100 protein-coding genes, 1 tRNA gene and 1 pseudogene (1 of these 102 running past the window's edge) are annotated in these 114,329 nt (G+C 63.7%); 50 read left to right on the top strand and 52 right to left on the bottom strand.

Going from position 1 to position 114,329, the window contains the following annotated elements; all coding sequences use genetic code 11:
* Positions 1–886, top strand: partial view of a glycosyltransferase family 9 protein gene (locus tag PG892_RS03300; protein WP_109112307.1) — the 3' portion only. Its footprint begins 158 nt before the window's first position; the window shows 886 of its 1,044 coding nt (coding positions 159–1,044); its start codon lies beyond the left edge, outside the window; the stop codon is at positions 884–886.
* A 341-nt stretch (positions 887–1,227) separates the two neighbouring features.
* On the opposite strand, the gene PG892_RS03295 is transcribed toward PG892_RS03300, so the two are convergent.
* Positions 1,228–2,004: a glycosyltransferase family 2 protein gene (locus PG892_RS03295; RefSeq protein ID WP_113977698.1), complete on the bottom strand. Its 777-nt coding sequence runs from the start codon at positions 2,002–2,004 to the stop codon at positions 1,228–1,230.
* Between the two features lie 339 nt (positions 2,005–2,343).
* On the opposite strand from PG892_RS03295, the gene waaF reads away from it, so the two are divergent.
* The 3 genes from waaF (at position 2,344) to PG892_RS03280 (ending at position 5,701) form a co-directional block, all read left to right on the top strand.
* The gene (gene waaF / locus PG892_RS03290) at positions 2,344–3,441 is read left to right on the top strand and encodes a lipopolysaccharide heptosyltransferase II (RefSeq protein ID WP_113977646.1); all 1,098 of its coding nucleotides are present in this window, start codon (positions 2,344–2,346) and stop codon (positions 3,439–3,441) included.
* A gap of 1 nt (position 3,442) precedes the next feature.
* Positions 3,443–4,711, top strand: coding sequence for a lipid IV(A) 3-deoxy-D-manno-octulosonic acid transferase (gene waaA / locus PG892_RS03285; protein WP_113977647.1), 1,269 nt, complete (start codon positions 3,443–3,445; stop codon positions 4,709–4,711).
* Positions 4,712–4,822: 111 nt separating this feature from the next.
* A complete protein-coding gene (locus tag PG892_RS03280) occupies positions 4,823–5,701 on the top strand; it encodes a DMT family transporter (RefSeq protein WP_104452100.1) in 879 nt (292 codons plus the stop codon).
* Between the two features lie 183 nt (positions 5,702–5,884).
* On the opposite strand, the gene PG892_RS03275 is transcribed toward PG892_RS03280, so the two are convergent.
* Complete coding sequence (locus tag PG892_RS03275; protein ID WP_010676104.1) at positions 5,885–6,748, bottom strand: YicC/YloC family endoribonuclease; 864 nt, start codon at positions 6,746–6,748, stop codon at positions 5,885–5,887.
* Between the two features lie 146 nt (positions 6,749–6,894).
* Here PG892_RS03275 and rph point away from each other — a divergent pair, with 146 nt between their 5' ends.
* From rph to PG892_RS03230, 9 genes are all read left to right on the top strand, one after another.
* The gene (gene rph, locus PG892_RS03270) at positions 6,895–7,611 is read left to right on the top strand and encodes a ribonuclease PH (protein ID WP_010676103.1); all 717 of its coding nucleotides are present in this window, start codon (positions 6,895–6,897) and stop codon (positions 7,609–7,611) included.
* 75 nt (positions 7,612–7,686) lie between these two features.
* The gene (pyrE, locus tag PG892_RS03265) at positions 7,687–8,340 is read left to right on the top strand and encodes an orotate phosphoribosyltransferase (protein ID WP_010676102.1); all 654 of its coding nucleotides are present in this window, start codon (positions 7,687–7,689) and stop codon (positions 8,338–8,340) included.
* A gap of 179 nt (positions 8,341–8,519) precedes the next feature.
* A complete protein-coding gene (locus PG892_RS03260; RefSeq protein WP_113977649.1) occupies positions 8,520–10,949 on the top strand; it encodes a heavy metal translocating P-type ATPase in 2,430 nt (809 codons plus the stop codon).
* The gene (cueR, locus tag PG892_RS03255; RefSeq protein WP_010676100.1) at positions 10,946–11,335 is read left to right on the top strand and encodes a Cu(I)-responsive transcriptional regulator; all 390 of its coding nucleotides are present in this window, start codon (positions 10,946–10,948) and stop codon (positions 11,333–11,335) included. The genes PG892_RS03260 and cueR overlap by 4 nt, the downstream gene beginning before the upstream one ends.
* A gap of 153 nt (positions 11,336–11,488) precedes the next feature.
* Complete coding sequence (locus PG892_RS03250; protein WP_041211999.1) at positions 11,489–12,643, top strand: GGDEF domain-containing protein; 1,155 nt, start codon at positions 11,489–11,491, stop codon at positions 12,641–12,643.
* A 30-nt stretch (positions 12,644–12,673) separates the two neighbouring features.
* Positions 12,674–12,937, top strand: a complete 264-nt coding sequence (locus tag PG892_RS03245) for a YihD family protein (protein ID WP_010676098.1) — start codon at positions 12,674–12,676, stop codon at positions 12,935–12,937.
* A 197-nt stretch (positions 12,938–13,134) separates the two neighbouring features.
* Positions 13,135–14,583 (top strand): cytochrome c oxidase accessory protein CcoG, encoded by a 1,449-nt coding sequence (gene ccoG, locus PG892_RS03240; protein WP_010676097.1) that lies wholly within the window; start codon positions 13,135–13,137, stop codon positions 14,581–14,583.
* 74 nt (positions 14,584–14,657) lie between these two features.
* A complete protein-coding gene (locus PG892_RS03235) occupies positions 14,658–15,647 on the top strand; it encodes a serine/threonine protein kinase (protein ID WP_042016426.1) in 990 nt (329 codons plus the stop codon).
* A gap of 209 nt (positions 15,648–15,856) precedes the next feature.
* Positions 15,857–16,465 carry a thiol:disulfide interchange protein DsbA/DsbL gene (locus tag PG892_RS03230; protein ID WP_113977650.1) on the top strand — a complete coding sequence of 203 codons (609 nt, stop codon included), beginning with the start codon at positions 15,857–15,859 and terminating at the stop codon, positions 16,463–16,465.
* Positions 16,466–16,544: 79 nt separating this feature from the next.
* On the opposite strand, the gene phnE is transcribed toward PG892_RS03230, so the two are convergent.
* The 5 genes from phnE to PG892_RS03205 all read right to left on the bottom strand — a co-directional run bounded on the left by phnE (position 16,545) and on the right by PG892_RS03205 (position 21,724).
* The gene (gene phnE, locus PG892_RS03225) at positions 16,545–18,092 is read right to left on the bottom strand and encodes a phosphonate ABC transporter, permease protein PhnE (RefSeq protein ID WP_052365706.1); all 1,548 of its coding nucleotides are present in this window, start codon (positions 18,090–18,092) and stop codon (positions 16,545–16,547) included.
* A complete protein-coding gene (locus PG892_RS03220; RefSeq protein ID WP_043153387.1) occupies positions 18,080–18,841 on the bottom strand; it encodes a phosphonate ABC transporter ATP-binding protein in 762 nt (253 codons plus the stop codon). The genes phnE and PG892_RS03220 overlap by 13 nt, the downstream gene beginning before the upstream one ends.
* Positions 18,838–19,683 (bottom strand): putative selenate ABC transporter substrate-binding protein, encoded by an 846-nt coding sequence (locus PG892_RS03215; protein WP_113977652.1) that lies wholly within the window; start codon positions 19,681–19,683, stop codon positions 18,838–18,840. The genes PG892_RS03220 and PG892_RS03215 overlap by 4 nt, the downstream gene beginning before the upstream one ends.
* Positions 19,684–19,808: 125 nt before the next feature.
* A complete protein-coding gene (gene pncB / locus PG892_RS03210; protein WP_182956198.1) occupies positions 19,809–20,987 on the bottom strand; it encodes a nicotinate phosphoribosyltransferase in 1,179 nt (392 codons plus the stop codon).
* Between the two features lie 101 nt (positions 20,988–21,088).
* The gene (locus PG892_RS03205; protein WP_113977654.1) at positions 21,089–21,724 is read right to left on the bottom strand and encodes a nicotinamidase; all 636 of its coding nucleotides are present in this window, start codon (positions 21,722–21,724) and stop codon (positions 21,089–21,091) included.
* Positions 21,725–21,798: 74 nt separating this feature from the next.
* On the opposite strand from PG892_RS03205, the gene PG892_RS03200 reads away from it, so the two are divergent.
* Both PG892_RS03200 and PG892_RS03195 read left to right on the top strand, forming a co-directional pair.
* Complete coding sequence (locus PG892_RS03200; protein ID WP_029314880.1) at positions 21,799–22,449, top strand: NUDIX hydrolase; 651 nt, start codon at positions 21,799–21,801, stop codon at positions 22,447–22,449.
* A 76-nt stretch (positions 22,450–22,525) separates the two neighbouring features.
* On the top strand, positions 22,526–23,011 hold the full coding sequence (locus tag PG892_RS03195) for a DUF523 domain-containing protein (protein ID WP_069652406.1): 486 nt from the start codon (positions 22,526–22,528) through the stop codon (positions 23,009–23,011).
* Here PG892_RS03195 and PG892_RS03190 read toward each other — a convergent pair.
* From PG892_RS03190 to PG892_RS03180, 3 genes are all read right to left on the bottom strand, one after another.
* Positions 22,957–23,913 (bottom strand): acyltransferase, encoded by a 957-nt coding sequence (locus PG892_RS03190; RefSeq protein ID WP_113977655.1) that lies wholly within the window; start codon positions 23,911–23,913, stop codon positions 22,957–22,959. The genes PG892_RS03195 and PG892_RS03190 overlap by 55 nt on opposite strands.
* Before the next feature lie 7 nt (positions 23,914–23,920).
* Complete coding sequence (locus PG892_RS03185) at positions 23,921–24,820, bottom strand: acyltransferase (RefSeq protein WP_113977656.1); 900 nt, start codon at positions 24,818–24,820, stop codon at positions 23,921–23,923.
* A 132-nt stretch (positions 24,821–24,952) separates the two neighbouring features.
* Positions 24,953–26,470 carry a YifB family Mg chelatase-like AAA ATPase gene (locus tag PG892_RS03180; RefSeq protein WP_049636079.1) on the bottom strand — a complete coding sequence of 506 codons (1,518 nt, stop codon included), beginning with the start codon at positions 26,468–26,470 and terminating at the stop codon, positions 24,953–24,955.
* A gap of 384 nt (positions 26,471–26,854) precedes the next feature.
* On the opposite strand from PG892_RS03180, the gene ilvG reads away from it, so the two are divergent.
* The 6 genes from ilvG to ompA all read left to right on the top strand — a co-directional run bounded on the left by ilvG (position 26,855) and on the right by ompA (position 34,676).
* Positions 26,855–28,501, top strand: a complete 1,647-nt coding sequence (gene ilvG, locus PG892_RS03175; protein ID WP_039039681.1) for an acetolactate synthase 2 catalytic subunit — start codon at positions 26,855–26,857, stop codon at positions 28,499–28,501.
* Positions 28,498–28,755, top strand: a complete 258-nt coding sequence (gene ilvM, locus PG892_RS03170) for an acetolactate synthase 2 small subunit (RefSeq protein WP_010676086.1) — start codon at positions 28,498–28,500, stop codon at positions 28,753–28,755. The genes ilvG and ilvM overlap by 4 nt, the downstream gene beginning before the upstream one ends.
* 12 nt (positions 28,756–28,767) lie before the next feature.
* On the top strand, positions 28,768–29,712 hold the full coding sequence (locus tag PG892_RS03165) for a branched-chain amino acid transaminase (RefSeq protein ID WP_039039680.1): 945 nt from the start codon (positions 28,768–28,770) through the stop codon (positions 29,710–29,712).
* Positions 29,713–29,858: 146 nt separating this feature from the next.
* Positions 29,859–31,700, top strand: a complete 1,842-nt coding sequence (gene ilvD, locus PG892_RS03160) for a dihydroxy-acid dehydratase (protein ID WP_143236907.1) — start codon at positions 29,859–29,861, stop codon at positions 31,698–31,700.
* 64 nt (positions 31,701–31,764) lie between these two features.
* Positions 31,765–33,297 carry a threonine ammonia-lyase, biosynthetic gene (ilvA, locus tag PG892_RS03155; RefSeq protein WP_069652401.1) on the top strand — a complete coding sequence of 511 codons (1,533 nt, stop codon included), beginning with the start codon at positions 31,765–31,767 and terminating at the stop codon, positions 33,295–33,297.
* Between the two features lie 248 nt (positions 33,298–33,545).
* The gene (gene ompA, locus PG892_RS03150; protein WP_048209598.1) at positions 33,546–34,676 is read left to right on the top strand and encodes a porin OmpA; all 1,131 of its coding nucleotides are present in this window, start codon (positions 33,546–33,548) and stop codon (positions 34,674–34,676) included.
* A gap of 52 nt (positions 34,677–34,728) precedes the next feature.
* Here the strand turns inward: ompA and PG892_RS03145 are convergent, their stop codons facing one another.
* Complete coding sequence (locus tag PG892_RS03145; RefSeq protein WP_419465387.1) at positions 34,729–35,187, bottom strand: HPP family protein; 459 nt, start codon at positions 35,185–35,187, stop codon at positions 34,729–34,731.
* Between the two features lie 86 nt (positions 35,188–35,273).
* Here PG892_RS03145 and PG892_RS03140 point away from each other — a divergent pair, with 86 nt between their 5' ends.
* Positions 35,274–35,813, top strand: coding sequence for a TetR/AcrR family transcriptional regulator (locus PG892_RS03140; RefSeq protein ID WP_043153422.1), 540 nt, complete (start codon positions 35,274–35,276; stop codon positions 35,811–35,813).
* Here the strand turns inward: PG892_RS03140 and priA are convergent.
* A complete protein-coding gene (priA, locus tag PG892_RS03135) occupies positions 35,810–38,017 on the bottom strand; it encodes a primosomal protein N' (RefSeq protein ID WP_270825110.1) in 2,208 nt (735 codons plus the stop codon). The two genes, PG892_RS03140 and priA, sit on opposite strands and share 4 nt — an antisense overlap.
* Before the next feature lie 147 nt (positions 38,018–38,164).
* Between priA and rpmE the strand changes: the two genes are divergently transcribed.
* The 3 genes from rpmE to PG892_RS03120 all read left to right on the top strand — a co-directional run bounded on the left by rpmE (position 38,165) and on the right by PG892_RS03120 (position 41,366).
* Positions 38,165–38,380, top strand: a complete 216-nt coding sequence (gene rpmE / locus PG892_RS03130; RefSeq protein WP_010676078.1) for a 50S ribosomal protein L31 — start codon at positions 38,165–38,167, stop codon at positions 38,378–38,380.
* 116 nt (positions 38,381–38,496) lie between these two features.
* Positions 38,497–39,930, top strand: a complete 1,434-nt coding sequence (locus PG892_RS03125) for a DUF2867 domain-containing protein (RefSeq protein WP_270825109.1) — start codon at positions 38,497–38,499, stop codon at positions 39,928–39,930.
* A 179-nt stretch (positions 39,931–40,109) separates the two neighbouring features.
* Positions 40,110–41,366, top strand: a complete 1,257-nt coding sequence (locus PG892_RS03120; protein ID WP_119197183.1) for a malic enzyme-like NAD(P)-binding protein — start codon at positions 40,110–40,112, stop codon at positions 41,364–41,366.
* A 72-nt stretch (positions 41,367–41,438) separates the two neighbouring features.
* On the opposite strand, the gene PG892_RS03115 is transcribed toward PG892_RS03120, so the two are convergent.
* The 5 genes and pseudogenes from PG892_RS03115 to trmA form a co-directional block, all read right to left on the bottom strand.
* Positions 41,439–41,621: a hypothetical protein gene (locus PG892_RS03115; protein ID WP_010676075.1), complete on the bottom strand. Its 183-nt coding sequence runs from the start codon at positions 41,619–41,621 to the stop codon at positions 41,439–41,441.
* 54 nt (positions 41,622–41,675) lie between these two features.
* Positions 41,676–43,001, bottom strand: a complete 1,326-nt coding sequence (gene rstB, locus PG892_RS03110) for a two-component system sensor histidine kinase RstB (protein WP_270825108.1) — start codon at positions 42,999–43,001, stop codon at positions 41,676–41,678.
* Between the two features lie 116 nt (positions 43,002–43,117).
* Positions 43,118–43,207: pseudogene (locus PG892_RS03105) on the bottom strand (two-component system response regulator RstA); the annotation flags it as partial.
* Positions 43,208–43,232: 25 nt separating this feature from the next.
* Positions 43,233–43,940, bottom strand: coding sequence for a two-component system response regulator RstA (gene rstA, locus PG892_RS03100; RefSeq protein WP_010676073.1), 708 nt, complete (start codon positions 43,938–43,940; stop codon positions 43,233–43,235).
* A gap of 265 nt (positions 43,941–44,205) precedes the next feature.
* Positions 44,206–45,339 (bottom strand): tRNA (uridine(54)-C5)-methyltransferase TrmA, encoded by a 1,134-nt coding sequence (trmA, locus tag PG892_RS03095; RefSeq protein ID WP_103260961.1) that lies wholly within the window; start codon positions 45,337–45,339, stop codon positions 44,206–44,208.
* Positions 45,340–45,508: 169 nt separating this feature from the next.
* On the opposite strand from trmA, the gene PG892_RS03090 reads away from it, so the two are divergent.
* Both PG892_RS03090 and PG892_RS03085 read left to right on the top strand, forming a co-directional pair.
* Positions 45,509–46,630, top strand: coding sequence for a DUF5610 domain-containing protein (locus PG892_RS03090; protein WP_270825112.1), 1,122 nt, complete (start codon positions 45,509–45,511; stop codon positions 46,628–46,630).
* A gap of 94 nt (positions 46,631–46,724) precedes the next feature.
* Positions 46,725–47,258, top strand: coding sequence for an ATP--cob(I)alamin adenosyltransferase (locus PG892_RS03085; RefSeq protein ID WP_104452114.1), 534 nt, complete (start codon positions 46,725–46,727; stop codon positions 47,256–47,258).
* Between the two features lie 154 nt (positions 47,259–47,412).
* Here the strand turns inward: PG892_RS03085 and malZ are convergent, their stop codons facing one another.
* The 9 genes from malZ to PG892_RS03040 form a co-directional block, all read right to left on the bottom strand.
* Entirely contained in the window at positions 47,413–49,242 is a 1,830-nt protein-coding gene (gene malZ / locus PG892_RS03080) for a maltodextrin glucosidase (RefSeq protein ID WP_029314873.1), read from the bottom strand.
* A 245-nt stretch (positions 49,243–49,487) separates the two neighbouring features.
* Positions 49,488–50,336, bottom strand: a complete 849-nt coding sequence (locus PG892_RS03075; RefSeq protein ID WP_113977665.1) for an HDOD domain-containing protein — start codon at positions 50,334–50,336, stop codon at positions 49,488–49,490.
* Between the two features lie 69 nt (positions 50,337–50,405).
* Positions 50,406–50,825, bottom strand: a complete 420-nt coding sequence (locus tag PG892_RS03070; protein ID WP_010676067.1) for an META domain-containing protein — start codon at positions 50,823–50,825, stop codon at positions 50,406–50,408.
* A 178-nt stretch (positions 50,826–51,003) separates the two neighbouring features.
* Positions 51,004–52,365 (bottom strand): molecular chaperone, encoded by a 1,362-nt coding sequence (gene yegD, locus PG892_RS03065; protein WP_042878606.1) that lies wholly within the window; start codon positions 52,363–52,365, stop codon positions 51,004–51,006.
* 104 nt (positions 52,366–52,469) lie between these two features.
* Complete coding sequence (locus PG892_RS03060; RefSeq protein ID WP_042878605.1) at positions 52,470–53,459, bottom strand: 2-hydroxyacid dehydrogenase; 990 nt, start codon at positions 53,457–53,459, stop codon at positions 52,470–52,472.
* A gap of 77 nt (positions 53,460–53,536) precedes the next feature.
* Positions 53,537–54,016: a CreA family protein gene (locus tag PG892_RS03055; protein WP_041211972.1), complete on the bottom strand. Its 480-nt coding sequence runs from the start codon at positions 54,014–54,016 to the stop codon at positions 53,537–53,539.
* 21 nt (positions 54,017–54,037) lie between these two features.
* Complete coding sequence (locus PG892_RS03050; RefSeq protein ID WP_043153437.1) at positions 54,038–54,484, bottom strand: Mpo1 family 2-hydroxy fatty acid dioxygenase; 447 nt, start codon at positions 54,482–54,484, stop codon at positions 54,038–54,040.
* Positions 54,485–54,768: 284 nt separating this feature from the next.
* A complete protein-coding gene (locus PG892_RS03045; protein ID WP_010676062.1) occupies positions 54,769–55,629 on the bottom strand; it encodes a hypothetical protein in 861 nt (286 codons plus the stop codon).
* Positions 55,630–55,785: 156 nt separating this feature from the next.
* Positions 55,786–56,172 (bottom strand): TraR/DksA family transcriptional regulator, encoded by a 387-nt coding sequence (locus PG892_RS03040; RefSeq protein ID WP_010676061.1) that lies wholly within the window; start codon positions 56,170–56,172, stop codon positions 55,786–55,788.
* Between the two features lie 462 nt (positions 56,173–56,634).
* Here PG892_RS03040 and PG892_RS03035 point away from each other — a divergent pair, with 462 nt between their 5' ends.
* From PG892_RS03035 to PG892_RS02995, 9 genes are all read left to right on the top strand, one after another.
* Positions 56,635–57,966 (top strand): glutamine synthetase family protein, encoded by a 1,332-nt coding sequence (locus PG892_RS03035; protein ID WP_010676060.1) that lies wholly within the window; start codon positions 56,635–56,637, stop codon positions 57,964–57,966.
* Between the two features lie 286 nt (positions 57,967–58,252).
* The gene (locus tag PG892_RS03030) at positions 58,253–59,614 is read left to right on the top strand and encodes an aspartate aminotransferase family protein (RefSeq protein ID WP_113977701.1); all 1,362 of its coding nucleotides are present in this window, start codon (positions 58,253–58,255) and stop codon (positions 59,612–59,614) included.
* A gap of 54 nt (positions 59,615–59,668) precedes the next feature.
* Positions 59,669–60,766 carry a polyamine ABC transporter substrate-binding protein gene (locus tag PG892_RS03025; RefSeq protein WP_113977666.1) on the top strand — a complete coding sequence of 366 codons (1,098 nt, stop codon included), beginning with the start codon at positions 59,669–59,671 and terminating at the stop codon, positions 60,764–60,766.
* Between the two features lie 123 nt (positions 60,767–60,889).
* Positions 60,890–61,969 (top strand): polyamine ABC transporter substrate-binding protein, encoded by a 1,080-nt coding sequence (locus tag PG892_RS03020; protein ID WP_307773762.1) that lies wholly within the window; start codon positions 60,890–60,892, stop codon positions 61,967–61,969.
* 76 nt (positions 61,970–62,045) lie between these two features.
* The gene (gene potA / locus PG892_RS03015) at positions 62,046–63,200 is read left to right on the top strand and encodes a polyamine ABC transporter ATP-binding protein (RefSeq protein ID WP_010676056.1); all 1,155 of its coding nucleotides are present in this window, start codon (positions 62,046–62,048) and stop codon (positions 63,198–63,200) included.
* Complete coding sequence (locus tag PG892_RS03010; protein ID WP_010676055.1) at positions 63,197–64,102, top strand: ABC transporter permease subunit; 906 nt, start codon at positions 63,197–63,199, stop codon at positions 64,100–64,102. Before potA ends, PG892_RS03010 begins: the two co-directional genes overlap by 4 nt.
* Positions 64,099–64,941, top strand: coding sequence for an ABC transporter permease subunit (locus PG892_RS03005; RefSeq protein WP_010676054.1), 843 nt, complete (start codon positions 64,099–64,101; stop codon positions 64,939–64,941). The genes PG892_RS03010 and PG892_RS03005 overlap by 4 nt, the downstream gene beginning before the upstream one ends.
* A 48-nt stretch (positions 64,942–64,989) precedes the next feature.
* A complete protein-coding gene (locus PG892_RS03000) occupies positions 64,990–65,715 on the top strand; it encodes an MOSC domain-containing protein (RefSeq protein WP_069784939.1) in 726 nt (241 codons plus the stop codon).
* A gap of 140 nt (positions 65,716–65,855) precedes the next feature.
* Positions 65,856–65,932: transfer RNA gene (locus PG892_RS02995), tRNA-Pro, on the top strand.
* Positions 65,933–66,167: 235 nt separating this feature from the next.
* Here the strand turns inward: PG892_RS02995 and PG892_RS02990 are convergent.
* Entirely contained in the window at positions 66,168–66,695 is a 528-nt protein-coding gene (locus PG892_RS02990) for an AbiTii domain-containing protein (protein WP_010676052.1), read from the bottom strand.
* A gap of 123 nt (positions 66,696–66,818) precedes the next feature.
* Positions 66,819–67,283, bottom strand: coding sequence for a thioesterase family protein (locus PG892_RS02985; RefSeq protein ID WP_039039661.1), 465 nt, complete (start codon positions 67,281–67,283; stop codon positions 66,819–66,821).
* A gap of 131 nt (positions 67,284–67,414) precedes the next feature.
* Here PG892_RS02985 and recQ point away from each other — a divergent pair, with 131 nt between their 5' ends.
* On the top strand, positions 67,415–69,250 hold the full coding sequence (recQ, locus tag PG892_RS02980; RefSeq protein WP_039039660.1) for an ATP-dependent DNA helicase RecQ: 1,836 nt from the start codon (positions 67,415–67,417) through the stop codon (positions 69,248–69,250).
* A gap of 116 nt (positions 69,251–69,366) precedes the next feature.
* On the opposite strand, the gene PG892_RS02975 is transcribed toward recQ, so the two are convergent.
* Positions 69,367–69,669, bottom strand: coding sequence for a c-type cytochrome (locus PG892_RS02975; protein WP_264787052.1), 303 nt, complete (start codon positions 69,667–69,669; stop codon positions 69,367–69,369).
* A gap of 104 nt (positions 69,670–69,773) precedes the next feature.
* Here PG892_RS02975 and PG892_RS02970 point away from each other — a divergent pair, with 104 nt between their 5' ends.
* From PG892_RS02970 to PG892_RS02960, 3 genes are all read left to right on the top strand, one after another.
* Complete coding sequence (locus PG892_RS02970) at positions 69,774–71,201, top strand: protein adenylyltransferase SelO (RefSeq protein WP_139739359.1); 1,428 nt, start codon at positions 69,774–69,776, stop codon at positions 71,199–71,201.
* A 10-nt stretch (positions 71,202–71,211) separates the two neighbouring features.
* Entirely contained in the window at positions 71,212–71,499 is a 288-nt protein-coding gene (locus PG892_RS02965) for a DUF3630 family protein (RefSeq protein WP_041211964.1), read from the top strand.
* 144 nt (positions 71,500–71,643) lie between these two features.
* Complete coding sequence (locus PG892_RS02960; RefSeq protein WP_010676046.1) at positions 71,644–72,318, top strand: 7-cyano-7-deazaguanine/7-aminomethyl-7-deazaguanine transporter; 675 nt, start codon at positions 71,644–71,646, stop codon at positions 72,316–72,318.
* Between the two features lie 271 nt (positions 72,319–72,589).
* Here the strand turns inward: PG892_RS02960 and rraA are convergent, their stop codons facing one another.
* The 12 genes from rraA to PG892_RS02900 all read right to left on the bottom strand — a co-directional run bounded on the left by rraA (position 72,590) and on the right by PG892_RS02900 (position 87,290).
* On the bottom strand, positions 72,590–73,075 hold the full coding sequence (rraA, locus tag PG892_RS02955) for a ribonuclease E activity regulator RraA (RefSeq protein WP_010676045.1): 486 nt from the start codon (positions 73,073–73,075) through the stop codon (positions 72,590–72,592).
* Between the two features lie 154 nt (positions 73,076–73,229).
* Positions 73,230–74,654: a magnesium transporter gene (gene mgtE / locus PG892_RS02950; protein WP_201933622.1), complete on the bottom strand. Its 1,425-nt coding sequence runs from the start codon at positions 74,652–74,654 to the stop codon at positions 73,230–73,232.
* Positions 74,655–74,786: 132 nt separating this feature from the next.
* Positions 74,787–76,193 (bottom strand): siroheme synthase CysG, encoded by a 1,407-nt coding sequence (gene cysG / locus PG892_RS02945; protein ID WP_264787051.1) that lies wholly within the window; start codon positions 76,191–76,193, stop codon positions 74,787–74,789.
* A 12-nt stretch (positions 76,194–76,205) separates the two neighbouring features.
* Positions 76,206–77,018, bottom strand: coding sequence for a nitrite transporter NirC (gene nirC / locus PG892_RS02940; RefSeq protein WP_103243902.1), 813 nt, complete (start codon positions 77,016–77,018; stop codon positions 76,206–76,208).
* A 137-nt stretch (positions 77,019–77,155) separates the two neighbouring features.
* On the bottom strand, positions 77,156–77,473 hold the full coding sequence (gene nirD / locus PG892_RS02935; RefSeq protein WP_041202829.1) for a nitrite reductase small subunit NirD: 318 nt from the start codon (positions 77,471–77,473) through the stop codon (positions 77,156–77,158).
* A 100-nt stretch (positions 77,474–77,573) separates the two neighbouring features.
* Positions 77,574–80,120 (bottom strand): nitrite reductase large subunit NirB, encoded by a 2,547-nt coding sequence (nirB, locus tag PG892_RS02930; protein ID WP_199767276.1) that lies wholly within the window; start codon positions 80,118–80,120, stop codon positions 77,574–77,576.
* A 296-nt stretch (positions 80,121–80,416) separates the two neighbouring features.
* On the bottom strand, positions 80,417–81,517 hold the full coding sequence (locus tag PG892_RS02925) for an ABC transporter permease (protein WP_264787050.1): 1,101 nt from the start codon (positions 81,515–81,517) through the stop codon (positions 80,417–80,419).
* A gap of 3 nt (positions 81,518–81,520) precedes the next feature.
* The gene (locus PG892_RS02920) at positions 81,521–82,630 is read right to left on the bottom strand and encodes an ABC transporter permease (RefSeq protein WP_103243899.1); all 1,110 of its coding nucleotides are present in this window, start codon (positions 82,628–82,630) and stop codon (positions 81,521–81,523) included.
* Positions 82,627–84,396 (bottom strand): ATP-binding cassette domain-containing protein, encoded by a 1,770-nt coding sequence (locus PG892_RS02915; protein WP_270825106.1) that lies wholly within the window; start codon positions 84,394–84,396, stop codon positions 82,627–82,629. Before PG892_RS02915 ends, PG892_RS02920 begins: the two co-directional genes overlap by 4 nt.
* Positions 84,393–85,361 carry a secretion protein HlyD gene (hlyD, locus tag PG892_RS02910; protein WP_128297369.1) on the bottom strand — a complete coding sequence of 323 codons (969 nt, stop codon included), beginning with the start codon at positions 85,359–85,361 and terminating at the stop codon, positions 84,393–84,395. The genes PG892_RS02915 and hlyD overlap by 4 nt, the downstream gene beginning before the upstream one ends.
* Positions 85,362–85,455: 94 nt before the next feature.
* Positions 85,456–86,097 carry a TetR/AcrR family transcriptional regulator gene (locus tag PG892_RS02905; RefSeq protein ID WP_270825105.1) on the bottom strand — a complete coding sequence of 214 codons (642 nt, stop codon included), beginning with the start codon at positions 86,095–86,097 and terminating at the stop codon, positions 85,456–85,458.
* Positions 86,098–86,369: 272 nt separating this feature from the next.
* The gene (locus PG892_RS02900) at positions 86,370–87,290 is read right to left on the bottom strand and encodes a LysR family transcriptional regulator (RefSeq protein ID WP_049636058.1); all 921 of its coding nucleotides are present in this window, start codon (positions 87,288–87,290) and stop codon (positions 86,370–86,372) included.
* Between the two features lie 168 nt (positions 87,291–87,458).
* Between PG892_RS02900 and PG892_RS02895 the strand changes: the two genes are divergently transcribed.
* On the top strand, positions 87,459–88,883 hold the full coding sequence (locus tag PG892_RS02895) for an MFS transporter (protein WP_264787046.1): 1,425 nt from the start codon (positions 87,459–87,461) through the stop codon (positions 88,881–88,883).
* Positions 88,884–88,971: 88 nt separating this feature from the next.
* Here PG892_RS02895 and hslU read toward each other — a convergent pair whose 3' ends face one another.
* From hslU to argS, 4 genes are all read right to left on the bottom strand, one after another.
* Positions 88,972–90,300 carry an HslU--HslV peptidase ATPase subunit gene (hslU, locus tag PG892_RS02890; RefSeq protein ID WP_010676031.1) on the bottom strand — a complete coding sequence of 443 codons (1,329 nt, stop codon included), beginning with the start codon at positions 90,298–90,300 and terminating at the stop codon, positions 88,972–88,974.
* A 66-nt stretch (positions 90,301–90,366) separates the two neighbouring features.
* A complete protein-coding gene (gene hslV / locus PG892_RS02885; RefSeq protein WP_041214255.1) occupies positions 90,367–90,900 on the bottom strand; it encodes an ATP-dependent protease subunit HslV in 534 nt (177 codons plus the stop codon).
* A gap of 186 nt (positions 90,901–91,086) precedes the next feature.
* Positions 91,087–91,944, bottom strand: coding sequence for an SPOR domain-containing protein (locus PG892_RS02880; RefSeq protein ID WP_264787045.1), 858 nt, complete (start codon positions 91,942–91,944; stop codon positions 91,087–91,089).
* Positions 91,945–91,947: 3 nt separating this feature from the next.
* On the bottom strand, positions 91,948–93,693 hold the full coding sequence (gene argS, locus PG892_RS02875) for an arginine--tRNA ligase (protein ID WP_010676028.1): 1,746 nt from the start codon (positions 93,691–93,693) through the stop codon (positions 91,948–91,950).
* Between the two features lie 314 nt (positions 93,694–94,007).
* On the opposite strand from argS, the gene PG892_RS02870 reads away from it, so the two are divergent.
* The 3 genes from PG892_RS02870 to PG892_RS02860 all read left to right on the top strand — a co-directional run bounded on the left by PG892_RS02870 (position 94,008) and on the right by PG892_RS02860 (position 95,926).
* A complete protein-coding gene (locus tag PG892_RS02870; protein WP_010676027.1) occupies positions 94,008–94,574 on the top strand; it encodes an LON peptidase substrate-binding domain-containing protein in 567 nt (188 codons plus the stop codon).
* 124 nt (positions 94,575–94,698) lie between these two features.
* Entirely contained in the window at positions 94,699–95,268 is a 570-nt protein-coding gene (locus PG892_RS02865) for a sigma-70 family RNA polymerase sigma factor (protein ID WP_010676026.1), read from the top strand.
* Positions 95,261–95,926, top strand: a complete 666-nt coding sequence (locus PG892_RS02860; protein WP_264787044.1) for a ChrR family anti-sigma-E factor — start codon at positions 95,261–95,263, stop codon at positions 95,924–95,926. Before PG892_RS02865 ends, PG892_RS02860 begins: the two co-directional genes overlap by 8 nt.
* Positions 95,927–96,038: 112 nt before the next feature.
* Here PG892_RS02860 and bacA read toward each other — a convergent pair whose 3' ends face one another.
* From bacA to galE, 6 genes are all read right to left on the bottom strand, one after another.
* Positions 96,039–96,854 carry an undecaprenyl-diphosphate phosphatase gene (bacA, locus tag PG892_RS02855; protein WP_010676024.1) on the bottom strand — a complete coding sequence of 272 codons (816 nt, stop codon included), beginning with the start codon at positions 96,852–96,854 and terminating at the stop codon, positions 96,039–96,041.
* A 254-nt stretch (positions 96,855–97,108) separates the two neighbouring features.
* Positions 97,109–98,104, bottom strand: coding sequence for an aldo/keto reductase (locus PG892_RS02850; protein ID WP_264787851.1), 996 nt, complete (start codon positions 98,102–98,104; stop codon positions 97,109–97,111).
* A gap of 149 nt (positions 98,105–98,253) precedes the next feature.
* Positions 98,254–99,321 carry a galactose-1-epimerase gene (locus PG892_RS02845; RefSeq protein WP_270825111.1) on the bottom strand — a complete coding sequence of 356 codons (1,068 nt, stop codon included), beginning with the start codon at positions 99,319–99,321 and terminating at the stop codon, positions 98,254–98,256.
* Between the two features lie 26 nt (positions 99,322–99,347).
* Positions 99,348–100,496, bottom strand: a complete 1,149-nt coding sequence (gene galK / locus PG892_RS02840; RefSeq protein WP_042882341.1) for a galactokinase — start codon at positions 100,494–100,496, stop codon at positions 99,348–99,350.
* Positions 100,493–101,551, bottom strand: a complete 1,059-nt coding sequence (locus PG892_RS02835) for a UDP-glucose--hexose-1-phosphate uridylyltransferase (protein ID WP_039039638.1) — start codon at positions 101,549–101,551, stop codon at positions 100,493–100,495. Before PG892_RS02835 ends, galK begins: the two co-directional genes overlap by 4 nt.
* A 49-nt stretch (positions 101,552–101,600) precedes the next feature.
* A complete protein-coding gene (gene galE / locus PG892_RS02830; RefSeq protein WP_264787042.1) occupies positions 101,601–102,614 on the bottom strand; it encodes a UDP-glucose 4-epimerase GalE in 1,014 nt (337 codons plus the stop codon).
* A gap of 216 nt (positions 102,615–102,830) precedes the next feature.
* Here galE and PG892_RS02825 point away from each other — a divergent pair, with 216 nt between their 5' ends.
* The 6 genes from PG892_RS02825 (at position 102,831) to PG892_RS02800 (ending at position 113,146) form a co-directional block, all read left to right on the top strand.
* Positions 102,831–103,835 carry a substrate-binding domain-containing protein gene (locus tag PG892_RS02825; protein ID WP_010676018.1) on the top strand — a complete coding sequence of 335 codons (1,005 nt, stop codon included), beginning with the start codon at positions 102,831–102,833 and terminating at the stop codon, positions 103,833–103,835.
* A gap of 639 nt (positions 103,836–104,474) precedes the next feature.
* Positions 104,475–107,549 (top strand): beta-galactosidase, encoded by a 3,075-nt coding sequence (locus PG892_RS02820; protein ID WP_264787041.1) that lies wholly within the window; start codon positions 104,475–104,477, stop codon positions 107,547–107,549.
* Positions 107,550–107,768: 219 nt separating this feature from the next.
* On the top strand, positions 107,769–108,755 hold the full coding sequence (gene mglB / locus PG892_RS02815; protein ID WP_264787040.1) for a galactose/glucose ABC transporter substrate-binding protein MglB: 987 nt from the start codon (positions 107,769–107,771) through the stop codon (positions 108,753–108,755).
* A 53-nt stretch (positions 108,756–108,808) separates the two neighbouring features.
* Positions 108,809–110,329, top strand: a complete 1,521-nt coding sequence (gene mglA / locus PG892_RS02810) for a galactose/methyl galactoside ABC transporter ATP-binding protein MglA (protein WP_010676015.1) — start codon at positions 108,809–108,811, stop codon at positions 110,327–110,329.
* A gap of 15 nt (positions 110,330–110,344) precedes the next feature.
* Entirely contained in the window at positions 110,345–111,355 is a 1,011-nt protein-coding gene (mglC, locus tag PG892_RS02805; protein WP_010676014.1) for a galactose/methyl galactoside ABC transporter permease MglC, read from the top strand.
* A 57-nt stretch (positions 111,356–111,412) separates the two neighbouring features.
* Positions 111,413–113,146, top strand: a complete 1,734-nt coding sequence (locus PG892_RS02800) for a methyl-accepting chemotaxis protein (protein ID WP_010676013.1) — start codon at positions 111,413–111,415, stop codon at positions 113,144–113,146.
* A 742-nt stretch (positions 113,147–113,888) separates the two neighbouring features.
* Here the strand turns inward: PG892_RS02800 and PG892_RS02795 are convergent.
* Positions 113,889–114,266: a hypothetical protein gene (locus PG892_RS02795; RefSeq protein ID WP_270825113.1), complete on the bottom strand. Its 378-nt coding sequence runs from the start codon at positions 114,264–114,266 to the stop codon at positions 113,889–113,891.
* Positions 114,267–114,329 lie beyond the last annotated feature (63 nt).

The raw sequence follows: 114,329 nt of genomic DNA, 5'->3' as shown, positions 1-114,329 counted from the left end.
GATCATCCTGGATCCTGGTGCCCGGGCCGACAAGGAGCAGCAACGCGCCCTGCTGGCGCGCATCAAGGCGGCCGCCTTCGATGCCTCCATCTGCCTCTTCTCCAACACCCGCAATGCCAAGCTGGTGTGGAAGGCGCACATTCCCTACCGGCTGGCCCCGGCCACCAAGCTGGCCCAGGTGCTCTACAACCAGCGCCTGGTGCAGCGCCGCTCCCGCTCCCAGAAGCCGGAGTACGAATACAACCTGGATCTGGTGCGCCGCTTCCTCGCCGATCAGCATCAGGCTGTGGTAGAGCCACAAGGACCCTACCTCGGCTTCGACCCCGAGAGCCTGCTGCAGGTGCGCGAGCAGGTCGCCGCCCGTCTCAGGCTCGACGCCAGCCGCCCCTGGCTGATGGTGCATGCGGGCAGCGGCGGCTCGGCCAACAACCTCTCCATCGAGCAGTACTCGCGCCTCATCATCAAGCTCAACCAGGCCTGTCCCGAGTTGCAGTGCGTGTTGACGGCAGGGCCGGGGGAGGAGGGGAAGGCGGAGCAGTTGGCGGCCGAACTGCTGGCCCATGGGGGCAACGGCTGGATCTATCGCTCCGACGAGGGGCTGCCGAAGTTCTGCCAGGTGATGGCCAACGCCGCCCTGTTCGTGGCGGGCAGCACGGGGCCCCTGCACATCGCTGCGGCCATGGACGTGCCGACCGTCGGCTTCTTCCCGGCACACCGTTCGGCAACGCCGCTGCGCTGGCGGCCGCTCAACGGCGAGGGGCGCCATCTGCCCTTCAGCCCGCCGGAAGACAGCGACCACCCGGAGGACATGAGCCAGCTCGATCCCAAGGCGATGGCGGCAGAGATCGCCCGCTGGGCGCAGCCCTTCTGGCGCGCCGAGCGCTGAGAGCGCACACAGAACATACAGACAGGGCCCCGCAGGGCCCTGTATTGTATGGGGATGCGCCTTACTGGCAGGCCAGCCTACCGGACGTGGTCCCCGACAGCCCCCTTGACGGGCCGGCCCGGGCCCCGGGCAGGGGAAACCTGTCGGTATAAGCCGGAGTCGGGTCATGTTGCCAATATCCATGCATTCGGCTTATAGCGGCCAGTTTTCGTCCGTGGCGCCCGGGTTTGCGCCGTGAGCGGCCCCGCGAGGGCTGCGCCCGCTCCATGGCAATAGGGTTTGCCCCTTGTCCCGCTGGAACAAGGGGTGAGTGATTAATGGGATGTTTGAGGCGCGATGCCCTATTTCGGCTGCTGGAGCTGCTGGCGAACCCAGAGATCGGCGTATTTGACGAAGGTGGAGTGGGCGGAGAGAATGGCCAGCAGCAGGCCCTGCTTGCCGTCGAGGAAACCGGCCTTGAGCAGGTACATCTTGAGGAAGCAGCCGACGGCGTGGACCAGCCCCTGGCCGAGGGATCCCTTCTTGCCGCGGGCGGTGCGCTGATCGGCCCATGCGCGGGCATAGCCGGCGGATTTGACCAGGTAGTGTTCCAGATCCCGGTAGGTGTAGTGGAGGAGGTCGCCCTGCAGGTTGACGATCTTCATGTTGGCGCGCACCTCCACCTTCTCGTGTACCAGCGCCTCGTTGTAGCCGGTCAGCGCCTTGGGGTAGAGGCGCAGCACCCGATCCGGGTACCAGCCGCTGTGGCGGATGAAGCGGCCGAACACCCAGGAGAGGCGCGGGATGGAGTAGATGGTGTCGCTGGCCGGGTTGGCCATGACCCCCTGGATGGCTTCCCTGAGTTCCGGGGTGAGCCGCTCGTCCGCGTCCAGCCACAGCACCCACTCCGACTGGACATGGGACTGGGCGAGGCGGCGCTGACGGCCGAAACCGGGCCAGGTGGTGTTGACGAAGAAGCGGGCGCCAAATTCGGCGGCGATGGCCGGGGTGTCATCCTGACTGCCGGAGTCGAGAATGACGATTTCATCCGCCAGGCCTTCGAGGGAGGCGAGGCAGGCACGGAGGTTGTCGGCTTCGTTCTTGACGATCAGGACGGCCGCCAGGGTCGGTTTTTTCACAGGCAAGGGACTCTTGTTGGTGCCCGGCGGGCGGGTCATGCTCGGATTGGCGCCCATTCTAGCCTAAAACCCCGCGCGGGGCATGACCCGAGGGCCCGGTGGACCCGCTTTTGAATGCGGGGGAAGGGGGATCTCTGCTACCCGGCAGTCTGTGGCCCAGGGCACGCCGTGTCCGGGTGGAAGAGGGCCTCAGGAGGGATGCGCGGGGGAGCAGATCCTGCCAGGGAGGCGTTTTGCGGGGGCAGACGGGTATCTTCTGTTATTTCTTCGGCCTTTCTTGGGGCATAATCTCGCCCAGTAACGATCAACAGCCGGGCCAGTCCCGAGAGAAGACGCGCGATGAAGATATTGGTGATCGGCCCCTCCTGGGTCGGCGACATGGTGATGTCCCAGAGCCTCTACAAGGCGCTCAAGAGCAACCACCCGGGCAGCGAGCTCCATGTGATGGCGCCGACCTGGTGCGTTGCGCTGCTGGAGCGGATGCCCGAGGTGGACAAGGCCATCCCCATGCCGCTTGGCCACGGTGACTTCAAGCTGGGGGCACGCCGTCGCCTTGGCAAGCAGTTGGCCACGGAGCAGTACGATCAGGCCATCATCCAGCCCAACTCCATGAAGTCGGCCCTCATCCCCTGGTTTGCCAGGATCCCGGTGCGCACAGGCTGGAAGGGGGAGCACCGCTTCGGTCTGCTCAACGATATGCGCAGCAACAAGCAGGCCTTCCCGCTGATGGTGGAAGGCTATGTGGCTCTGGCCTACCCCAAGGGGCAGATGAAGAGTCGGGACGACATTCCCGCTATTCCCCATCCCTCCCTGCACGTGGATCTCATCAACCAGGGCAAGGCGCTGGAGCGGCTCGGCCTGAATCGTGCCCGCCCTGTGCTGGTGCTCTGTCCGGGGGCCGAGTTCGGCCCGGCCAAACGCTGGCCGGAGGGGCACTACGCCGTGGTGGCGCAAAAGCACCTCGACGAGGGATGGCAGGTGTGGATCTTCGGTTCGGGCAAGGACGTGGACGTGGCCAACACCATCCGCGATCGGATCAACCCCCTGTCGCGCCCCAACTGCCACGTGCTGGCGGGCAAGACCAGCCTGCACGAGGCGATCGATCTGATGGCGCTGGCCGGTCGGGTCATCGCCAACGACTCGGGCCTGATGCACGTGGCGGCCGCCCTCAACCGACCGCTGATCGGCGTCTACGGCTCCACCTCGCCCCTCTATACCCCACCGCTGGCGGACAGGGTCGAGATCGTCCACACCGACATCGAGTGCCGCCCCTGCTTCAAGCGCACCTGCAAGTTCGGCCACCTCAAGTGCCTGAACGAGCTGATGCCGGAACAGGTCATCGAGGCGGGAAATCGGCTGGAGCGTGGGGAAACGGCAGATCTGACCATAGTGCGGCAGCCGGTGGAATCCTCCGCTGCTGAACCAGGTAATAGCTAGCATGATCTACCGGTTGCTCTACAACCTGCTGATCCACCTGGGGTTGCCCCTGGCGCTGCTGGCGCTCTACAAGCCCAAAAAAGGCAAGCCCGGCTTCGGGGCGCGCTGGGCCGAGCATCTGGGACGAATGCCGCCGACCGGACAGGAGGCTCCCCTCTGGATCCATGCGGTGAGCGTGGGGGAGACGCTGGCCATCACCCCCTTCATCCGCGCCCTCAAGGCGGAGCAGCCCGCCTTGCCCATTCTGCTCACCACCACCACCCGCACCGGCGCTGAACAGGCGGCCAAGCTCGGGGATCTGGTGGTGCACCGCTATGCGCCTCTCGACTATCCCTGGGCCGTCTCGGCGTTTCTGAGCACCGTCAAGCCCCGCGCCCTCTGGGTGATGGAGACCGAACTGTGGCCGAACTGGCTGGCGGCCTGCGAGGCACGGCACCTGCCAGTGACCATCCTCAATGCCCGCCTCTCGGAGCGATCCTGTCAGCGCTATGGTCGCTTCCAGGGGGCCTTCGATGCCCTGAGCCGCCCGCTGACCCACCTGCTCTGCCAGCATCAGGACGATGCGGATCGCTTCCATCGGCTGGGCATAGCGCGCAACCGGCTGGCGGTGACCGGCTCCATCAAGTTCGACATCCAGTTTGGCGACGAGGTACAGGCCAGGGGCCGCGCCCTGCGCCAGCAGCTGGGGGAGGCACGACCTGTCTGGATCGCCGCCAGTACCCACCAGGGGGAAGACGAGCAGGTGCTGGCCGCCTTCGATCGGGTGCTCAGGGCACATCCCTCCGCCCTGCTCATCCTGGTGCCGCGCCATCCCGAGCGTTTCGATCGGGTGGCCGAGCTGTGCGCTCCCTACGGTTGCGTGCGGCGCACCGCGGGCAGTGCGGTCGGCGAGAGGGACAAGATCTACCTGGGTGACACCATGGGCGAGCTGCCGCTGATGCTGGCGGCGGCGGATCTCGCCTTTGTCGGTGGCAGCCTGGTGCCCGTGGGCGGTCACAACCTGCTGGAACCGGCGGCGCTGGGCAAACCCTGCCTGACCGGCCCCGTCTATTTCAACTTCAGCGACATCACCCGCCAGCTGGTGGCCCAGGGTGGCGCGGCCGTGGTGGCGGACGCCGAGGCGCTCGGCCACCGGGTGAGCACCCTGCTCGGCGATGCCCCTGCCCGCCGCGAGATGGGGGAGCAGGCCCGCGCCGTGGTGCTGCGCAACCAGGGGGCGCTGGCGCGCACCCTCTCCCACTGCCTCGCCAGCCTGGAAAGTGACGACTGAGGCGGGGCGGCGTGGTGGCCGCCTCGCCAGCATGTCTGCCAAACCCCGGGAGACAATCCGCGCCTCTTTCCTTTATGCTCTGCCCTTTGCCCCTGACCCTGTGATGCCCCGATGAACCGCGCTCCCCTGCTGTTGATGATACTGGTCACCTTGCTGGCCGCCGCTGGCTGGCTCTTCTCGAAAGAGGCGATTCGCGAACTGCCCACCGCCGCCTTTATCGGCAGCCGCTTCCTGCTGGCCGCCCTGCTGCTCTTGCCGCTCGCCTGGTTGCGCGAGCCGCCCCCCAGTGGCTCACAACTGCTGCGTGCCGCCGGGTGCGGCACCTTGCTCGGGGCCAGCCTGCTGTTCTGGGTTACCGCCATCAGCCAGAGCGATGCCCTCGGCAGCGGCGCCTTCATCATGAGCGTGGCCACCCTGATGGCGCCGCTCGCCGCCTGGGCCGCCTTCAAGGCCAGACCCGGCCGCCACTACTGGCTGACTCTGCCCGTGGCCGTCGCGGGTCTGCTGCTGCTCTCCAGCAGCACCCACTGGGGCGTGTCGCTCTCCCTGTTCTGGTTTCTGGCGGCGGCCGCCACTCTGGGGGTCCAGCTCGCGGTGCACCGCCACTTCGCCCAGTCCATCCCTCCTACCTGGCTCACCTGCATCCAGTTGGCGGTGACCGGACTGCTCGGCACCCTGCTCTCCCTGTTGACCGAGCAGTGGCCCGCCGACATCAGCCAGGGCATCTGGGGCTGGTTTGCGGCCAGCGTCCTGATCGCCACCACATTGCGTTACTGGCTGCTCACCCACGCCCTGAGCCGGATGACCACGGCCCACGCCGCCCTGCTGATGCTGCTCGAACCGGTCTGGACCCTGATCTTAAGCACCCTCTTCTATGACGAACCGCTGGGCCCCGCCAAGCTGGCCGGCGCCGGCCTGGTGCTGGGCGCCCTGGTGCTCTACCAGCTCCCCCTGCTGCTACGCAGCCGAAGGCTGAAGTCACCGGTCTAGCCTGCGCGGGTGGGGGATGCATAGAAAAGAAGGAGAGAGTCTGCATGGCAGACCCTCTTTGCGTGATGGTACATGTCGGGCTCCCTTTGCTAGGGGTTGCCATCAGTCAAGCGGCTGAGAGCTGCGGGAAACGAGCATAAAAAAGCCCCCGGGTGGCGGGGGCTGGTGCATCGATGAGGGAGATCACTCGATGTTCTGGATCTGCTCGCGCATCTGCTCGATGAGCACTTTCAACTCGACGGCGGACTGGGTCACCTCGGCGTTGATCGACTTGGAGCCCAGCGTGTTCGACTCGCGGTTGAACTCCTGCATCATGAAGTCGAGGCGACGGCCGCAGGCGCCACCCTTCTTCATGATCTTGTTGGTTTCGCTGATGTGCATCTCCAGGCGATCCAGCTCTTCGGCCACGTCGATCTTCTGGGCCAGCAGCACGATCTCCTGCTCGATGCGGGCAGGATCCAGCTCCACTTTGGCCTCGGCCAGGCGGTCGGTGAGCTTCTGGCGCTGCCACTCGATGATCTGCGGCAGGTGCTCCCGCACCTTCTTCACTTCTACCTGAATGCCGGCCAGACGCTGTTCGATCAGCGCCTTGAGGTTGGCCCCTTCGCTGGCGCGGGAGGCGAGGAAGTCTTCCATGGTCAGGTCGAAGCCGGCCATCAGCTCGGTGGCGACCACGTCCATGTCCTGCTCGGCGGCAGCCATCACGCCCGGCCAGCGCAGCACGTCCACCGGGTTGAGCTGACCCTGGCCCGCCTCTTTCATCACCCAGTTGGCGCTCTCGATGATGAGTTTGGCCAGCTCTTCATTGATGTGCAGCTGGCTGGCGGCGGCCTGGGCGGCCTCGAAGCGCAGGTTGCACTCCACCTTGCCGCGCTGCAGCTTGGCGCGGAAGCGCTCACGCAGAACCGGCTCCAGGCTGCGCAGTTGTTCCGGCAGGCGAATGTAGGTCTCCAGATAGCGCTGGTTGACCGAACGAATTTCCCAAACGGCTGTGCCCCAGTCGCCCTTGAGTTCCTTGCGGGCGTAGGCGGTCATGCTGTGAATCATTGATTGTTCCGGGCTTGATGAAGTGTGCGGCCAGTATACTCAGCCAGGCCTGCTCCGTCAGCCGACGAGGTGGTTTTAGCGGCTGATATTTGAGTAGCGATCGCTTATACTCCTGCGCCAATTCAGCCAGCCCAGAGGTCAGTCCCATGTCCCGTCCCAGCGATCGCAGCGCCGCCCAGGTGCGTCCGGTAACCATCACCCGCCACTTCACCAAGCATGCTGAAGGGTCCGTGCTGGTGGAATTCGGCCACACCCGCGTGCTCTGCACCGCCAGCGTCGACACCAGCGTGCCGCGCTTCCTCAAAGGCAAGGGGCAGGGGTGGGTCACTGCCGAGTACGGCATGCTGCCGCGCTCCACCCACTCCCGGATGAACCGCGAAGCGGCCTCCGGCAAGCAGAGCGGCCGTACCCTGGAGATCTCCCGTCTGATCGCCCGCTCCCTGCGCGCGGCGGTGGACTTGAGTGCCCTGGGCGAGCACACCATTACCGTTGACTGCGACGTGTTGCAAGCCGACGGTGGTACCCGCACCGCCGCCATCACCGGGGCCTGCGTGGCGCTGGTGGATGCGCTGAACTGGATGGTGGAGAAGGGGCTGATCAAACAGAGCCCGCTCAAGCAGATGATCGCAGCCGTCTCCGTCGGCATGTTCGAAGGGGAGGCAATCTGCGATCTGGAGTACATCGAAGACTCCGCCGCCGAGACCGACATGAACGTGGTGATGACCGAAGATGGTCGCATCATCGAGGTGCAGGGCACCGCGGAGGCCGAACCCTTCACCCACGAGGAGCTGCTGGCCATGCTGGCGCTCGCCAAGGGCGGCATCGCCGACATCATTGCGCTGCAGAAGCAGTCGCTTGCATGATTTTAAAAACGCGGCATTGACCGCGTTTTTTTATACCCCCACACAAGACAACGACAAGCCAAGCAAGGAGCCAGAATGAAAGCCTACCAGCGTCAATTTATCGAGTTCGCCCTGGAGAAACAGGTCCTCAAATTCGGTGAATTTACCCTGAAATCCGGTCGTAAAAGCCCCTACTTCTTCAACGCCGGCCTGTTCAACAGCGGCCGCGATCTGGCCCGTCTCGGCCGCTTCTACGCCGCCGCCCTGATGGATGCCGGTATCGAGTTTGATGTGCTGTTTGGCCCGGCCTACAAGGGGATCCCCATTGCCTCCGCCACCGCGGTGCAGCTGGTGGAGCAGCACGATGTGGACGTGCCCTGGTGCTTCAACCGCAAGGAGGCCAAGGATCACGGCGAGGGTGGCAATCTGGTGGGCAGCCCGCTCAAGGGGCGCATCATGCTGGTGGACGATGTCATCACTGCCGGCACCGCCATCCGCGAATCCATGGATCTGATCCAGGCCAACGGCGCCTCCCTGGCTGGCGTGCTGATCGCGCTGGACCGTCAGGAGAAGGGCAAGGGCGAGCTCTCCGCCATTCAGGAAGTGGAGCGTGACTACGGCGCTCACATCATCGCCATCATCCAGATGAGCGACTTGATCCAGTATCTGGAAGAGAAGCAGGCCGAACAGCCGGAGCTGGCGGCGCAACTGGCCGCCATGAAGGCTTACCGCGCCCAGTACGGTATCTGAGCTCCGCTCACACCGCGCAATAGCTGAATGCGGCGCCCGTTTGTTCTCTGGCAGCAAACGGGCGCCGTTTTTTTCATCTGAAAAAAGTGGATCATGTGGCTTGAGTTTGCCCTTACAGTAAAGGTTAGGGTTTGCCAGTCGGCGTTTTGTGGTGCCGACGGGTTCCGGGGAGGAACAACATGACCACTCATCTTCAATCACCCATTCATTTGCAGTTGCCGCTCAGCGGCATGAGCTGCGCCAACTGCGCCGGCCGCATCACGACCGCCCTCAACAAGCTCGACGGGGTATCGGCCACCGTCAACTTCGCGCTGGAGCAAGCCGCCATCGAGCTGGCCAGCCCTGATCGTTTGCCGGCGGTGCTGGAGAGCATCCAGGCGCAGGGTTACGACTACGGCAGCGAGACCATCCTGTTTCAAATTACCGGTATGACTTGTGCCGGTTGCTCGGCCCGCCTGAACAAGATGTTGGCGGCGCTGCCCGGCATCATCTCCGCCGACGTCAACTTCTCCATCGAGCAGGCCCGGATCGTGCTGGTACCCGGGATGCAGACGCCCGCGGCCCTGCGCGAGCAGATCGAGGCCCTCGGCTTTGGCGCCCAACTGGCGCAGGGCTCGGCCAGCGGCCGCCGCCAGCAGTTGCTGGAGCGGGAAGCGCAGGAGGCCGCCAGCGCCCGTCAGGCGCAAACCCGGGTCATCGTCTCGACTTTGCTGACGTTGCCGCTGCTGGTGGGGATGCTGGCCATGGCCGGGTTGTTCCCCTGGCATCTGCCCGCCTGGCTGGAGCTGCTGCTCGCCACCCCGGTGCAGTTCTGGATCGGGGCCCGCTTCTATCGCGGCGCCTGGCTTGCCATCAAGAACCGCTCCGCCAACATGGATGTGCTGGTGGCCACCGGCACCAGCGCCGCCTACTTCTACAGTCTCTATCTGTTGTTGACGCTGGGGATGGCTGCCAGCGGCAAGCTCTATTTCGAGGCGAGCGCCATCATCATTACCCTGATTTCGTTGGGAAAACTGCTGGAGGCTCGGGCCAGACGCAGCACCCAGTCCGCCATTCGCGAACTGATGGCGCTGCGGCCGGAAACCGCCACCGTCTGGCGTGGCGAGAGTTGGCAGAGCGTCGCCATCGATGAGGTGCTGCGCGGTGATCGGCTGCGGGTGCTGGTGGGTGAGCGGGTGCCGGTGGACGGCAAAATCGTGAGCGGCGAGAGCGAGCTGGACGAGTCGATCCTCACCGGTGAGAGCCTGCCGGTGCTGCGCAGTGCGGGCGACAAGGTGCTGGGCGGTGCCATCAACCGCTCCGGCGTGCTGGAAATTGAAGCCACTACGGTGGGGGAGGACTCCAGCCTCAGCAAGATCATCGCACTGGTGGAGAACGCCCAGATGGGCAAGGCGCCGCTGCAACAGCTGGTGGACAAGGTCTCCGCCGTGTTCGTGCCGGTGGTGATGGCCATCGCCCTGTTCACCCTGCCGGTGTGGTACGCCATCAGTAACGACTTCGGTCAGGCGCTGCTGGCGGCGGTGGCCGTGCTGGTGATCGCCTGCCCCTGTGCGCTGGGGCTGGCCACACCGGCGGCCATCGTCACCGGTACCGGGGTGGCGGCGCGCCACGGCATTCTGATCAAGGATGTCGATACCCTGCAGAAGGCCCACGCCATCAAGGCGCTTATCTTCGACAAGACAGGTACGCTCACTCAGGGCAGGCCCGTGCTGGCGAGCTGGAGCGGCACAGCCGAGCAGCTGCGTCTTGCCGCCGCCCTGCAGCAGGCGAGCGAACACCCGCTGGCGCTGGCCATGCGCGAGGCGGTCGGCAAGGAGACTACGCTGCCCCAGCCGGAGGCGGTGGAGGTGCGGGTCGGTGCCGGTATTGTCGGTCAGGTCGCCGGTCATACGGTCGCCATCGGCAATGGCTCTTTGCTGGCCCAGCTCGGCATTGAGGTGCCCGCGCAGGATAAACAGCCTGCCGACGGCGCGACCCGGGTCTGGGTGGCCATCGACGGCGTGGTGGCTGGCATTGCGGCGCTGGCCGATACCCTGCGCCCCGAGAGTCCGGATGCCATCGCCACCCTGCGTCAGCGCGGCATCGCCAGCTGGCTGGTGAGCGGTGATGCGCCGGCGCCGGTGGCCCATATCGCCGCCAAACTGGGGCTGGACGGGGCCTTTGACTCCGTGCTGCCAGCCGGCAAGGTGGAGAAAGTGGAGGCGCTGCGGGCGCAAACCAGCGGGCTGGTCGCCATGGTGGGGGACGGGGTGAACGACGCCCCGGCGCTGGCGGCGGCGGATGTGGGTATCGCCATGGGCTCCGGCTCCGACGTGGCGATGGAGACCGCCTCCATCACCCTCATGCGGTCTGATCCGCGGCTGGTGGCCGATGCCATCGACATCTCGGCGGCCACCTGGCGCACCATCCAGCAGAACCTGTTCTGGGCCTTCGTGTTCAACATCATCGGCATTCCGCTGGCGGCACTGGGTTACCTCAGCCCCGAGCTGGCGGGGGCGGCCATGGCCCTGAGCAGCATCACCGTCTTGAGCAATTCCCTGTTATTGAAGCGCTGGCAGCCCCGGGCGGGCAGCCTGCGTGCATCTGAATCCCAAAGGAGTCATTCATGAACATCAGCAAGGTCGCCAAGGCCACCGGCCTGACCGCCAAGACCATCCGCTACTACGAGAGCATCGGCCTCATCTCGTCGCCGGTGCGCAGCGATAACGGGTATCGCAGTTATACGGATGCCTCCCTGCGGGAGCTGCGCTTCGTCAAGCGGGCGCGGGAGACCGGTTTCAATCTGGAGGAGTGTCAGGAGCTGCTGGCGCTCTATCGGGACGAGCACAGAACCAGTGCCCAGGTGAAGAAGCTGGCCCAGGAGAAAATCGTCGATCTGCGCTCCCGCATCGCCGGTTTGCAAGCCATGCTCAGCGCCCTCGAGGAGGTGGTGAGCTGCTGTCACGGAGATGCGAATCCCCAGTGCCCCATCCTCGACGAGCTGGAGAAAGGGTGAGGGAGGGCTGCGCCATTTGACCCTGCAGAGAAGGGTCTGTCGGAGCCTGTGCGGGAGAGGACGCGCTGAGTGGCAGCTTAATAGCGGTCGATTGATTGTTGAGCAGGAAAGGGGAGTGTTAAACTGTGCGGCTCTTGTACAGGGAGTACCCAGTTGACACAGAGTGTGAAATATCAGGTGCGGCGGGCCATCATGGTCCAGCTCTATACCCATGCCTCCTTCAGCCTGCCTTGCCTGGGGCTGCTGGCGATCAGCTGGAGCCTGCTGTTCCACGATTACCTGCCGGCCAGCGAGTCGCTGGGCTGGCTCGGTCTGGTCCTGCTGCTGTTGCTGGGGCGCTGGTGGCATTTGCGCTGGCGCCAGCCCAGGCTGGCACAGCTTCCGCTGCCGGTGCTCGAGCGCGAGCTCTTTGTCGGGGTGACCATCACCTCCATCGTCTGGGCACTGGGCGTGCTGCTCTACATGGACAAGCTGCCAGACACCTATCGTGCCGCCATGATGATGCTCTCCAGCCTGATCCTGACCGGCAGTGCCATCATGCTGTTCGGCAGCCGTCGTACCCTCTATGGGGCCGTGCTGCCCCTCGGGTTTGCCATGTTGTTCGAGCTCAGTGGCGGCAACACCCAGGAGCGTATCGTCTCCTGCATGCTGGCGGGGTATCTGTTCGTCTTTCTGCCGACACTGCTGCGGCGCCTGCGGCGGGATCAGGTGGCCTCTCTCTACCACAGTTTTTCCAATGCGGATCTGGTGGCCGAGCTGAAGGCGGTCTCCGAGCACCTCAAGCTCACGTCCCGCCTCGACGGTCTGACCGGCATCGCCAACCGGGCCCATCTCGACGACTCCCTGGCGCGCGCCTGGCGTCGCTGTCACCGTGCCAGGGCGCCTCTCTCTCTGGTGCTGGTGGATGTGGACTACTTCAAGCAGTTCAATGATCACTATGGTCACCAGGTGGGGGACCAGTGCCTGCAACAGGTGGCGAGCCTGCTGGCCGAAGTGCTGCGGCGGGAAGACGATCTCGCTGCCCGTTACGGCGGAGAGGAGTTCGCCCTGCTGCTGCCCTGCACCACCTTGCAGGGGGCCATGCAGATCGCCGAGCAGGTGCGTACCTCGTTGCGAGCCCTCGGCATTCCCCACCACAAATCCCGGGTCTCGGGGCGGGTCAGTTGCAGCTTCGGGGTGGCGACCCTGGTGCCGGACCAGCATCACTCTATTGCCGAGCTCATCCAGAAAGCGGATGCGGCGCTCTATCAGGCCAAGCATAATGGCCGGGATCGTATCGAAGTAGCCTTGATGGGTAAGGTTGCCTGAGTTTCACAAGACAGATTAAAGAGGTCGTCTATGCAATGTCATCGTATCGAAGAGCTGCTGGAACTGCTGCAGCCTGCCTGGATCAAGGAGCAGGATCTCAGCCTGGTGCAGTTTGTTGCCAAACTGGCCGAGGAGGCGGGATTTGACGGTCCGCTGTCCGCACTGACCGACGACATGCTGATCTACCACCTCAAGATGCGGGAATCCGACAAGCAGGCGATGATCCCGGGGCTGGCCAAGGATCACGTGCCCGACTTCAAGGAAGCCCTGCTCAAGGCCCGCGGCATCAAGTAATCCGGGCGTCATATCGCCATCAGAGAAAGGTTTCAAGAGAATCTGTGAAAAGGCGCATAGTCAACTGGTTATGGGCCTTTTTTGTTGCCTGAAATTGCGACGGGACTCGAACTATAGATACATTTAACCCACACAATTAGCAGGTTGTTTAAGATATAATCGCTTTCATAACAATATGAGTGGAGCGATGTGTTGCAATGGCCGACAAGGACAAGATCGACATCAAGGATGTGACCGGTGACGTCACCGGGACTTTCAATCCCAACACCTTCAAGGCGGGAGATGACAGGTTCAACCCCGGCAACCGCATCTATGTCCGCTCCCAGACCGGCTACTGGCAGCGGGTGCGCAAGGCCATGGGCTGGTTCTTCGTCGCGCTTTTTGTACTCCTGCCCTGGCTGCGTTATGACGGCCGTCAGGCGGTGCTGTTCGATCTGGAGCACCAGCAGTTCCATATCTTCGGTGCCACCATTTGGCCGCAGGATCTCACCCTGCTGGCCTGGGTCTTCATGATCGCGGCCTTCGCCCTCTTCTTTGTGACCACCTTCCTGGGTCGGGTCTGGTGCGGCTACCTCTGTCCCCAGACGGTGTGGACCTTCCTGTTCATCTGGTTCGAGGAGAAGCTGGAAGGGGCCGCCAACAAGCGTCGCAAGCTGGATGCGGCGCCCTGGAGCGGCGAGAAGCTGGCCCGGAAGGGCGCCAAGCACCTGGCCTGGATCCTGCTGTCGCTGGGCACGGGGCTGACCTTCGTCGCCTACTTCCAGGATGTTTTCCACCTGGTGCCCGATTTCTTCACCCTGCAGGCGGGAGGCTGGGTCATCTTCTGGGTGCTGTTCTTTGCCGCCTGCACCTATGGCAACGCCGGCTGGATGCGCGCCATCATGTGTATCCACATGTGCCCCTATGCCCGATTCCAGTCCGCCATGTTCGACAAGGACACCTACATCGTCGGCTATGACAGCCAGCGTGGCGAGACCCGCGGTGCCCGTGGTCGCAAGGCCGATCCCAAGGCGCTGGGGCTGGGGGACTGCATCGACTGCGACCTCTGCGTGCAGGTCTGCCCGACTGGTATCGACATCCGTGACGGCCTGCAGTACGAGTGTATCAACTGCGGCGCCTGTGTCGACGCCTGCGATCAGACCATGGAGCGGATGGGGTATCCGAAGGGGCTCATCAGTTACACCACCGAGCACAAGCTGGCCCACAGTGAAACCCAGGTGGCGCGGCCCAAGCTGATTGGCTATGGCCTGGTGATGGTCGTCATGCTGGGGGTCTTCGTCTATAACGCCATGTCCATCATGCCCATGGGGCTCGACATCCTGCGTGATCGCAACCAGCTGTTCCGGGAAAACAGTGAAGGGCTCATCGAGAACACCTATACCCTGAAGATCCTCAACAAGACCCTGAACTCCCAGACCTACCGGCTGGACGTGGAAGGGCTGCCGGAGTACCAGTGGTTCGGACCCCGCGAGGTGACACTGAAGGCGGGCGAGATCTATACCCTGCCGGTGAGCCTGGCGGTGGATCCCTTCAACCTGAAGCGGCCCACTCTGGACGTCCAGTTCGTGCTCAAGCGGGAAGGCGCGGCGCCGGACGACAGCAAGGGGACTTTGCGCCAACCGAGCAAGTTTATCAGCAGGTTGTGACGGCAAGGCGCACCGCCATGCACGGCAAGGGCAGACAGTGGTGATAGAATGGGGCGCAACAGCGCCCCTTTTCTATGGTGGATGACATGCGTTTCAACTATTCCGACCTCAATCCCGATCTCATCATGGATGCCATCGATCTCAGCGGCTTGCGCATCGACTCCGGCCTTATCGAGCTCAACAGTTACGAGAACCGCGTCTATCAGTTCCAGGATGAGGATCGCCGTCGCTACGTGGTGAAGTTCTACCGCCCCGGTCGCTGGAGCCGGGCCCAGATCCTGGAAGAGCACGCGTTTGCCGCTCGCCTCTGTGAAACTGAGATCCCGGTCGCCGCTCCCATTGCCTTTGCCGGCGAGACCCTGCTGGAGCATCAGGGCTACCCCTTCGCCATCTGGCAGAGCGTCGGGGGGCGTCAGTTCGAGGTGGACAACCTGGACCAGCTGGAGTGGGTGGGGCGTTACCTCGGTCGCATCCACAGCGTCGGTGCCAGCCATGCCTTTCATCACCGGGTTCCGCTGGATGTGGAGAGCATGCTGCACGAGCCGCGTCAGTTGCTGGCGGCAGGCGAGTGGTTGCCGAGCGGGCTGGCCAAGTCCTTCTTCGGGGTGCTGGACGAGCTGATCCGGCACGTATGCGACGCCATGACCCTGGATGTGGCACGCATCTCCCTGCATGGGGACTGCCACCCGGGCAACATCCTGTGGCGTGACGGCCCCCTGTTTGTCGATCTCGACGATTGCCGCACCGGCCCCGCCATCCAGGATCTCTGGATGATGCTGAACGGGGAGCGTCATGAGCAGCAGATCCAGCTCGATACCCTGCTGGCGGGGTATGAGGAGTTCATGGAGTTTGACCCGCGGGAGCTGGCGCTCATCGAGCCGCTGCGTGCCATGCGCATCGTCCACTACATGGCCTGGCTGGCAAGACGCTGGGAAGATCCCGCCTTCCCCCGCCACTTCTCCTGGTTCAACACCGAACACTACTGGCGCCAGCAGATTGCGACCCTGCATGATCAGCTCGAGGCATTGAAGGCCCCGCCGCTCAGCCTGATGCCGCAGTGGTAGGGGCGCGAACCCGGCAGATCGCCACGCCACGGGGCGTCCATTGGTGGTGTCGCCCGTACCATTGCCACAGCGGCAAGGTGCCCGTGGGAGGCGGGATGGCGGTCCCGCCTGTCTGCCTTTGCCATTGACGGCACGAGGGTGAGGCAATAGGCTTGGACTGCTTCGGTTCGCCGGGCGTGCCTCACAGTGATCCCTTAACAGGAAACGTCATGAAAAAAGTACTATTTTTCCTCGCTGCCATGCTGATGATCCCCATGGTTCACGCCGCCCCGCAATTCAAGGAAGGCGTCAACTATGACGTGGTCACCCAGACCGGCAGCGCCCAGCCTGAAGTGATGGAGTTCTTCTCCTACTTCTGCCCGCACTGCGCCAAGTTCGAACCGATCGCCGAAGAGCTGGCGAAGAGCCTGCCGGAAGGCGTACCCATGAAGAAGAACCCGGTCGCCTTCCTGGGCCGCGAGATGGGGCCCGAGATGCAGCGTGCCTACGCCGTCGCCAACCTGCTGAACGTCGAAGGCAAGCTGACCCCGGCCATCTTCGACAAGATCCACACCCAGCGCCAGATCCCCCAGAGCCGTGGTGACGTGAGGCAGATCTTCGTGGACAACGGCGTGCCGGCCGAGGAGTTCGACGGTGCTGTCGACAGCTTCGCCGTTTCCGGCATGGTCTCCCAGTTCGACCGCAACACCGAGAGCTACAACGTCCGCGGCGTGCCGGCCTTCCTGGTGAACGGCAAGTACATGGTGAAGATCGAATCCATCACCTCCCAGGAGCAGTTCAACCAGCTGGTGCAATTCCTGCTGGCCAAGAAAGACTGATCCAGACTGACCTCGTGAAAAAAGCCCGCCGGTGCAAACCGGCGGGCTTTTTGTTTATCAGGGCCATGCAAGGCGGGGATCAGATCTGGCAATCCCGCTGGCTGGGGGCCGGGCGCGGCAAGCGGGTGCGACGGCTGAGGGCCTCCGCCAGCCAGACCAGCAGCAGGATGGCCAGCAGCAGGGTGGCGGTCTGGTCGTAGCGGAACAGGCTGAGCGAGACATAGAGCTGCTGTCCCAGGCCGCCGGCGCCAACCACGCCGAGTATGGTGGCGGCCCTCAGGTTCATCTCGCCGCGATAGAGGCTGTAGGCCAGCCACTGGCGCGCCACCAGGGGGAACACCCCGTACCAGAAGCAGGCCGTAGGGCCGGCCCCGCTCAGCTGCAAGGCGAGGCGGGGGGCGGGATCCGCGTTCTCCAGGGTCTCCACGAACAACCGCGCCAGCACCCCGGTGGTGTGCAGGGTCAGCGCCAGTATGCCCGCCACCGGCCCCAGTCCGACCGCGATCACCAGCAGGCTGGCGAAGATGAGTTCGGGCACGGAGCGCAGCAGGTTGAACAGCAGCCGCAGCGGCCAGCAGTGGCGCGCGAGGCAGGCCAGCGGCAGGGCCAGCAGGGCGCTGAAGAGGGTGCTTAGCAGCGCCATCTGCACCGTATCGAGCAGGCCCATAGCCACTGTCTTGAGGAAGGGCCATGACCAGTCCGGTCGCAAAAACTCCCCCAGGAAGGTGCCCAGGCCCCCCAGTGAGAAGCTCAGCATGCGCCAGTCGAGCTGATACAGCGCGAGGACAGCGGCCAGCCCCAGGCAGATCAGCAACAGCAGGCCGGGGGAGCGGCTGTGGCGCAGCCAGGCGCTGAGGCCATCCGCGAGCGTCACCAGCAGGATGAAGGCCAGCAGCAGGGTCACCACCTCGCCACCGGCAAACATGCGCAGGGAGAGTTCGAGCTGCTGACCGAGCCCGCCGGCGCCGACGAAGCCCATGATGACGGAGGCGCGCAGGGCGCACTCCCAGCGGTAGACGGTGTAGGAGAGCAGTTCCTGACGCACCGCAGGCAGCACGCCGTACCAGAGCGCCTGCAGCCGGCCGCTACCGCCCAGCAGCAGGGCGCGGGCCGGTTGCAGGGCACCGCTCTCCATGATCTCGTTGTAGACCTTGGCCAGCATGCCGCCGTAGCTGACGGCGATGGCCAGGATGGCGGCGAGCGGCCCGAGCCCCGACAGACGCACGAACAGTAGCGCCCAGATGAGCTCGGGCAGGCTGCGCAGCACGATGGCGACGAGGCGCGAGAGGGCCCGAAAGGCGCCGCGCAGCGGGCTGGGCACCGGCCCCAGTTCGGCCAGCGACAGGGCGCGGGAGCCGAGCAGGGCGAACGGCACACCGAGTAGCAGGGCGCCCGCCAGTCCCAATGTCGCGACCGCCAGACTCTCCAGGGTCGCGGTCAGGGTCAGGACGAGGAAGTCCCGATCCATGCGGGGCGGCCAGCTGGTGGCGAGGAAGTTGCCCATCTGCCGCCAGCTCTGGCCGTCGAACAGGCCGAGCCAGCCGTCGGCCTGTTGCCACAGGCTGTAGCCGATGAGCAGCAGCAACCAGGGCAGGGGATGGCGCCAGCGGCTAGTCAAATTGAACACGCCGCCGCCTCGTCATCACCGGCGTAGAGCTCGGCCAGCATGGCCGGGGTGACGGCCGCCGCCGGACAGTCGAACAGCACTCGCCCCTCCCGCAGGCCGATGATGCGGGGGAAACGGCCGAGCGCCAGCTCGACCGCATGCAGGTTGGCGATGAGTGTGCTGCCCCGGGCGCGGGCCTGTGCCAGCAGGGCATCCAGGCTGCCTTGGGCGAGCACGGGATCGAGGGCGGAGACGGGCTCGTCGGCCAGGATCAGATCCGGCTGCTGATAGAGCACCCGTGCGATGCCGACCCGCTGCAACTGGCCACCGGAGAGCTCGCCGCAGCGCTGTTGCCACTTGTCGGCGAGGCCGAGGCGCGCCAGCTCGGCTAGCGCACCTTCGGGGTCGCAGGGGCGCAGCAGGGAGAGTAAGGAACGGCCGAGGGACCACTGACCGAGCCGGCCGGCCAGCACGGCGGTCACCACCTGCTGGGAGGCGGGCAGCGGCGGTTGCTGCCAGACCATGCCGATCCGGCTGCGCAGCCGCTGGCGGTCCCGGGTGGAGAGGGTCCAGGGATCCTGGTCCCAGAGGGTGAGCCTGCCTTCGCCGCGCAGCTCGGTGCCGAGCAGCCGCAGCAGGCTGGTCTTGCCCGCGCCGCTCGGCCCTATGATGGCCACGCACTCGCCTGCCGTTATCTGCAGGTTGAACGGCTGCAGGATGCGGCTCTGGCCGAGCCGCAATCCTTCCCCGTCCAGCGCGACGGCGATCACTTCAGCAGGCCGGCCTGGGTGGCGGCGGCTTCGATGCCCAGGTAATTCTCGGGCTTGGTCTCGATGAAGCGGGTAGCGCGTTGCAGCTTGAGGATCTCGGCCTGGGCGGGCACCGCCGGATCCAGGCTGAGGAAGGCTTGCTTGATCTTCTCTTGCAGGGCCGGATCCATATCACCGCGTACTGTCCAGTTGTAGTCAAAGTAGGTCGGGGTGGTCCAGATCACCTTGACCTTGGTGGTGTCGACCTTGCCCTCTTCCACGAGCTTCTCCCACACGGAGGCGTTGAGCGCACCGGCCGGCACCTTGCCGGAGGCGACCCAGGCGACGGTGGCGTCGTGGGCGCCGGAGAAGGCGACGTGGGCGAAGTCACGTTCCGGGTTGATGCCCTGCTCGGCCAGGAAGTGGCGTGGCATCAGGTGACCGGAGGTGGAGGAAGGGGAGCCGAACGCGAAGTCCTTGCCCTTGGTGTCGGCCAGGGTCTTGATGCCGCTGTCGGCATTGGCGATGAACTTGGAGGTGAACTGGGCATCTTCCTGACGCTGCACCAGGGGTACCACCTTGTCGGCACGGCGGTGTGCCTGCACATAGGTGAAGCCCCCGAGCCAGGCCATGTCCAGCTTGCCGGCGGCCAGCGCCTCGACCACGGCGGCGTAGTCGTTGACCGGCACGAACACCACCTCGCGGCCTGTTTTCTCGGCCAGGTAGTCACCCAGGGGGGCAAACTTGCGTTGCAGTTCGGTGGGGGCTTCGTCCGGGATGGCGGAGACCCGCAGCGGTTCGGCGGCGACGGCGCTCAGGCTGGCGAGCAGGGTGGTGAGGGCGAATATCCATTTGGAGGTCATGGGTGGTTCCTTGTGGTCTGGCGTTCGAACAAGCGAAAGGTCCGACGGGGGGCCGGACCTTTCAGGTGAGTCATGGTAGGGGGCCATCGGCGCAGTGCGCAAGATGGGACACTCAAAAAGGCGTCTTATACCCCGACGTGGAAGGCCTGCTTGAGGTTGCGGATGAAGTCCGCGTCCCGGCACAGGGTCTTGCCCGGGCTGTCGGAGATCTTGGCGACCGGGCCGCCGTTGCACTCCATCAGCTTGAAGACGATGTTCATCGGGGTGACCCCGGGCAGATCACAGGTGAGCTTGGTGCCGATGCCGAAGCTGGTGTTGATGCGACCGCGGAAGTGGCGGAACAGCCGGACTGCCTTGTCGAGGTCGAGGCCGTCGGAGAAGACCAGCGTCTTGGTGGCGGGATCGATGCCGAGGCGCTGGTAGTGGCTGATGGCCTTCTCGCCCCAGACCACGGGGTCACCGGAGTCGTGGCGCAGCCCCTGGTAGCGGCTCGCCAGCTCGAAGTCGAAGTCACGCAGGAAGGCATCCATGGTGATGCAGTCGGTGAGCGCGATACCGAGGTGGTTGGTGAATTCGTCCAGCCAGCTGGTGAGGGCGGCGCGCTGGCTGAGCTCCAGCGGGAAGCCGAGCTGCTGGTGGGCCTGGAACCACTCGTGGGCCTGGGTACCCACCGCGGGCAACCGGTATTTCTGGGCCAGCAGGTAGTTGCTGGTGCCGCGAAACGCCGGCAGCCGCTCCTTGAGACGACCCACCACAGCGTCTTGTACCGCGAGGGAGAAGCGGCGACGGGTGCCGAAGTCGATGAGGTTGAACTCGCTCATCTCCTCCCGGCTCAGCTCCCGCTCCAGCTTGTCGATCTTCTGATCGAGCCGCTCCAGTGCCTGGTTGACGCCGAACTGGGGATAGCGGAAGCGGTTGCGCATCTCGCTGATGATGGCGAGCACCGGGATCTCCCACAGGATCACGTCCTGCCAGGGGCCTTCGACCCGCACATTGATGCGGCCATCCTGCTCGAACACCTTGAGCAGGGAGGCGTCCAGCGGCTTGCGGCGCAGGTGGTCCAGGTAGTCGGGCGTGAAGAAGGGGCGTTCGGCCAGGAAGTCGAGTTCGGACCGGGCCAGGCGCAGGGAGCCGGCGAGGCGCAGTTGTTCCTCGATCTGGCCCATCATGGGCAGCAGATCTTCTTCGTTGCGGCTGTGGAACTCGGCGACGACGTCGGCATCCGGATAGCGATGGAACACCGCCTGCTGCATGTGCAGCTTGTAGGCATCGGTGTCGAGCAGGCTGTGGAGGATGGGAGGCATATCAGGCTCCTGTGATGAGTGCTGCGCGGGCAACGCACTCTGGCTGCATCTGTGACGGGGGGGCGCCGGTGTCGGGTGGGCAGTGGAAAATGGAAGGCATATCAGGCATCCAGCAGGCGTTGAATGTCGGCCAAGGCCTGGGCCAGCTCGGCGCCGGCCTCGATCATCCGGGTGCGGGCCTGGTCGATTGTCTCGGGGGCGATGCCGCGGCAGGCGTCGAGGTGGACGATGACCCGGAAACCGGCGCGACGCAGTTGCAGCACGCTGGTCTTGACGCAATAGTCGGTGGCGAGGCCGCCGACCAGCACGGTAGTGACGCCGCGGGCTTGCAGAAACTCGATGAGCCCGGTGCTGCGCCGCTCCGCCAGGTCGTGATAGCAGGCGCCATAGGGATGCAGGTCCGGCTCGACCCCCTTCCAGACGAAGAAGTCGTAGTCGATGGGGGCGGGCAGGCCGTCGAGCAGCTCGAACCCAGGTGTGCCGGGCACGCAGTGGGCCGGCCAGGTGAGATCGGCATTCGCCAGTGCAAGGGGTTGCAACATGGCGACGGGTTCGGTCACCACCCAGGGGGCGTTCGCGGGGTGGGCATCCTTGCTGCCGGCTCGCAGGGTGGCGAGGGCAGCCTGGGCATTGAGCGCCGCCACTATGGTATTCCCGCCAGCGACGGGCAGCTCGTTCGGGCAGAGGGGAGTGAATCCCTTCTGCGCATCAATATCCAGGCTGGCGATGATTCCCATGGATGACTCCTTCACATAATATTCTTGTGATATTATCTACCAAACATTATTAGAAGGCGAGCAGGTCGACCAGGATGCCGAGAATGAGTCTGGATATGGTGGTGCTGCGGTTGCGCGAGGAGCGGCTCGAGCTACTTCTCGAGACCCGGGATCGCCCCCCCTTTGCCCATTGCTGGCAGTTGCCGGCCCTGCGCATCGACGAGACCCGGGATCGGGATCTGGACGCGGCTCGCCATCGCCTGCTGGCAGAGTGGGGGCTGGAGCACTGCTACAGCGAGCAGGTCTGTACCCTCGGCAACCTGGAGCGGGATCCCCGCGGCTGGTCCACCACCCTCGTCTATCTCTGTCTGGCGGATCCCGATGGGGGGGCGGTGCGCGGTCGCTGGCATCCTCTGGACGATCTGCCCGGCCTGCAACTCGCCTTCGATCACGGCAAGCTGGTCGCCATGGGGCTGGAGCGGCTGCGCATCAAGAGCCGTTACAGCACCCTGCCGCTGCATCTGCTGGGGGCAGAATTCACCCTCTCCGAGGTGCAACGGGCGTTCGAGATCGTCCTGCAGACCCCCATGAACACGGCCGCATTTCGCAAGCGGCTCCACCGTGCCGACATCCTGGTGGACACAGGGCGCAAGCGCACCGGCAAGCAACGTCCCGCCATCCTCTATCGGCTGGAGACCCCCTGTTGCGTCATGTTCGATCAGGTGATGCACGGTGCGGAAGCATAAGCCGATGTCTGCGAAAGCCGGATTGTCACCCCATCGCGGGTCTGGTGCACTGGCACCTCACACAGGAAGTCAAAGCATGGGAGAGACGGGAATGCACAAGGTGCTGGTGAGCGCCTGTCTGCTGGGGCAGCCAGTACGTTACGACGGCCAGAGCAAGGGGATTGTCAGCGACTGGCTGCAGGCGCTGGGAGCCGAGGGGCGGGCGCTGGCCTTCTGCCCCGAGGTGGCGGGTGGCCTTCCGACGCCACGCCCCCCTGCCGAGCGCCAGGGGGAGCGGGTGGTCACCGAAAGCGGGCTGGATGTGACGGAGGAGTTCGATCGGGGCGCCGCCCTTGCGCTGGCCCTCTGTCAGCAGCAGGACATTCGCTTCGCCCTTCTGAAGGAGGGAAGCCCCTCCTGCGGCAGCGGTCGCATCTACAATGGCAGCTTCGAAGGGGTTTCACTGGCGGGAGAGGGCAAGACCACGGCTTTGCTGCGCCGCCATGGCATCGCGGTGTTCAGCGAGGATCAGCTGCCCGAGCTGGCCTCAGCGCTCGCCTTGGCTGCCTGCGGATCGGTCTGAGCCGCCGCATCGGCCGCCTGCCACTGAGCCAGCATGTCGTCTTTTTCCTTCCAGCGTGCGTTCAGCCACTCCTGGAAACCGCGTTTGAACTGCTTGTCGTTGAAGTAATCCCCCACCAGTTGCTCGTCCACCGGCAGCTCCTCGATCCGCACCCGGATGCGCTTCATCTTCCCCATCAGGAAATCCTTGAAGGGGGTGTCGGAGTTGTCCGGGTAGCTGATGGTGACGTTGATCAGGCTGTCGAACTGATCGCCCATGGCTGCCAGGGTGAAGGCGAGTCCTGCCGCCTTGGGGGGCATGAGATGGCGATAGCGGGAGCGGGTGGCCTCGCGCTTCTGATCGGTGAAGCGGGTCCCCTCCACGAAGTTGATGACGGTGGTGGGAATGTGGCGAAACTTCTCGCAGGCGTTGCGGGTGGTCTCGATATCCTTGCCCCGCAGATGCGGATTTCTTAACAGAAACTCTCTCGAATAGCGGCGCATAAAGGGCATGTCCAGCCCCCAGCAGGCGAGCCCCAGCAGCGGGATGTAAATGAGCTCGTGCTTCATGAAGAACTTGGGCACCGGCAGCCGATTGCGAAACAGGTGGCCTAGCACCACGATATCGGTCCAGCTCATGTGGTTGCTGATGATGAGATACCAGCCATCCTTGCGCAGCCGGGTATTGTCCTCAATCTGCCAGTCGATGCGGGTAGTGAGGCGGATCACCAGGGCGTTGCAACCGAGCCACAGGCCCATGAAGCGATTGTTGAGCCGGCTGCAGGCGCGACCAAAGGCCGGCACGGGCAGCAGCAGTTTGGCCAGAGAAACCAGCAGGATCAGGCTGGCACACAGGGCGGTAAACAGTATGGTCAGGCCGGCGCTGATGAACAGCACCAGGGGGCCCGGGAGCAGGTTTGGCATGAGTGTCTTACTGCGTCTTGTCCGCCAGCAGCTTATCCAGAGTCTGGTCCTTCTCGTGCCAGATCCCGTTCAACCACTGTTGAAACTCTTGTTGGAACTCGGGGTCATTGAAGTAATCCCCCACCAGATTGCGTTCGATCGGCAGAAAGCGGACCCGAACCTTGATCTCCTTGACCCGACCGCACATGAAGTCCCAGTAGCTGGGGACGCCGCCGGGATAGGCGATGGTCACATCCACCAGCTTGTGCAGTTGATCCCCCATGGCCGCCAGGGTGAAGGCGATGCCCCCTGCTCTCGGGTGCAGCAGATGACGATAGGGTGCCCCTTGCTTGTCGTGCTTGCCGACGGTGAAGCGGGTCCCTTCCACGAAGTTCATCACACTCACCGGCATATGGCGGAACTTGGCACAGGCCTGGCGCGTAGTCTCTATGTCTTTTCCCTTCAGATGCGGCTTCTTTTCCAGCAACTTGCGCGAATATCGCCGCATGAAGGGGAAATCCAGCGCCCACCAGGCCAGGCCGAGAAAAGGTACCCAAATCAGTTCTTTCTTGAGGAAAAACTTCAGGAAGGGGATTTTTTGATTAAAAATCCGCTGCAATACCAATATGTCGACCCAGGATTGGTGGTTGGCAATCACCATATACCACTCATTCCGGCGCCCTTTGTCCACTCCGACCACATCGAAAGGGGTGTTGATGATGGTTTTCTGGATCAGATTGTTAAAACCTATCCAGTGGGTGGCGCAGCCGTCCAGGAGTGTGTTGCAGAGACGTCGCGCCCCCTTGAAGGGCAGCAGCAGCTTGATGAGGCCAAGCAGCAGGACGGGGACAAACCAGAACAGGGTGTTGATGAAATAGAGCAGGGTCGAGAGGCTGCCGCGCAGTCGCTCTATCAGCTTGTTGAGCATGGTGAAATCCGTCTTCGTATCGGTGGATGGCAACCAAGTGGTCAGATCTGTTGCCATAATATCAGCCGGCCCACGACTAGACCATGGTGGCGCCCTTTCCGGGTCGGGAGGTGGCTGCTGCCGTTCCCCCGCTCACTGGCCCCCGCGCAGCCGTGACAACAGCCTGTCCATGGCACGATAGCCCAGGGCTTCGATCAGATGCGCTCTCTCGATGGTGGCGTGTCCCGCCAGATCGGCGATGGTGCGCGATACCCGCAGGATGCGGTGCCAGGCCCGGATGCTGAGCCCCAGCTTCTGGATGGCACCCTCCAGAAACTCGGCATCCTGTGGCGATAATCTGCAAACATCTTCGATTTCACGACTATCCAGCAGGTTGTTGAGTTTTCCGCTGCGACTCAGCATGCGCTCTCGCGCCCCCAGCACCCGTTCGCGTATCTGCTGGCTCGATTCCCCCCGCTCCACCTTGCCGGTCAGGCTCCCCCTGGGCAAGAGCGGGACCTCTACCGTCAGATCGAACCGATCGAGAAAGGGGCCGGAGAGCTTGCCCAGATAGCGCAGGATCTGATCCGGGCTGGAGCGGGTCTGGCCGTCGCCATAATGGCCGCAGGGGCTGGGATTCATGGCACCCACCAGCTGGAAGCGGGCGGGAAAATCCACCTGGCGGGCGGCGCGACTGATGGTAATGTGCCCGGTCTCCAGCGGCTCGCGCAGGGAGTCGAGCACCTTGCGCTCGAACTCCGGCAGTTCATCCAGAAACAGTACCCCGTTGTGGGCGAGGGAAATTTCGCCAGGCCTGGGATGGGTACCCCCGCCCACCAGCGCCACTGCCGAGGCGCTGTGATGGGGCGTACGATACGGCCTGTGGTGCCAGTGGCCGGCGCGGGGGGTGAGGCCGCCGATGGAGTGGATGGCTGCGGTCTGCTGCGCCTCCTGTTCGCTCAGCGGTGGCAGAATGCCGGGCAGACGGCTGGCCAACATGCTCTTGCCGGTGCCGGGGGGGCCGATGAACAACAGGTTGTGGCTGCCAGCTGCGGCGATCTCCAGCGCCCGCTTCGCCTGGGACTGACCGATCACGTCCTGCAGATCCGGCACGTCGGGCAGGGTCTCCGCGCTCTGGGGTTCCGGCAGTGGCAGTTCGTACTGGCCCGCCAGCCAGGCGGTGACCGCCAGCAGCTGGTGGGCGGTGCGCACCTCGGCATCCTGTATGAGGGAAGCCTCCGGACCGTTCTCCCGTGGGACCAGTAGGGTGCGCCCCGCGTCGCGGCAGGCGAGCACCGAGGGGAGCACCCCAAGCACGGGGCGGATCTCGCCCGTCAGGGCCAATTCCCCTAAAAATTCGTGATCGAGTAGGTACTTTGCGGGTATCTGCTTGGAAGCAGCGAGAATGCCGATGGCGATGGCCAGATCGAAACGGCCCCCCTCCTTGGGCAGATCTGCAGGGGCCAGGTTGACCGTGATGTGCTTGGCCGGAAATTCGAAATTGCCGTTGAGCAGGGCACTGCGCACCCGATCCCGCGACTCCTTCACCGAGGTTTCCGGCAACCCCACCATGTTGAAGGCGGGCAGGCCGTTGGAGAGGTGCACCTCCACCGTGACTTGCGGCGCCGCTATCCCCAGGCTGGCACGGCTATAAACAACAGCTAATGACATAAATACCGTCCTTGGTTTGATGTATATGCTGGTTAACCGTTTTTTATTAGTTTTTTGTTCCAGTTGTCAGGTTTCAGAGCAGTTAAAATCAGAGTCTTGTCAGGTAAAAAGTGCTTGCCTAATAAAAATCACCGTGCTAGTTCTAATAGTCATTCGCGGCAAGCTCCGCTCCCATTTCACAGGATTTCCGGTTGTAACTATGAACATGGCCTCCCGTTTCGTCAGCATTATTGTGGTCCTAGTGGTGATTATTATCTCACCGCTCGGGGCTCGTTTGGCTGCACGGAACAAGGGATAGACCCACCACCGGACAGAACGAAACAAGCGACCCCCGAGCCTCACGGCCCGGGGGTTTTTTTTCGACCAAAGGACAGGATTTTCCACATGAACGGCGCGCAGTTTTTGGTACAGGCTCTCAAAAAACAGGGGGTGACCCAGGTGTTTGGTTACCCGGGCGGGGCCATCATGCCGGTCTATGACGCCCTGTATGACGGTGGCCTGGCCCATCAGCTCTGCCGCCACGAGCAGGGTGCCGCCATGGCTGCGGTGGGTTATGCCCGCGCTTCCGGTCAGGTGGGGGTCTGCATCGCCACCTCTGGCCCCGGCGCCACCAACCTGGTCACCGGCCTCGCGGAGGCACTGCTCGATTCGGTACCGCTGGTGGCCATCAGCGGCCAGGTGCCCTGCGCCGCCGTCGGTACCGATGCCTTTCAGGAAGTGGACGTGCTCGGCATGTCCCTTTCCTGCACCAAGCACTCCTTCATGGTGACTGACCCGGCGGATCTGGGACGGGTCATTGCCGAAGCCTTCGCCATCGCCACCGAAGGGCGTCCGGGTCCCGTGCTCATCGACCTGCCCAAGGATGTGCAGCTGGCCGCCGTTCCTTCTCAAAGCCCGCTGTTTGCCGTGGAGGAACCCGAGCCCCTGAATCCGGCCGAGCTGACGGTCGCCCGCACCCTGCTGGCCGGTGCCGAGCGTCCGGTACTCTACGTCGGTGGTGGGGTGGGCATGGCCAATGCCGAGCAGCAGCTGCGCGACTTTGCCGCCACCACGGGGATGCCGGCGGTCACCACCCTCAAGGGGATAGGTGCCCTCGACCCCGACAGCCCCGTTTATCTGGGCATGCTCGGCATGCACGGTACCAAGGCCGCCAACCTGGCGGTACAGCAGTGCGATCTGCTGGTGGTAGTAGGCGCCCGTTTCGATGATCGGGTGACCGGCAAGCTGGAGGAGTTCGCCCCCGAGGCGAAGGTGATCCACCTGGATGTGGACGCCGCCGAGTTCGGCAAGCGCCGCGCCGCCGATGTGGGGATCACCACGGATCTCAAGCGTGTGCTGCCCGCCCTGGCGATGACGCTGACCCTCGACCCCTGGCGCGAGCACTGCGCCACCATGGCTCGGGAATACGCCTTCCGCTACGACCATCCGGGTCAGGCCATCTACGCCCCGGCCCTGCTCAAAGAGCTTTCAAGCCAGCTACCTGACACCAGCGTGGTGGCCTGCGACGTGGGTCAGCACCAGATGTGGGTGGCCCAGCACATGCGTTTCACCAGCCCGCGCAACCACCTCTCCAGTGCCGGCCTCGGCACCATGGGCTTCGGCCTGCCCGCCGCCATCGGCGCCAAGATGTCGCGCCCCGATGACGAGGTGGTGCTGGTGAGCGGCGACGGCTCCTTCATGATGAACGTGCAGGAGCTCGGCACCATCCGCCGGGCCCGGCTCAAGGTGAAGATGGTGCTGCTGGACAACCAGCGCCTCGGCATGGTGCGCCAATGGCAGGAGCTGTTCTTCGACGGTCGCTACAGCGAGACCAATCTGTCCGACAACCCCGATTTCGTCGCCCTGGCCGCTGCCTTCGGCATTCCCGGCGAGACCATCACATGCAAGGAAGAGATAGGTCCGGCACTGGATCGCCTGCTGGCGAGCGAGAGTGCCTATCTGCTGCATGTGGCTATTTCAGAGGAAGAAAATGTCTGGCCCCTGGTTCCGCCAGGAGTCGCCAACCACAAGATGATGGAGCAACGCCCATGAACCAGCTCAATACCAGCACCCTGGAAATCCATGCCCAACCCAGACCCGAAGTGATGGAACGGGTGCTGCGGGTGGTCCGTCACCGCGGTTTCAATCTCTGCGCCCTCAACATGGAGCAGGATTGCCAACAGCTGCGGATCACGGTTACTGTCGAATCGGTACGTCCCATCCAGCAGTTGTGGAGCCAGCTGGTGAAGCTGGTGGATGTCTCCCGGGTCGATGCACTGGAACAGCAACCCCGGATCAGAGCTTAAGGAGCCAAGCCAATGTCACAGCCTTCCCAATCCGCCGCCCACCCCCAATACATCTGGTTCAACGGCAAGCTGGTCCCCTGGCAGGATGCCCAGGTGCATGTCATGAGCCATGCCCTGCACTACGGCTCCTCGGTGTTCGAGGGGGTGCGGGCCTATGACACTCCCAAGGGGACCTGCATCTTCCGCCTGCAGGAGCACACCCGCCGCCTGTTCGACTCCGCCAAGATCTACTGGATGGACGTCCCCTACAGCGAGTCTGAGGTGAATGAAGCCTGCCGCACCGTGGTGCGCGAGAACGGCCTGAAGAGCGGCTACCTGCGCCCGCTGGCCTTTGTCGGCAACGTGGGGCTGGGGCTGCATCCGCCGCTGGATGCCAAGGCCGACCTCATGGTCGCGGCCCTGCCCTGGGGCGCCTACCTCGGTGAAGAGGGGTTGAAAAACGGAGTGGATGTGTGCGTCACCTCCTGGAACCGGCTCGCTCCCAACACCATCCCGACCGGTGCCAAGGCGGGGGGCAACTATCTCTCTTCCCAGCTCATCAGCCGCGAGGCCAAGCGCAACGGCTTCGCCGAGGGGCTGGCGCTGGATGTGAACGGCTATCTGAGCGAAGGGGCGGGGGAGAACCTGTTTCTGGTGAAGAACGGCGTGCTGTTCACCCCGCCCGCCACCGCCGCCATCCTGCCCGGCATCACCCGCGACACCATCATGACGCTGGCGCGCGACTTGGGTTACGAGGTACGCGAGCAGGCGCTGCCCCGTGAAGCGCTGTACGTCGCAGACGAAATCTTCATGACCGGCACCGCCGCCGAGGTGACCCCGGTGCGCTCGGTGGATCGGATGAAGGTGGGCGCCGGTTGCCGTGGCCCGGTGACCGAGCAGTTGCAGAACGCCTTCTTCGGCCTGTTCAACGGCAAGACCGAAGACAAGTGGGGCTGGCTGACGCCGGTCAACGACTGATGATAGCGGGGAGGCGTCACGCCTCCCCGAGTCGCTTCCGGTGAAGGCTCCCCGAGGTGCCTTCACCAGGATCGATTCCCGATCCGCGAATCACACATTCATGTTGAAAGACAATGCGCCCCAGGGGCATTCAGGGAGTAGAGACAATGCCGAAGTTGAGATCCGCCACCACCACCCACGGACGTAACATGGCCGGGGCCCGCGCCCTCTGGCGTGCCACCGGCATGACAGATCAGGATTTCGGCAAGCCCATCATCGCCGTGGTCAACTCCTTCACCCAGTTCGTGCCCGGTCACGTGCACCTCAAGGATCTCGGCCAGCTGGTGGCCCGGGAGATCGAGGCCGCCGGCGGCGTCGCCAAGGAGTTCAACACCATCGCCGTGGATGACGGCATCGCCATGGGCCACGGCGGCATGCTCTATTCCCTGCCGTCCCGGGAGCTCATCGCCGATTCCGTGGAGTACATGGTCAACGCCCACTGCGCCGACGCCATGGTCTGCATCTCCAACTGCGACAAGATCACCCCGGGGATGCTGATGGCTGCCCTGCGCATCAACATCCCGGTGATCTTCGTCTCCGGCGGCCCCATGGAAGCGGGCAAGACCAAGCTTTCCGACCAGATCATCAAGCTGGATCTGGTGGACGCCATGATCCAGGGCGCCGACCCCAAGGTCTCCGATGCACAGAGCGATCAGATCGAGCGCAGCGCCTGCCCCACCTGCGGCTCCTGCTCCGGCATGTTCACCGCCAACTCCATGAACTGCCTGACCGAGGCACTGGGTCTCTCCCAGCCGGGCAATGGCTCCCTGCTGGCGACCCACGCCGATCGCGAGCAGCTGTTCAAGCTGGCGGGCCAGCGTATCGTCACTCTGGCCAAGCGCTGGTATGAGCAGGACGATGCCTCGGCACTGCCGCGCAACATCGCCACCAAGGCGGCGTTCGAGAACGCCATGGCGCTCGACATCGCCATGGGCGGCTCCACCAACACCGTGCTGCACCTGCTGGCGGCAGCCCAGGAGGCGGGTGTCGACTTCACCATGGCCGACATCGACCGCATGTCCCGCAAGGTGCCCCAGCTCTGCAAGGTGGCGCCTTCCACCCAGAAGTACCACATGGAAGACGTGCACCGCGCCGGCGGCGTGGTCGCCATCCTGGGTCAGCTGGAAAAAGCGGGCCTGGTGCACGGGGATACCCGCAACGTGCTGGGCTCCTCCCTGGTGGAGCTGCTGGCCGAATATGACGTCAGCCGCAGCAATGACAAGGGGGTTCACGACTTCTACCGTGCAGGTCCTGCCGGCATCCGTACCACCAAGGCGTTCAGTCAGGATTGCCGCTGGCCCGAGCTGGATCTGGACCGCGCCGAGGGGTGCATCCGCTCCTTCGAGCACGCCTACAGCCAGGAAGGTGGCCTGGCGGTCCTCGCTGGCAACCTCGCCCTCAACGGGGCCATCGTCAAGACCGCCGGGGTGGACGAGGAGAACCTCACCTTCCGCGGCCCGGCCCGGGTATTCGAGAGCCAGGAGAGCGCGGTGAGCGGCATTCTGGACGGCACGGTGAAAGCCGGTGAAGTGGTGGTGATCCGCTACGAGGGCCCGAAAGGGGGCCCCGGCATGCAGGAGATGCTCTATCCCACCACCTATCTCAAGTCCATGGGATTGGGCAAGGCATGCGCCCTCATCACCGACGGTCGCTTCTCCGGCGGTACCTCGGGTCTCTCCATCGGCCACGTCTCCCCGGAGGCGGCCTCCGGTGGCACTATCGGTCTGGTGGAGGATGGCGACATCATCAACATCGACATCCCGGCCCGCAGCATGGTGCTGGAGGTGGCAGACAGCGTGCTGGCTGCTCGTCGCGCCGCCGTCTCTGCCCGTGGCTGGAAGCCGGTCGATCGTCAGCGCGAGGTTTCCTTTGCCTTGCGTGCCTACGCCATGTTCGCCACCAGCGCCGACAAGGGCGCGGTGCGCGATCGCACCCTGCTGGGGGAGTGAGAGAATGAACTGTCATGATATGGGCGCATTGCGCGCCCTTCGCCACGAGACGGGGGTATAAACCATGGTCTCTGCGGCGGATTATCTACGCAAGGTACTGCTCTCCCCCGTCTACGAGGCGGCGCGGGTCACCCCTTTGCAAACCCTGAAGAAACTCTCCGAGCGGCTTGGCAATCACGTCAGCCTGAAGCGGGAGGATCTGCAACCGGTTCACTCCTTCAAGCTGCGCGGCGCCTACCACAAGATCGCCACCCTGACCCAGGAGCAGAAAGAACGCGGCGTCATCGCCGCCTCCGCCGGCAACCACGCCCAGGGGGTCGCCCTGTCGGCCGCCAAGCTCGGCATCAAGGCGATCATCGTGATGCCCAAGACCACGCCGGACATCAAGATCGACGCGGTGCGCCGTCAGGGCGGCAACGTCATGCTGTTTGGCAACAGCTTCGATGAGGCCTACGGCGAGAGCCGCCGACTCGCCGAGTTGGAGGGCTACACCCTGATCCCGCCGTTCGACGACGTCGAGGTGATCGCGGGCCAGGGCACCATCGGCAAGGAGCTACTGGAGCAGGATACCCACCTCACCCACGTCTTCGTGCCGGTGGGCGGCGGCGGCCTGGCCGCCGGGGTGGCGGTCTACATCAAGCAACTGCTGCCGGATGTGAAGGTGATCGGGGTGGAGGCGGAGGGGTCCGCCTGCCTCAAGGCCGCGCTGGCGGCCGGCGAGCCGGTCAACCTGGAACGGGTCTCCCTGTTTGCGGACGGGGTGGCGGTCAAGCGTATCGGCACCGAGACCTTCCGCCTGTGCAACCAGTATCTGGACGAGGTGGTGACCGTCTCCAACGACCAGATTTGCGCCGCGCTCAAAGACATCTTCGACGACTGCCGCGCCATCGCCGAGCCGTCGGGGGCCTTGTCCCTGGCAGGCCTCAAAGCGTACAGCGAGCGAGAGCAGGTGAAAGGGGGGCGGATGGCGGCCATTCTGTCCGGCGCCAACGTGAACTTCCACAGCCTGCGTTACGTGTCGGAGCGCTGCGAGATCGGTGAGAAGCGCGAGGGCATGCTGGCGGTGACCATCCCCGAGCGCAAGGGGGCCTTCCTCGACTTCTGTCGTCAGCTGGGGCCGCGCATGGTGACCGAATTCAACTATCGCTATGCGGATGCCGAGCAGGCGTCGCTGTTCGTTTCGGTGCGCCTCACCGGCGGTGACGAGGAGCTGGGCCAGATCATCGATCAGCTCGGCGGCAACGGTTATCCGGTGGTCAACATGACCGAGAGCGAGCTGGCCAAGAACCACGTGCGTTACATGATTGGCGGCCGCCCGGCCCGGCCCCTCGGTGAGCGTCTCTACAGCTTCAAGTTCCCGGAGCAGCCGGGGGCCCTGATGCGCTTCCTCGAGACCCTGGGCTGTCGCTGGAACATCAGCCTGTTCCACTACCGCAACCACGGCGCCGACTACGGACGGGTGCTCTGCGCCTTCGAGCTGCCGGACGAGGACGTGGCGGCTTTCCACGACTACCTGCACGAGATTGGCTACGGCTGGAAAGAGGTGAGCGAGGATCCCGCCTACCGCTTGTTCCTGGCGAGCCAGGGCAGTCAGTGAGCGGGGAGCCATCCCCTTGCCAGATGAAAAACGAAGAGCGCGGCTCTTCGTTTTTTTATGGGCAACGCGCCGGCCCCCATGATTGGGGGCACGGTGGCTGATAATGTCGCCAATATCACACTCCTGAGTCCCTGGTCGTTTGAGGCTGGTTGCAGATGGGATAATCTGAATGCGGGGCTTGGGTTCAGGGCCCCGTCAGGGAAGAGAGACGCAGCAGCGTCATAACAATTCATTGCAGGGGCTCATCCATGAACAGATCTATGCTCGCCGTCCTGATCGGCGCTTTGATGGCAACAGGGACGGTGCAGGCTGCCGCCCAGGACAACACTTGGTATGTCGGCGGCAAGGCCGGCTGGTCAAATTATTACGGGGTGGATTACAACGCTCAGGTCGAAGAGCTGTTCGATGCGACCAAGGTGAACGAGAACAGCGATGATCTCGGTCTGGGGCTGTTTGCCGGTTATCAGGTGAACAGAAACGTGGCGGTTGAGCTCGGCTATGACTGGCTCGGCAAGTATCAGGTGGACAAGCACTACTCGGGCAACGGGGTTGATTTCGCACTCGATGGCGAGGCCAAGGCCCAGATGGTGCAGGCCACCATGAAGATCATCCTGCCTGCAACCTCGGCTCTGGATATCTACGGCCGTCTCGGGGGGGCCTATGCCTGGACCGAGAGCTCACTCAACGTCAGGGCCAGCGATGGCACCAGCAGCCTCTCCGAATCCCATGAGGGCAACAAATATCATGGTGCAGCCTTTGTCGGGGCGCTGGGGGTCGAATACGCCATCGACAAGGATTGGGCCGCCCGCCTCGAATACCAGTACACCACCCCCCTTGGCAAGACTTCCCTCGACGAGTCAGGCATCGAGATGGACAACGGCCTGCTGTCGGTCGGCATGCTCTATCGCTTCGGCCAGATCGGCGACGAGCCGGTGGCACCAACGCCTGCGCCCGAACCTGCGCCCGCCCCGGCCCCCGTGCTGGTGGAGAAGCAGTTCAGCCTGGATTCCGATGTGCTGTTCGAGTTCAACAAGGCGACCCTGAAGCCGGCCGCCAGTCAGGCCCTCGACAACCTGTTTGCCCAGATCCTGGCGGCCAATCCGAAAGACGGGGTGGCGACGGTGATCGGTCATACCGACCGCATCGGCTCGGAGGCCTACAACCAGTCCCTCTCCGAACAGCGTGCCCGCACGGTGGCGGATTATCTCATCGCCAAGGGATTGTTTGCCGACAAGGTGCGTGCCGAAGGGCGGGGAGAGTCTTCGCCCGTGACCGGGGGCAGCTGCCCGGATGGCGCCAAGGCGCAGATGATCGCCTGCCTGGCCCCGGATCGCCGGGTCGAGGTGCGCCTGACCGGGGTCTCCCAGGTCGCCGAATAAGCCATCTTTGCCTTGCTATTAAACAACGAGGGGGCCTTGGCCCCCTCGTTGTTTATGTGGGTGTGAGCCGTGACGTTTGCAGCCGCCTGGCGCAATGGCTCACCATGATCAGCAGCAAGGCGCCGGGCAGCACTGTTTGCCAGAGGAAAGGCCAGGACTGGGTGGTGAGCAGGATCAACAGTGGATTGGCTCCGGCAGGGGGGTGGATCAGCCCCAGTCCCTGCATGAGTGCAATGGACAGGCCCACACCCAGCGCCAGCTTGAGCTCCATCGGTAGCGGGAGCAATTGCACCACCAACCCCACGGTGGCCGATAACAGGTGGCCTCCCAGCACGTTCAGCGGACGGGCCAGCGGACTGTCCGGCAGTGAGAAGAGCAGCACACAGCTTGCCCCGAACGGTGCCATCAACAGGGTCGACTGCCAGCTCATGTCCAGCCAGCCGAGCAACATTATGGCCAGGCAGGCACCGAGCCCTGCCAGCCAGGCACTTCGCCATCGTCTTGTTTCCATTTCCTGTCTCCTGTCTGTGCCGGATCACTTGATCCAGCCTGCGACATTAGGTAGACAGATCGGTGTACTTCAAGAGGAAAGTCACCATGAGCGAAAAACGGCAACAGCTGATGACGACAGCCTATCGGCTGTTCAATCGTCACGGCTTTCACGCCACCGGCATCGATCGCATCTGGGCCGAGGCGGGCAGTACCAAACGCACCCTCTATCGCCACTTCCCCACCAAGGATGCCTTGATCGAAGCGGTGCTGATGGCACGGGATGCGGAGTTCTTTGCCCTGCTTGATGCCAGGATGGATGGGGTGTCGGGACGGGAGGCCAGGTTGCTGGCGCTGCTCGATGGCTTTGCGGACTGGTTTGGCCGCAGCGACTTCTACGGCTGCAACTTCATCAACGCGAGCGCCGAGTTCTCCGATCCTCGCCACCCGGTACGCAAGCTGGTGGTGGCCCACAAGCGGGCGTTGCTGAACTGGGTCAGGGAGGCCCTCGAATGCACCGAGGTGCAGGCCACCGGATTATGCCTGCTGTTGGAAGGGGCCGTGGTGATGGCCCACAGCTATCAGCAGCCCCTGGCTCTGGAACAGGCCAGGGTGTTGGCGGAGGCCGTGCTGGCAGAGCCGCGCTAGTTCAGTTCCGTGGGGTCGATATCCAGACTCCAGCGCACCCGCTTGGTCTCGGGCCACCCCTCCAGCTCCTTCACTGCCCAGTCGAGCAACTGGGCCAGCGGTGCCCGGCTGGGCCCCTGCACCAGCAGCTGCATGCGAAACTTGCCCGCCTTGCGCTCCATGAAGCCGCTGATGGGCCCCAGCACCTGCACCTGGGGATAGCGGGCGCTGCGCAGGGTATCGGCGAGACGACTGAGGAACAGCTGTACCTCGTCGCGGCCGTTGGCCTCGGCCCGGAACAGTCCCTGATGGCTGAACGGTGGCAGCCCCAGCAGGCGGCGCTCTTTCAGCGCCGTGTCGGCGAAGTGGCCATAGCCGTTCTGGGTCAGATCCTGCAGTAGGGCGTGTTCGGGATGGTGGCTCTGCAGCACCACCAGCCCCGGTTTGCTGGCGCGACCAGCCCGGCCCGCCACCTGGGTGTAGAGCTGGGCCAGCTTCTCGGCGGCGCGAAAATCGGCGCTGAACAGGGCGCCATCCACGTCCAGCAGGCCCACTAGCGTCACGTCCGGGAAGTGGTGGCCCTTGGCCAGCATCTGGGTGCCGATCAGGATCTTGTACTTGCCCGCCTTGATGTCGCCGAGGTGGGTCTCCAGCTCCCCCTTGCGGCGGGTGTTGTCCCGGTCGATGCGCACCACCGGATATTGCGGGAACACGGTGCCAAGCAGTTGCTCCAGCTGCTCTGTGCCGACCCCGGAGCCGATGAGCTCGCTGCTGCCGCACTCTGGGCAGTGGTGGGGCAGCGGACGCACGCTGTCGCAGTGGTGGCAGTGCAGCCGCCGCCCGGCCTGGTGCCAGGTGTACCAGGCGTCACAGCGCTCGCAGGCGGCACTCCAGCCGCACTGGTGGCAGATAAGAGCCGGGGCATAGCCACGACGGTTGAGAAACAGCATCACCTGGTTGCCCGCCGCCAGGTGCTTGGCCATCAGCTGTTCCAGCTGGGGGGAGAGCCCCGCCTGCAGCCGCACGTTCTTGATGTCGAGGATCACCTGGCGAGCGGTCTGGGCGTTTCCAGCGCGGCGAGTGAGCGTGAGGTGGTGATACTTGCCGCTGCGGGCGTTGTGCAATGTCTCCAGCGACGGGGTGGCAGATCCAAGCAGGATGGGAATGCCGGCGCGATGGGCCCGCATCACCGCCAGATCCCGCGCGTGGTAGCGAAAGCCGTCCTGTTGCTTGAAGGAGCCGTCGTGCTCCTCGTCGATGATAATGATGCCGAGGTCCTTGAACGGCGTGAACACCGCGGATCGGGTGCCGATCAGAATGGCGGCACCGCCGTCGCGGCAGGCCAGCCAGGCATCGAGCCGCTCCCTGTCGTTCATGGCGGAGTTCATCGCCACCACGGGCACGTTGAAGCGGCGGCGGAAGCGGTTGATGGTCTGGGGGGTGAGGCCGATTTCCGGCACCATCACCAGCGCCTGCTTGCCCGCCTTGAGCAGGGGCTCGAGGATGCTGAGGTAAACCTCGGTCTTGCCGGAGCCCGTGATGCCGTCCAGCAGGAAGGCACCGAACTTGTTGCTCTGGCTGGTGACGGCGGCGACCGCCAGCGCCTGCTCGCCGTTGAGGCGCAGCCCCTCACCCGGCTCGAAGTGGGTGGCCCAGTCGCCATCATGGCTCGGCTCCAGCGAGCGCTTCTCCAGCAGTCCCTTCTTCTCCAGCGCGGTGAGGGCTGCGCTCTGGATCTCCTCCTGTTTGAGGGCGGAGGGGGTCTGCGGCCCCTTGCGCAGCAAGGCGAGGGCCTGCTGCTGCTTGGCCGCCCGCTTGAGCTCGTTGAGGTCGATGGCCATGCCCGCATCGGTGGCAAACCAGAACTCCAGCTCCCGATAGGCGGCGGGCTCCCCCTTGCGCACCAGCACCGGCAGGGCGTGGGGCAGTACCTCCCCCAACGGGTGCTGGTAGTAACCGGCGCTCCAGGCCATCAGCGCCAGAATGTCGGGCCCCAGCACGGGGGCGCTGTCGAGCACCCTCTTCAAGGGCTTTAATTTGTTGCGGGGGACCTGGCTCTCGGTCGGGTGATCCACCACCAGACCGACCAGGGTCTGCGGGCCGAACGGGATCTCGACCCGGCAACCGGGGGCAGGCAAGGGCAGAGGAGAGAGATAGTCGAAATGACGGCGTAACGGCACCGGCACAGCCACACGAACCAGATCCAGCGTTTGGGAAGAATTCACCAGGGGTTGCCTATTTTTTCTGCGAAGCCACTTGCCTGATCTCAGGCGTTTCCTATATTATTCGCAGCCTTTGAAACTGTGTTCAACAATCGTGTGGTGTCCGACAAGAGATCGGATGGCGACACGGCCTGATAATTGAGGTTGTCCATGAAAGCTGGTATCCATCCTGACTACGTAGCCATCACCGCCAAGTGCTCTTGCGGTAACGTCATCAACACCTTCTCTACCATCGGTAAAGATCTGAACCTGGACGTGTGCTCCGAGTGCCACCCGTTCTACACCGGCAAGCAGAAAGAAGTTTCTAGCGGCGGCCGCGTAGACAAGTTCAACAAGCGTTTCGGTGGCTTGACCTCCAAGAAGTAATCTTGCTTCTGAAGAATTCTGAAAAAGGCGCCCATCGGGTGCCTTTTTTATTGGCCGCCATTCTGTAATTCCCCGCTTTGCCCTATGGTGTTGGCTCAACCAAGGGAGAAGAGCCGATGCACACATGTCTGGTGATGGGAGCTGCCGGGTACATAGGATCCTACCTGGTGCCTCATCTGCAGGGTCTGGGGTACAGGGTCATCGCCGGGGCCCGTCGTCCCTGCCGTCTGCCGGAGGGGGTGGCGTTTCGCCTCGCCGACAGCCTCAAGCCTGCCACCCTGCCCCCTGCGCTGGCGGGGGTCGACACCGTCTTCTATCTGGTACACGCCATGGGGGCGGGGGCCGGTTTTCACCGGCTGGAGCAGCAGGGAGTGAAGAACTTCGCCGCCGCCGCCCGTGCCGCCGGGGTGCGCCGCATCGTCTATCTCGGCGCCATCCAGCCCGAGCCCTGCAACAGTCGCCACCTCAACTCCCGGCGCTACTGTGGCGAGCTGTTTCGCAGCGCAGGGGTGCCCACGGTAGAGCTGCGTGCCGGCATCATCATAGGCCCCGGCTCGGCGGCGTTCGAGGTGATGCGGGATCTGGTGTACAACCTGCCCATGATGGTGACGCCCAAGTGGGTGCGCTCCCGCACGCCCCCCATCGCCCTCTCCAACCTCTTGCACTATCTGGGCGGGCTGGTGGAAGCCGACGGGGTGGACGGCCAGATCTTCAATGCGGCCGGCCCCGAGCTGCTCAGCTACCAGCAGCAGCTCCAGAAGTTCGCAGCCCATATCGGCAAACGCTGCCCCATCATTCCGATCCCCTTTTTGAGCCCCCGGCTCTCCGCCTGGTGGCTGCAGTTCGCCACCTCGGTTCCCCAGCCCATCGCCAAGGCGCTGGTGGGGGGGCTCAAGCACGACATCCCGGCGGATGATGGCCCCTTGCGCGCCCTGTTGCCCCAGCATCTGCTCAGCTTCGATGAGGCGCTGGCGGAGAGCCTGGCGCTGGAGCAGAGGCTCGGTGCCGAGCAGCACGGGGAGGAGACGCCCCTTGGTCTGCGCTGGCGTCATCCCGAGTATGGCTTCTACGACCGCACCGCCAGCGGGGAGGCGGATTGCCTCGCCGCCCCCGAGGTAGTGTGGCAGGTGCTGCAGCAGCTGGGGGGCGAGCAGCGCTACTTCTACATGAACGAGCTGTGGGTGGTGCGCGAATGGATGGATCACCTGATCGGCGGCCCGGCCCGGACCCGGGGACGCACCAACCCGGATCGCTTCGTGAAGGGGGACATGCTGGACTCCTGGCAGATCATCGGGGTGGATGAAGGACGCAGGCTGGATCTGCTGTTCAACATGAAGGCCCCCGGCGTCGGTCGGCTGGAGTTCAACATCCAGCCCCTGGAGTCCGGCCTGACCCGGCTGCGGGTGACTGCCCACTGGCATCCGCAGGGGGCCTGGGGGCTGGCCTACTGGCTTGCCATGCTGCCGTTTCACCTCTTCATCTTCCAGGGGATGACGGAGGCCATCGCCCGGCAGGCAGAGGCAAAAGCCGGCATTCCAGTCATGGATTGAAATCGAGTCTATAACTAATTGGGTAGTTTTGGGTGGCATGACATGCTACTGACTAGCGTGTCATTGCTATCCAGCGATATTTTATGCTGTGAAAGGGCGGGGGATTTCTTTATGATCCTCAGCCCTCGCCCGCTGGCGAGCCAACGCATCACTCATTCATTTCCGTATCGGGGTCCCCCATGTCCGATCAGCAGCACGATCTCCGCCAACAGGCACTCGACTACCACGCCCAACCCGTTCCGGGCAAAATCGCCATCGCCCTCACCAAGCCCGCCGAGACCGCTCGCGATCTGGCGCTGGCCTACAGCCCGGGCGTTGCCGAACCGGTACGCGAGATCGCCGCCAATCCGGCCGATGCCTACCGCTACACCGGCAAGGGCAATCTGGTGGCCGTCATCTCCAACGGCACCGCCATCCTGGGGCTGGGCAATCTGGGCCCGCTGGCCTCCAAGCCGGTGATGGAGGGCAAGGCCCTGCTGTTCAAGCGCTTTGCCGGCATCGACGCCATCGACATCGAGGTGAAGCACGAGACCAGCGCCCAGTTCATCGATACGGTGGCCGCCATCGCCGACACCTTCGGCGGCATCAACCTGGAAGACATCAAGGCCCCCGAGTGCTTCGAGATTGAAGAGGCACTGATCGCCCGCTGCGACATCCCGGTGTTCCACGATGACCAGCACGGTACCGCCATCGTCACCGCCGCCGGGCTGCTCAACGCGCTGGAAGTGCAGGGCAAGGAGATTGGCACCAGCCGCATCGTCTGCATGGGCGCCGGCGCCGCCGCCACCGCCTGCATGGATCTGCTGATCAAGTGCGGGGCTGCGCCGCACAACATCTTCATGCTGGACCGCCAGGGTGTGATCCACAGCGGCCGCACCGATCTCAACCAGTACAAGCAGCGTTTCGCCAACGACACCCCTCTGCGCACTCTTATGGATGTCATCGACGGGGCTGACGTCTTCGTCGGCGTCTCCGGCCCGGACGTACTGCCCGCCGAGGCGGTGGCCCTGATGGCCCCCAACCCGGTGATCTTCGCCTGTTCCAACCCGGACCCCGAGATCAAGCCTGCCCTGGCTCACGCAGTGCGCGGGGATCTCATCATGGGAACCGGCCGTTCGGACTACCCGAACCAGATCAACAACGTGCTCTGCTTCCCCTTCATCTTCCGCGGCGCCCTCGACGCCCGTGCCAGCCGCATCAACGATGCCATGAAGATCGCGGCAGTGGAGGCGATCCGTGCTCTGGCCAAGGAGCCGGTGCCCGCCGAGGTGCTGACCGCTGCTGGCGTGAGTGAACTCGCCTTCGGCAAGGACTACGTCATTCCCAAGCCCATGGACGCCCGCCTGCTGCCGCGGGTTGCCCGTGCCGTGGCACTGGCGGCGGTTGCCTCCGGGGTGGCCCGCATCGAACTGCCGGCGGATTACATGCTGGATTGAGTCACGGCAAGCGCGCAAAAACAGAAGGGGCCCCCTGTCGGGGGCCCCTTTTTCATGGCGGAAGCGGGCAGCTTACTTGGTCTTGGGGGCAACCTTGACGGCCGGCGCCTTGGCGTGGGCAGCCTTGTGATGCTTTTTCACGACCTTGGTCTGGGTGGCGTGGGGAGCGGCGGCCTTGGTCGGGGTGGCGGCCATGGTGAAGCCGGAGGTCAGGGCGAAGACAGCGGCCAGAGTCAGGGGGATCAGCTTGTTCATATTCCAGTTCCTCGTTCGGTTTGATGACATGGAGCGTTTCTCCATGACTTCATCCTAGGGCTGTTCGACCTGCGGTTCAGTGAGCGACTGGTGACGGTTTGTATCCAAATGTACGGGCAGGGTCAGGCAGAAACGGGCACCGCTGCGGCTTGGCAGCAGTTGCACCTCGCCGCCGTGGTGGTGGGCGATGCTGCGCACGATGGCCAGCCCCAGCCCGGCGCCGCCGGTGCGTCTGTCCCGGCTCTGATCCAGGCGCACGAAGGGCTCGAAGATTTGCGGGGCCAGCGCGGGATCGATGCCGGGGCCATCGTCGGCCACCTCCAGCAGATAGTCGTCCCCTTGTCGCGCTATACAGAGGCTTGCCTGGCTGGTGGCATGGCGCAGGGCGTTGCCGATGAGGTTCTCCAGCGCCCGGTCCAGCAATCGGGTGTCGCCGCGCCAGGGCAGAGCCATGGACGGGCGCACGAAGTCGAGCCGCTTGTCCGGTCGCAGGGCCTGCCAGTCGGCCAGGCGGCTGCCGGCCCAGCTGCCGAGCTCCAGATCGCTGCATTGCAGCGGCAGTTCGGGGCGATCGAGCCTGGCATAGGTGAGCATCTCCTCGATGAGGGCATCGAGGGCGCCGAGGTCCCGCTCCAGTCCCTGCTGCTCCTCGGGTGAGGGAGGCTCGGCCAGCATGGCGAGGCGATAGCGCAGCCGCACCAGGGGGGAGCGCAGCTCGTGGGCGATGGCGTCGGTCAACTGCTTGCGACTGGCCAGCATGGCCTGCAACTGCTCCGCCATCTGGTCGAAGGTACGGCCGACCCGGCCCAGGCTGCTGCCGGGCGGCAAACCGGTGCGACAGGAGAGATCCCCGTCGCCGACCCGGCGGGCGGTCTGTTCGAGCTGTTGCAGGCCGCGCCAGTGGGGGCGCAGCCAGAGCAGGATGGGCAGGCCGAGGGAAAGGCCGATGAGCAGCAGCAGCCCCACGTCCACCCAGTGCAGCTCGTGCAGGTAGGAGAGGTAGGGGACGGGGCCGACGATCAGCACCTTGTCGGTGTTCGGGATGCGCTGCAGGAAGGTGTCATCCTCCTCGACGATGACGATGTTGCCCGCCTCGAGGAAGGCCTGATCCTCGCTGGCCAGGGGCTGGTTGGCGAGGACGCCGATCTGCAGCGGCAGATTGAGCTGGCGGCTCTGCTCGCCGGTGCGGGTGGCCCAGTGTTCCGGCGGCAGCCGGGCCAGCTCGCCAGTGAGCAGGCCGAGGGAGCCCTGCATCATCCGCTCCAGATAACGGTCCCCCGCCCGCTCTGCACTGACCTGATAGACCAGCCCGATGAGCAGAATGGCGAGGGTGAAGCAGCCTATCAGCAGCAGATAGAACTGGATAAACAGGCGTCGCATCGGGGCTCTCCTCTTGCCTGGATTGCGTCTGGGCATTGCCTTGTTGCCCCTCATCCCCAACCCTTCTCCCGCAAGGGGAGAAGGGCGCTGAGAGCATCAAGGTCATTCGGCGGGGCTTATTCCCAGGCCTGGGGCACCAGCAGGTAACCTTTCTGGCGCACCGTCTTGATCCAGATCGAGTTGTTGCTGTCATTCCCTGGCTTCTGGTGTGCAGGCGTGTGAGACACCAGCTCATTCCCAGGCCTGGGGTACGAGTAGATAACCCTTCTGGCGCACCGTCTTGATGCGGGTCGGGTTGTTGCTGTCATCCCCGAGCCGACGGCGCAGACGGGAGATGGCCACGTCCATGCTGCGATCCTGGCCGTCGTAGTCGCGCCCCCGCAGGCTGCGAAACAGCGCCTCCCGCCCCAGGATCTGGCCGGCGTGGCAGGCCAGCTCCCACAGGAGGTCGAAATCGGCGGTGGAGAGGGGAATGCTCTCTCCATCGAGGCGCACGTCCCGACCCGGGCCGTCTATCTGGAGGCGGCCGAACTGCAGGCGCTGGGGCGGGGCGGCGGGGACCACGGCCTGCTGGCTCTGCCCCTGCTGGCGGAATTGGACTCGTAGCCGGGCCAGCAGCACCGGGGGGGGCGTGGTCTTGAGGATGTAGTCGTTGGCCCCCAGCTCCAGGCTCAGGATCTGGTTCATGTCGCTGTCGAGCGAGGTGAGCATGACGATGGGGCCGGCAAAGCGCGGGCGCAGATCCCGGCACAGGGAGAGGCCATCCTGCCCCGGCAGCATGATGTCGAGCAGCACCAGATCCGGCTGCTCGGCCAGGGCCCTGTCGAGTGCCCTGTCACCCCGGGTCTCCAGCAGCACCTCGATGTCGTGGCGACCGAGCCAGCTGCTGATGAGCTGGCCTATCTCGGGATCGTCTTCAACAAACAGAACGCGTGGCATGGTGGCGTGGTTCCCCGGTCATGGCGTGAGTGGGCGTGTCGCCAGCATAACGGCTGCGTCCGCGCTCTGCACCGGGATAACTAATCAATGCGGGGGTTTTTGCCCCTTCTCCCAGGGGAGAAGGGGGGACAGGATGAATCGGTTGGCATCGGGCCGCCCCCACTTGTCCCGTGGCGGGTCGGGGCAGCGCGATGAGGCAGGATCCGTGCCCTTCAGTGGCCATAGCGGCCCCGGCTGCCATGGGGCAGCCGGGGAACCGCCCGGATCAGCCGCCCTTGCGCTTCAGGTACACCCCGGCTTCCATGTGGTGGGTCCAGGGGAACTGATCGAACAGGGCGAAGCGGGCGATCTCGTGGGTTTCGCCGAGCACCGCCATGTTGGCCTGCAGGGTCTCGGGGTTGCAGGAGATGTAGAGGATGTTGTCGTAATCCTGCACCAGCTTGACGGTGGCGTCGTCGAGACCGGCCCGGGGCGGGTCGACGAAGATGGTGTTGCACTGGTAGGCGGAGAGATCGACCCCCTTGAGGCGGTTGAACTCCCGCTCGCCGCGCATCGCCATGGTGAACTCCTCCGCTGACATGCGCAGGATGATCAGGTTGTCGACGCCGTTGGCGGCGATGTTGAATTGGGCGGAGTCCACGCTCGGCTTGGCGATCTCGGTGGCCAGCACCTTGCGAAAGTTCTGCGCCAGGGCGATGGAGAAGTTGCCGTTGCCGCAGTAGAGCTCCAGCAGGTCCCCCTCGCTCCCCTTGGTCACGTCCAGGGCCCAGCCCAGCATCTGTTCGTTGATGGCGGCGTTGGGCTGGGTGAAGCTGTTTTCCACCTGCTTGTAGACCAGCTCGCGCCCCTGCACGGTCAGGCGTTCGATGACGAAGTCATCCCCCAGGCAGATCTTCTGCTTGTGGGCGCGGCCAATCAGTTGCAGCTCGAACCCCTTGGCACGCAGGTCGGCCTGCAGCGCCTCGGCGGCCTGCTGCCACTCGGCTTCCAGCTTGCGGTGGTAGAGCAGGCTGACGCAGATCTGGCCGGACTGGGTGGAGAGATAGTCGATCTGGAACAGCTTCTTGCGCAGCACGGGGTGCGGGCGCAGCCCGGCCAGCAGCACAGGCATCAGCCGGTTGATGAGCAGGCTGGCGGTGGGGAAGCTGTCGACCCGGATAATCTCCTTGGTGGCCGGTGCATACATGCAGTGGAAGAGGTCGTCCCCCTCATGCCAGATCCGGAACTCGGCGCGCATCCGGTAGTGCTCGGCGGGAGAGGCGTGCAGCTCCAGCGCAGGCGGATTGAAGGGGGCGAACAGCTGGGTGAGGCGATCGCGCTTCTCGTCGAGCTGGGCCTGGTAGTCGGCAGGAGTCCGTCTGCCCTGGGCGTCGGCGGAAGATGGCTGGGATTGAGTCATGGATACCTCGCATGCACCGGGCTGAGCCGGGGAAAGACCGGGGGAAGGCCGCAGCCAACCAAAGGGTGGGGATTTTAAAAGGCCGCTGCGGATTGTCCAAGTTTTTTGTGGTCAAGAAGTGGCCAGTCGGGCCGATAACCGATCCACCACTATAGGCGGGAGAGTAATGATGCAAATTGATGGCATGGGCACAGCCCAACCCAAGGGAGTGGGCATTGCTCCCAAATCGCCTCAACAGACGGAGTCGAAAGCGGCGGACAAGGGGGATGAGGTCTCCCTGAACAAGCCCCCGAAATGGGCCCAGGTGCTGATCCAGCAGGCGCTGCAATTTGCGCTGGAGATCAACGGCCAGGGCTACAAGGCACCCAAGGTGCAGGAGCCCCAGGAGGTTACTCCGGAGACCCTGTTCGATTTCCAGTCGGTGGCGGACAACGTGTTGCAGTTCGTCACCGGGCGGATAGGCGCGGCCCGTGCGGACGGCAAGTCCGACGACGACCTGACCAAGATGATGGAGCAGGCCCGCAAGGGGGTGGACAAGGGCTTCGGTGACGCCAGGAAGCAGCTCGGTGACTGGGCGGACAACGAGGATATCAAGACCGGCATGGATCAGAGCTACAAGCTGATCCAGAAGGGGCTCGACGAGTTCGAGAAGGAGTTCTTCGGCAAGGTGTCGACCACGGATCTGGGGGATGCCAGGATGGCCAGCCGCCAGCAGGCCCTCCTCGAGATCGAGACCCGGGACGGGGACAAGGTGATGCTGCGCTTCAGCGACAGCTGGCAGTTCAAGTCCCAGAGCGACGGGGGTGGCAGCCAGTTCAGCCTCAAGTCGAGCCAGAGCTTCGACTTCTCCCTGGAGGGGGATCTCGACAGTGCCGAGATGGATGCCATCGGCACCCTGGTCAAGGGGCTGGACGAGCTGGCCGGGCAGTTCTTCAAGGGGGGCGACGGCAAGACCCTGGCGGACGGGCTGAGCGGGCTGCAACTGGATGACAGCCAGCTGGTCTCCTACTCCCTCAAGCTCAAGCAATCGGCCAAGTTGAGTCAGACCTACCAGGGGGCCAGTTCCCTGCAGGAGAGCCTCAAGCCCCTGGCGGACTACCTGCCGAGGCTCAGCCGGTTGCAGCAGCAGGCCGATGCCCTGCTGGCCCCTTCCCAGCAGGAGGCGCTGACGCCCACCGTGATGGCGGCGCGGGGTCAGGACGGGGCGACCCAGGGGGCAGGCTTCATGGGCTTCAACCAGCGGATGCTGGAGGCCATGCGGCTGCTTGGCCAGCAGATGGCGACCGGCTAGTCTGGCGACGCCCCCGTGATGCTGGCGGGGGCAGGGTGTTTGCCAGCCCGTCCCCGGGCTGGCACACTGCCCTTTTCCCCAGCCCGGCGATGCCATGAACCCCAAGAAGCCAAGAGACAAGCGCGAGCTCTGCTACCCCTTCATCTTCGAAACCCAGTTCCAGTGCGACTACGAGATCGCCACCGACGAGCTCTGCTGCCAGGTGGGGGCCGTGCTCTCTCATCTGATACCGGATGAGGATACCCAGCCCGTGATGGCGGATCTGGCGACCCTGCAGCGGCTCATCTACAACCTCAACGGCTCGGTGCGGGGACGGCTCGGCATCTTCGAGGAGGATCTGGACTGGCTGAAGGGACGGTACGATCACTACAACGAGGCGAGTCGCGGCCGGGTGACCGGCTTCGTGCTGCCCCAGGGGCCCCAGCCCATTCCCACCCTGCACCTGTGCCGCTGTGGCAGCAAGAAGGTGGTGCGTCTGCTGGTACGCCTGGAAGAGAGCGGCGTGCGCTTCGATCCCATCCTCTATCGCTTCGCCAACCTGCTGGCCAACTTCTTCTTCGTGCTCACCGTCTACCTCAAGCAGGCGTGGGATGTGACCGAAGTCCCCTATGTCAGCATCAACTACTGATGAAGAGATGATGTTTGATGTATTCGTCGCATCACACATGGCGGCGTAGGGCTATCGGATCGAAAAACAGCGATGAGGCAGCATCCGCCACTTCGGGGGATGCAGGCATAAAAAAACCGGCGCCCCGAGCGCCGGTTTTCTATTGCCGCTATCCCTAGCTCGACAGCAGTACCCTGGCGGAGTTGGCCGGGATCGTGAGCTGCACCTCCCCCTGCACCACCTCGAACTTGTCGCCGTTGAAGGCGTCGGTGAAGCGGCTGGCGGGGCTGGCGGTCTGCCACAGGGGCAGGCTGATGGTGCGCGGCTCCGTGGGGTGGCGGTTGCAGGCGACCACCACCTGATCGCTTTGCAGGGTACGGGCGAACACATAGCTGTGGGGGCCGGCGTAGAGGGTCTGGATGTCTCCCCGACGCAGGGCCGGGCGCTGGCGGCGCAGCTGGATCAGGCGGCGATAGTGGTCGTGCAGCACGTGATCCCAGTCGGTGGTATCCCAGGGGAAGCAGCGGCGGCAGTCCGGGTCGTTGCCGCCGGAGAGCCCCACCTCGTCGCCGTAGTAGATCGAGGGCACACCGATGTAGGTGATGAGCAGGGTGGCGGCGAGTCGCATCCGCTGCTTGTCTTCCCCCAGCAGGTGCAGGAAGCGGGCGGTGTCGTGGCTGTCCAGCAGGTTGAACTGGGCCAGCTGGTTCTTGAACGGAATATGGGCCCGCGCCAGCTTGAGCCAGTGATCCAGCTCGGTGGCGCTGATCTTGATGGGGTGATAGGCGATGTCCTGCCCCGCCAGGAAGGCGCGGATGGGGTGGGCGAAGCCGTAGTAGTTCATCGCGCCGTCCTCCTGATCCCCCTGCAGCCACTGGCTCGCCTCGAAGAAGTGCTCGCCGAGGACGTAGGCGTCCGGATTCTCCTGCTTCACCGCGCCGCGAATGGCGCGCACATGGCCGCGATTGCCCTCGGCAGTGCCCCGCTCCCCCAGCATGTGGATGACGTCGAAGCGCCAGCCATCGATCTGATAGGGGGCACGCATCCAGTAGCGCAGAATGGCGTTGTCTGCCCGATAAACGGCGTCCTGCACCTGTTCACTTGAGAAATCCAGCTTGGGCAGGCTGCGGATCCCTTTCCAGCTAACATAATCCCCTTCTTGATCGAAGGTGTAGAAGCTGCGCCAGGGGGAGTCCGGGTTGCTCTGGGCGCCCAGCGGCGGGCAGAACCAGGGGTGCTCGGTGGAGGTGTGGTTGACCACCGCATCCAGGATGATCCTCATGCCGCGCTGGTGCAGGTTGCGGGTCAGCTCGGCAAACTGGGCATTGGTACCGAGGTGCGCATCCACCTTGAAGTAGTCCTGGGTGTCGTACTTGTGGTTGCTCGGCGAATCGAAGATAGGGTTGAGGTAGAGCGCCGTCACCCCCAGGGATTGCAGGTAGTGCAGTTTGGCGTCGATGCCCGCCAGATCCCCGCCGTAGAATTCACAGGCGCCGTGCCCCTCTTCGTGGCGGCTGACCGGCTCGCCCCAGGCCTTGCTGATGACCGCCTTGCCCCTGTACTCGTACTCGTGATGCTTGACGCTCAGCGACGGGTCGCCGTTGCAGAAGCGGTCGGGGAAGATCTGGTAGAACACCTGATCCTGCACCCAGGCCGGGGGCTGGTGATGGCTGTTGAAGCGGAAATGCTGCTCCCGCGGCGGCATGGCGGCACTGACGCCTGCCCCGTGCAGCCACCACTGCTCCTCGTCGGTGAGGCACTTGAAGCAGTAGAGGTGGATCTCCTGCCCCCTGGCCAGCGGCAGTTCGACCTGCCAGACCTGAAGCCTGTCCCGGGTGGCGACCGGCGTCATGGCGACCAGATACTCCTCGTTGTCCGGCTCGTGGCGCAGCCACACCTCGCGGATGGGGGCGTCCAGCTCGCTGAACAGGGTGAGCTGCAGGGTGTCGGCACTCTCTTTGAACCAGGGTGCCGCCTGGGGGTGAAACAGGAAGGGATGGGTCATGGTATCTACTGTGTCAGAGAGGCTCAGGAATGGGGGATGGGCGCAGGCCATCTTATCCCGTCCATGGGCGTGTGTATGTGACAACCGGCCAGAATGAGACGGTGCTTCCGGCTTGGCTGGGCGGTCTGCCGTGACGCGATTGGGTCAGCAAATCGGCCAGGGCGTTGCCCTGTTCGTGCAGCTGTTCGAGCTGATCCGCCAGAATGAGACGGGGATCCGGCTCCTGCTGATCGGCCGTCGTACATCTACTGGGTCAGCAAATCGGCAAGGGCGTTGCCCTGCTCGTGGAGCTGCTCCAGCTGATCCGCCAGGCTGGCGGGATCCAGCCCCAGCTGGTCAGCCAGGGTTCTGGGGAAACGGGCGATGATGGCCTGTGCCGGTACGCCGGCCTGCCAGGCGAAGGAGACGAAGACGGCGAGCCGGATGAGCACGGCCTCCTTGCTGACCGGATCGTGGGAGAGGGGGTCGAGCTGCTGGTCGATGGCATCCACGAAGGCGGGCGACAGGTTCCAGCGCCGCGCCAGCTCTGCGCCGAGCTGGGCATAGTCGTAACCCAGCATCTCCCGCTGGGCATCGACCCGGCTGCTGCCTTTCTCGATGGCCAGATTGATAAGCCCCGCCTCTTCCGGCAGGGTGCTCTGGATCAGCAGCTCGCCAATGTTGTGAATGAGGGCGCAGGTGAAGGCGGTCTCGGGATCCACCGAGGTGGTCTGCTGTGCCAGGGTGCGGGCAATGGTGGCGACCTGGAAGGTCTGGGTCCAGAAGTGGAGCTTGTCAAAGCCGGGAGGGGCCTTGAAGCTGCTGATGATGCCGGAGGCGACCACCACGGAGCGCAGGCGGTTGAAACCGAGGCGGATCACCGCCTGTTCGATGGAGGTGATTTCATTGCCACGGCGCAGGGCAGCGGAGTTGGCCATCCGCAGTACCTTGACGCTGATCACCTGGTCCATGGCGATCTTGGCCGCGATCTCGTCGATGCGGGCATTCTCGTCGTTGAAACTCTGCATCAGCTCGTGCAGCAGTTTCGGAATTGTGGGCAGTTGCTTGATCTTGCCAAACAGGCGATCCATCGACATGGCTGAGGCAGCCTCCATTGCTAACAATGCCTCATATTGTGCCACAGCCTGGCCAGTTGTTCCTGCTGGCGAGCGGTTTTGTGAGCCCTAGTACACCCAGTCTTGAAGCCTGTATTCCAAACGGTGCCGTTTTCCCTGGAGGATCAGGGTCTGGGTGGAACCGCTCAGTGTGGCCCCCTCCGTCAGGGTGGCGAGCACGGCCTGCTCTATCAGATCGAGTTCGGGGGGGCAGGCCATGGCGGTGCTGCCGAGGCTGGTGACCCAGAGCTTGTTCCCCTTGAGGTGACCCTGGCCGAAGTAGCGGTTGCAACCGGCGATGCCGTTGACGGTGAAGTGTTCACCGATCTCGATGTCGGGGGGATTGCTGCGGCGGCTGGCGATGGCCTGGCCATCCAGCCGATCGAGCACCCAGTGATGGTGTTGCAGATCTTGCGAGGCAAAGCGGGGAGCACTGCTGCAGGCGCTGAGCAGAAGCAGGGCGAGCAGCAGTAGCAGGTATCTGGGCATTGAAGGGGCTCCGGTGGTGGGTATGACAAGCATACCCGTCCCCGGGCCCGGGCGGCAGGGTGAGGGGGGAGGAGCCCGACCGCTTCTGTCGCCCCGGGGGAAGAGGGGGTGTCGGCAAATGGCAACATCCGCCCCGAGCGAACCTGTCTACCGGTTGCCCATGGCTCCCCTGGCCGTCTCAGTCCGCAAACAGGCGCTCGGCATAGCGGGCGAGGCCCGAGGCCACCGAACCGAAGTCATCACCCCCCTCCAGCGGTACCTTGGGCAGTTTCTGCTGGATGAAGGCCTTGATGAGGGGGGAGCGGGCACTGCCGCCGGTGACGAAGACCCGGTCAGGCTGCACGCCTGCCGCCAGGATAGCCTCGTCCATCAGCTCGCCAATCTTCTCCAGCAAGGGGGCGGAAGCACTGGCCAGCTGGGGGCGGGTGAGTGCCGCCTCCAGCCCTTTTTCCAGCTCGTTCAGGGTCTGGTGATTGTGCTCGTGGTCGGAGAGGGCGATCTTGCCCTGCTCGGCGCGCCACACCAGTTGATGGCTCAGCTTGTGGGCCCGCAGGCTGGCGAGGCGCGGGAGCTTGCTGCCGGGCTGGCTGTCGAGCTGGAGATCCTGCAACTGGCGGGCGGTATCCAGGCTGTAGAAACGGCTCTGGGCACTGACGTCATTGATGGCGGCGGCGTCCCAGAACAGGGGATGGGGCAGCGGCTTGCCGGTCTTGAGGGTCTCGTGCATGCCGAGCAGCGGCATCATGCCCTCCACGGTCAGGCGGATGTCGAAGTCGTTGCCCCCGATGCGCTGGCCGCTGTGACCGAGCAGGTCGCCGCTGCGATCCAGCTGGTCACGGTGGCTCGGGCCCATGCGCAGCACGGAGCAGTCGGTGGTCCCGCCCCCGATGTCCACCACCAGCACCACCGCATCCTCGGTGAGGCGCGCTTCGAACTCGAAGCCGGCGGCCACCGGCTCATAGAGGAACTCCACCCGCTCGAACCCGGCGAGGCGTGCCGCCTCGCTCAGGATGGCGATGGCCTGGCGGTTGCTCTCTTCCCCCGCCAGTCCCTGGAAGTTGACCGGTCGGCCGATCACCGCCTGGCGGATGGTGCTGCCCGTCTGCTGCTCCGCCTCCCGGCGCACGTGCAGCATCATGGCGCAGACGATGTCCTCGAACAGGGCGATCTGGGGAGCCTTGAGGCCATAGGCCCCGAGAAAGGATTTGGGGGACTTGATGTAGTAGCCCTCGTCCGGCTCTTCCAGATAGCGCGCCAGCGCCGCACCGCCGAAGCTCAGCTCGTCGATGAGTCCCTCTTCGCGCATCTGGCGGCGCACCGCCTGGGCCCGGGTCACCACGGGACCGCGCAGCTTGAGGTATTCGCTCTGCTGGACGGGGGCCAGCCCTTCGGCCAGGAGGCCGGCGATGGCGTCCCGGTGGGGGGCGTGCAGGGTGGAGGGAAGGTAATGGGAACCGGAGAGGGTCAGCAGCCTGGGGCTGCCCTGTTCCATCACGGCGACGGCACAGTTGGAGGTACCGTAATCAAATCCGATGAACATGCTGGCCAGACTCCTGTACAAAAAAGGGCTGGTAGCCTACCCGATGCCGCCGGGTCTCACAACCCGGCGGCGGGATCAATGGCGTGGCGACAACGCCTCAGGGATCACTCCACTTCGTTGTCAGAGCGGCCCTGGCTCTCGATGGCCTGGATGTTGCTGAGGGTGGTGTCGGCGATGGCGTGCAGTGCCTCCCGGGTCAGGAAGGCCTGGTGACCGGTGAACAGCACGTTGTGACAGGCAGACAGGCGGCGGAAGACGTCGTCGGTGATCACCTCGTTGGACTTGTCCTCGAAGAAGAGGTCTTCCTCCTCCTCGTAGACGTCCAGCCCCAGGGCGCCGATGCGGGAGGTCTTGAGGGCCTCGATGGCGGCGTTGGAGTCGAGCAGGCCGCCCCGGCTGGTGTTGATGATCATCACCCCGTCCTTCATCTTGGCGAAGGCCTCCTTGTTCAGCAGGTGATAGTTCTCCTTGAACAGGGGGCAGTGCAGGCTGATGACATCGGACTGACGGAATAGGGTGTCGAGATCCACGTACTCGGCGCCCAGATCGATGGCCGCCTGGTTCGGATAGGGATCGCTCACCAGCAGGCGCATGCCGAACCCCTTGAGGATGCGCAAGGTGGCGATGCCGATCTTGCCGGTGCCTATGATGCCGGCGGTGCGGCCATGCATGTTGAAGCCCACCAGCCCTTCCAGGGAGAAGTTGGCGTCCCGGGTGCGCTGATACGCCTTATGGATGCGGCGGTTGAGGGTCATCATCAGGCCCACCGCATGTTCGGCAACAGCCTCGGGGGAGTAGGCAGGCACCCGCACCACCTTGAGTCCCAGCTCCTTGGCGGCGGCCAGATCCACGTTGTTGTAACCGGCGCAGCGCAGGGCGATGACCCTGGTGCCGTACTGCGCCAGCTCGGTCAGCACTTCGCGGTCGGCATCATCGTTGACGAACAGGCAGACCACGGGGAAGCCGTGGGCGAGACGGGCCGTCTTGGCCTCCAGCCGCACGTCGAAGAACTCCAGATCGAAACCGTACTGGGCGTTGGCCTGGTGGAAATGTTCCTTGTCGTAGCTCTTGGTACTGAAAACGGCGACTCTCATGGTGCGCTCTCCGTAGATAATGATGTGGTTAAATTACAACAAATAGTGACCGTCATCACGGGATAAGTGGTGCTGTTTCAACCCCAGGGCATGATGGGGACGGCACTCACTGCACTCTTGTACGAACCATCCACCAACTTGGTGCTGTAAGTCAGATAGACAAGGGCATTGCGCTTCTCGTCGTAAAAACGCACCACCTTCTGCTCCTTGAACACCAGCGAGGTGCTGACGTCGAACACCTCTTCCCCCGCCTTCAGCCTGGCGGGCAGGGTGATGGGGCCGATCTGGTGGCACGAGAGGGAAGCGTGGGAGGGATCTTCCGCCAGCCCGAGTCCGCCCTTGACGCCGCCGGTCTTGGGGCGGGCCAGATAGCAGGCGACACCGGCGATTTTAGGGTCGTCGAACGCCTCCACCAGGATCTTGTGGTTGGGTCCGAGGAGCTTGAAAGCGGTGCTCACCTCGCCGACGGGATCGGCCTTGTCGGCCAGCACCGGGCCGGCCATCAGTGCCCCCAGCAGCAGGGGCAGGGTGCGAGCAAGGGTCTGAAGATGTCTCATGGTCTCTCCTGTTGGCCTCCCTCAGAAAGGGATGCCCAAACGACGATAGAGGCTGGCCAGCACCCAGGCGGGGCCTACCAGCAGGAATTGCAGGTCGGTGAGAAAGGAGGGGCGTTTCCCCTCGATATGGTGACCGACGAACTGGGCTATCCAGAACAGCACGAACCCGATAAGGGCAGGCCACAGCAGCGGCCCCTGCCAGACGTGGCAGAAGGCCAGCCCCAGGGCGGTCAGGGCCGTCATCCCCGTAAAGATCGTCAACGACAGCCGCAGGTAGAAGACCAGCACCGGGATGGCCGCCAGCTCCGCCCAGTTGAGGGACGCTGGCAGGGGACCTGCGGGCAGGCACCAGAGCAGTGCCAGGATGCAGAGGTAGATGCCTGGCACCGCCACCTTGTGGATGGCCACATTGACGGGGTGTTGATGGCTCTGGCCATAGTCGCGAAACCAGTCATCCAGTCGTTTCATGGCACCTCCCTGGTGCGCGTATTGAGGACGGGCGACCTCGCGTTCCTGTGCGTCTGCGGCGGGCTGCGCCCACCGGATGGGATGACCCGCGGCTGATCACGCTCCCGGCGGCGGATATTCCCAACGTCGGAGGCCGTGTCCGTTCACGCTCGCAGCGGTGGATATTCCTAACGCCGGATACCGTGTCTGCTCACGCTCGCAGCGGTGGATATTTCCAACACCGGAGGCCGTGTCTGCTCATGCTCGCAGCGGTGGATATTCTCAACGCCGGATATCGTGCCCATTTACTCCTGAGACGGTGGATATTCCCAATATTGGGCCGGAATGCTTTTGAGCAAGGGGGTCATGTCGGGATTGGGCAGGGCGATGGTGACTCTCTGCTCCAGATTGGCGCTGGCCAGGGCCTCGCGGATCTTGGGGTTCTCCCGAAAGAACGCCATGAAGCTACCGTCGGCATAGGCACGCTCGAGGCCGGTCTGGATCGCCTTGGCCAGCTTCGGCGATTCCGGGCTGACGAAGAAGAACTCGGCGAAGGGGTAGCGGATCAGCAGGTGCTGATCGATCACCAGGTTGGGATATTGTGCCGCCAGCTCGCTGCGTTCGGCGAAGATTTCCACCAGACCACGGGGGAAGAAGTCCAGCTTGTCACCGTCATTCATCAGGCGAAACAGGTTGCTGTAGCGCCCGGCATAGGTGGGAATGCCTGCTAGTTCCAGGATCTTGTTGTCGGCCCAGCCCACTCCCTGGGCGGCTTTCAGTTTCTTGAGGTCTGCCAGGGTGTTGATCTGGTTGAACCGCTCCTGGGCATCGGCGTGGATGAAGGAGAGGCGCAGCCCTTCCAGGCCACGAAACAGCGGGATTGGCACTGCGGTGAGGGAGGATTCCAGCGCGCTGGAGGTACCCATCCAGAACACATTGATGACCTTGCCCTTGGCAAGCGCCTGCTGGAGGCTGTACTGGTTGAGATTGAGGTCGACCCGCTCCAGCTTGTAGGGCTGCCCGGCGTGGTTGAGCGCCAGTTCCAGCAGCTTGAGCTGGTATTCGTTGTCGAGATCGTTGATCGGTCGGCTGGGGACCTTGACGGTGAGCGTCTGTGCTTGTGCCAGCAATGGCAGGCACAAGCACAGCCTGATGAGCCATTTCACGCTTTGATCTCCTGTAGGATCCGGGACTTGCCCGGAGTCTAACAGAAGTTGTCATGCTCTTGCTGTGAAAGGGGCCGGGGATCACCCGGCCGCGTCATCTTCGGGCATGGCCTGCCCTGTGCCCGGCTCGTACCGAGGCCGGGCTTGTTCGCCGCATCAGGCGACGCGACGGAACACGTGAGTGTCGTTGAATTCCTTGGTGCTCTGGCATTCAACACAGAAGCGGGACTCGGGACGGGCCTGCAGCCGCTTGAGAGAGATCTCGTCGCCACAGGATTCGCAATAGCCAAAATCCCCTTCATTGATCCGCTTCAACGCCCCTTTCAGCTTGCGCAGGTGCAACTTGTCGTGCTCGATGCGGTTCAGCTCCAGGCGACGGGCCTCCTCGACACTGGCACGGTCAATTTCATCCGCCATCTCGTTGGTATCGGTGGCGATAGCCTGGCTGGCCTGGGAGTTGAGACGTTCTTCGAGCTCAAGGATTTGTCGCTCGATCTGGCCTTTGTAGAAGGTCAGTTGGTCTTCTGTCATGAAATCACACATACGGTTTGCTACCAGTCAGTTTCCCAATGTTACCCATTGATGGGGGCTGTCTGTCGTCAGACCAAGCCCTTGTATCCCGTTTTGCACCAAATCCATGCAGGAGAGTGCAAATCAGGGCGGGCCTTGTACCAAAAAAATGCAGACATGCAAAGGAAATTGGATAAGGAGTGTGCGCCCTTGCAAAGAAATGGGCCTTCTCCGACAGGGTCTGACTGAGTATCGAACGAGATCCCGCCGCCGTTGGCATCGAGCTTGCAGTGGGCTGATCGTGACACAAAGTGTTTAGTATTTGGTGCCGCGCTGGTCATTATACAGGCCGTTGTTTATAGTTTTTTAAACACCGATGCTTGACAAAGGCCTTTATCACGGGCTTTTATGGTGTGGTCTATTACATTTTCTTAACAAGGGTGTTCCTTATATTAGACACCCTTGACAATGGCAACCGTAAAGTCGGGGTTTAACATGGACAGTATCAAGGGCTGGATGGAGAGCAATCGCATCACGGAAGTGGAGTGCCTGTTTCCGGATTTCACCGGCAATGCCCGAGGCAAGATCATTCCAGCCAACAAGTTTCTGCGCGAAGGGGGCATGCGGCTGCCCGAGGTCATCTTCACCCAGACGGTGACCGGCGAGTACCCGGATGACGACAGCATGATAGACCCGCTGGAGCGGGACATGCAGCTCTATCCCGATCCCAACACCATTCGTTTCGTACCCTGGGCGCTGGAGCCCACCGCCCAGGTGATCCACGACTGCTTTGACGTCAACGGCAAGCTCATCGACATCGCTCCCCGCTCCGTGCTGCGCCGGGTTCTGTCATTCTACGAGAAGCAGGGCTGGAAGCCGGTGGTGGCGCCGGAGCTGGAGTTCTACCTGGTGACCCGCAACGAAGATCCCGACTATCCACTGGTGCCGCCGGTGGGCCGCAACGGCCGCCCGGAAACGGCCCGCCAGTCGTTCAGCATCGATGCGGTGAACGAATTCGACCCCATCTTCGAGGACATGTACGACTACTGCGAGGCCCAGGAGCTGGAGGTGGACACCCTGATCCACGAATCCGGCGCCGCCCAGATGGAGATCAACTTCCTGCACGGGGATGCCATCGATCTCGCCGACCAGGTGTTTCTGTTCAAGCGCACCATGCGCGAGGCCGCCCATCGCCACGGCATCTATGCCACCTTCATGGCCAAGCCCATGAGCAACGAACCGGGTTCCGCCATGCACATCCACCAGAGCCTGGAAGACATGGATGGCAACAACCTGTTTGGTACCAGCGAAGGGGGCAACTCCGATCTGTTCATGCATTTCATCGCCGGCCTGCAGAAATACACCCCGGCAGTGACCGCCCTGCTGGCGCCGAACGTCAACTCCTACCGCCGCCTCACCTTTGGCGAGAGTGCGCCGCGCAACGTTCAGTGGGGTGTGGAAAACCGCACCTGCGGCCTGCGGGTACCCTTCTCCGAACCGAGCGCACGTCGGGTCGAGAACCGCTTCGCCGGGGCCGATGCCAACCCGTATCTGGCCCTGGCCGCCACCCTGGCCTGCGGCTACCTCGGCATGCTGGAGAAGCTCGAACCCATGCAGGAGATGAAGGCGAGTGCCTATGACCTGCCCTACAGCCTGCCCCGCTCGCTGGAGGAATCGCTGAGCCACCTGGAGCAGTGTGAACCCATCAAGGACATGCTGGGGGAGCGCTTCATCCGCGCCTTCGTGGCCGTCAAACGCAAGGAGTACGAGACCTATTTCGGCGTGATCAGCCGCTGGGAACGGGAATTCCTGCTGCTGAACGTCTGATCTGTCCCCGGGGGAGGCCTCTCCCCGTCATATCGCAAGCAAGGGGCCGAAGGCCCGTCTCGCGGCGGTGCCCGCGACCCGGAAGGCACCGAGTAAAGGTGAGGCCCGCTCTCGCAATGGAGAGGGGGGTCACCTGCAATCAACTGGCGACGATGTTCGCCCCATGGAAAGGCATCGAGCAGGCAAGAGAGTGCCAGCCCCGTGAATGGCAGTGACCGGGCAGGCCACCCGTGCCCTCATGAATGGCGACAAGATTCGCCGAATCGAAGGAACCGAGGAGCAAGCAATGCAGCACACGACCCGTGAGTGGCAGCAACTGGAAGCCAGCCATCATCTGCATCCGTTTACCGATTTTCAGGCCCTGAACAAGAAGGGCAGTCGCATCATCACCAAGGCCGAAGGCGTCTATCTGGAAGACTCCGAAGGCAAGCGCATTCTGGACGGGATGGCGGGTCTGTGGTGCGTCAACATGGGCTACGGCCGTCAGGAGCTGGTGGATGCCGCCACTCGCCAGATGCAGCAACTGCCCTACTACAACCTCTTCTTCCAGACCAGCCACCCCCCTGCTGCCGAGCTGGCCACCCTGCTGGCCGAGATCACCCCTTCCCACCTCAACCACGTCTTCTTCACCGGCTCGGGTTCCGAGTGCAACGACACCGTGCTGCGCATGGTGCGCCACTACTGGGCCAGCAAGGGACAACCTGACAAGCAGGTGATCATCAGCCGCCACAATGCCTATCACGGCTCCACCGTGGCGGGGGCCAGTCTGGGCGGCATGAAGGGGATGCACGCCCAGGGCGGCTTGCCCATTCCGGGCATAGTACACATCGACCAGCCCTATCACTTCGGTGAGGGAGAGGGCATGAGCGCCCACGAGTTCGGTCTGGCCCGTGCCCGCCAGCTGGAAGAGAAGATCCTGGCACTGGGGGTGGACAAGGTGGCCGCCTTCATCGGCGAGCCTATCCAGGGTGCGGGGGGGGTCATCATTCCGCCCGAGAGCTACTGGCCCGAGATCCAGCGCATCTGCGACCAGTACGGCATCCTGCTTATCGCCGACGAGGTGATCTGCGGCTTTGGCCGCACCGGTCACTGGTTTGCCAGTGAAGGTTTTGGCATCAAACCCGACCTCATGTGCCTGGCCAAGGGCATTACCTCCGGCTATCTGCCGATGGGCGCCGTGATGGTAGGGGACAGGGTAGCCAGGGTGCTGGTGGAAGAGGGGGGCGAGTTCAACCATGGCTTCACCTATTCCGGCCATCCGGTCGCCTGCGCCGTGGCCATTGCCAACATCCAGCTTATGCAAAGGGAGAGCATAGTTAAGCGAGTTCATGATAGTATCGGCCCCTATTTGCAGCACCGCTGGGCTGAGCTGGCGGACCATCCGCTGGTGGGGGAAACCCGTGGAAAAGGCCTGGTTGCCGCGCTGGAAATAGTGCAGGACAAGCAGACGAAACGTCGCTTCCCGGCCGAGCTCCATGCCGGGATGACCTGTCGGGAGTTCTGTTTTAACAATGGCTTGGTGATGAGGGCTGTCGGCGATACCATGATCATATCGCCCCCCTTGGTGATCACCGAGGAACAGGTGGATGAATTGGTCAAACTGGCCAGGCTCAGTCTGGACCTGACGGCTGCAAAGCTGCGGGAATAGGCGGGAACCGGGCAGGTTGGCTTACGCATACAATTTGCTTAGGAGACAAGGACTATGTCTTTTAAAAAGGGAATGATGGCTGCTTCCGTGGCGCTGGTCATGATGAGTACCGGGGCGATGGCCGACGAGAAGGTGCTGCACGTCTACAACTGGAGCGACTACATCGCGCCGGATACGCTGGAAAACTTCCAGAAGGAGACGGGCATCAAGGTGGTCTACGACGTGTTCGACAGCAACGAAGTGCTGGAAGCCAAGTTGCTGGCAGGCAAGTCGGGCTATGACATCGTCGTACCGTCCAACCCCTTCCTGGCCAAGCAGATCAAGGCAGGTGTCTTCCAGAAGCTGGACAAGTCCAAACTCTCCAACTGGCAGAACCTGGACGTCGACCTGCTCAAGGCGCTCGAACCGAGCGATCCGGGCAACCAATACTCCATCCCTTACCTGTGGGGCACCATCGGCTATGCCTACAACGCCGAGAAGGTGAAGGCCGTGCTGGGGGCCGATGCCCCGGTGGACTCCTGGGATCTGGTGTTCAAGCCGGAGAACATGGCCAAGCTGAAGGAGTGCGGTGTCTCCTTCCTCGACTCGCCGACCGAAATGCTGCCGGCCGCCCTGCAATACCTGGGCTTCAAGCCGGACAGCCAGAAGCCGGACGAGCTGAAGAAGGCAGAGGCGTTGTTCCTCTCCATCCGTCCCTATACCGCTTACTTCCACTCCTCCAAGTACATTTCGGATCTGGCCAACGGCAACCTGTGCGTGGCAGTGGGTTACTCCGGTGACCTGCAGCAGTCCAAGGCGCGTGCCGCCGAGGCCAAGAACGGTGTCAGCCTGACTTACGCCATTCCGAAAGAGGGGGCTGGCAGCTTCTTCGACATGATCGCCATCCCGGCGGATGCCAAGAACGTCGAGGCGGCCCACACCTTCATCAATTACCTGATGAAGCCGGACGTGATCGCGAACATCACCAACGTGGTGCAGTTCCCGAACGGCAACAAGGCGGCCACGCCGCTGGTGGACGAGGCGATCCGTACCGACCCGGGTATCTACCCGACGCCGGATACCCTCAAGAAGATCTACACCTTCCCGGATCTGCCGGCCAAGGTGCAGCGTCTGATGACCCGCAGCTGGACCAAGATCAAGTCAGGCAAGTAAGAGTGACGAGTACCCCTCCCGGTCCGCAGTTCGGCCGGGAGGGTGGTGACCACCCGACAGGTTGGACGGCGCGTATGGATGCGCGACTGGCAAAATCACACAAATGAGGACTGATAAGTGCACATGACCAAGATGGCAACGCTGGCCCTGACCCTGGGGTTTGCAAATCTGACCCAGGCAGCCCCTGTGGTTCATTTTTACAACTGGTCCGATTATATCGGCGAGACCACCCTCAGTGACTTTCAGCAGAAGACCGGGATCAAGACCGTCTATGACGTGTTTGACTCCAACGAGACGCTGGAAGGCAAGCTGCTGACCGGACGCACCGGCTACGATCTGGTCGTGCCCTCCAACAATTTCCTGGCCAAGCAGATCAAGGCGGGGGCCTTCCAGAAGCTGGACCTCACCCTGCTGCCAAACCTGAGCAACCTGGACCCCATGCTGCTCAAGCAGCTCGAGAAGGTGGATCCGGGCCATCAGTACGCCGTGCCCTACCTCTGGGGTACCAACGGCATCGGCTACAACGTCGACAAGATCAAGGAAGTGCTGGGTATCGACAAGATTGACTCCTGGGCGACCATCTTCGAGCCGGAAAACATGAAGAAGCTCTCCCAGTGCGGCGTGGCCTTCCTCGATTCGGCGGACGAGATGATCCCGGCTGCCCTCAACTACCTGGGGCTTAACCCCAACAGCCATGAGCCGGCGGACATCAAGCGGGCCGAAGAGCAGCTGCTCAAGGTGCGCCCCTATGTGGCCTACTTCCACTCCTCCAAGTACATCGGTGACCTCGCCAACGGCAACATCTGCGTGGCGGCGGGTTTCTCCGGCGACATCCTGCAGGCGGCGTCCCGGGCCGAGGAGGCGGGCAAGGGGATCAATATTGCCTACAGCATCCCCAAGGAGGGTGGCAATCTCTGGTTCGACATGATGGCGATCCCGGCCGATGCCACCAACGTGAAAGAGGCTCACGCCCTGATCAACTACATTCTCGAACCGCAGGTCATCGCCAAGGTGAGCGACTATGTGGGTTACGCGAACCCGAACATCAAGGCGGGAGAGTTCATGGACAAGGCCGTGCGCGAGGACGAGTCAGTCTATCCCCCCCAGGCGGTGCTTGAGCGTCTGTATGTGCAGGAAGCACATCCCCGTTCGGTGCAGCGCCTGATCACCCGGAGTTGGACCAAGATCAAATCCGGAACCTAACCTTGGCGCCCATCCCGGGGCGCCAGATTGTATTGATGGATCGGCCCAGGCCGGAATCACCTTTGGGAGTTTGGTAATGGCGATAGCCTCCAGTGCCTACAAGAAAGCCCTCGAGGGCAGCCAGCAGCGTAAAGAAGTGCTGGTCAAAATAGACAGGGTAAGCAAGCAGTTCGACGAAACGCTGGCGGTCGACAACGTGTCTCTCAACATCCACAAGGGCGAGATCTTCGCCCTGCTGGGTGGGTCCGGCTCCGGCAAGTCCACCTTGCTGCGGATGCTGGCCGGGTTCGAGCGACCCACGGAAGGACGGCTGTTCCTCGACGGCGTCGACATTACCGACATGCCGCCCTATGAACGCCCCATCAACATGATGTTCCAGTCCTATGCCCTGTTCCCCCACATGACGGTGGCCCAGAACATCGCCTTCGGCCTCAAGCAGGATGGCCTGCCCAAGGCGGAGATCGATGCCCGGGTGGAAGAGATGCTCAAGCTGGTGCAGATGACCCAGTACGCCCGTCGCAAGCCGCACCAGCTCTCCGGTGGTCAGCGTCAGCGGGTGGCCCTGGCCCGTTCCCTGGCCAAGCGTCCCAAGCTGCTGCTGCTGGACGAGCCCATGGGGGCGCTGGACAAGAAGCTGCGCTCCACCATGCAGCTCGAGCTGGTCGAGATCATCGAGCGGGTGGGCGTGACCTGCGTCATGGTGACCCACGATCAGGAAGAAGCCATGACCATGGCCGAGCGGATCGCCATCATGCACCTCGGTTGCATCGAGCAGATCGGCAGCCCGATGGACATCTACGAGACCCCGGCCAGCCGGCTGGTGTGCGAGTTCATCGGCAACGTCAACCTGTTTGACGGCCTGCTGGTGGAGGATGAGCAGGACCACGCCATCATCGCCTGTGCGGATCTGGAGCAGCCCATCTATGTGGGTCACGGCATCAGCTCTCGGGCGGAGAACAAGAAGGTCACCTATGCCCTGCGTCCGGAAAAACTGCTGATGAGCCTGCAAAAGCCGGAAGAGATCGAGCATCCGGACTTCAACTGGACCAAGGGCGAGGTTTATGACATCGCCTATCTGGGCGGCCATTCCGTGTATCACATCCAGTTGCCCTCGGGCAAAATCGTTCAGGCTTTCATCGCCAATGCCGAACGCCACGGCAAACGGCCGACCTGGGATGACCAGGTGTTCCTCTACTGGGAAGATGACAGCGGCGTGGTGCTGCAATCATGAAGGCATTGAGACGACTCAAACAGGTGGGAGGGCGGCAGCTGGTCATCGGCATCCCCTTCTTCTGGCTGTTCCTTTTCTTCCTGCTGCCCTTCATCATCGTCGTGAAGATCAGCTTCGCCGAAGCGGACGTGGCCATCCCGCCCTACACGGACGTGGTGAGCTGGGCAGACAATCAGCTCACCATACTGCTCAACCTGGGCAACTACCTGCTGCTGCAGGAGGATGAGCTCTACATCGCGGCTTATCTGGGGTCCCTCAAGATAGCCCTGGTCAGCACCCTACTCTGCCTGTTGATCGGTTATCCCATGGCTTACGCCATTTCGCGGGCCAACAAGGAGACCCAGACCGTTCTGCTGCTGCTCATCATGATGCCGACCTGGACGGCGATCCTGATCCGGGTCTACGCCTGGATGGGGATCCTCAGCAACAACGGCCTGCTCAACAGCGTCCTGCTGGGCATCGGGGTGATCGACGAACCGCTGCAGATCCTCAATACCAACCTGGCGGTCTATATCGGCATCGTTTACTCCTACCTGCCGTTCATGGTGCTGCCGCTTTATGCCAACCTGGTCAAGCACGACCAGAGCCTGCTGGAGGCGGCCTCCGATCTGGGTGCCCGCAACCTGACCCGGTTCTGGCAGATCACGGTGCCACTCTCCAAGAACGGCATCATCGCCGGTTGCATGCTGGTCTTCATCCCGGTGGTGGGCGAGTTCGTCATCCCCGAGATGCTGGGTGGCCCGGAGACCCTGATGATCGGCAAGGTGTTGTGGCAGGAGTTCTTCAACAACCGTGACTGGCCGGTGGCCTCCGCCCTGGCGGTGGTGATGCTGGCGGTTCTGATCATTCCCATCATCCTGTTCAACCGCAACCAGGCCAAAGAGCTGGAGGGCAAGGCATGAGACGTTTCGGTTTTGCCAAGCTGATGCTGTGGCTGGGGCTGCTGTTCATCTACCTGCCAATGATCATCATGGTCATCTACTCCTTCAACGCCTCCAAGCTGGTGACGGTGTGGGGGGGCTGGTCGCTCAAGTGGTACTTCGGCCTGCTCGACAACAAACAGTTGATCGGGTCCGTGTTCCGCTCCCTGGAGATCGCCTTCTACACTGCCATCGCGGCGGTGGCGCTGGGGACGGTGGCGGCCTTCGTGCTGACCCGGATCCCTCACTTCCGTGGCCGGACCCTGTTCGGCGGCATGGTGACGGCGCCGCTGGTGATGCCCGAGGTGATCACCGGTCTCTCCCTGCTGCTGCTGTTCGTGGCCATGGCCCAGCTGGTGGGTTGGCCCGCGGAGCGGGGCATGCTGACCATCTGGATAGCACATACCACCTTCTGTACCGCCTATGTGGCGATCGTGGTGTCGGCGCGGCTGCGGGAGCTGGATCTCTCCATTGAGGAGGCGGCCATGGACCTGGGTGCCAAGCCGTGGAAGGTGTTCTTCCTGATCACCATCCCGATGATCGCCCCGTCGCTGGCGGCGGGTGGCATGATGTCGTTTGCCCTGTCGCTGGATGACCTGGTGCTGGCGAGCTTCGTCTCCGGCCCGGGTTCGACCACCTTGCCGATGGAGGTGTTCTCGGCGGTGCGTCTCGGCGTGAAGCCCGAGATCAACGCCATCGCGAGTCTGATCCTGCTGTCGGTATCCCTGTTCACCTTCGGTAGCTGGTATCTGATGGCCCGGGCGGAGAAACGCCGCCGTGCCGAAATCGCCATGACCACCCAGATGCAGGCAGTTGCCTGACCTGCCCCGTGATAAGATCCGTATTCCCCCATCCGTCAGGAGAATGGAATGCGGATCTCCCTCTTCATCGGCCAGAGTGCTGAACTGAACCCAGAGCAGGCCCCTGGTCTCATCAGTGCCATCCACAAGCAGCCTGCCGACGCCCCTCTGTGGTGCGATTTCCTCGGCCTTCGCGGGGATGAGCAGAGCGACAGACGCCATCATGGCGGCCCGGATCGGGCCCTGCACCATTACCCTGTGGAGCACTACGCCTGGTGGAAAACCTGGCAAACCGCTCTGGGACTGCCTGTACCACGCACACCCTGGCAGCCTGCCGCCTTTGGCGAGAATCTCTCTGGTTCGGGGCTGACGGAGGCGCAGGCCTGCATTGGCGATGTCTATCGACTTGGGGAGGCGCTGATCCAGATAAGCCAGCCCAGATCCCCCTGTTTCAAGCTCAACCAGCGCTTTGGCTATGGCCAGCTCTCCCAGGTGATGCAGCTGAGTGGTCGCTGTGGCTGGCTGCTGCGGGTGCTGGAAGAGGGAAGGGTGGATCCGCAGGGGGAGCTGACACTGGTGGACAGACCCTACCCTGAGCTGACGGTGAAGCGCACCGCCGATATCCTGTTCAACCAGGCCCGCAATGAGGACGATCTGCAACTGCTGCTGGAGAACCCGGCGCTCTCTCCCAACTGGCGCCAGCATGCGGCCCATTGGCTTGAACATGGTGTGGTGGCGGATTGGAGCCGGCGTTTGCTGGGGCCGACCGAGTTCAGGTTGCCTCGACAGGGCTGAAGGCAGGCGGAAAGATACCTTGCGGCGTTTTTTACTGCGACTCGCTGAATTATTGAGCGTAAAGCCATTTTTTTAGAGTGAATGCAAAAAAAGGCTTGTGTCGGGTCGGGGCTTTCGGTAAATTCTCGCCCCGCAGACATCGGTGTGTAGCGCAGCTTGGTAGCGCACTTCGTTCGGGACGAAGGGGTCGGAGGTTCGAATCCTCTCACACCGACCACATTTGAAAAGGCCGCTCAATGAGCGGCCTTTTCGCATTTGGTTTGTTGAAGCAAAGCTGACATTTCCATTGTCGATTGCTTCTACTGCTCCGATCTCCCTCATTTGCCCAACTAAAAGGGCCACCGCTCGGTGGCCCCACTGGTGGAGTCTGATCCTGACTCCGGCACTCTAGATTGTGACAATCTCGTTATGGGTCTTGTCGATGGTGCCCTCCTTGCGCCCCAGGCGCTCATTCAGATATGCCAGTGTTGATGCCGCAATGCCTTGAAACCGTGTTGGGTTTGCAGGGCCGCATGCTTGGGGTACTCACTAATGAAATGTGCTATTCCCTCCATCAGTTGTGAACGCAGCGAAGACACGGGCTCATGCCAGGCTTGCAGGCAGAGATGACCAGGGATCAGCTGCTCTCGATACGCTTCCAGCAGTGATTCCGGCCAGGGCTCGATATGGGAATCGTGACGCAGTAAATAGTGGGCGGCGGGTTCACGGGCATAGATGAACTGAACTTGGGCCAGGTCGCGTTGGCTTAGCGTTTGGCTGCCGATATGGCAAGTCAGATATTTCCCCGTCTTCAGATTCAGGAAGTGACCGCGTTGCCGACAGGCAATGATGCGATACCAGGGCAGGGGTGAACAGAGAGAATACCCCTCCAGCTCCTGTTCCAACCAGTGACGGCACTCTGGGGTCTGCACTTCTTCGCGCATGGCCTCAAGTCGTGTCAGCAAGGCTCTGGATGGTTGGGTAGCCAGTATCGCGCTCATCGTCTGCAATCCTCCCTCTGCACAGAATCCCGACTTTCAGTATGGACCCTGAGCGGAGGAGGGGGTAAGAATTCTAATGATTAAAATCAGCTTAGAAGCGCACTTTTTATGCAATAAAAACCATTAGCCGACGAGGTAGGTGCCCGTGCCGAAGGCGATGTGGGTGCCCTCTTCGTTGTGCAGCTCCATGCGGGCGACCGCTACCTTGCTGCCTGCCCGGATGATGTGGGCGGTGGCGATGAACTCGTTGCCGCGACCGGGACGAAGATAGTCCACCCGCAGATCGATGGTGCCAAGCCGCGAGAAGCGCTCCTTGAGATAGCTGGGGGAGAAGTCCTCCAGCTCGTCGATGCAGGAGGCTGCGACTATCATGCCGCCCGCCACGTCGAGCAGGCTGGCGGTGACGCCGCCGTGCAGTATGTTGTGGAAAGGGTTGCCGATGAGCTTCTGTTCCATCTTGATGCGCAGCTCCACTTTATCGAAGTCGTAGTGGGTGACTTGCATGCCGATCAGCTTGTTGAAGGGCATCTTTTCGGCGAACAGGTTGGCTATGCCACTGAGCGCCATCTTCTTGAGCATCTGTTTCATTCCTTCAGTCCGCCCTGTCATCAAAGCCGAGTAAAAACTCCAGCCAGTCTGCAACACTTCCTTAACACTCGCAATGGCAGGTTTATTGTGGGCGGCGGCTGCTTTAGAATGGCGACCCCAAAGGAGAGCCCATGACCGTCATTGCCGAAACCCTGCCTGACCCTCAGCCAGAGAATCCCCTTGCCCTGTTGCAGGCGGTGTTTGGCTATCAGCAGTTTCGGCCGGGCCAGCTCGAGATCATCGAGCAGATAGTGGCGGGGCGCGATGCCCTGGTGCTCAAACCCACCGGCGGCGGCAAGTCGCTTTGCTACCAGATCCCGGCGCTGCTGCGACCCGGGCTCGGTGTGGTGGTCTCCCCCCTCATCTCGCTGATGAAGGATCAGGTCGACACCCTGCGCGCCAACGGCGTGGCGGCGGTCTACATCAACTCGGCACTGAGCCGGGAAGAGATGATCCAGAACTTTGCCGCCATGCGCCGGGGCGAGATCAAGCTGGTTTATGTTTCCCCCGAGCGTTTGCTGCAGCACGAGTTCATGGACCGGTTGGCGGAGTTGCCCCTCGGCCTGTTCGCCATCGACGAGGCCCACTGCGTCTCCCAGTGGGGGCACGATTTTCGGCCGGAATACGCGGCGCTGGGACGTCTCAAGCAGTGGTTTCCCCAGGTGCCGGTGGTAGCGCTCACCGCCACCGCCGACGAGGCGACCCGCAGCGACATGCTGCACCGGCTGGAACTGAACGATCCCTTCATCCACACCGCCAGCTTCGATCGGCCCAATATCCGCTACAGCCTGGTGGAGAAGTTCAAGGCAGCGGAGCAGTTGCTGCGCTACGTGCAGAGCCAGAAGGGCAACTGCGGCATCGTCTACTGCTCCAGCCGCAACCGGGTGGAGGAGGTGGCCGAGCGGCTATCCCGTCACGGCTGCAAGGCGGCACCCTATCATGCCGGCCTGCCGCTCGAGCTGCGTCAGCAGACCCAGGAGGCCTTCCTCAAGGATGACATCGAAATCGTGGTGGCGACGGTGGCGTTCGGCATGGGCATCGACAAGCCCAACGTGCGCTTCGTGGTGCACTACGACATCCCGAAGAACATCGAATCCTACTATCAGGAAACCGGCCGCGCCGGGCGTGACGGCACTCCGGCCGAGGCACTGCTGCTCTACGATCCCGCCGACATTGGCCGGGTGCGCCGGCTGCTCGACAACATCGAAAACCCCCAGCAGTTGCAGGTGGAGCAGTACAAGCTCAACGTGATGGCGGCCTTCGCCGAGGCGCAGACCTGCCGCCGTCAGGTGCTGCTCAACTACTTCGGCGAGTACAACGACAAGCCTTGCGGCAACTGCGACATCTGCCTCGATCCGCCCCAGAGTTATGACGGCACCGAAGATGCCCAGAAGGCGCTCTCCTGCGTCTGGCGGGTGGGACAGAATTTCGGGGTGGGTTATGTGGTGGAGGTGCTGCGCGGATCGCTGAACCAGCGCATCAAGGATCACGGTCACGACAAGCTGTCGACCTACGGCATCGGCAAGGATCAGAGCCACGAATACTGGATGAGCGTCATCCGCCAGCTGATCCACAAGGGGTTGCTGACCCAGAACATCACCCGCAATCTGGTGTTGCAGCTGACCGAAGCGGCTCGACCCGTGCTGCGTGGCGAAATGAAGCTTGAACTGGCAGTCCCCCGCCTGCAGCCCATCTCCAGTCGCAAGGAGAAGCGCAACGGCCTGCTCGACAACGCCAACTATGACAAGCGGCTGTTCAAGGAGCTGCGCGCCCTGCGCAAGCAGATCGCCGAGGATGAAGAGGTGCCGCCCTATGTGGTGTTCAACGACGCCACCCTGGTTGAGATGGCACAGCTCATGCCGATGACCGAGGAGGAAATGCTGGCGGTCAACGGTGTCGGTCACCGCAAGCTGGAGCGCTTCGGTGAGGCCTTTATGGACCTGATCATCGACTACTGCCGCCGGTAGGGTCGGCCCAGGTAGACCTTGTCATCGACCGCTGCAGGCCCAGGCCGGTAGGCTGGCACAACAAGTAGGCTGGCACAACAAACAGTGGAAAGGCGCCCGTTGGTCGGCGCCATGCATTATTTCAGGCTGGCGTAATAGGCTGCCAGATTCTCCATGTCCGCCTCGGTCAGCATCGCCATGAAGGGAGCCATCAGCGGCTCGGTACGGGAACCCTCCTTGAACGCTTTCATCTGCTTGAGCAAATAGGCCTGGTTCTGGCCCGCGAGGTGGGGGTAGGTCGGGACGCTCGCCTTGCCATCCGCGCCATGACAGGCGGCACAGACCACGGATTTGGCCTTGCCTGCGTCTATGTCGGCCGCCTTGGCCTGATGGCCCCAGGCAAGCGCCAGCAGGGGCAGGGTATAGACCCACTTTGGCATCGTCTTCTCCTTGAAATGAATAATCGTGATCGCCTGTTAGCCTCGACGAGCCGACGGCGGTATAAAGAGTGACACGAGCATACGCAGGGACAACCCCCATCACCATGAAGTTGATCAACACTTTTGCCACCGAACTCCCCTGGGCTTGCGAGCCCGTTGCCCCGCAGCCGCTGCATGGCCCCAGATTGCTGCATCTGAACCGTGCGCTGCTTGGTGAGCTGGGGCTCGGGGAGGTGAGCGAGGCGCAGTGGCTCGCTTGTTGCGGCCAGGGGCAGCCCCTGCCGGGCATGCAGCCGGTGGCCCAGGTCTATGCGGGCCACCAGTTCGGTGGTTACAGCCCGCGCCTCGGGGATGGCCGCGCTCTGCTGCTGGGGGAGCAGCTGGCGCCGGATGGCAGCCGCTGGGACCTGCACCTGAAAGGGGCGGGCAAGACGCCATTCTCCCGCTTTGGCGACGGCCGTGCCGTGCTGCGATCCAGCATTCGCGAGTACCTGGCTTCCGAGGCGCTGCATGCCCTCGGCATTCCCACCACCCGGGCTCTGGTGCTGCTGGGCAGTGACGAGCCTGTCTACCGGGAGCAGGTGGAGAGCGGGGCGACCGTGCTGCGCACCGCGCCGAGCCATCTGCGCTTCGGTCACTTCGAGTATTTCGCATGGAGCGGGCAGGGGGAGAAGATCCCGGCCCTCATCGACTATGCGCGGCGTTACCACTTCCCCGAGCTGACCGATGGCGCCGAGCTGTTTGCCGAAGTAGTGCGCCGCACCGCGCGGCTCATCGCCAAGTGGCAGGCGGCGGGGTTCTGTCACGGGGTGATGAACACCGACAACATGTCCCTGCTCGGGCTGACCCTGGATTACGGCCCCTACGGTTTTATCGACGCCTATGTGCCGGACTTCGTCTGCAACCACTCGGATCCGGACGGTCGCTATGCGCTGGATCAGCAGCCTGCGGTCGGATACTGGAACCTGCAGAAGCTGGCCCAAGCGCTAGCCGGCCATGTGGATGGCGACGCGCTCGCGTCGGCCCTGGCCCAGTACGAGCACCAGCTGATGTTGCACTACTCCGAGCTGATGCGCGCCAAGCTGGGGCTGGCGGTGTGGGAAGAGGAGGATCCGGCGCTGTTCCGCGAGTTGTTCCGGCTGCTGGCGGCGCACAAGGTGGATTACCACCTCTTCCTGCGACGTCTCGGTGAGGTGACGCGAGAGGGAGCGTGGCCCGCCCGCCTGTTGGCCCTGCTGCCCGATCCTGCCGTCTGGCAGGGGTGGCTTGAGGCCTATCGGGCGCGCCTCGCCCGGGAAGGGAGCGTGGATGGCGTGCGCAAGGGGCAGATGGACGCAGTCAATCCCAAGTATGTGCTGCGCAACGCCCTGGCCCAGCAGGTGATCGAGGCGGCAGAACAGGGCGACATGGCGCCGTTCGAGCGGCTGTTTGCGGCCCTGCAGCACCCCTATGATGACCAACCCGAATACGAGGATCTCGCCACCCCGCATCCGGGCTGGTATTGCGGGGGCGAGCTCTCGTGCAGCAGTTGAGGAGCCGCAGATGAACTGGCGTATCACGCAGACAGACAGGGAAGCCGGGGTGGTGATGCTGACCTGCCCGGGCCTTGACTGGGACAGCTTCCCGACTCTGGCCGAGGCCCTGTTGCAAGAGTGGGAGCTGGCGGCACTCGAGCGGGAGTGGGGGGCGGATCGCCACAGCTGGCTGCTGGAGTTTGAAGGCAGCCGCTTTCGGCTCGAGTACGAACATTACAGCGGCTGCTGGCTGGCGGCGGTGCAGCCGGACGACGCGGAGGCGCTGCTCTGGCTGGCTCGGCAGTCCCGGGAGTGAGCTTGGCGTGCGATGCGAGTCAATCCCTTGAGATAACCGCATAAAGATTGAACTATCAATTTTGGGGCGTATAATCTCGCCCCTTGATTATCGCCATGGTGGCGATATGGGTTCCCTAACCCCATTAACCAAAAAGGTCACAATATGAACCTGACTCCGGCTCAGTACCAGACGGCACTGATGCGTCTCTCGTTGTTCCACATCCTGATCATTGCCAGCAGCAACTACCTGGTGCAGCTGCCGATCACCATCTTTGGCTTCCACACCACCTGGGGTGCCTTCAGCTTCCCGTTCATTTTCCTGGCCACCGACTTGACGGTGCGGATTTTCGGCGCAGGCCTGGCGCGCAAGATCATCCAGACCGTGATGCTGCCGGCATTGACCGTGTCCTACGTGCTCTCGGTGCTCTTCTTCGAAGGGAGCTTCCAGGGGGTGGGCAATCTGGCAGAGTTCAATCTCTTTGTTGCCCGGATCGCGTTAGCCAGCTTTATGGCCTATCTGGTGGGCCAGTTCATGGACGTGGTGGTGTTCAACCGCCTGCGCCTGCTGAAAGCCTGGTGGGTGGCTCCGGCGGCCTCCACCCTGTTCGGCAATCTGGTGGATACCATCGCCTTCTTCAGCATCGCCTTCTGGCGCAGCACGGATCCCTTCATGGCCGAGCACTGGGTCGAGATCGCGACCGTGGATTACGTATTCAAATTGCTGATAAGTCTGGGGTTGTTTGTGCCGCTTTACGGTGTGCTGCTGCGCTATCTCAGCCGCAAGCTGGTGGGGGAGGCCGGATTGGCTGGCCTGCAAGCTGCTACGCGACAAGCCTGATGAGATTGACCACCCCCATGGGTGGTCAATTTTTTTGTGATCTTCACAAATAAGGCTTGCACAGTTAAATGAGAATGATTATTGTTAACTTGTTTTCCGGGAAAGACTTCATTTGTTCCAACGTGATGGACTTCTTGTGAAGGCACGACATTGCTCACATTGCTTCCAGTTAAGGGGCCAGTAGTTTACTGGCCCTCTTTTTTTGCGTCTTTTCCGCCATCAGCGGGCATAAAAAATGGGAGCCAGGGCTCCCATTTTCACTCAGCGCTGTTTACTCGATGTCGAGGGCATCGGGGGAGAGGATCACCCCTGTGGTATCGGCATAGAGGTGGTCATCCGGCAGGAAGGTAACGCCGCCGAAGTTGACCGGCAGATCGGTTTCCCCGATATCCTTGCTGTCGGCGCCCACCGGAATGGCCGCCAGGGCCTGAATGCCGATGTCGAGATCTTCCAGGATATCGACCTCACGGACGCAACCGTAGCAGACGATCCCTTCCCACTCATTTTCCGCCGCCGTGGTGGCGATCTCGCTGTCGATCAGGGCACGTCGCATGGAGCCACCGCCGTCGATCAACAGCACGCGACCAACGCCGTTCTCCTTGACCAGTTCACGGATAAGACCGTTCGATTCGAAGCACTTGACCGTGGTGATGACGCCGCCGAAAGAGGCGCGGCCGCCGAAGGAGCAGAGCATGGGTTCGAGTACATCCACCATGTCCTGATAGATGTCGCACAGTTCTGAAGTGTTGTATTCCATTGTGTCAGATCCACCGCTGGAAACAGGTGGATCCAGTATAAGGAGTGGGGTTGGCATTTCAACGACTATTCCTTGCCCTGTGGCGGGAAATGCCGTTTTTGCGCGAAAGCGGCCCCGCGTCATGGCAGGAGCCGCAGACGGTCAGCCTCGGGCCCTAGAGCAGGAACAGGGTCGCCAGCCCCAGGAAGATGAAGAAGCCGCCGGTGTCGGTGATGGCGGTGATCATCACGCTAGCCCCCACCGCCGGGTCGCGCCCCAGCCGGCTCATGGTCATGGGGATGATGACACCCATCAGGGCCGCCACCAGCAGGTTGAGGATCATGGCGAGCGTCATCACAGCGCCCAGCGCCGCATCCTGATAGAGCAGGAAGGTGGCGATGCCCATGATGCCGCCCCACACCAGGCCGTTGATCAGGGCCACCCCCAGCTCGCGCCACAGCAGGAAGGAGACGTTGCCTGTCTGGATGTGCTGCAGCGCCAACGCCCGCACTATCATGGTGATCGTCTGGTTGCCGGTGTTGCCGCCGATCCCCGCGACGATGGGCATCAGGGCTGCCAGCGCCACCAGCTGGGAGATGGTGTGCTCGAACAGGCCGATTACCCGCGACGCCACGAAGGCGGTGCAGAGGTTGATGGCGAGCCAGGCCCAGCGGGTCTTGACCGCCTTGGAGACGGGGGCGAACACGTCTTCTTCCTCGCTGATCCCCCCCATGCGGCGCAGGTCGGTGTCGCTCTCCTCATAGACCAGGTCCACCACCTCGGCGACGGTGAGCCGTCCCATCAGCTTGCCCCTGGCATCCACCACGGCGGCGGAGACCAGGTCGTCCCGCTCGAAGGTGCGGGCGGCGGCCTCGTCGTTGTCTTCCGGATCGAAGGTGACCGGATCCTTCTCCATCGCGTCGCTCACCAGGGTTTCGGGCTTGTGCAGCAGCACGGCGGTGAGGGGCAGCTCCCCCTGCAGCCGGTTGCGCCGATCGGTGACGAATAGCTTGTCGGTGTTCTCGGGGATCTGGCCGCGCAGGCGCAGATAGCGCTGGACGGTGGCCAGGGTCACGTCGGGCCGCACCGTGATGAGCTCGAAGTCCATCATGGCGCCGACCGTGTGCTTGCCGTAGCGGATCACCTCCCGCACCTTGTCCCTGTCCACCGGCGCCATGGAGGTGAGCAGCCGCCCCATCAGGTTGCGGGGCAGGTGCTGGCCCAGGTAGATCTGGTCGTCGATGTCGAGGGTGCTCAGGGCGTGCAGCAGCTCCTTGTCGCTCATGCCGCTGATGAGGCTGTCCCACACCGTCTCCGACGCTTCCACCAGGATCTGGCCGTGCTTGTCTGCATCCACCTGCTGCCACAGCACGTGGCGCTCGTCCGGCGGCAGGGATTCCAGCGCATCGGCGATATCGGCGGCGGGCAGGCTGTTGACCAGCCGGGTCAGCTCGCTGGTCTGGTCCCGAAGCTCTGCGTCCTGCTCCCCTTGCGGGTCGAGCAGGCTCTCGGTGAGGGCGTCATCGGCCAGCAGCAGCGTGAGGATGCGGGCTCTGTCGTGTTCACGCTGTTTGGCGCTGTTCTTGGGGGGGAGGGACATGAAGCTGAATTCCTGAATTCGGTGATCCGGCGGACAGTCCCCATAGGATACCAGACTCAAAACAAGAGGTTATGACAGTAAATGCAGAAAAAGAAACGCCACCCGAGGGTGGCGTTGGAATGGATGCAGCGATCAGGCCGAGGCCAGGGCCGCGTCTGCGGCGCCTCCTTGCCCGAACCAGGCAAGCTGGTCGGCCAGGGTCACCACGGATCCCACCATGATCAGCGCCGGGCTTTCGACCCCCACCGCCAGCGCGGGTAGCTCATCGAGGGTGCCGCGAATGACCCGCTGGCAGGGCTGGGTGCCACGCTCGATCAGCGCCACCGGGGTGTTGATCGCCTTGCCGTGGGCCAGCAGCTGCTCACGGATGGTGGCGCAGGAGGAGAGCCCCATGTAGAAGACCAGCGTTTGCCGATCTTTGGCCAGCAGCGGCCAGTCGAGATCCTGAGCGCCCCCCTTGCCGTGGGCGGTGACGAAACGCACGCTCTGGGCGTGATCGCGGTGGGTCAGCGGAATACCGGCGTAGGCCGCGCAGCCGCTGGCAGCGGTGATCCCCGGCACCACCTGAAAACCGATGCCGCTGCCGACCAGCGTCTCCAGCTCCTCGCCGCCACGGCCGAAGATAAAGGGGTCACCCCCCTTCAGCCGCACCACCCGCTGCCCCTTCTTCGCCTCCTCCAGCAAGAGCTGGTTGATCCCCTCCTGCGGCACGCAGTGGTTGCCCGCCTGCTTGCCGACGAAGATGCGTTTGGCGTCGCGGCGCACCAGCGCCATCACCTCGTCCGAGACCAGCCGGTCATAGACCACCACGTCCGCCTGCTGCATCTGGCGCAGGGCGTGCAGGGTGAGCAGACCCGGATCGCCGGGGCCGGCTCCTACGAGCACCACTTCGCCAGCGGTCTGGCTTTCGTCGGCAAACAGATTGTCGGCCAGCTGGTGGGCAGAGGCGCTATCGCCCCGCGCCAGTGCCTGCCCGAGCCGGTCCGCCCCGAGCAGCCGCTCCCAGAAGCGGCGCCGCTCGCCCATGGTGGCGAAGCGCGCCTTGACCCGCTCCCGCAGGCTGCCGGCGAAGGCCGCGACGGCACCCAGATGCTGGGGCAGCAGGGCCTCGAGTTTTTCCCGCAGCAAGCGGGCCAGCACAGGCGCCTTGCCACCGGAGGAGATGGCCACCATCAGCGGCGAGCGGTCGATGATCGACGGCATGATGAAGCTGGAGCGTTTCGGGTCATCCACCACGTTGGCAAAGATCCGCGCCTGATTGGCGCTCTGGTAGACCAGCGCATTCACCTCGCGCCGATCGGTGGCGGCCACCACCAGCCACTTGCCCGCCAGTTGCTGCGGCGCGAATTCACCGGCGAGCCACTCGATGCTGCCGTTGGCAGCCAGTTCCGCCAGCTCGGGGTCGAGCTCGGGCGCGACCACGGTGAGCTGGGCACCGGCATCCAGCAGCAGGCGCGCCTTGCGCTCCGCCACCTCGCCGCCGCCGATCAGCAGCACGGGTTTGTTGTCGAGTCGGCAAAAGATGGGCAAGTAGTCCATGGGGCCTCCTGATCAGGCGGTTTGGGTCTGGCTGGCAGTGGTGGTGGTCTCGCTCACCGCGACCGGGCGCTCAGCCTTGGGGGTGGCATACCAATAGCCGAGGCCCATGAAGAGGGCGCCGGAGACGGTGTTGCCCAGGGTCACCCACAGCAGGTTGTGGCCGATGCCGCTCAGGGTGTAGGCCTCGGAGTGGGCGCCAAACCAGGAGAGGGCGAACAGGGTCATGTTGGCGATGGAGTGCTCGTAGCCTGAGGCGATAAAGGCCAGCAGACACCACCAGATGGCGATGAACTTGGCGGCCCCTTCGGTGCGCAGCGCCATCCAGATGGCGAGGCAGACCAGCCAGTTGCACAGCACGCCCTTCATGAACAGGGTCAAGGCAGGTGCCTGGGTCTTGGCCAGCGCCACCTTGTGGGCCAGACTGCCTGCGTCCGGCAGCAGGCTGCCGCCGTAGGAGTAGATGAGCGCCACCACGATGGAGCCAATCAGATTGCCCGCCCAGGTCTGCGGCAGGATGCGCAGCAGGTCGGCCATGGTGATCTTGCCCGTCTTCACCCCGAAGGTGAGGAACATGGTGTGGCCGGTGAACAGCTCGGAGCCAGCGATGATGACGAGCGTCAGGGCGATGCCGAAGGTGGCCCCCATCACCAGCGGCCGGATGGCGGGATCCACCAGATTGCCGAGGGTGAAGATGAGGATGATGCCGAGGCCCACATAGGCCCCCGCCATGGCGGAGCTGAGCCAGAAGCCGAGCTTGTCGCTGCGCTCGAAGCGGTTGATGCGGGCCGCGTTGGCGGCGCACTTGTTGATGGTTTCGGTATACATCTTTGTTTCCTTCAAGAGGGCCGCCCACGGGCAGCCCTGACTGTTTCTTCAACCCCCTCCCAGCCTCCCCCTTGTCAAGGGGGAGGAGCTTTTTGCTCCCTCACCTGTGAAGGGGAGGGCCGGGGTGGGGTCTGGTGTTAGACGGCAACCCAGACCTGCTGGTCGCGCACTTCAACGGGGTAGCTCTGCACCGACATGGCGGGGTTGTCGAAACAGTGGCCATCGCTCAGGCGAAAGCGCTGCTTCTTGAGCGGGCTGGCGACCCAGAGCTCGCCGTCGTGTTCGCAGATCAGGCCCCGCGACAGCACGTTGGCGGCGAAGAAGGGATCCCGATTGTCGATGGCGAACACTTCGGCGGCCGCGCTCGGGCGGAACAGGGCGATCTGGCGACCTTCGATCAGAGCGCAGACGCCGGTTCCCGGCAGGATGTCGTTGAGTTGGCAGGCAAGTTTCATCGCTTAATCTCCACCTCGAGTTGGATGGACTGGCTATCGAGCAGGGCGCAAACGTCCATGCAGCCCATCAGGATGCCGTTGAGTTGGCAGGCTAATTTCATCATTTGGTCTCCACCTCGATCTGGTAGACGGGGATGCGCTCGGCCGGAGTGGCGGGTCTGTGCTGGTCGCGTTCGCTGACGAACTGAACGTCCGGGTCGCGCTTGTCGCTGTTGATGAAGTGGCTGAAGCGCTTGAGCGCCTCCTCTTCGTTGAGGGTGCGCGACCATTCGCACTCGTAGCTGTCGATAAGGGTCTGGATATCACGCTCCAGCGTCTCGGCCAGCCCCAGCTTGTCGTCGACGATCACCTCGCGCAGGTAGTCGACGCCCCCTTCCAGGTTGCCGAGCCAGACCGAGGTGCGCTGCAGTTTGTCGGCGCTGGTGACGTAGAACATCATAAAGCGGTCGATCAGCTTGATGAGGGTCTCGCGGTCGAGGTCAGACGCCAGCAGGTCGGCGTGGCGCGGCTTCATGCCGCCGTTGCCGCCCACATAGAGGTTCCAGCCAGCATCGGTGGCGATGATGCCGACGTCTTTGCCCTGGGCCTCCGCACATTCGCGGGTACAGCCGGAGACGCCGAACTTCATCTTGTGCGGGGTGCGAATCCCCTTGTAGCGGTTCTCGAGGAAGACCCCGAGGCCAACGCTGTCCTGCACGCCGAAGCGGCACCAGGTGCTGCCGACGCAGGTTTTGGCCATGCGCAGTGCCTTGGCGTAGGCCTGTCCGGTCTCGAAACCCGCCGACAGCAGCTTGCGCCAGATGGCGGGCAGATCATCCTTCTGGGCCCCGAACAGGCCGATGCGCTGGGCGCCGGTGATCTTGGTGTAGAGCTTGTAGTCGCGGGCCACTTCGGCCACCGCCAGCAGCCCTTCCGGGGTTACCTCGCCACCGGCCATGCGCGGGATGACGGAGTAGCTGCCGTCCTTTTGCATGTTGCCGAGGAAGATGTCGTTGGTGTCCTGCAACTGGGTGTTGAGCGGGCTCAGCACATAGTCGTTCCAGCAGGAGGCGAGGATGGAGCCGACGGTCGGTTTGCACACCTCGCAGCCATGGCCGTGACCGTGCTTGGCCAGCAGCTCGTCGAAGCTCGTGATCCCCTCCACCTTGACCAGGTGGAACAGCTCCTGACGGGAGTGGGGGAAGTGGGCGCAGAGGTGGTTGTTGACCTCGATGCCCTGCTTCACCAGCTCGGCGTTGAGCACCTGGCTGATGAGCGGCACACAGCCGCCGCAGCCGGTGCCGGCCTTGGTGTGCTGCTTGATGGCGGCCAGCGTGGTGTGCCCCTCGGCCACCGCCTTGGCGATGTCGCCCTTGGAGACGTCGAAGCAGGAGCAGATCTGGGCGCTCTCCGGCAGGGCATCCACCCCCAGGGTCGGTTTGGCTCCGGCGTAGGCGGGCAGGATCAGGGTATCCGGGTGGCTCGGCAGCGGCAGGGCGTTGAGCATCATCTGCAGCAGGTTGCCGTAATCTTCCACGTCACCCACCAGCACGGCGCCGAGCAATCGGCTGTTGTCCTCGCTCACCACGATCTTCTTGTAGACGCCGGCCTGATCGTCCTGGAACACATAGCTGTGGCTGCCCGGGGTGCGGCCGTGGGCATCACCGATGGAGCCGACGGAGACGCCGAGCAGCTTGAGCTTGGCGCTCATGTCTGCCCCTTCGAAGCGGCTGTCACCGCCGAGCAGATGGTCGACGGTGATCTGGGCCATCTTGTAGCCCGGTGCCACCAGCCCGAAGAAGCGGCCCTGCCAGGCGGCGCACTCGCCGATGGCATAGATGTCGGGGTCTGAGGTGAGGCAGTGATCGTCGATGACGATGCCGCCACGGTCGGCGATGGCGAGATCACCGTAACGGCCCAGGGTATCTTGCGGGCGAATGCCGGTGGAGAAGACCACCACATCCACTTCCAGCTGGCTGCCGTCGGCAAAGGCGAGGCGGTGTTTCGCCTGCTCGCCGCCATGCATCAGGATCTCGCTGGTGCTCTTGCTGGTGTGTACCTGCACGCCCATGGATTCAATCTTGCGGCGCAGTAGCTGGCCGCCCTGACCGTCGAGCTGCTCGGCCATCAGCACAGGAGCAAACTCCACCACGTGGGTTTCGAGACCCAGCGCCTTGAGGGCGCCGGCGGCTTCGAGGCCAAGCAGACCGCCCCCGATCACCACCCCGCTCTTGCCGCTCTTGGCGGCGCTGCGGATGGCTTTCAGATCCTCGATGGTGCGATAGACGAAGCACTCGTGGTGCTGACTGCCCGCAATGGGCGGCACCCAGGGGTAGGAGCCGGTGGCCAGCACCAGCTTGTCGTACTCGACCACTGTGCCCTTGTTGGAATGCACTTCGCGGTTGGCCCTGTCGATTTTTTTCACCGCTTCGCCGAGCAGCAGGCGGATGCCGTGCTTGTCGTAGAAACCGGGTTTGACGAGGGAGAGATCTTCGCTGGTGTGATGGGAGAAGTAGGAGGAGAGATGGACGCGATCGTAGGCGGGACGGGGTTCTGCACCGAAGACGGTGATCTCGTAGCGGCCCGGATCGGCCCGCTCGATCAGCTCTTCGATGAAGCGGTGCCCCACCATGCCGTTGCCCACAACGACCAGTCTGACTTTGCTCATAGTTGCCTCAAGTTTGGAGTAATAAAACATCATTCTGGGACTAGGCTACCCAGTCGGCAGGGGTGGGCGATTGATGCAAATCAAGTGTCTATTTATATATCTCCTCAGGGGTAATTCGAGAAAATTCAATACTATACAAAAATAGGTATACCAGTTGATGATTTCTGGGCTGGCTCGGGGTGAGGAATGGTGGAGGGAAAGCCCGGTTTACCAACTGCCGGGGAGTGAAAACTTCTGTCGGAAAAAGGCCGGTCTCGCACTGGACGAGACCGGCATCAGCTGATCAAAGCGGCACGTCAGGCGATATGGCGGCGGAACATGGCGAGCGCCAGCGACAGGGTGACGCCGGCGATGGCGAGCAGCGGCCAGAGCAGGGGCCAGGCGGCCGACCAGTCGAACCCCTTGAGGAAGACCCCCTTGAGCAGCACGATGAAGTGGGTGAGGGGGTCGATGGCCGCCAGCCACTGGAACACCTGCGGCATGTTCTCCACCGGCGAGATGTAGCCCGAGAGGATCACCGCCGGTACGGTGAAGGAGAAGACCCCGAGAAAGGCCTGCTGCTGGGTCGAGCAGAATGAGGAGATGAAGAGCCCGATCCCGGCCAGTGCCAGCCCGTAGCAGACCATGCCCGCCATCAGCAGGCTGAGGCTGCCGGCAAAGGGGAGGTGAAAGACAAAACGGGCGGCCAGCGCGACTATGCACCCTTGTCCCACCGCCACCAGGATGCCGGGCACCGCCTTGCCCGCCATGATCCAGCCTGCGGTGAGGGGGGAGACCAGCAGCTGATCGAAGGTGCCCTCTTCCCGCTCCCGCGCGACCGAGAGGGCGGTGACGATAAGACACCCCGTGGTGGTGATGATGGCCACCAGGGCCGGCAGGATATGCCAGTGGAACTCGACGTTGGGGTTGTAGAGGTTGCGCACCGCGAGGGTCGGCGGCGCCTTGCCTGCGTTCCCTTCTTCATTCTGCCAGCGGGCGATCACCTGGCTGATGTAACCCGTCGCCACCTGACCGCCATTGGAGCGGCGTCCGTCGATGATCAGCTGCACCTTGGCCGGTTCGCCCCGCGCCAGCCGGCGTGAAAAATCCCCCGGAATAATCAGCCCGAGCAGTGCCTGTTGCCCGGTGATGGCCGCGGTCATGCCCGCCTCGCCTTGCACCGGGATGATGGTGGTGAAGGCGGGCATATGGGTGAGGCGCTCCAGCAGCTCGCGGCTCTGGGCACCGCCATCCTGGTTGTAGATGGCCAGCGTGTTGCCGGTCACCTCCAGAGTGGCGGCGAACGGGAAGAGGGCGGTTTGCAGCAGCACCGGCATGATGAGCAGAAAGCGCCCCTGAGTATTGCCTATCAGGGCCTGCAGCTCTTTTCGGATCAGCCACCAGAGTCGGATCAGCATGGGTTACTCCAGGGTGCGCCGCGTCTTGCGGGCGGTCAGGGCTAGCCAGAAACCCGCCAGCAGCAGCAGACAGAAACCGTTGACCAGCAGGATCGAGAAGACGCTGCCCGCCTGATAGAGGGTCTGCAGGGAGCTCGCGAAGTAGCGGGCCGGAATGAGGTGGGTGATGGCCCGAAGCCAAGGCGGCATGCTGGCGATCTCGAACACGAAGCCCGACAGCATCACGGCGGGCAAAAAGGCGGCGATCAGCGCCGCCTGCGCGGCATTGAACTGGCTGCGCATCACGGTAGAGAGGAACAGCCCGAGCCCGAGGGCGCTGCCGAGAAAGACGCTGGTGACCAGAAAGAGCAGCAGCAGGGAGCCGCGCCACGGCACCGCCATCACCGCCACCGAGAAGAGCAGGCAGAGCAGCATGGCGATGATGCCAAGGCCATAGTAGGGCAGCAGCTTGGAGAGCAGCAGCTCCCCCTTGGTGACCGGGGTGGCGAGCAGCGCCTCCATGGTGCCGCGCTCCCACTCCCGCGCCACCACCAGCGAGGTGAGCAGGGCCCCAATGATGGTCATTACCACCGCAATGGAGCCCGGCACCAGAAAGTTGCGGCTCACCAGCGCCGGGTTGAACCAGGCGCGGCTCTCTATCGACACGGGCATGGCGACCCCTTCGCCCGCGAGCCACCCCTGCCAGATCCCCTGCACATAGTTGGTGACGAAGTTGGCGGTGTTGGGCTCGGAGCCGTCGGTCAGCAGCAGCGCCTGTGGCGTGCCATTACCCTGACCGGCCAGCGCGCGGGAGAAGCCGTCGTCGATTACCAGCAGGCCGCGGATCTCGCCACGGGCCAGAGTGGCGAGCAGGGACTCCTTGCTCGGGCCGCTGTGGATCTCCAGCGCGGTAGAGCCGCGCAGGGCCTGCTCCAGCCGCACCGCCGGGGCGCCGCTGTCGGTGCGCCAGATGCCGAGGCGCAGATGGTCCACATCCAGATTGATGGCGTAACCCATTACCACCAGCAGTACCACCGGCATGATGAAGGCGATGAGGATGCTGCTCGGGTCACGGACGATTTGCAGCGTCTCCTTGCGGCAGAGGGCCAGCAGTCGCCGACGGTTGATGCTCATGCTTCCTCCTCGCTGGCCCGCTCGACCAGGGTGATAAAGGCCTCTTCCATTGTTGGCAAAGAACAGGTCGGCAAGGAGCCGGTTGGCAAAGAGGTCGCCGCCTCTTTGGCGGCCAGCCCCTTGAGATCGTCCGGGGTGCCGAGGGCCAGCAGCTTGCCGCGATAGATGAGGGCAATGCGGTCGCAATACTCCGCCTCATCCATAAAGTGGGTGGTGACCAGCACGGTGACGCCGTGGTCGGCCAGCGCGTTGATGTGCGACCAGAACTCGCGCCGGGTCACCGGATCGACCCCGGAGGTGGGCTCGTCGAGGAACAGCAGCGGCGGCTCGTGCAGCAGGGCGCAGGCCAGCGATAAGCGCTGGCGCAGGCCGAGCGGCAGGGATTCCGCCTTCTGATCGAGCCAGGGGGCGAGGGCAAAGGCAGTCACCATGGCATCGATCCGCGTCTGCTGGTGGCGGCCGAACAAGCCGTAGATACCGGCGAAGAAGGAGAGGTTCTGGGCCACGGTGAGCTGCTTGTAGAGGGAGAACTTCTGCGCCATGTAGCCGAGGCGCTGGCGCGCTGCCGAGGGGCTGTGGGCCAGATCGATGCCGGTCACCAGCGCCTGCCCCTCGCTCGGGCGCAGCAGGCCGCACTCCATCTTGAAGGTGGTGGACTTGCCCGCCCCGTTGGGGCCGAGCAGGCCGAAGATCTCGCCGCGGCGCACCGCAAAGCTGACATCATCGGTGGCGGCAAAATCGCCGAAGCGCTTGGTGAGGTGGCGCGCCTCGATCACCGCCTCGGGGGAGACCCCCTGCGGCAGTTCCGCTTCCCGCATCCCCGCCGCCAGACTCGACTCCCCGCCGGGGCCGCCGCCGAGCAGGTCGATAAAGGCATCCTCCAGCCGGGGCTGGGCCGGTTGAAAGGCGCCGTTGGCAAGATGCAGCTCCGAGAGCGGCGGGGGCGTCATGCCCGGGTGCAGCAGCAGGCGAACCCGCTCCCCCGCCACCGCGCCATCCATCACCGCCGGGTGAGCCAGTGCCCGGCGCAGCAGGGCGCGCCGCTCGCGGCCATCCAGTTGCCCCGCCTCCAGCAGCCAGCAGCGGCTGGCCATGGCTCCCATCAGATCGGCCGGGGTGCCGCTGGTGCGCACCTCGCCATTCGCCATCAGCAGCACGTGGTCGCACAGCTCCGCCTCATCGAGATAGGCGGTACTCCAGAGCACCGTCATCCCCCCTTTTGCCAGCTCGCGCACCATCTGCCAGAGGGCGCGGCGGGAGATGGGATCGACCCCGACCCCCGGTTCGTCGAGCAGCAGCACATCCGGGGTGCCGAGCAGGGCGCAGGCCAGCCCGAGTTTCTGCTTCATCCCGCCAGAGAGCTTGCCCGCCGGCCTTGCGGTGAAGCGGGCGAGATCGGTGAAAGCGAGCAGCCGCGCGAAGGTGGGCGTGCGTTCGGGCTCCAGTACGCCGCGCAAGTCAGCGTAGAGGGTGAGGTTCTCCAGCACGCTGAGATCCTCGTAGAGGCCGAACTGCTGGGGCATGTAGCCGAGGCGCTGACGCAGCAGATCCCCCTCGCTCACCGGGTCCAGCCCCAGCACCCGGATGGTGCCCGCTTCGGGGATCAGCAGACCGGCCAGCAGGCGCAGCAAAGTGCTCTTGCCCGCGCCGTCGGGGCCGACCAGCCCGGTGATGCCGCCAGCCGGAATGGTGGCCGAGATGGCGTTGAGGGCGACCCGCTCGCCAAAGCGTTTGGTGAGCCCCTCGAGGGAGATGGCGCAGCTCATGGGGCCAGCCTGACGGTGACCGGCATCCCCTGGCGCAGGGCCGGGTCGGGATCCTGCACCACGATGCGCAGCCGGTAGACGAGGTGGGTGCGCAGGTCCGGCGTTTCCACCGATTTCGGGGTGAACTCGGCGGTGGGCGAGACAAATCCCACTACTCCGTGATAGGGCTGATCCGGCCGCGAGTCGGTGGTGAGGGTCACCTTGGCGCCGCTCGGGAAGTGGCCGAGCCAGGGCTCCTCCACATAGGCGCGCACCCAGACCGGCGCGGTTAGGGAGAGGTTGAAGGCGGTCGCTCCACTCTGCACCATGCTGCCATTCTCGACGGCGCGGCTGATGATGATACCGTCGCTGGGGGCGGTCAGATTGGCATCCGCCAGCGCCAGTTCGGCACTGGCGAGCGCCGCTTTGGCCCCTTCCAGCTGGGCATCGGACTGGGCGATTTCCTCCGGGCGGTAGCCGGTTTCGAGCTGGGCGAGCTGTTCGCGGGCCGAGCGCACCTGCGCCTGGGTCTGATCCCGCTGGGAGCGGGCAGTATCGAGCTGACCGCGGGAGATGGCGCCGGTGGCGGCCAATGCGCTCTGGCGGCGCCACTGCTGGTTGGCCTCCAGTGCAGCTGCTTCGGCGGCGGCCAGTGCGGCCCGGGCGCGGTCGGTCTCTTCGCTGCGATAGCCTTTGTGGATCAAGGCGTTAGCGGCAGTGAGCGCAGCCAGATTGGCGCGGGCGCTGTCGCGGCTGTGGGTGAGGGGAACCGGATCGAGGCGGGCCAGCAGTTGACCCGCTTTCACGCTATCCCCCTCATCGACCAGCACCTGATCGACGCGGCCGCCGACCCGAAAGGCCAGATTGACGTCGCGAATGTCGACATTGCCGTAGAGGATGGAGCCGTCGGCCGGGCGCCCCTGCCACCAGAGGTAGCCACCGATAACGGTTAGCAGCAGGGCCACGATTGCAATGCGTTGTTTCATGCTGCTTCTCCTTGAGGATGGCTCTGCAACCAGAGGTCACCACCGAAAACGGCCAGCAGCAGAGCTGCCATAGGGATGATGGCGATGGGTTGTTTCATGCCGTTTCTCCTTCCTTGATGTCGGTGGGGAGCAGGCCGCGCAGGGCCCATACCAGCCGTTGTCTGGCGGCCTCGGGGTTGTCTATCTGGCTGAGAAAGGGGGCGGCCTTTTCGGGCAGCCAGCCGAGCTGGCGACCACTGCCGGCGATCACCAGCGGCAGGCCGACCGACCCCATGATGAAGATCATCAGCTGGAGCGGGTGACCGGCGACCAGCGACCCTTCCGCCTGTGCCATCCGTACCTGTTCGATCAGCAGCAGGGGATGGCGGCGCGGCAGGCTGAGCAGAAAGCGCTGGGCCGCCCCTTCCCCCGCCAGCGCATCGCCAAACAGGTGGTTGATGAAGCCGCGCTGGCGGGCCACCAGCCCGATCAGCGCCTCCATGGTGGCCTCGAACATGGCGATGGCAGAGGGGTAGGAGCCTTTGGCTGCCACGGCCTTGAGCTCGTCATAGAGGGGGGCGTACCAGAGCTCCACCAGCTCGTCGATAAAGGCGTCGCGGTTGCCGAAGTGGTAGACGAAGGAGCCGAGGTTCACCTCGGCCGCCGCCGCCAGCTCGTGCACCGTGAGGCCGCGCAGCCCCTTCTCGGTGGCGATGGCGAGGCCGGTATCGAGCAGTTTCTGACGGGTGGGGTGCATCTGGCTGGCGCTCCTGGTGTATGCATTTTGTACGCAATTATACGACCGTATAAAAAATGCGGAAGCGGGCGGCAGGATCTTTTTGCCCGCAATGTGATCCGCCCCGCTCTGAGGGGCCGTGATCCCCGTCCGGCAGGGGGAAGGATCCACCACTTGTGCCCAAGCCACAGGCATGTCGGTGTGACGGGGTGGTGACAGGCGCTTCAGGCCCCGGGTGCGGGTGCCCGGGCCACAAGAGGCTGGTGATGGAGCCGGGAGCTGCCTGACCCGGATCAGGGGGTGTCGGTGGCCTCGGTGTGATAGGGGGGCCGGGCACAGGTGTCCCGTATCAGGGCGCGCAGCCAGCGGTGGCCCGGATCGGCATCCTGACTGGGGTGCCAGAGCAGGGCGACCCGGATCCCTGGCAGAGCGAAGGGCAGGGGCAGGGTGACCAGATCGCCGAGCAGGCTGGCGCAGTGCAGGTGCGGCACCGTCGCCACCAGATTGCTCTCCCTGACCAGGGCCAGCGCCGTCGCAAACCCGGGAACCAGGGTGGTGATGGTGCGTCTCTTCCCCTGGCCTGCGAGGATCTCGTCGATGGGGCTGTGAGGCTGGCCCCGGCGGGAGACCAGCACGTGGCGCGCGGCGGCATAGCGCGCCACGGTCAGGGTGCCGTCGCAGAGGGGGTGGTCCGGGTGCACCACGGCGACGAAGTGATCCTGGAACAGGGCCTGGGTGCGCAGCTCAGGGGCCGTGGTGGCGCCGATCACTCCGGTCTCGAAGTCCAGCTCGCCACGGCGCAGGGGGCCGCTCTCCTTGTCGGGTTTGGCCAGAAAGTGGAGCCGCACCCCGGGGGCCTCGACGGCGAGGCGCGCCAGCAGGGCGGGGCCCACCGCCTCCACGAAGCCGTCACTGGATCGCAGGCGGAAAGTGCGCTCCAGGCTCGCCGGGTCTACTTCCTGCTGGGGGCGCAGCACGGCCCGGGTCTCCTGAACCAGGCGGGCGACCTCATCCCGCAGGGTCTGCGCCCGGGGGGTGGGGATCAGGCCGCGTCCCGCCCGCACCAGCAGCGGATCCCCCGTGGTCTCCCGCAGCCTTGCCAGGGCCCGGCTCATGGCGGAAGCACTCAGGCCTAGCCGTCTGGCGGCGCCCGCCACACTGCCCTCTTCCAGCAGGGCATCCAGGGTGATCAGCAGGTTGAAATCCGGGGTCATGGTCGTCTCCTCGCAGGCGGCGCCTGACGGGCCGACCCCTTCATGATACGCGAGTTGCCGTCTCTTCATATGGCGTCTGATGCAACTATAAGCTGCAATCCGTGCGTCTTCCGCCTTGTCATCTCCCCCGCTAGCCTGAGTGCATCATCACTTGCCGGAGAGACTGCCATGTCCACACCACTTCTTGTTTCCCCTCCTGTGACGCGCCGTCTTGGCCTCGTGGGGCTCGGGCTCGCCACCCTGCTGCCCATGCTGGCGGGCAGCATGGCCAACCTGGTGCTGCCTGCCCTGGGGCAGGACTTCGGCGTGCCCTTCGCCAGCCTGCAATGGGTGCTGGTGGCCTACCTGCTTGGGATCACCAGTCTGACGGTGGTGGCGGGCCGGCTCGGGGATCGTCTGGGGCGGCGTCGCTTGCTGCTCTGGGGGACCGGGGTCTTTGCGCTGGCTTCCCTGCTGTGCGCCTTGGCCCCTTCCATTGGCTGGCTCATTGCCGCTCGCACCCTGCAAGGGGCCGGTGCGGCCTGCATGCTGGTGCTCTCCCTGGCCATGGCAGGAGAGCTGGTGCCGCCAGCCCGACGGGGCTGGAGCATGGGATTGCTCGGCACCCTGTCGGCCTGCGGCACGGCGCTCGGCCCCTCCTTTGGCGGCCTGTTGATCGGCGGATTTGGCTGGCAGGCTCCCTTCCTGCTGCTGCTCCCCCTGACGTTGCTTGCGCTGGGGTGTGCCTGGCGGGATCTGCCCCGGGATGAGGCGGGCTCTGCCGAGGGAGGCCTCCCGCTCACCAGTCTGTTGCTGCTGGTGACGGCGCTGCTCTGCTACGGGCTGGCACTGACCCGGGGCAGCCCACTCGGGGTCTGGCCGGGGATAGGGGCGCTCGTCGCCATGGTGCTCTTCGTGCATGCCGACTCGGGCGCCCGTCGCCCCCTGCTGCCCCTGGCGCTGTTGGGGGCATCCAGGCGAAGAGGCGGGATCATCGCCAGTGCGCTGGTGGCCAGCGTCATGGTGGCGACGATGCTGATCGGTCCTTTCTACCTGCACGGCGCCTTTGCCCTCGACATGGGGACGGTGGGGCTGATGATCTCCATGGGGCCCCTGCTGGCGGCGCTGTCCGGCATGCCCGCCGGCTGGCTGGTGGACAGGGTGGGGGCGACCCCTGTGGTGCGCCTCGGCCTGGGGCTCATGGTGGTGGCCGCCGTCTTGCTGGCTTTCCTGGACAGGGCGCTCGGGCCCCTCGGCTACCTGCTGCCCATCCTGCTGCTCACCGCCGGCTATGCCCTGTTCCAGACCGCCAACAACAGCGCCGTGGTGGGGGAGGCGGAGGGGGCGAGCCGTGGCGCCGTGGCCGGGCTGCTGACCCTGTCGCGCAACCTGGGCCAGCTGACGGGGGCGGCGGGGCTGGGGGGCCTGTTCGCAGCCCTGGTAGGGCGGCCCGATCTCCCCCTCGCGACGGCGGACGAGCTGGCGTTTGCCACCCGGGCCACCTTCGCCCTGACGGCCTTGCTGCTGATGAGCGCGCTCTGGCTGGCGGGAAGGGGGGAGCGTGCCGCGCAGGATGACGCGACCCGGGACGGCAGCGAGTCGGAAGAACGCTGAAAACGAAGACGCCTCCACAGGGGAGGCGTCTTGTTATGGGATTGGGCAGGATAGTAAACCGCTCAGCTCCTCGTTATCGATCAACCGGTTACAGAATGAAGCGGCTCAGATCCTCGTCTTCAATCAGCTTGCCGAGGTGGGCGTTGACGTAGTCGGTGTTGATGACGAAGGTCTCGCCTGACTTCTCGGAGGCGTCGTAGGAGATGTCTTCCATCAGCCGCTCCATCACGGTGTGCAGACGACGGGCGCCGATGTTCTCGGTGCGCTCGTTGACCTGCCAGGCCGCTTCGGCCAGACGGCGGATGCCATCCTGGGTGAACTCGATGTTGACCCCTTCGGTGGCCATCAGTGCCTTGTACTGATCGGTCAGGGAGGCGTTCGGCTCGGTCAGGATGCGCTCGAAGTCTTCGGTGGTCAGGGCGGTCAGCTCGACCCGGATCGGCAGACGACCCTGCAGCTCGGGGATGAGGTCGGACGGCTTGGCGATCTGGAAGGCACCGGAGGCGACAAACAGGATGTGATCGGTCTTGACCATGCCGTGCTTGGTGTTGACGGTGCAGCCCTCGACCAGCGGCAGCAGGTCGCGCTGAACCCCTTCACGGGAAACGTCCGGGCCGGAGCTCTCGCCGCGCTTGCAGATCTTGTCGATCTCGTCGAGGAAGACGATGCCATTGTTCTCGACGGAGGCGATGGCCTTCTGCTTCAGCTCTTCCGGGTTGACCAGGCGGGCTGCTTCCTCTTCGATCAGCGCCTTCATGGCCTCCTTGACCTTGATTTTGCGCTTCTTCTTCTGGTTCTGGCCCAGGTTCTGGAACAGCCCCTGCAACTGGTTGGCCATCTCTTCCATGCCCGGCGGGGTCATGATTTCGACACCCATGGGGGAGGCGGCCAGATCCAGCTCGATCTCCTTGTCATCCAGCTGACCTTCCCGCAGTTTCTTGCGGAAGATCTGGCGGGTGTTGGAGTTGTCGGCTTTCTCTTCCTCACCCCAGCTGTTGCGCGGGTTGGGCAGCAGGGCGTCGAGGATGCGCTCTTCTGCGGCTTCCTCGGCGCGGTATTTCATCTTCTCCATCTCGGTCTCGCGCACCAGCTTGATGGCGACGTCGGTCAGATCGCGAATGATGCTGTCCACTTCCTTGCCGACATAACCCACTTCGGTGAACTTGGTCGCTTCCACCTTGATGAAGGGGGCGTTGGCCAGTTTGGCCAGGCGACGGGCGATCTCGGTTTTGCCAACACCGGTCGGGCCGATCATCAGGATGTTCTTCGGGGTCACTTCATGGCGCATCTCCTCGGAGAGCTGCATCCGGCGCCAGCGGTTGCGCAGGGCGACGGCGACCGCGCGCTTGGCGTCGGCCTGACCAATGATGTGTCTGTCCAGCTCGTGGACGATTTCTCTCGGGGTCATCTCGGACATGGTGGCGTTCCTGTATCCGGGGCGGGCAGGGCCCACCCCTTGGAAAATGGGGTTTGGCTGGCGGCCTTATTTGGCTGCGTAGTCCAGTACTTCGATGGTGTGGTTGCCGTTGGTGAAGACGCAGATGTCGCCCGCAATCTTGAGGGACTTCTCGACGATGCTCTTGGCGTCGAGCTCGGTGTTCTCCAGCAGGGCGATGGCGGCGGACTGGGCAAAGTTGCCGCCGCTGCCGATGGCGATGAGATCGTGCTCCGGCTGCACCACGTCACCGTTGCCGGTGATGATGAAGGATTTGTGCTCGTCGGCGACGGCCAGCAGCGCCTCGAGGCGGCGCAGGGCGCGATCGGTGCGCCAGTCCTTGGCCAGCGCCACGGCGGCGCGTTCCAGGTTGCCCTGATGGGCCTGCAGTTTGGCTTCGAAGCGCTCGAGCAGGGTGAAGGCGTCGGCGGTGCCGCCGGCGAAACCAGCCAGTACCTTGCCGTTGTAGAGGCGATGAACCTTGCGGGCGTTGCCCTTCATGACGGTGTTGCCAAGAGAAACCTGGCCATCGCCACCGATGACGACCTGACCGTTGCGGCGAACTGAAACTATGGTAGTCACTTTACTTACCTCGCTTGAGCCGAATGACGGCCTGACTGTGCATGGAGGAAAAGATGGGGATGGCAAAACGGCTTTTCAAGCCTGTGTCGAGCACGGATCGCGGGGGAGGGATCGGGTGGGCGCGGGATGGCGCCAAAAGAAACAGGGCCGGGTGTTGCCACCCGGCCCTGTGCATGGACGCGGCGATCACCCCTTCTTGGGGATGCAGCCGCTGATGCCCGAGCCCTGCAGCTTGCGGTTGGCCGCATCGGCCGCCGCCTTGCCGTTGAAGGGGCCCACCATCACCTTGTAGACGGCGCCACCGGCCCCGTTCACCACCTGCAGACTGGAGGAGAGCCCGGCGGTGAAGGCGATGCGCGCCTTGAGGGATTCCGCGGAATCCTGGGAGCGCAGGGCGGCACACTGCATTATGTAGCGACCGCCGTCGGCGGCTGCGGTCTGTGCAGTCTGGGTCGCCGTCTTGGCCCTGGCGGCCTCGGCCCGCTCCCGCTCCAGTTCGGCGCGGATCTCCCGCTCCATCCGCTCACGCTCGGCCTTCTGGTCGATCACCTGCTCCCGGGCGCTGGCGACCGGGGCGCCGGTGGCCGGCTTGGCCGGTTGCACCGGTTGCACCGGTTGCGGCTGATAGGGCTTCACCTGACCGATGGGGGTTCCCGGCTGGGGGATGTCGGTCGCGACCGGCTTGGGCAGTGCCTCCGGTTGCAGGGTCATGGTCTCGGCGGGCGGGGGCGGCAGCACGCCCGGCTGGGGCGGCGGCTCTATGATGTCCACCTGCTTGTTCTCCAGCCGCTCGATGTAGCTCCACTTCTCCTGGGGCAGGGTATTGCCCTGTGCCTTGGGTTTGTTGGCCTTCACCTGCTCTTCGATGGTGGGGGCATCGGCGCCCTTGCCGTTGATGAGGTAGAGGAAGGCGCCGAAACCGACGACCAGGGCCCCGGCCAGCAGTGCCGGGATAACAGGAAAGCGGCGAGGGGCCGCTTTCTTGATGTTACGGCCACCCGCCCGTCGTCTCGGGCTGTTGCCGACGTAATCCCGGGTCGCCATCTATTACATGCGCTCCAGGGTGTGGATGCCCAGCACGCCCAGGCCCAGCTTGAGCACCTTGGCGGTGGCGGCGCACAGCAGCAGACGGCTCTGGCGGGTCGCCTCGTCCACGCCGTCCTTGTTGATCGGGCAGGCTTCGTAGAAGGTCATGAAGTTGCCGGAGAGCTCGTACAGATAGGTACAGAGCAGGTGCGGCATCCCCTTGTCCGCCACGCCGTTGACCGCGTCGGAGAACTGGATCAGCTTCTGGGCCAGGGTCTCTTCGGCATCTTCGCTCAGGACCACCTTGCCGCTCAGGGTGTCGGCATCGACGCCGGCCTTGCGGAAGATGGACTGGATGCGGGTGTAGGCGTATTGCAGGTAGGGGGCGGTGTTGCCTTCAAACGACAGCATCAGATCCCAGTCGAAGATGTAGTCGGTGGTGCGGTTCTTGGAGAGATCCGCATACTTGACCGCGCCCATGGCGATGGCGTGCACCACCTGGGCCTTCTCTTCGGCAGAGAGGTCGCTGTTGCGGCTCTCCAGCAGGGCGCTGGCGCGCTCTTCCGCTTCGTTCAGCAGGTCAACCAGCTTGACGGTGCCGCCGGAGCGGGTCTTGTAGGGACGGCCGTCCTTGCCCAGCATCATGCCGAAGGCGTGGTGCTCGAGGGGAACGGACTCCGGCACATAGCCCGCCTTGCGGGTGATGGTCCAGGCCTGCATCAGGTGCTGGTGCTGACGGGAGTCGATGAAGTACATGACCCGGTCGGCGCCCAGGTTCTCGTAACGGTATTTGGCGCAGGCGATGTCGGTGGTGGTGTAGAGGAAACCGCCGTCGCTCTTCTGGATGATGACGCCCATGGGCTCGCCATCCTTGTTCTTGAACTCGTCCAGGAACACCACGGTGGCCCCTTCGCTCTCGACTGCCAGCCCCTTGGCTTTCAGGTCGGCAACGATCTGCGGCAGCATGTCGTTGTACATGGACTCGCCCATGATGTCCTTGTTGGACAGGGAGATGTTCAGACGGTCGTAGTTGCGCTGGTTCTGCTCCATGGTCATGTCGACCAGCTTCTTCCACATGGTGCGGCAGTACTCATCGCCACCCTGCAGTTTCACCACGTAGTTGCGGGCGCGCTCGGCGAAGGCTTCGTCTTCGTCGTAGTGACGCTTGGCCTGGGTGTAGAAGGCTTCCAGGTCCTTGAGCTCCATGTCGGAGGCGTGCTCGTTGGCCATCTTCTCCAGATAGGCGATCAGCATGCCGAACTGGGTGCCCCAGTCGCCGATGTGGTTGGCACGCACCACCTTGTGGCCCAGGAATTCGAGGGCGCGGGCGGCCACGTCACCGAGCACGGTGGAGCGGATGTGGTGCACCGCCATCTCCTTGGCCACGTTGGGGGCGGAGTAGTCCACCACCACGGTCTGCGGCGCCGGCAGCTTCACGTTGGCGTTGTCGGAGGTCACCATGGCTTCCACCTGACCGGCCAGCCAGCTCGGGTCGAAGAAGAAGTTGATGAAGCCGGGGCCGGCGATCTCGACCTTGGCGATCAGATCGGAGGCAGGCAGGTGCTCGATGATGGCAGCGGCCAGCTCGCGGGGGTTCTTGCGGGCCGGTTTGGCCAGCAGCATGGCCAGGTTGGTGGCCAGGTCGCCGTGAGCCTTCTCCTTGCATCGGTCTACTTGCACCCGGGCTTCCAGGTCGGCGGGCAGGACGCCTGCGGACTTGAGATTGGCTACCGTTTGTTCAAGTAGATGATGAATATGCTCTTTCATAACTGACCACCGAGGTTGCGCGTCGAAAAGTGACTGACTGGATAAGGGCGTGAATTTTACCCGCATCGGGCCGAGAAAACTATAGGAACGGCCCGCACCCGTGGGCGTGGCGGATATTTCACTGCGTTTTCCACCACATTGCAGGATATTGATTTGGGTAAGTGGTGGTTATCCATTTCTACTGCATAACGAAACGGCTTGTCCAGGCTATTTTCTCCTGATTATGACAGGGTTATTTATACCGATTCGATCTGAATGATCCCGCTTCCCGTGGCGGTCGTATCCTTTGAGGACGCCGTTGGAGGATGATTCCCATGACACTGGTACTGTTTCCACTCTCCGCTCACCTGCTGCCGGGCGGCATCATGCCGCTGCGCATCTTCGAGCCCAGATACCAGCGCATGATCGCCGAGTCCCGGGAGCGGGAGTTCGCGCTCTGCATGCTGGACCCCCGCCAGCCCGACGCGCTGCGCAACATGTACCCCATCGCCACCCGGGTGCGCATCATCGATTTCGATCTGCTGCCCGATGGTTTGCTCGGCATCACGGTGCTCGGGGTGGAGCGGGTGCGCATCACGGATCTCTGGCAGGAAGAGGACGGTCTGCGGGTCGGCGAGGTGGAGCCCCTGCCCCCCTGGCAGAGCGGCAGGCTCCAGGCGGATCAGCACTCCCTGGCCAAGGCGTTGCAGGATGTGTTCAACGACTATCCGGAGTACGCGGCCCTCTATCCGGAGCCGGACTGGGAGGATGCGAGCTGGGTCGCCCAGCGCTGGCTGGAGGTGCTGCCCATCCCGGTGGAGCAAAAACAGTGGCTGGTGGCGGCCAAGGACAACCAGCCCACCCTCTCCCTGCTGAGCGGTCTGCTGGTCGCGAGCCATTGAATTCCCCTTCCCGGTGATCCTTTTTCCTCGCTCACCGTATTGGGGGTGAACACCACACGCGAGGGATGGCGCAATGGCATATACTGGCCAACCACAATCGGCTCCACGCAGGACATCGCCCCCCATGGACAACCCAGACGGCGACCTCACATCTTTGCTGGTCCGGGTGGCTGAGCGTGCCGACAAGGCTGCCTTCGCCACCCTGTTCCACCACTTTGCGCCGCGCATCCGCAGCTACGGGCTGCGCCACCTCGGCAGCGAGGCCAACGCCATGGAACTGGTGCAGGAGACCATGCTGCTGGTCTGGCAGAAGGCACGGCTCTATCACCCCGACAAGGGCGCCGCCACCACCTGGATCTACACAGTGATGCGCAACCAGAGCTTTGACATGCTGCGTCGCCGCCGCGCCAGCAAGGAGGAGCTCTGCGCCGAGGAGATCTGGCCGCTGCTGGAGTTCCGGGCCGAAGAGGAGCACCTGAGCGGCGGTGAAGACGCGGTGCTGACCCGCCAGATGGCCCACTATGTCGCCACGCTGCCGGAGCCGCAGCAGCAGGTGGTGCGCGGCATCTACCTGCAGGAGCTCTCCCAGCAGGAGCTGGCCGACCGGCTCGGCGTGCCCCTTGGCACCATCAAGTCCCGGCTGCGGCTGGCACTACAGAAACTGAAGGAACAAGTGGAGCAAGGCCATGATTAAGACCCATCCGACTGAACCCATGCTGCGCGCCTTCGCTGCCGACGAGCTGCCTCTGCCGCTGGCCGTCGGTGTCTCCGCCCATTGCGAGTTCTGCCCCGAGTGCGCCGCCCGGGTGAAGGAATTTGAAGAGGCGCTGGCGTGCCAGCATCTCGCCCCTGACGCGCCGGACGAGGCGCTGCCCGCCGGATTCGATGCCATGCTGGCGGGCATACTGCAACAGCCGGTGACGACGGAGGCGGCGCTCGCTCTTCCCGAGAGCCCGAGGCCAGAGCTCAGGGTGGCGGGTCACAGTTACCGGCTGCCGAGGGCATTGGCACGGCATCATGCCCCCAGGTGGCGTCATCTCGGGGCCATCCGTCAGGTCAGCCTGCCGCTGGACGAGATGGGGGCGCGGGCCAACCTGCTCCACATCGAGGCGGGGGGCCGGATCCCCGAGCACACCCACAAGGGATATGAGCTGACCCTGCTGCTGGCGGGCACCATCGAGGATGGCGACACCCGCTATCAGGCGGGGGATTTCATCTGGCGTGACGCCAGCCACGCCCACAGCCCCCGTACCCCGGACGGCTGCCTCTGCTACACGGTGCAGGATGCCCCCGTGCAGTTCACCAAGGGGTTGTCACGGCTGCTCAACGGCATCAGCCAGCACCTCTATTGAGTTGGGCTCACGGCGGCTCGGCGATAGCGGGCTGCTGCGCGACTGAGGCGGTATCACGGCAACACAAAAGGGACCCTCGGGTCCCTTTTGTGTTGCTTGGCGGCGAAGCCCATCAGGCCACGAAGACCAGGTAGACGACGAAGGCCAGCAGGAAGCGGTAGATGGCGAACGGGATGAAGTCGAGACGACGGATCAGCGCCAGGAAGGTCTTGATGGCGACCATGGCCACCACGAAGGCGGTGACGAAGCCCACCGCAAACATGGGGAAGTCCGCCATGGAGAGGAAATCGCGGCTCTTGTAGAGATCCAGGCCGCTGGCCGCGATCATCATGGGTACCGCCATGATGAAGGAGAATTCCGCTGCCGCGTGGCGGCTGATGCCCATCAGCATGCCGCCGCTGATGGTGGCGCCGGAGCGGGAGAAACCGGGCCAGAGTGCCAGGCACTGGAACAGGCCGATGCCGAAGGCCTGCTTGTAGCTGATGTCGTCCAGGGTCTCCGCGGTCACGGCGGGGCGGAACTTTTCGGCGATGATGAGCAGGATGCCACCGGCCACCAGGGCATACATCACGGTTTCCGGCCCGAACAGATTGGCCTTGATCCAGCTGTGGATAGCCAGCCCGACGACCACGGCGGGCAGCATGCCGAGGATGACGTGCACCAGGGAGAGGGTCGCGTGGCCCGGGGTCGGTTTCTGACCGAAGTGAATGCCGATGAGTCCGAACAGGCGGCGCCAGAACATGACGACCACTGCCAGGATGGAGCCGAGCTGGATCACCACCTCGAAGGTGGCGGCCTTGGGTCCTTCAAACCCGAGGAGGTGGCCGACGATGATCATGTGGCCGGTGGAGGAGACGGGGAGGAACTCGGTCAGGCCTTCCACTATGCCCAGCACAAAGGCGACGAACAGGGCGTAGGATTCGGTCATGGTGCAGATCTCTTGGTTATGGGGTCTGGATAAAATCAACCCCGAACGGGTCGGGGCGGCCAATGATGGCGGAAAATCGCGCGGGCAACCAGTGAATATTGGGGATTTCAGCGCCCTGTTCCGGCCGGGAAAGGGCGCTGGCGGACCATGCAGGGCGCGGCTTGCCGCATGCTGTCAGAAGCCATGACTGCCCCGTCACGTTCTGACAGGGCAGTCACGCCAGATGCCCTCTGTTTTATGATCTCTTTGTGCTGTCAGGCCAATATGGACAGGATTTTCTGTTGAAGATCATCGTCCAGGGGGGGCTGCCCCAGGGCGTCGACGGCGCTCGTTATCTGTTGGGGATGGCTGGCGCCGATCAGGGCGCAGCTCACCACGGGGTCGCGCAGCACCCATTGCAGTGCGAGTTGCGACAGGGACTGACCCCGTTGCAGGGCCAGTGCATGCAGGGCGCGGACGGTGGCGAGCTTCTCCTCGGTGATCTGGTCCGCCGTGAGGAAGGGGCTGGCACTGGCGGCGCGGGAATCCGCGGGAATGCCCGCCAGGTAGCGATCGCTCAGCAGCCCCCCCGCCAGGGGCGAGAAGGCGACCACCCCCATGCCGTGCTCCCGGCAGGCCGGCAGGGTGTCGGGCTCAATATCGCGTTGGAACAGGGAGTATTTGAGCTGGTTGACCAGGCAGGGGGTGCCGAGCTCCGCCAGCCAGGCGGCAGCCTTGGCCGCGAGCGGGGCCGGGTAGTTGGAGAGGCCGATGTAGAGCGCCTTGCCCTGGCGCACCATCAGGGCCAGGGCCTGGCAGGTCTCCTCGAGCGGGGTGCGGGGATCCGGCCTGTGGTGATAGAAGATGTCCACGTAGTCGAGGCCCAGACGGCGCAGGCTCTGGTGCAGGCTGGCGAAGAGGTACTTGGCGCTGCCGCCATCGCCGTAAGGGCCGTCCCACATCACGTAGCCCGCCTTGCTGGCGATGATGAGCTCGTCCCGATAGGGAGCCAGGCTCCTCTTTAGCAGCGTGCCGAAGGTCAGTTCGGCAGATCCCGGTGGGGGCCCGTAGTTGTTGGCGAGATCGAAGTGGGTGATCCCCAGATCGAACGCCTGATGCACCATGGCCTTCGCGGTGGCGGGATCGCTCCCGGCGCCGAAGTTGTGCCAAAGGCCCAGACCGATGCCGGGCAGGCGCAGGCCGTGGCGGCCCGCCGGTCGGTAGGGCTGGCGCTGGTAGCGGTCGGGGGCGGCGAGGTAGTTGTCATCCATCACGGTGCGGTTCCTTGGGCTGGTGTGCAATGAGGAGCGACGGGCCCTGCGGCGGGCCTCACTCCGGCTGATTCGGCGGTGCCATCGGGGCCGGGGCCGCCATGACGTGGCGGCGCGCCCGTGCCCCTTCGTCTGCCCGAGCGGGGCTGTCAGGGGGCAGGAATAAAGCGATAACGGGTCTGGTGGCGATAACGCTGCCCCGGCAGCAACCAGGGATCGCCGAGGGCGGGCCGGTTCGGGCTGTCGGGCAATTGCTGGGCCTCCAGGCAGAAGCCGTCGTAATCCCGGTAGGGTCGGCCCTGACGATCCGGTGTGCCGGTCAGCCAGTTGCCGCTGTAGAACTGCAGGGAGGGCTGATTGGTGTAGACCGCCATGGTCAGCTTGCCATCCCCCGAGATCACCCGGGCGGCCCATGGCTGATTGGACCCACCAAACGGCTCATCAACAGGCTCAAAATCGCTATTGTTGAGCAGAAATGCGTGATCGTACCCCTTGGCCAACTGCTGCTGGGGGTGGTCCAGCCACGCCTGGCCGATGGGGCGGGGGGCGCGCAGATCGAAGGGGCCTTCCACCGGGGCGATGGCCAGCGGCAGGCTCTGGTCATCCGTGGGCAGGTAGCGGTCGGCGTCTAGGCTGATGGTGTGGTGGCGGATGTCGCCACCGCCATCCAGGTTGAAGTAGGCGTGGCTGGTGAGGCTGACCGGGCTGGGAGCGTCCGTGCTGGCGCAGAAATCGACCACCAGATCGCACTGCTCCAGCCGATACTCCAGGCTCACCCTCAGATTGCCGGGAAAGCCCTGATCCCCCGCCCGGGAGAGGAGCGCCAGCTTGACCCTGTCCGCCTCCTGCTCCTTGATCTGCCAGGTGCGGCGATGGAACCCGTCGCGCCCGCCGTGCAGGCAGTTGGCCCCCTGGTTGGCGTCCAGCGTCCAGCACTGGCCTTCCCGCTCAAGGCGGGCGCCGCCGATGCGGTTGGCAAAGCGCCCCGCCACGGCCCCCAGCCATACCTGCTGGGTGAGGTAGGCCTCGTCGGTGCAGCCCAGCAACACCTCCCGCCGCTCTCCCGCCACCGGCAGGGTGAGGGAGGTGAGGGTGGCCCCGTATGCGAGACCGCGCAGCCGCAGTCCCTCCTCGTTTTCCAGCTCGAATTTCATCATGGTTTGCGGTTCCCCGTCGTGATCCCGTCGCCCCCTGCCGGCGTCGCGAGTGCCGGGCAGGGGCGTCACCCGTTGTCAGGCGTGCGTTACAGTCTGCCGGCCCCTGCGCTGGCACGGCAGACGTAGCAGTCCGCCTTGAGGCCGAAGCGGGCCGGGTATTCCGCCTCCACCACGGCGATCACCTCGGCCACCTTCTCGGGGCGCAGCAGAGCGACCACGCAGCCACCAAAACCGCCGCCGGTCATGCGCACACCGCCTTCGCTGCCGATCCGGGCCTTGATGATCTCCACCAGGCCGTCGATGGGGGGCACGGTGATCTCGAAGTCATCGCGCATGGCGGCGTGGGACTGGCCCATCAGCTCGCCGAGGCGCACCAGATCGCCCTGTGCCAGCGCATCGGCCGCCGCCAGAGTGCGGGCGTTCTCGCCGACCACGTGGCGGGCACGGCGATAGCAGGCCTCGTCCAGACCGGCCTTGCCCGCTTCCAGCGTGGCCAGATCCAGGTCGCGCAGGGCTTTGACCCCGTAGTGACGGGCGGCAGTTTCGCACTGCTGGCGACGGGTGTTGTATTCGCTGTCCACCAGGCCGCGGCGCACGTTGGAGTTGACGATGAGTACCGCCAGATCGGTGGGCATGGGGATGAGCCGGGTCTCCAGGGAACGGCAATCGAGCAGCAGGGCGTGATCCTGCTTGCCGCTCGCGGAGATCATCTGATCCATGATGCCGCAGTTGCAGCCGACGAACTGGTTCTCCGCCTGCTGGCCGTTGAGGGCGATTTCCGCCTGGCTGATGGCCAGCCCCTGGGCCTCCTTGAAGGCCTGGCCGATGGCCACCTCCAGGGAAGCGGAGGAGGAGAGACCCGTCCCCTGGGGCACGTTGCCGGAGACCACCAGATTGAGGCCGCGCAGGGCGTGGCCCCGTGCCTGCAGGTGTTTCACCACGCCGCGGATGTAGTCGCTCCAGCGCTGGCTGGGGTGGTGCTCGATGGGTTGATCGAGACTGAACCGGTCGCGCTGGTTGTCGTAGTCGGCGGCGATCACTTCGACCAGGTTGTCGCCGCGCAGGCCGATGGCGACGCAGGTCTCGTAGTCGATGGCGCAGGGCAGCACGAAGCCGTCGTTGTAGTCGGTGTGCTCGCCGATGAGGTTGACGCGGCCTGGAGCCCGAACCAGCAGGTCGGGTTGTTGCTCAAACTGCTCGGCAAACACGGCGCTGACGCGCTGGCTCGGGGTCATAGGGCCTCCTCGTTGGACTGGTTCTGGTCGTTGTAGTGGATGGGACTGAGGGCGCGCAGCCGTTCGGCCGCCTGTTCCGGGGTGAGATCGCGCTGGGTTTCGGCCAGCATCTCGAAGCCCACCATGAATTTGCGCACCGTGGCGGAGCGCAGCAGGGGCGGATAGAAGTGGGCGTGCAGTTGCCACGCCTCGGGGCAGTCGGAACGGGGTGGGGCGAAGTGCCAGCCCATGGAGTAGGGGAAGCTGCACTGGAACAGGTTGTCGTAGCGGCTGGTGAGCTCCTTGAGCGCGATGGCCAGGTCCTGTTGCTGTTCCCGGGTGAGATCCAGCATGGAGGGGACATGGGCCTTGGGCAGCAGCAGGGTCTCGAACGGCCAGGCCGCCCAGAAGGGCACCACCGCTAGCCAGTGGGCGGTCTCCACCACGATGCGGGAGCGATCCGCCAGCTCCCGTTCCACATAGTCCAGCAGCAGGGGGCGGCCGTGTTCGGCCAGCCAGGCGCGCTGGTGCGCCTCTTCCCTGGCAATCTCGTTGGGCAGGAAGTCGCTGCCCCAGAGCTGGCCGTGAGGGTGAGGGTTGGAGCAGCCCATGACGGCGCCCTTGTTTTCAAAGACTTGCACCCATTCCCACTGGTCAGAGAGCTCGGCCACCTGGTCCATCCAGGTGGTGATCACCCCTTCGATGGCGGGCAGGGGCAGCTCGGGCAGGGTCTTGCCGTGATCCGGCGAGAAGCAGATGACCCGGCTGGTGCCCCGGGCGGCTTCCAGCTTCAGCAGGGGATCCGGCGCCGCGTCAGCGGCCGGGGTGTCCTGCATCAGGGCGGCGAAGTCGTTGGTAAAGACGAAGGTGCCCTGATAGTCGGGGTTGATATCGCCGGTCACCCGGGTGTTGCCCGCACAGAGGAAGCAGTCGGGATCATGGGCCTGGCTCGGCGCCAGGCTCACCTTCTCGACCTGGCCTTGCCAGGGGCGCTTGGCCCTGTGAGGGGAGACCAGCACGTACTGGCCGGTGAGCGGGTTGAAGCGGCGGTGGGGGTGATCAACGGGGTTGAACATCATCACTCCAGTGTGTGAGTTGAATACATCCGAAGGCGCAGGCCAGGGCCTACGCCTCGTAACCATTGGGGTTGGCGGACTGCCAGCGCCAGCTGTCGGCGCACATGGCGGCGAGATCCCGGCTGGCGTGCCAGTCCAGTTCCCGAGCGGCCTTGGCGGGATCGGCCCAGCACTCGGCGATGTCGCCGGGGCGCCGTGGCTCGATCCGGTAGGGAAGGGGCCGACCGCAGGCGGCCTCGAACGCCGCGACCATCTGCAACACGCTCTGGCCCTGGCCCGTGCCCAGGTTGTAGGCGTGGACACCGCCCCGTCCGGCGCAGTGTTCCAGAGCCTTGACGTGCCCTTCGGCGAGATCCATCACGTGGATGTAGTCGCGCACCCCGGTGCCGTCGATGGTTGGGTAATCGTTACCAAAGACCGAGAGGCAGTCGCGCCGGCCGATGGCGACCTGGGTCAAAAACGGCATCAGATTGTTGGGGATGCCCTGGGGATCCTCCCCCAGGGTGCCGGACTCGTGGGCGCCGACGGGGTTGAAATAGCGCAGCAGGGTCATGCTCCAGTGGGGCTCGGCCCGCTGCAGATCCTCGAGGATCTCCTCGATGATCAGCTTGGATCGGCCATAGGGGTTGGTGGCGCTGCGGGGGAAATCCTCCCGGATCGGGGTGCTGGCGGGATCGCCGTAGACGGTGGCCGACGAGCTGAACACCAGATTGCGTACCCCGGCCCGTTTCATCGCCTGTAGCAATACCAGGGTGCCGCTCAGGTTGTTCTCGTAGTAGTCCAGCGGGATGCGGGTCGACTCGCCGACCGCCTTGAGGGCGGCGAAGTGGATCACGGCGTCGATGTGCTGCTCGCTGAAGATGTGATCCAGCAGGGCCGGGTCACGGATGTCCCCCTCGTAGAAGAGGGGCTCGCGCCCGCTGATGGCGGCGACACGGGTCAGGACGCCCGCCTTGCTGTTGCAGAGGTTGTCTACCACCACGGGCTCCATGCCTGCGGCCTGCAAGGCCAGACAGGTGTGGCTGCCGATGTAGCCGCAACCGCCGGTGACCAGTACTTTCATCCGTTGTTCCACCCTCAACTCCTCGCATCAGGAAAGCCTGAGCAGGAGTCTAGCCGAGGGGCTGACGGGCAAACTGTGAGCTGCTTAACAAATATATGTAAACGATTACACTTGTTTTCATCGACCAATGTGGCAAGTTCTGATTTTTCCCCCTGTTATCAGTGACATTGAACGGTATAATGCGGCCAGTTGCAGCGTGAAATAAGTGAAAACAGCATGAGCACCATCAAGGATGTCGCCCGTTTGGCCAATGTATCAGTGGCAACGGTTTCACGGGTGATGAACAACTCACCCAAGGCCAGTGCCGCCTCCCGCGAGGTGGTGCTGAAGGCCATGGCCGAGCTGGGCTATACCCCCAACGCCAACGCGCGGGCCCTGGTCAGCCAGACCTGTGACACCATGGGAGTGGTGGTGGGCGACGTGGCGGATCCCTTCTTCGGCGCCCTGGTCAAAGGGGTCGCGGCGGTGGCGGTGGAGCAGGGCTTGCACCTGTTGATGGGTAATGGTTTTCACCGCGCCCAGCAGGAGCGGGAGGCCATCGAGCTGCTCATCGGCAAACGCTGCGAGGCACTGGTGGTGCACAGTAAGGCGCTCGGCGACGAGGAGCTGGTCGACTACGCCCTGCGCGCCCCCGGCATGGTGCTGATCAACCGCGACATTCCGAGTCTGAGGGGGCGCTGCATCGCCCTCAACAACCGCCAGGGTGCGGCGACCGCCACCCGTCATCTGCTGGATCTCGGCCACCGCCATATCGCCTTCCTGAGCTCGGATCACGCCATCGAGGATGCGCTGTTGCGCCACCAGGGCTATCAGGATGCCCTGGCGGAGGCGGAGGTCTTCGCCGATCCCGAGCTGGTGGAGAGCGGCATGCCCAATGAAGAGGGGGGCGAGCGCGCCATGCTCAACCTGCTGGCCAAGGGGTTGCCCATCACGGCGGTAGTGGCCTACAACGACGCCATGGCGGCAGGGGCCATCTCTGTGCTGGCGGACAACGGCCTCAAGGTGCCGGAAGAGGTGTCGGTGGTAGGCTTCGATGACATCATCTACGCCAGATACCTGAGACCCAAGCTCTCCACCATGCGCTATCCCATCGAGCTGATGGCGGCCCAGGCGGCCAAGCTGGCGCTGCAACTCGCCGCAGGGGAGAGCGAATCGGTGCAGAGCCGCATCTATACCCCCACCCTGATCAACCGCCATTCGGTCGCTCCCGTCAGGTCCTGATCGCAGCGCTTGCGCCCCGTCGGCGCAAGCGCTGCACCTGGCGAACCCGTACTGCAGCATATAAAGCGCCCCCATAGCTCAGACGATAGATAGCTCAGACCATGGATAGCTGAAAGCATGGCTAGCGCAGACCATAAAGGACTGTCTGAGGAGTGAGAACCATCCCCTCACGCTCCCTGCCTGCCGAACTCGCCAGTTCTTCCCGCTCGTCTGTCACGAGCCCCTCTCCCCCGGCCTGCCGAGCCTCACTTCCGGCCAGATCCTGCCAGACGCTCGCCATGGCTTTTCTCTGCGCCGGGCAGGGGCTCTCGTGGTCCCTGCACACTCCTTCGAGAGACCGGGCTGTGTGCCCGGAACCGGGTTGAGGCGAGGGGGCACGATGTCGGGTCTTTGCCATGGCTTGCTCCGCTGGTTCGGCCATTGCCTCCCGGTTTCACACTCCCGGGCATCTTTTGCCCTTCCGAAGGTCCGCTTTTCCCCCCTTGGGGTCATTTACCCGGATTTATCCGATTTTTACTCCGTTTTACTTAACAAAACGAGTGTAATCGTTTACATCTGTGTGAGCGGGATCGCCGATCACCGGGCAAAACTCTCATACACTGCAGTGGTTTTCAGCGTGAATGCAGGGAGAAGTGAAGCATGCTCAGGGAGATAGTGGCCCGTCAGGATTGGCAGACCCAGGGGATCACCGCCGTGAACCGGTTGCCAGCCCATACCCCCTTGTCCAGTTGGCGCAGTGAAGGGGAAGCCAGGATAGGGGGGTTGTCACCTTCCCGCCTGCTGCTGGACGGCGAGTGGCAGTTCTCCTGGTTCGAGGCCCCGGAGCGGGTGCCGGAGCAGTGGCTGGTGGAGGATCTGCCGGATGCCTGCCCCATCAAGGTGCCGGGCAACTGGCAACTGGCTGCGGCCTACCCGGGGGCGCGGCCCGTCACGGATGTGCCCATCTACACCAACATCAAGTACCCCTTTCCCTGCGACCCGCCCCGGGTGCCTGCCGAGAACCCCACCGGTTGCTACTCCCGCGAGTTCACCGTTGCTGCGGACTGGCTGGCCGAGGGGCAGACCCGGATCATCTTCGACGGGGTGGACAGCGCGTTTCACCTCTTCTGCAACGGCCGCTGGGTCGGCTACTCCCAGGACAGCCGGCTGCCGGCGGAATTCGATCTGACCCCCTTCCTTCAGGCCGGGGCCAACCGCCTCGCCGTCCTGGTGCTGCGCTGGTCTGACGGCTCCTATCTGGAAGATCAGGACATGTGGCGCATGAGCGGCATCTTCCGCTCCGTCAGCCTGCTGCACAAACCGGCCCGTCATCTGATGGATATCCGGGTGACGCCCGAGCTCGACGCCTGCTACCGGGATGCCCGCCTCAAGGTTGAATTGCAGGCGGCCAACGGAGCCGGTCTGTTGGTGGAGGCCAACCTCTATGATGGCGACGAGCGGGTCGCGACCCTGCGCCAGCGGATCGGCACCCAGGCCATCGACGAGAAAGGGGTGTATGACGATCGCGCCGAGTTGTGGCTGACGGTAACGGCGCCACACAAGTGGAGCGCCGAGACCCCTCACCTCTATCGCCTGACCCTGACCCTGCTGGACGAGCAGGGAAGCATTCTCGAGAGCGAGGCCCATGACGTGGGCTTTCGGGCGGTGGAGATCCGTGGCGGCCTGCTGCGGGTCAACGGCCAACCCCTGCTCATTCGTGGTGCCAATCGCCATGAACACCATCCCGCCACGGGTCACGTGGTGACCCCGGCCGACATGGAGCAGGATCTGCTGCTGATGAAGCGGCACAACTTCAACGCGGTGCGCTGCTCCCACTATCCCAATCACCCCGAGCTCTATCGCCTGTGCGACCGGCTCGGCCTCTATGTGGTGGACGAGGCGAACCTGGAGACCCACGGCATGACCCCCATGGGGCGGCTGGCGCGGGATCCCGCCTGGAGCAACGCCTTCCTGGAGCGGGTCACCCGCATGGTGGCCAGGGACTTCAACCACCCCTGCATCATCATCTGGTCCCTGGGGAACGAATCCGGTTATGGTCCGGCCCACGACGCCATGTATCGCTGGGTGAAGGGGGCGGATCCCAGCCGCCCGGTGCAGTACGAAGGGGGCGGGGCCGACACCCCGGCCACCGACATCATCTGCCCCATGTATGCCCGTACCCACCAGGATCAACCCTTCCCGGCGGTGCCCAAGTGGGCGCTGGCCAAGTGGATCGGCCTGCCGGAAGAGACCCGGCCGCTGATCCTGTGCGAATACGCCCACGCCATGGGCAACAGCCTGGGGGGCTATGCCCATTACTGGCAGGCATTTCGCGATCATCCGCGGCTGCAGGGTGGGTTTGTCTGGGATTGGGTCGATCAGGGGCTGGACAAGCAGACCGACGATGGCCGCCATTTCTGGGCCTATGGTGGCGATTTCGGCGACACTCCCAACGATCGCCAGTTCTGCTGCAACGGCCTGCTGTTCCCCGATCGCACCCCCCATCCCTCCCTGTTTGAAGCCCGGCGTGCCCAGCAGCCCTTTGTTCTGACCCTGCAGGGTCGCCAGCCGCTGACGGTGGAGATCCGCAGCGAATACCTGTTCCGCGAGACGGACAACGAACGCCTGCAGTGGCGTCTGTGTGAAGACGGCGTGGTGGTGAGCCAGGGTGAATGCCCGCTCGAGCTGGCCCCCCGGGGGAGCGTGACGCTGACCCTGCTGGAGCAACTGCCGGCCTTTGCGCCGGGGGCGCTCGCCTGGCTGGATCTCGCCATCGTGCAGCCCACCGCCACGGCCTGGGCCGGAGCGGGTCACGAGGTGGCTCGCCAGCAATGCCTGTTGCCCGCGCCCCTGGCGCTGCCGTCGGCCTGCCCGGCGGTCAGCCTGACCGAGCAGCGCGATCACTGGGTGCTTGGTGCCGCAGATTCCCTGTGGCAGCTCGACAAGGCCAGTGGTCGCATCGTCAGCTGGCAGAAGCAGGGCCGCGAGCGGCTGCGCGACGCCATCGCCGATCACTTCTATCGGGCGCCGCTCGACAACGATATCGGCACCAGCGAGGCGGATCACGCCGATCCCAACGCCTGGATTGCCCGCTGGCAGGAGGCCGGACTCAATGATCTGCAGCACCGCTGTCTCGGCCTGGAGGCGAGTCCGGAGCTGGGTCTCATCACGGCGCACCACGGCTACTTCGTGGGTGACGAGCCGAAGATCCTGACCCGCTGGCATCACAGGATGGACGGGGAGGGCGCCATGCACCTCGCCATCGAGGTGGAGGTGGCCGCCGACATGCCCTCCCTGCCGCGCATCGGTGCCCGGCTCTGGCTGGCCGATGAACCGGCCGAAGGTGCCCCGGTGAGCTGGCTGGGGCTTGGCCCCCACGAGAATTACCCGGATCGCCGGCTCGCCGCCGATCTCGGTCGCTGGCAATTGCCCATCGAGGCGTTGCACACCCCTTATGTCTTCCCGACCGACAACGGACTGCGCTGCGATACCCGCGCACTGCAACTGGGGGATCTGGCGGTGGAGGGGCGCTTCCACTTCAGCGTCAGCCGCTACAGTCAGCAGCAGCTGGCCGAAGCCCGTCACCAGACCGATCTAGTGGCCCTGGGGGGCACGCACCTGTGCCTCGATGGCTTCCACATGGGGGTGGGAGGCGACGACTCCTGGAGCCAGAGCGTGCGGCCCGAGTTCTGGCTGTTGCCGGGGCGTTATCACTGGCACTGCCGTCTGAGCTAGCCGGACCCGCCGTCGGGAGATGGCGAGATCCAAAGGCGGTTTCTCACGTAACTATTTAATTTTTAACAATATTACGGCTATGTAACAGAGTGTAAACGTTTTCATTTTGTTGCCAGGATCACAGACCGCCTCACAACAAACTGATTACATTAGGCTGGCGCCAGCTCAAACGGTGTACAGCATTCCCTACAAAAAACAGATAGAGATCGGAGCATAACAATGAAAAAACTCACGACAGTTGCCACCTTGCTGATGGGACTGATGACGGGAGCCCAAGCCCAGGCCGATACCCGTATCGGGGTCACCGTCTACAAGTACGACGACAACTTCATGGCCGTGGTGCGCAAGGCCATCGAGAAAGAAGCGGCGGCCACCCCGGGTGTGGAACTGCTGATGAACGACTCCCAGAACGACCAGTCCAAGCAGAACGACCAGATCGACGTGCTGCTGGCCAAGGGCGTGAAGGCCCTGGCCATCAACCTGGTTGACCCGGCGGCGGCCCCTGTCGTGATTGAGAAAGCCCGTGCGGACGAGATCCCCGTGGTCTTCTACAACAAGGAACCGAGCGCGGCCGACCTGGCCAGCTATGACAAGGCCTACTACGTTGGCACGGACTCCAAGGAGTCCGGAATCATTCAGGGCCAGCTGATCGCCAAGCACTGGAAAGCGCACCCCGAGTGGGATCTGAACAAGGATGGCGTCATCCAGTTCGTGCTGCTCAAGGGTGAGCCTGGTCACCCGGATGCGGAAGCCCGCACCACCTACGTCGTCAAGACCTTGAACGATGGCGGCATCAAGACCGAGCAACTGCACATGGATACCGGTATGTGGGATACCGCCATGGCCAAGGACAAGATGGATGCCTGGATCTCCGGTCCGAACGCCAACAAGATCGAAGTGGTCATCGCCAACAACGATGGCATGGCGATGGGCGCCGTGGAATCTCTGAAGGCCCAGGGCAAGACCGCCATCCCGGTGTTCGGTGTTGACGCCCTGCCGGAAGCCCTGGCCATGGTCAAGAGCGGTGCCATGGCCGGTACCGTGCTGAACGATGCGGCCAACCAGGCCAAGGCCACCTTCGAGCTGACCAAGAACCTGGCCGAAGGCAAGCCGGCCGGTGAAGGCACCAACTGGAAGATCGACAACAAGGTCGTCCGCGTTGCCTACGTGGGCGTAGACAAAGACAACCTGTCCCAATTCGAGTAATTCCTCCCCTCAGGGCAAGGGAGATCCCCTTGCCCTCTTTTCAACCAGATGTGATGGCTGATATGACAACACGGCAACAATCAGAATGGCTGTTGGAGATGATTGACGTCAGTAAGAGCTTTCCTGGCGTCAAGGCACTCGATAATGTCAATTTACGGGTCCGTCCTCATTCTGTGCATGCGTTGATGGGCGAGAATGGCGCAGGGAAGTCCACGCTGCTCAAGTGCCTGTTCGGCATCTACGAGAAGGATCAGGGCAAGATCTTCTTCAAGGGACAGGAGATCAACTTCACCTCGTCCAAAGAGGCGCTGGAGAATGGCGTTTCCATGGTGCACCAGGAGCTGAACCTGGTACTGCAACGCACCGTGATGGACAACATGTGGCTCGGCCGCTATCCCACCAAGGGACTGTTTGTCGACCACGGCAAGATGTATCAGGACACCAAGCATATCTTCGAGGAGCTGGACATCGACATCGACCCCAGGGTCAAGGTCGGCACCCTGTCGGTTTCCCAGATGCAGATGATCGAGATTGCCAAGGCATTCTCCTATGACGCCAAGATCGTCATCATGGACGAACCCACCTCCTCCCTGACCGAGAAAGAGGTCAACCATCTCTTCAAGATCATCAACAAGCTCAAGGAGAAGGGGTGCGGCATCGTCTACATCTCCCACAAGATGGAAGAGATCTTCCAGCTCTGTGACGAGATCACCATATTGCGGGATGGCCAGTGGGTGGCGACCCAGCCCCTCAAGGGCATGACCATGGATCAGATCATCGGCATGATGGTCGGCCGCGAGCTCACCCAGCGCTTCCCGGAAAAAACCAACCAGCCCAAAGAGGTGATCCTCGAGGTCGAGCACCTGACGGCCAAGAACCAGCCTTCCATCAAGGACGTGACCTTCAACCTGCACAAGGGGGAGATCCTCGGCATCGCCGGTCTGGTGGGGGCCAAGCGCACCGACATCGTGGAGACCCTGTTCGGCATCCGCGATCGCAGCGAAGGGACCATCAAGCTGCACGGCAAAGAGGTGGCGAACCACAACGCCCACGAGGCGATCCAGAACGGCTTCGCCCTGGTGACCGAGGAGCGCCGCTCCACCGGGATCTATTCACGCCTCGACATCGCCTTCAACTCCCTGATCGCCAACATGGACAACTACAAGGGATCCATGGGGCTGCTCAGCGACAACAAGATGAAGAGCGATACCCAGTGGGTCATCGACTCCATGCGGGTCAAGACACCGACCCAGCAGACCCAGATCGGCTCCCTCTCCGGTGGCAACCAGCAGAAGGTGATCATCGGTCGCTGGCTGCTGACCCAGCCCGAGATCCTGATGCTGGATGAACCGACCCGGGGTATCGACGTCGGCGCCAAGTTCGAGATCTACCAGCTCATCCTGGAGCTGGCGAAGAAGGACAAGGGCATCGTCATCATCTCCTCCGAAATGCCGGAACTGCTCGGCATCACGGACCGCATCATGGTCATGAGCAATGGCCGGGTCGCGGGGATCGTCAACACCAAAGAAACTGACCAGAGCGAGATCCTGCGCCTGGCATCTCTGTACCTATAAAGACAGGAAGACATTATGGAGTCGGCTAAAAATTTCAATCTGATGCAGGCGCTCAAAGAGAACGGCATCTATGTGGTGTTGCTGGTGTTGCTCATGATCATCGTGATCAAGGAGCCATCCTTCCTCAGCCTCACCAACCTCAGCAACATCCTGACCCAGTCCTCGGTACGGGTCATCATTGCCCTCGGGGTGGCGGGCATCATCATCACCCAGGGTACTGACCTGTCGGCCGGTCGTCAGGTCGGTCTGGCGGCGCTGATCGCGGCCACCATGCTGCAGGCCCTGACCAACGTGAACAAGGTCTTCCCCACCCTGGGGGAGGTGCCCATTCCGGCGGTGATCCTCCTGGTGTGCGTGGTGGGGGCCCTGATTGGTCTGGTCAACGGCCTGATCGTCGCCTACCTGAACGTGACGCCCTTCATCACCACCCTGGGCACCATGATCATCGTCTACGGTATCAACTCCCTCTATTTCGACTCCGTGGGTGCTTCTCCGGTGGCCGGGTTTGATCCTCGCTTCTCCAACTTTGCGCAGGGCTTCATCCGGATTGGCGGGTTCAAGCTCTCGTACCTGACCTTCTATGCGGCCATCGCCAGCGTCTTCGTCTGGGTGCTGTGGAACAAGACCCGCTTTGGCAAGAACATCTTCGCCATCGGTGGCAACCCGGAAGCGGCCAAGGTGTCCGGTGTCAACGTCGCCGTCAACCTGGTGGTCATCTATGCCCTGGCCGGTGTCTTCTACGCCTTCGGCGGCATGCTGGAAGCGGGGCGGATCGGCAGTGCCACCAACAACCTCGGCTTCATGTACGAGCTGGATGCCATCGCGGCCTGCGTGGTGGGGGGCGTTTCGTTTGCCGGCGGTGTGGGAACTGTCGCGGGTGTGATCACCGGCGTACTTATCTTCACGCTGATCAACTATGGTTTGACCTACATCGGTGTCAGCCCTTACTGGCAGTTCATCATCAAGGGCGGCATCATCATCCTGGCGGTAGCCCTGGACTCCATGAAGTACGCCAAGAAGAAGTAAGCATTGGCAGGGAGGGCCGGGTCATCCCGGCCCTTTCTCTTTGGAGGGACCCATACCATGGCATTCAAAGTCAAAATCAACGTGCTGTTGCTGCTCGCCATTCTGGTCACCATCGGTACCGCCTGGTTCAGCGTCAACCACTTCATCAGCGGCTACATCCGCACCCAGGCCACCCAGAACATCAACGAGCAGATCACCCTGGTCAGGGAGAAGCTGGCGGGTGACATCAACCAGAAGGTGCTGCTGGCCGCCAACCTCAACCTCGGGGTGACCAGCGTCAAGAAGGCGCTGCAGGAGACCGGCTTTCACAACATCGTCAAGCTCATTGGCGACATGGCATTCGACGCGAACGGGGTCATCGACGACAAGGCCAGGGTTGACGCCCTGCGCAAGCTGATCCCCGCCGCCAACAACCAGATCACCGTCAGCCCGCTGGAGCAGCTGGACGGCAAACCCGTCATCTCCATCCTGGTGCCGCGCGGTGCAGACTCCGCCTACCTCTACTACCTCGACATGAGCGAATTCAAGACGCTGCTGACCAAGGTAAGCGGAGAAGGGCGTTACTTCTCCCTCACCGACAGTCAGGGACAGGTGCTCTACAGCAGCAAGCCCCAGGGAGAGAGCGAGAGCCGCCCCAACAAGCTGGATATTCGCGGCAGCGAGTGGACCCTGACCGGTTATGTGGATCTCGACTATATCCGGGCCATGACCCAGGCGCTCAACGGCAAGATCACCCTGGCCCTGCTCGGGGTGGCGGCGCTGGTACTGGCCCTCTCCATGGTGGCCCTCAACCTGGCCTATAGACCCATCCTCTCCCTGCGCGACCTGGTGCAGGAGCTCTCCCAGGGCAATGGGGATCTGACCCGTCGGCTCACGGTGACCAGCAAGGATGATCTCGGCCAGATCTCGGCGGGCATCAACCGTTTCATCGAGCAGTTGCAGGGCATGATGGGGGAGGTGAGACAAGCGAGCGGCCAGCTCAATGAAGGGATATCGGCATTGGCGAGGCAGACGGGGTCAGCCCAGGGCCTGCTGGCCGAGCATGTGCGGGAGACCGAACAGGTGGTCACCGCCATCAACGAGATGAGCCGTACTGCCGTCTCGGTATCGGAGAGCGCGGCCAATACTGCCCAGCTGACTGGCCAGAGCCAGCAACTGGCCAACCAGTCGCGTCAGGTGGTGGATCAGGCCATGGCCAGCGTCACTGCGCTGGTGACGGAGGTGGAGACCACGGCACACTCCATCGAAGCCATGCAGCAGGATGTGCAGCAGATAGGCTCGATTCTCGGGGTCATCGGTGGCATCGCAGAGCAGACCAACCTGCTGGCCCTCAACGCCGCCATCGAGGCGGCCCGGGCCGGGGAGCAGGGGCGGGGGTTTGCGGTGGTGGCGGACGAAGTGCGCTCTCTGGCGGGGCGCACCCAGAAGAGCACTGCCGAGATCCAGACCATGCTGACCAGGCTGCAACGGGGCACCCAGACCGTGGTGGCCGCCATGGGCAACACCCGGCAGAGTTGCCAGGATGCGGCGGAAAACACCAGCAAGGTGAATGCGTCACTGGATCTGATGGCGGGAGAAGTGGTGGAGATCAACGATCTCATCAGCCATATTGCCACGGCCGCGGAGGAGCAGAGTGCCGTCGCCGAGGAGATCAATCGCAACATGAGTGCCATCGCCGAGGTGATCACCCAGCTCAAGGGGAATGGCGAGCGCACCGTGGACAGCTCGAACGCCATGCAGCGCACCTATGACAGGCTGCGGGAGATAGTGGGGCACTTCCGGCTGGAATAGCGCCGGCTGGGCGAGTCCCGGGTACCCTGGCCAGCAACATCGTGGCCGGGGTGACCCATCAGCGGGCAGACGTGAAAAATACCCAAAAAAGATGGGGGCGACTTGCGTCGCCCCCGATAGTCTTATCGCTCATATCCTTGAACGAAGTTGCTCCCTGCAATCCCTGACTATACCTCTTCCTTTAGGTTTCCCCTTCCCAATCCTTTGGGGTGTCCTTTAGCCATCATGGCCTGACGAGTCATCCGTTCCCGTCGCACTTTCTCCGTCCTGGGAGGTGTCCTTTACCACATCCTGTGGTGAGTCCATTTGCCCAACCCTGGCAGCCAGTCTTCCTGACCGACTTCATTGCGTCCGTGCAGGAGTAACTATAAGGATTTCGCGCAGGGCGACAATGACATGCTGAAAAACGTTTTATTCAAACTGGTTTCCCGCGAAAGGATAATGAAGTTATCTTTTTTAAAATCATGGCTTTAATGATCTCTCATGCTGTTTTTTCACGCGCATCTTCCGACTATGGCGAGAATTTTGTTGGCACTTTACTTACTCAGTCGATGGCGAATATCTCACAAGGCGTTTAACTGCGGTTCAGAATCCGGGGAGGCCGATCAGTGTCGATCGCAGATGAGGGTGGAGGAGAGCAACGGGCATGATGCAGGTGGCGTGGTCCGGATCCCATTCAGGAGATAAAGGAGGGAGAGCGGGGATGACCCAAGAGGAGATCGCCTCCCCTTGGGCGAGAGGGTCAGGGATGCTGGCTGCCACCGTGCCATTGGCATAGGTAGGCGGGGACCAGCATCTGGGGTGCCTGGTCAACGTGACAGACCACCAGCGGCATGGCGGGGGCTCCCTGGGCATGCACCAAGGCCGGTGTCATGGGCAGGACCAGGGCGACGAACAGAAACAGCGACGGGATCTTCATGGTTATCTCCTTGGTGACGGGAACGAATGTGACAAGCATCACTTTTTGAGTTAAGGCGAACCCGAAATCGGCGCAAGGTGACTGAAAAAATTCAACTAATGAAAAAACTTTGAATCCCGGTTGCACTCCGGTCGGTGAAAAAGCCGCCATCAGGATGCGTGCAAAATGCATATCCATATAAAAGAGATCCTGATTACCCATGACCCTCAGCCAGCTTCAAGAGCCGATATGGCATCGGAGGGCTTGCCACGACTGCATGCCCCA

Source organism: Aeromonas sp. QDB68 (assembly GCF_027707405.1).
Lineage (GTDB): Bacteria > Pseudomonadota > Gammaproteobacteria > Enterobacterales > Aeromonadaceae > Aeromonas > Aeromonas caviae.
Note: the sequence above shows the minus strand (reverse complement) of the source record. Positions and strands in the feature narration are given on the sequence as shown.

Coding starts and splice junctions, on each gene's coding strand:
- PG892_RS03055 (WP_041211972.1), bottom strand. CDS start 54,016: ATGAGACATCTTCAGACCCTTGCTCGCACCCTGCCCCTGCTGCTGGGG.
- PG892_RS03005 (WP_010676054.1), top strand. CDS start 64,099: ATGAGACGTTTCGGTTTTGCCAAGCTGATGCTGTGGCTGGGGCTGCTG.
- rpmE (WP_010676078.1), top strand. CDS start 38,165: ATGAAAGCTGGTATCCATCCTGACTACGTAGCCATCACCGCCAAGTGC.
- PG892_RS03140 (WP_043153422.1), top strand. CDS start 35,274: ATGAGCGAAAAACGGCAACAGCTGATGACGACAGCCTATCGGCTGTTC.
- argS (WP_010676028.1), bottom strand. CDS start 93,693: ATGAAAGAGCATATTCATCATCTACTTGAACAAACGGTAGCCAATCTC.
- PG892_RS02880 (WP_264787045.1), bottom strand. CDS start 91,944: ATGGCGACCCGGGATTACGTCGGCAACAGCCCGAGACGACGGGCGGGT.
- galK (WP_042882341.1), bottom strand. CDS start 100,496: ATGACCCCGAGCCAGCGCGTCAGCGCCGTGTTTGCCGAGCAGTTTGAG.
- PG892_RS03125 (WP_270825109.1), top strand. CDS start 38,497: ATGCACACATGTCTGGTGATGGGAGCTGCCGGGTACATAGGATCCTAC.
- ilvD (WP_143236907.1), top strand. CDS start 29,859: ATGCCGAAGTTGAGATCCGCCACCACCACCCACGGACGTAACATGGCC.
- potA (WP_010676056.1), top strand. CDS start 62,046: ATGGCGATAGCCTCCAGTGCCTACAAGAAAGCCCTCGAGGGCAGCCAG.
- ilvG (WP_039039681.1), top strand. CDS start 26,855: ATGAACGGCGCGCAGTTTTTGGTACAGGCTCTCAAAAAACAGGGGGTG.
- yegD (WP_042878606.1), bottom strand. CDS start 52,365: ATGTTCATCGGATTTGATTACGGTACCTCCAACTGTGCCGTCGCCGTG.
- PG892_RS03020 (WP_307773762.1), top strand. CDS start 60,890: ATGACCAAGATGGCAACGCTGGCCCTGACCCTGGGGTTTGCAAATCTG.
- PG892_RS03200 (WP_029314880.1), top strand. CDS start 21,799: ATGCCGAGAATGAGTCTGGATATGGTGGTGCTGCGGTTGCGCGAGGAG.
- mglC (WP_010676014.1), top strand. CDS start 110,345: ATGGAGTCGGCTAAAAATTTCAATCTGATGCAGGCGCTCAAAGAGAAC.
- PG892_RS02870 (WP_010676027.1), top strand. CDS start 94,008: ATGACACTGGTACTGTTTCCACTCTCCGCTCACCTGCTGCCGGGCGGC.
- rph (WP_010676103.1), top strand. CDS start 6,895: ATGTCCCGTCCCAGCGATCGCAGCGCCGCCCAGGTGCGTCCGGTAACC.
- PG892_RS03275 (WP_010676104.1), bottom strand. CDS start 6,748: ATGATTCACAGCATGACCGCCTACGCCCGCAAGGAACTCAAGGGCGAC.
- hslU (WP_010676031.1), bottom strand. CDS start 90,300: ATGTCCGAGATGACCCCGAGAGAAATCGTCCACGAGCTGGACAGACAC.
- bacA (WP_010676024.1), bottom strand. CDS start 96,854: ATGACCGAATCCTACGCCCTGTTCGTCGCCTTTGTGCTGGGCATAGTG.
- cysG (WP_264787051.1), bottom strand. CDS start 76,193: ATGGACTACTTGCCCATCTTTTGCCGACTCGACAACAAACCCGTGCTG.
- PG892_RS02915 (WP_270825106.1), bottom strand. CDS start 84,396: ATGAGCTGCGCCATCTCCCTCGAGGGGCTCACCAAACGCTTTGGCGAG.
- PG892_RS02905 (WP_270825105.1), bottom strand. CDS start 86,097: ATGCACCCCACCCGTCAGAAACTGCTCGATACCGGCCTCGCCATCGCC.
- PG892_RS02895 (WP_264787046.1), top strand. CDS start 87,459: ATGTCCACACCACTTCTTGTTTCCCCTCCTGTGACGCGCCGTCTTGGC.
- PG892_RS03010 (WP_010676055.1), top strand. CDS start 63,197: ATGAAGGCATTGAGACGACTCAAACAGGTGGGAGGGCGGCAGCTGGTC.
- ccoG (WP_010676097.1), top strand. CDS start 13,135: ATGGCCGACAAGGACAAGATCGACATCAAGGATGTGACCGGTGACGTC.
- ompA (WP_048209598.1), top strand. CDS start 33,546: ATGAACAGATCTATGCTCGCCGTCCTGATCGGCGCTTTGATGGCAACA.
- cueR (WP_010676100.1), top strand. CDS start 10,946: ATGAACATCAGCAAGGTCGCCAAGGCCACCGGCCTGACCGCCAAGACC.
- PG892_RS02985 (WP_039039661.1), bottom strand. CDS start 67,283: ATGAAACAGATGCTCAAGAAGATGGCGCTCAGTGGCATAGCCAACCTG.
- nirD (WP_041202829.1), bottom strand. CDS start 77,473: ATGAAACTTGCCTGCCAACTCAACGACATCCTGCCGGGAACCGGCGTC.
- PG892_RS03195 (WP_069652406.1), top strand. CDS start 22,526: ATGGGAGAGACGGGAATGCACAAGGTGCTGGTGAGCGCCTGTCTGCTG.
- hlyD (WP_128297369.1), bottom strand. CDS start 85,361: ATGAAACAACGCATTGCAATCGTGGCCCTGCTGCTAACCGTTATCGGT.
- PG892_RS02825 (WP_010676018.1), top strand. CDS start 102,831: ATGAGCACCATCAAGGATGTCGCCCGTTTGGCCAATGTATCAGTGGCA.
- PG892_RS03070 (WP_010676067.1), bottom strand. CDS start 50,825: ATGCCCAGATACCTGCTACTGCTGCTCGCCCTGCTTCTGCTCAGCGCC.
- PG892_RS02795 (WP_270825113.1), bottom strand. CDS start 114,266: ATGGGTAATCAGGATCTCTTTTATATGGATATGCATTTTGCACGCATC.
- PG892_RS02800 (WP_010676013.1), top strand. CDS start 111,413: ATGGCATTCAAAGTCAAAATCAACGTGCTGTTGCTGCTCGCCATTCTG.
- PG892_RS02820 (WP_264787041.1), top strand. CDS start 104,475: ATGCTCAGGGAGATAGTGGCCCGTCAGGATTGGCAGACCCAGGGGATC.
- ilvM (WP_010676086.1), top strand. CDS start 28,498: ATGAACCAGCTCAATACCAGCACCCTGGAAATCCATGCCCAACCCAGA.
- PG892_RS02975 (WP_264787052.1), bottom strand. CDS start 69,669: ATGCCAAAGTGGGTCTATACCCTGCCCCTGCTGGCGCTTGCCTGGGGC.
- PG892_RS02970 (WP_139739359.1), top strand. CDS start 69,774: ATGAAGTTGATCAACACTTTTGCCACCGAACTCCCCTGGGCTTGCGAG.
- PG892_RS02960 (WP_010676046.1), top strand. CDS start 71,644: ATGAACCTGACTCCGGCTCAGTACCAGACGGCACTGATGCGTCTCTCG.
- waaA (WP_113977647.1), top strand. CDS start 3,443: ATGATCTACCGGTTGCTCTACAACCTGCTGATCCACCTGGGGTTGCCC.
- rraA (WP_010676045.1), bottom strand. CDS start 73,075: ATGGAATACAACACTTCAGAACTGTGCGACATCTATCAGGACATGGTG.
- PG892_RS03115 (WP_010676075.1), bottom strand. CDS start 41,621: ATGAACAAGCTGATCCCCCTGACTCTGGCCGCTGTCTTCGCCCTGACC.
- rstA (WP_010676073.1), bottom strand. CDS start 43,940: ATGCCACGCGTTCTGTTTGTTGAAGACGATCCCGAGATAGGCCAGCTC.
- PG892_RS02965 (WP_041211964.1), top strand. CDS start 71,212: ATGAACTGGCGTATCACGCAGACAGACAGGGAAGCCGGGGTGGTGATG.
- PG892_RS02920 (WP_103243899.1), bottom strand. CDS start 82,630: ATGAGCATCAACCGTCGGCGACTGCTGGCCCTCTGCCGCAAGGAGACG.
- pyrE (WP_010676102.1), top strand. CDS start 7,687: ATGAAAGCCTACCAGCGTCAATTTATCGAGTTCGCCCTGGAGAAACAG.
- PG892_RS03215 (WP_113977652.1), bottom strand. CDS start 19,683: ATGACCTCCAAATGGATATTCGCCCTCACCACCCTGCTCGCCAGCCTG.
- PG892_RS03185 (WP_113977656.1), bottom strand. CDS start 24,820: ATGCTCAACAAGCTGATAGAGCGACTGCGCGGCAGCCTCTCGACCCTG.
- PG892_RS03075 (WP_113977665.1), bottom strand. CDS start 50,336: ATGGAGGCTGCCTCAGCCATGTCGATGGATCGCCTGTTTGGCAAGATC.
- PG892_RS02990 (WP_010676052.1), bottom strand. CDS start 66,695: ATGAGCGCGATACTGGCTACCCAACCATCCAGAGCCTTGCTGACACGA.
- waaF (WP_113977646.1), top strand. CDS start 2,344: ATGAAGATATTGGTGATCGGCCCCTCCTGGGTCGGCGACATGGTGATG.
- PG892_RS03235 (WP_042016426.1), top strand. CDS start 14,658: ATGGTGGATGACATGCGTTTCAACTATTCCGACCTCAATCCCGATCTC.
- PG892_RS03025 (WP_113977666.1), top strand. CDS start 59,669: ATGTCTTTTAAAAAGGGAATGATGGCTGCTTCCGTGGCGCTGGTCATG.
- PG892_RS03145 (WP_419465387.1), bottom strand. CDS start 35,187: ATGGAAACAAGACGATGGCGAAGTGCCTGGCTGGCAGGGCTCGGTGCC.
- PG892_RS02865 (WP_010676026.1), top strand. CDS start 94,699: ATGGACAACCCAGACGGCGACCTCACATCTTTGCTGGTCCGGGTGGCT.
- PG892_RS03035 (WP_010676060.1), top strand. CDS start 56,635: ATGGACAGTATCAAGGGCTGGATGGAGAGCAATCGCATCACGGAAGTG.
- PG892_RS03280 (WP_104452100.1), top strand. CDS start 4,823: ATGAACCGCGCTCCCCTGCTGTTGATGATACTGGTCACCTTGCTGGCC.
- PG892_RS03060 (WP_042878605.1), bottom strand. CDS start 53,459: ATGAGAGTCGCCGTTTTCAGTACCAAGAGCTACGACAAGGAACATTTC.
- mglA (WP_010676015.1), top strand. CDS start 108,809: ATGGCTGATATGACAACACGGCAACAATCAGAATGGCTGTTGGAGATG.
- PG892_RS03040 (WP_010676061.1), bottom strand. CDS start 56,172: ATGTGTGATTTCATGACAGAAGACCAACTGACCTTCTACAAAGGCCAG.
- PG892_RS02925 (WP_264787050.1), bottom strand. CDS start 81,517: ATGCTGATCCGACTCTGGTGGCTGATCCGAAAAGAGCTGCAGGCCCTG.
- PG892_RS03120 (WP_119197183.1), top strand. CDS start 40,110: ATGTCCGATCAGCAGCACGATCTCCGCCAACAGGCACTCGACTACCAC.
- ilvA (WP_069652401.1), top strand. CDS start 31,765: ATGGTCTCTGCGGCGGATTATCTACGCAAGGTACTGCTCTCCCCCGTC.
- PG892_RS03090 (WP_270825112.1), top strand. CDS start 45,509: ATGCAAATTGATGGCATGGGCACAGCCCAACCCAAGGGAGTGGGCATT.
- recQ (WP_039039660.1), top strand. CDS start 67,415: ATGACCGTCATTGCCGAAACCCTGCCTGACCCTCAGCCAGAGAATCCC.
- PG892_RS03030 (WP_113977701.1), top strand. CDS start 58,253: ATGCAGCACACGACCCGTGAGTGGCAGCAACTGGAAGCCAGCCATCAT.
- galE (WP_264787042.1), bottom strand. CDS start 102,614: ATGAAAGTACTGGTCACCGGCGGTTGCGGCTACATCGGCAGCCACACC.
- malZ (WP_029314873.1), bottom strand. CDS start 49,242: ATGACCCATCCCTTCCTGTTTCACCCCCAGGCGGCACCCTGGTTCAAA.
- PG892_RS03245 (WP_010676098.1), top strand. CDS start 12,674: ATGCAATGTCATCGTATCGAAGAGCTGCTGGAACTGCTGCAGCCTGCC.
- nirB (WP_199767276.1), bottom strand. CDS start 80,120: ATGAGCAAAGTCAGACTGGTCGTTGTGGGCAACGGCATGGTGGGGCAC.
- mglB (WP_264787040.1), top strand. CDS start 107,769: ATGAAAAAACTCACGACAGTTGCCACCTTGCTGATGGGACTGATGACG.
- PG892_RS02900 (WP_049636058.1), bottom strand. CDS start 87,290: ATGACCCCGGATTTCAACCTGCTGATCACCCTGGATGCCCTGCTGGAA.
- PG892_RS02850 (WP_264787851.1), bottom strand. CDS start 98,104: ATGGATGACAACTACCTCGCCGCCCCCGACCGCTACCAGCGCCAGCCC.
- trmA (WP_103260961.1), bottom strand. CDS start 45,339: ATGACTCAATCCCAGCCATCTTCCGCCGACGCCCAGGGCAGACGGACT.
- PG892_RS03260 (WP_113977649.1), top strand. CDS start 8,520: ATGACCACTCATCTTCAATCACCCATTCATTTGCAGTTGCCGCTCAGC.
- PG892_RS02835 (WP_039039638.1), bottom strand. CDS start 101,551: ATGTTCAACCCCGTTGATCACCCCCACCGCCGCTTCAACCCGCTCACC.
- PG892_RS02860 (WP_264787044.1), top strand. CDS start 95,261: ATGATTAAGACCCATCCGACTGAACCCATGCTGCGCGCCTTCGCTGCC.
- PG892_RS03050 (WP_043153437.1), bottom strand. CDS start 54,484: ATGAAACGACTGGATGACTGGTTTCGCGACTATGGCCAGAGCCATCAA.
- PG892_RS03230 (WP_113977650.1), top strand. CDS start 15,857: ATGAAAAAAGTACTATTTTTCCTCGCTGCCATGCTGATGATCCCCATG.
- PG892_RS03085 (WP_104452114.1), top strand. CDS start 46,725: ATGAACCCCAAGAAGCCAAGAGACAAGCGCGAGCTCTGCTACCCCTTC.
- PG892_RS03205 (WP_113977654.1), bottom strand. CDS start 21,724: ATGGGAATCATCGCCAGCCTGGATATTGATGCGCAGAAGGGATTCACT.
- pncB (WP_182956198.1), bottom strand. CDS start 20,987: ATGCCTCCCATCCTCCACAGCCTGCTCGACACCGATGCCTACAAGCTG.
- PG892_RS03190 (WP_113977655.1), bottom strand. CDS start 23,913: ATGCCAAACCTGCTCCCGGGCCCCCTGGTGCTGTTCATCAGCGCCGGC.
- mgtE (WP_201933622.1), bottom strand. CDS start 74,654: ATGTCCCTCCCCCCCAAGAACAGCGCCAAACAGCGTGAACACGACAGA.
- nirC (WP_103243902.1), bottom strand. CDS start 77,018: ATGTATACCGAAACCATCAACAAGTGCGCCGCCAACGCGGCCCGCATC.
- PG892_RS03000 (WP_069784939.1), top strand. CDS start 64,990: ATGCGGATCTCCCTCTTCATCGGCCAGAGTGCTGAACTGAACCCAGAG.
- rstB (WP_270825108.1), bottom strand. CDS start 43,001: ATGCGACGCCTGTTTATCCAGTTCTATCTGCTGCTGATAGGCTGCTTC.
- PG892_RS03165 (WP_039039680.1), top strand. CDS start 28,768: ATGTCACAGCCTTCCCAATCCGCCGCCCACCCCCAATACATCTGGTTC.
- PG892_RS03180 (WP_049636079.1), bottom strand. CDS start 26,470: ATGTCATTAGCTGTTGTTTATAGCCGTGCCAGCCTGGGGATAGCGGCG.